The organism is Streptomyces syringium (assembly GCF_017876625.1).
Classification (GTDB): domain Bacteria; phylum Actinomycetota; class Actinomycetes; order Streptomycetales; family Streptomycetaceae; genus Streptomyces; species Streptomyces syringius.
Genome location: NZ_JAGIOH010000001.1, coordinates 853,375 through 968,717, shown reverse-complemented (window position 1 = coordinate 968,717; position 115,343 = coordinate 853,375). Strand labels below are relative to the sequence as shown.

General features: G+C 73.1%; 83 protein-coding genes, 1 pseudogene and 1 riboswitch (2 of these 85 only partly in view). Of the genes and pseudogenes, 51 read left to right on the top strand and 33 right to left on the bottom strand.

The window, feature by feature from the left end; translation table 11 throughout:
* From JO379_RS04340 to JO379_RS04310, 7 genes are all read left to right on the top strand, one after another.
* Positions 1 to 1,697 carry the 3' portion of a winged helix-turn-helix domain-containing protein gene (locus tag JO379_RS04340; RefSeq protein WP_209513971.1) on the top strand. Its footprint begins 1,057 nt before the window's first position, so 1,697 of the gene's 2,754 nt are visible here — the last part of the coding sequence; its start codon lies off the left edge, out of view; its stop codon occupies positions 1,695 to 1,697.
* A gap of 127 nt (positions 1,698 to 1,824) precedes the next feature.
* Positions 1,825 to 2,022 carry a DUF8691 family protein gene (locus JO379_RS04335; protein WP_130880756.1) on the top strand — a complete coding sequence of 66 codons (198 nt, stop codon included), beginning with the start codon at positions 1,825 to 1,827 and terminating at the stop codon, positions 2,020 to 2,022.
* 56 nt (positions 2,023 to 2,078) lie between these two features.
* Complete coding sequence (locus tag JO379_RS04330) at positions 2,079 to 3,428, top strand: hypothetical protein (protein ID WP_209513969.1); 1,350 nt, start codon at positions 2,079 to 2,081, stop codon at positions 3,426 to 3,428.
* Between the two features lie 74 nt (positions 3,429 to 3,502).
* Positions 3,503 to 3,919, top strand: a complete 417-nt coding sequence (locus tag JO379_RS04325) for an SHOCT domain-containing protein (protein WP_130880758.1) — start codon at positions 3,503 to 3,505, stop codon at positions 3,917 to 3,919.
* Positions 3,920 to 4,116: 197 nt separating this feature from the next.
* Positions 4,117 to 4,458 (top strand): effector-associated constant component EACC1, encoded by a 342-nt coding sequence (locus tag JO379_RS33860; protein ID WP_165451643.1) that lies wholly within the window; start codon positions 4,117 to 4,119, stop codon positions 4,456 to 4,458.
* A gap of 26 nt (positions 4,459 to 4,484) precedes the next feature.
* A complete protein-coding gene (locus tag JO379_RS04315; RefSeq protein ID WP_209513967.1) occupies positions 4,485 to 7,574 on the top strand; it encodes a caspase, EACC1-associated type in 3,090 nt (1,029 codons plus the stop codon).
* Positions 7,575 to 7,762: 188 nt separating this feature from the next.
* Positions 7,763 to 8,146: a hypothetical protein gene (locus JO379_RS04310; protein ID WP_209513965.1), complete on the top strand. Its 384-nt coding sequence runs from the start codon at positions 7,763 to 7,765 to the stop codon at positions 8,144 to 8,146.
* Positions 8,147 to 8,184: 38 nt separating this feature from the next.
* Here JO379_RS04310 and JO379_RS04305 read toward each other — a convergent pair whose 3' ends face one another.
* From JO379_RS04305 to JO379_RS04295, 3 genes are all read right to left on the bottom strand, one after another.
* Entirely contained in the window at positions 8,185 to 8,892 is a 708-nt protein-coding gene (locus tag JO379_RS04305; RefSeq protein WP_372449049.1) for an NADPH-dependent F420 reductase, read from the bottom strand.
* Between the two features lie 55 nt (positions 8,893 to 8,947).
* Positions 8,948 to 10,027, bottom strand: a complete 1,080-nt coding sequence (locus tag JO379_RS04300) for a YihY/virulence factor BrkB family protein (RefSeq protein ID WP_245381374.1) — start codon at positions 10,025 to 10,027, stop codon at positions 8,948 to 8,950.
* Positions 10,028 to 10,132: 105 nt separating this feature from the next.
* Positions 10,133 to 10,369, bottom strand: coding sequence for a helix-turn-helix domain-containing protein (locus JO379_RS04295; protein WP_209513963.1), 237 nt, complete (start codon positions 10,367 to 10,369; stop codon positions 10,133 to 10,135).
* Between the two features lie 127 nt (positions 10,370 to 10,496).
* On the opposite strand from JO379_RS04295, the gene JO379_RS04290 reads away from it, so the two are divergent.
* Together JO379_RS04290 and JO379_RS04285 are read left to right on the top strand one after the other, a co-directional pair.
* Positions 10,497 to 11,120, top strand: a complete 624-nt coding sequence (locus JO379_RS04290; protein WP_130880764.1) for a TetR/AcrR family transcriptional regulator — start codon at positions 10,497 to 10,499, stop codon at positions 11,118 to 11,120.
* Positions 11,117 to 11,977 (top strand): alpha/beta fold hydrolase, encoded by an 861-nt coding sequence (locus JO379_RS04285; protein WP_130880765.1) that lies wholly within the window; start codon positions 11,117 to 11,119, stop codon positions 11,975 to 11,977. The genes JO379_RS04290 and JO379_RS04285 overlap by 4 nt, the downstream gene beginning before the upstream one ends.
* A 135-nt stretch (positions 11,978 to 12,112) precedes the next feature.
* Here the strand turns inward: JO379_RS04285 and JO379_RS04280 are convergent, their stop codons facing one another.
* The gene (locus JO379_RS04280; RefSeq protein WP_130880766.1) at positions 12,113 to 12,775 is read right to left on the bottom strand and encodes a class I SAM-dependent methyltransferase; all 663 of its coding nucleotides are present in this window, start codon (positions 12,773 to 12,775) and stop codon (positions 12,113 to 12,115) included.
* A 434-nt stretch (positions 12,776 to 13,209) separates the two neighbouring features.
* Between JO379_RS04280 and JO379_RS04275 the strand changes: the two genes are divergently transcribed.
* Positions 13,210 to 13,887, top strand: a complete 678-nt coding sequence (locus JO379_RS04275) for a DUF4232 domain-containing protein (RefSeq protein ID WP_130880859.1) — start codon at positions 13,210 to 13,212, stop codon at positions 13,885 to 13,887.
* A 74-nt stretch (positions 13,888 to 13,961) separates the two neighbouring features.
* Here the strand turns inward: JO379_RS04275 and JO379_RS04270 are convergent, their stop codons facing one another.
* From JO379_RS04270 to JO379_RS04255, 4 genes and pseudogenes are all read right to left on the bottom strand, one after another.
* Positions 13,962 to 16,727, bottom strand: coding sequence for an AfsR/SARP family transcriptional regulator (locus JO379_RS04270; RefSeq protein ID WP_209513961.1), 2,766 nt, complete (start codon positions 16,725 to 16,727; stop codon positions 13,962 to 13,964).
* 129 nt (positions 16,728 to 16,856) lie between these two features.
* Complete coding sequence (locus tag JO379_RS04265; RefSeq protein ID WP_209513959.1) at positions 16,857 to 19,346, bottom strand: ABC transporter substrate-binding protein; 2,490 nt, start codon at positions 19,344 to 19,346, stop codon at positions 16,857 to 16,859.
* A gap of 197 nt (positions 19,347 to 19,543) precedes the next feature.
* Positions 19,544 to 19,804 carry a hypothetical protein gene (locus tag JO379_RS04260; RefSeq protein WP_130880770.1) on the bottom strand — a complete coding sequence of 87 codons (261 nt, stop codon included), beginning with the start codon at positions 19,802 to 19,804 and terminating at the stop codon, positions 19,544 to 19,546.
* Between the two features lie 68 nt (positions 19,805 to 19,872).
* A pseudogene (locus JO379_RS04255) lies at positions 19,873 to 20,073 on the bottom strand (alpha/beta fold hydrolase); the annotation flags it as partial.
* A gap of 789 nt (positions 20,074 to 20,862) precedes the next feature.
* On the opposite strand from JO379_RS04255, the gene JO379_RS04250 reads away from it, so the two are divergent.
* Both JO379_RS04250 and JO379_RS04245 read left to right on the top strand, forming a co-directional pair.
* Entirely contained in the window at positions 20,863 to 22,290 is a 1,428-nt protein-coding gene (locus JO379_RS04250) for an NAD(P)/FAD-dependent oxidoreductase (protein WP_278046344.1), read from the top strand.
* A gap of 133 nt (positions 22,291 to 22,423) precedes the next feature.
* Positions 22,424 to 23,104 (top strand): hypothetical protein, encoded by a 681-nt coding sequence (locus tag JO379_RS04245; protein ID WP_209513957.1) that lies wholly within the window; start codon positions 22,424 to 22,426, stop codon positions 23,102 to 23,104.
* 40 nt (positions 23,105 to 23,144) lie between these two features.
* Here the strand turns inward: JO379_RS04245 and JO379_RS04240 are convergent, their stop codons facing one another.
* Positions 23,145 to 24,203 carry a polyprenyl synthetase family protein gene (locus tag JO379_RS04240; RefSeq protein ID WP_209513955.1) on the bottom strand — a complete coding sequence of 353 codons (1,059 nt, stop codon included), beginning with the start codon at positions 24,201 to 24,203 and terminating at the stop codon, positions 23,145 to 23,147.
* Between the two features lie 47 nt (positions 24,204 to 24,250).
* Complete coding sequence (locus JO379_RS04235) at positions 24,251 to 25,297, bottom strand: tetratricopeptide repeat protein (protein ID WP_209513954.1); 1,047 nt, start codon at positions 25,295 to 25,297, stop codon at positions 24,251 to 24,253.
* A 423-nt stretch (positions 25,298 to 25,720) separates the two neighbouring features.
* Between JO379_RS04235 and JO379_RS04230 the strand changes: the two genes are divergently transcribed.
* The 7 genes from JO379_RS04230 (at position 25,721) to JO379_RS04200 (ending at position 35,740) form a co-directional block, all read left to right on the top strand.
* Positions 25,721 to 26,428, top strand: a complete 708-nt coding sequence (locus JO379_RS04230; protein ID WP_130880774.1) for an SDR family NAD(P)-dependent oxidoreductase — start codon at positions 25,721 to 25,723, stop codon at positions 26,426 to 26,428.
* 264 nt (positions 26,429 to 26,692) lie between these two features.
* On the top strand, positions 26,693 to 27,958 hold the full coding sequence (locus JO379_RS04225; protein ID WP_130880775.1) for an MFS transporter: 1,266 nt from the start codon (positions 26,693 to 26,695) through the stop codon (positions 27,956 to 27,958).
* The gene (locus JO379_RS04220) at positions 27,955 to 29,772 is read left to right on the top strand and encodes a S9 family peptidase (RefSeq protein WP_209513953.1); all 1,818 of its coding nucleotides are present in this window, start codon (positions 27,955 to 27,957) and stop codon (positions 29,770 to 29,772) included. Before JO379_RS04225 ends, JO379_RS04220 begins: the two co-directional genes overlap by 4 nt.
* A 264-nt stretch (positions 29,773 to 30,036) precedes the next feature.
* On the top strand, positions 30,037 to 31,959 hold the full coding sequence (locus tag JO379_RS04215) for a RiPP maturation radical SAM C-methyltransferase (protein WP_130880777.1): 1,923 nt from the start codon (positions 30,037 to 30,039) through the stop codon (positions 31,957 to 31,959).
* Between the two features lie 86 nt (positions 31,960 to 32,045).
* Complete coding sequence (locus tag JO379_RS04210; protein ID WP_130880778.1) at positions 32,046 to 32,720, top strand: DUF5825 family protein; 675 nt, start codon at positions 32,046 to 32,048, stop codon at positions 32,718 to 32,720.
* 245 nt (positions 32,721 to 32,965) lie between these two features.
* Positions 32,966 to 34,579 (top strand): phospholipase D-like domain-containing protein, encoded by a 1,614-nt coding sequence (locus tag JO379_RS04205; RefSeq protein ID WP_307841896.1) that lies wholly within the window; start codon positions 32,966 to 32,968, stop codon positions 34,577 to 34,579.
* Positions 34,580 to 34,816: 237 nt separating this feature from the next.
* Positions 34,817 to 35,740: a D-alanyl-D-alanine carboxypeptidase family protein gene (locus tag JO379_RS04200; protein WP_130880780.1), complete on the top strand. Its 924-nt coding sequence runs from the start codon at positions 34,817 to 34,819 to the stop codon at positions 35,738 to 35,740.
* Here the strand turns inward: JO379_RS04200 and JO379_RS04195 are convergent.
* The 6 genes from JO379_RS04195 to JO379_RS04170 all read right to left on the bottom strand — a co-directional run bounded on the left by JO379_RS04195 (position 35,710) and on the right by JO379_RS04170 (position 43,578).
* Positions 35,710 to 36,669 carry an alpha/beta fold hydrolase gene (locus JO379_RS04195; RefSeq protein ID WP_242626354.1) on the bottom strand — a complete coding sequence of 320 codons (960 nt, stop codon included), beginning with the start codon at positions 36,667 to 36,669 and terminating at the stop codon, positions 35,710 to 35,712. The two genes, JO379_RS04200 and JO379_RS04195, sit on opposite strands and share 31 nt — an antisense overlap.
* 199 nt (positions 36,670 to 36,868) lie before the next feature.
* Positions 36,869 to 38,221, bottom strand: coding sequence for a wax ester/triacylglycerol synthase domain-containing protein (locus JO379_RS04190; RefSeq protein ID WP_209513951.1), 1,353 nt, complete (start codon positions 38,219 to 38,221; stop codon positions 36,869 to 36,871).
* Positions 38,222 to 38,299: 78 nt separating this feature from the next.
* Positions 38,300 to 39,544 carry a glycosyltransferase gene (locus JO379_RS04185; RefSeq protein ID WP_130880782.1) on the bottom strand — a complete coding sequence of 415 codons (1,245 nt, stop codon included), beginning with the start codon at positions 39,542 to 39,544 and terminating at the stop codon, positions 38,300 to 38,302.
* 180 nt (positions 39,545 to 39,724) lie between these two features.
* The gene (locus tag JO379_RS04180; RefSeq protein ID WP_209513950.1) at positions 39,725 to 40,816 is read right to left on the bottom strand and encodes an amidohydrolase family protein; all 1,092 of its coding nucleotides are present in this window, start codon (positions 40,814 to 40,816) and stop codon (positions 39,725 to 39,727) included.
* A 48-nt stretch (positions 40,817 to 40,864) separates the two neighbouring features.
* On the bottom strand, positions 40,865 to 42,223 hold the full coding sequence (locus tag JO379_RS04175; protein WP_209513948.1) for a glutamine synthetase family protein: 1,359 nt from the start codon (positions 42,221 to 42,223) through the stop codon (positions 40,865 to 40,867).
* Between the two features lie 140 nt (positions 42,224 to 42,363).
* A complete protein-coding gene (locus JO379_RS04170) occupies positions 42,364 to 43,578 on the bottom strand; it encodes a serine hydrolase domain-containing protein (protein WP_209513946.1) in 1,215 nt (404 codons plus the stop codon).
* A gap of 271 nt (positions 43,579 to 43,849) precedes the next feature.
* Between JO379_RS04170 and JO379_RS04165 the strand changes: the two genes are divergently transcribed.
* The 4 genes from JO379_RS04165 (at position 43,850) to JO379_RS04150 (ending at position 46,562) form a co-directional block, all read left to right on the top strand.
* Entirely contained in the window at positions 43,850 to 44,860 is a 1,011-nt protein-coding gene (locus JO379_RS04165; RefSeq protein ID WP_130880786.1) for a TIGR04222 domain-containing membrane protein, read from the top strand.
* Between the two features lie 105 nt (positions 44,861 to 44,965).
* On the top strand, positions 44,966 to 45,637 hold the full coding sequence (locus tag JO379_RS04160; protein ID WP_209518510.1) for a lysophospholipid acyltransferase family protein: 672 nt from the start codon (positions 44,966 to 44,968) through the stop codon (positions 45,635 to 45,637).
* Positions 45,638 to 45,754: 117 nt separating this feature from the next.
* The gene (locus JO379_RS04155; RefSeq protein WP_209513944.1) at positions 45,755 to 46,123 is read left to right on the top strand and encodes a hypothetical protein; all 369 of its coding nucleotides are present in this window, start codon (positions 45,755 to 45,757) and stop codon (positions 46,121 to 46,123) included.
* 91 nt (positions 46,124 to 46,214) lie between these two features.
* Positions 46,215 to 46,562 carry a hypothetical protein gene (locus JO379_RS04150; RefSeq protein ID WP_130880788.1) on the top strand — a complete coding sequence of 116 codons (348 nt, stop codon included), beginning with the start codon at positions 46,215 to 46,217 and terminating at the stop codon, positions 46,560 to 46,562.
* Between the two features lie 90 nt (positions 46,563 to 46,652).
* Here JO379_RS04150 and JO379_RS04145 read toward each other — a convergent pair whose 3' ends face one another.
* On the bottom strand, positions 46,653 to 47,465 hold the full coding sequence (locus JO379_RS04145; RefSeq protein WP_130880789.1) for an ABC transporter ATP-binding protein: 813 nt from the start codon (positions 47,463 to 47,465) through the stop codon (positions 46,653 to 46,655).
* A gap of 179 nt (positions 47,466 to 47,644) precedes the next feature.
* Here JO379_RS04145 and JO379_RS04140 point away from each other — a divergent pair, with 179 nt between their 5' ends.
* Positions 47,645 to 48,646 (top strand): ABC transporter substrate-binding protein, encoded by a 1,002-nt coding sequence (locus JO379_RS04140; protein WP_130880790.1) that lies wholly within the window; start codon positions 47,645 to 47,647, stop codon positions 48,644 to 48,646.
* 94 nt (positions 48,647 to 48,740) lie between these two features.
* On the opposite strand, the gene JO379_RS04135 is transcribed toward JO379_RS04140, so the two are convergent.
* Complete coding sequence (locus tag JO379_RS04135) at positions 48,741 to 49,874, bottom strand: M20 family metallopeptidase (RefSeq protein WP_209513941.1); 1,134 nt, start codon at positions 49,872 to 49,874, stop codon at positions 48,741 to 48,743.
* A gap of 168 nt (positions 49,875 to 50,042) precedes the next feature.
* Here JO379_RS04135 and JO379_RS04130 point away from each other — a divergent pair, with 168 nt between their 5' ends.
* Genes JO379_RS04130 through JO379_RS04120 form a run of 3 tightly spaced genes read left to right on the top strand, consistent with a single transcriptional unit; the run spans position 50,043 to position 58,913 of the window.
* Positions 50,043 to 57,281, top strand: a complete 7,239-nt coding sequence (locus tag JO379_RS04130) for a non-ribosomal peptide synthetase (RefSeq protein WP_209513939.1) — start codon at positions 50,043 to 50,045, stop codon at positions 57,279 to 57,281.
* Between the two features lie 4 nt (positions 57,282 to 57,285).
* Complete coding sequence (locus JO379_RS04125) at positions 57,286 to 57,486, top strand: MbtH family protein (RefSeq protein WP_130880793.1); 201 nt, start codon at positions 57,286 to 57,288, stop codon at positions 57,484 to 57,486.
* Entirely contained in the window at positions 57,483 to 58,913 is a 1,431-nt protein-coding gene (locus JO379_RS04120) for a DHA2 family efflux MFS transporter permease subunit (RefSeq protein WP_307841895.1), read from the top strand. The genes JO379_RS04125 and JO379_RS04120 overlap by 4 nt, the downstream gene beginning before the upstream one ends.
* A 102-nt stretch (positions 58,914 to 59,015) precedes the next feature.
* Here JO379_RS04120 and fes read toward each other — a convergent pair whose 3' ends face one another.
* The gene (gene fes, locus JO379_RS04115) at positions 59,016 to 60,239 is read right to left on the bottom strand and encodes an enterochelin esterase (protein WP_209518506.1); all 1,224 of its coding nucleotides are present in this window, start codon (positions 60,237 to 60,239) and stop codon (positions 59,016 to 59,018) included.
* A 132-nt stretch (positions 60,240 to 60,371) separates the two neighbouring features.
* Entirely contained in the window at positions 60,372 to 62,648 is a 2,277-nt protein-coding gene (gene fhuB / locus JO379_RS04110; RefSeq protein ID WP_209513937.1) for a Fe(3+)-hydroxamate ABC transporter permease FhuB, read from the bottom strand.
* 338 nt (positions 62,649 to 62,986) lie between these two features.
* On the opposite strand from fhuB, the gene JO379_RS04105 reads away from it, so the two are divergent.
* Entirely contained in the window at positions 62,987 to 63,919 is a 933-nt protein-coding gene (locus tag JO379_RS04105; protein ID WP_130880796.1) for an esterase/lipase family protein, read from the top strand.
* A gap of 91 nt (positions 63,920 to 64,010) precedes the next feature.
* Here the strand turns inward: JO379_RS04105 and JO379_RS04100 are convergent, their stop codons facing one another.
* Together JO379_RS04100 and JO379_RS04095 are read right to left on the bottom strand one after the other, a co-directional pair.
* Positions 64,011 to 64,658 (bottom strand): hypothetical protein, encoded by a 648-nt coding sequence (locus JO379_RS04100; protein WP_242626361.1) that lies wholly within the window; start codon positions 64,656 to 64,658, stop codon positions 64,011 to 64,013.
* A gap of 108 nt (positions 64,659 to 64,766) precedes the next feature.
* Positions 64,767 to 66,152 (bottom strand): APC family permease, encoded by a 1,386-nt coding sequence (locus JO379_RS04095; RefSeq protein WP_130880798.1) that lies wholly within the window; start codon positions 66,150 to 66,152, stop codon positions 64,767 to 64,769.
* A 233-nt stretch (positions 66,153 to 66,385) separates the two neighbouring features.
* Between JO379_RS04095 and JO379_RS04090 the strand changes: the two genes are divergently transcribed.
* The gene (locus tag JO379_RS04090; protein WP_130880799.1) at positions 66,386 to 67,525 is read left to right on the top strand and encodes an isoaspartyl peptidase/L-asparaginase family protein; all 1,140 of its coding nucleotides are present in this window, start codon (positions 66,386 to 66,388) and stop codon (positions 67,523 to 67,525) included.
* A gap of 31 nt (positions 67,526 to 67,556) precedes the next feature.
* Here JO379_RS04090 and JO379_RS04085 read toward each other — a convergent pair whose 3' ends face one another.
* On the bottom strand, positions 67,557 to 68,633 hold the full coding sequence (locus JO379_RS04085; protein ID WP_372449048.1) for an ABC transporter substrate-binding protein: 1,077 nt from the start codon (positions 68,631 to 68,633) through the stop codon (positions 67,557 to 67,559).
* A 508-nt stretch (positions 68,634 to 69,141) separates the two neighbouring features.
* Between JO379_RS04085 and hppD the strand changes: the two genes are divergently transcribed.
* The 5 genes from hppD (at position 69,142) to JO379_RS04060 (ending at position 74,690) form a co-directional block, all read left to right on the top strand.
* Entirely contained in the window at positions 69,142 to 70,266 is a 1,125-nt protein-coding gene (gene hppD / locus JO379_RS04080) for a 4-hydroxyphenylpyruvate dioxygenase (protein ID WP_209513933.1), read from the top strand.
* Between the two features lie 2 nt (positions 70,267 to 70,268).
* Complete coding sequence (locus JO379_RS04075) at positions 70,269 to 71,480, top strand: alpha-hydroxy acid oxidase (RefSeq protein ID WP_209518504.1); 1,212 nt, start codon at positions 70,269 to 70,271, stop codon at positions 71,478 to 71,480.
* Complete coding sequence (locus JO379_RS04070) at positions 71,477 to 72,415, top strand: phytanoyl-CoA dioxygenase family protein (RefSeq protein WP_209513931.1); 939 nt, start codon at positions 71,477 to 71,479, stop codon at positions 72,413 to 72,415. Before JO379_RS04075 ends, JO379_RS04070 begins: the two co-directional genes overlap by 4 nt.
* 80 nt (positions 72,416 to 72,495) lie before the next feature.
* A complete protein-coding gene (locus JO379_RS04065) occupies positions 72,496 to 73,746 on the top strand; it encodes an aminotransferase-like domain-containing protein (RefSeq protein WP_130880865.1) in 1,251 nt (416 codons plus the stop codon).
* Positions 73,743 to 74,690, top strand: a complete 948-nt coding sequence (locus JO379_RS04060) for a DMT family transporter (protein WP_209513929.1) — start codon at positions 73,743 to 73,745, stop codon at positions 74,688 to 74,690. The genes JO379_RS04065 and JO379_RS04060 overlap by 4 nt, the downstream gene beginning before the upstream one ends.
* Before the next feature lie 55 nt (positions 74,691 to 74,745).
* On the opposite strand, the gene JO379_RS04055 is transcribed toward JO379_RS04060, so the two are convergent.
* On the bottom strand, positions 74,746 to 75,099 hold the full coding sequence (locus tag JO379_RS04055) for a hypothetical protein (protein WP_209513927.1): 354 nt from the start codon (positions 75,097 to 75,099) through the stop codon (positions 74,746 to 74,748).
* Positions 75,100 to 75,268: 169 nt separating this feature from the next.
* On the opposite strand from JO379_RS04055, the gene JO379_RS04050 reads away from it, so the two are divergent.
* Positions 75,269 to 78,196: an AfsR/SARP family transcriptional regulator gene (locus tag JO379_RS04050; protein ID WP_209513925.1), complete on the top strand. Its 2,928-nt coding sequence runs from the start codon at positions 75,269 to 75,271 to the stop codon at positions 78,194 to 78,196.
* Between the two features lie 19 nt (positions 78,197 to 78,215).
* On the opposite strand, the gene JO379_RS04045 is transcribed toward JO379_RS04050, so the two are convergent.
* From JO379_RS04045 to JO379_RS04030, 4 genes are all read right to left on the bottom strand, one after another.
* On the bottom strand, positions 78,216 to 79,118 hold the full coding sequence (locus JO379_RS04045; protein ID WP_130880806.1) for an MBL fold metallo-hydrolase: 903 nt from the start codon (positions 79,116 to 79,118) through the stop codon (positions 78,216 to 78,218).
* Between the two features lie 184 nt (positions 79,119 to 79,302).
* Complete coding sequence (locus JO379_RS04040; protein ID WP_209513923.1) at positions 79,303 to 80,841, bottom strand: serine/threonine-protein kinase; 1,539 nt, start codon at positions 80,839 to 80,841, stop codon at positions 79,303 to 79,305.
* 130 nt (positions 80,842 to 80,971) lie between these two features.
* Complete coding sequence (locus JO379_RS04035) at positions 80,972 to 81,565, bottom strand: DUF4865 family protein (protein WP_209513921.1); 594 nt, start codon at positions 81,563 to 81,565, stop codon at positions 80,972 to 80,974.
* A 39-nt stretch (positions 81,566 to 81,604) separates the two neighbouring features.
* A complete protein-coding gene (locus JO379_RS04030) occupies positions 81,605 to 82,165 on the bottom strand; it encodes a TetR/AcrR family transcriptional regulator (RefSeq protein ID WP_307841894.1) in 561 nt (186 codons plus the stop codon).
* Between the two features lie 146 nt (positions 82,166 to 82,311).
* Here JO379_RS04030 and JO379_RS04025 point away from each other — a divergent pair, with 146 nt between their 5' ends.
* The gene (locus tag JO379_RS04025; RefSeq protein ID WP_209513917.1) at positions 82,312 to 82,788 is read left to right on the top strand and encodes a hypothetical protein; all 477 of its coding nucleotides are present in this window, start codon (positions 82,312 to 82,314) and stop codon (positions 82,786 to 82,788) included.
* Between the two features lie 39 nt (positions 82,789 to 82,827).
* Here JO379_RS04025 and JO379_RS04020 read toward each other — a convergent pair whose 3' ends face one another.
* The gene (locus tag JO379_RS04020) at positions 82,828 to 83,607 is read right to left on the bottom strand and encodes a LysR family substrate-binding domain-containing protein (protein WP_209513914.1); all 780 of its coding nucleotides are present in this window, start codon (positions 83,605 to 83,607) and stop codon (positions 82,828 to 82,830) included.
* Positions 83,608 to 83,665: 58 nt separating this feature from the next.
* Between JO379_RS04020 and JO379_RS04015 the strand changes: the two genes are divergently transcribed.
* Both JO379_RS04015 and JO379_RS04010 read left to right on the top strand, forming a co-directional pair.
* Complete coding sequence (locus JO379_RS04015) at positions 83,666 to 84,049, top strand: DUF5997 family protein (RefSeq protein ID WP_130880811.1); 384 nt, start codon at positions 83,666 to 83,668, stop codon at positions 84,047 to 84,049.
* A gap of 197 nt (positions 84,050 to 84,246) precedes the next feature.
* Positions 84,247 to 84,729 (top strand): hypothetical protein, encoded by a 483-nt coding sequence (locus JO379_RS04010; protein WP_209513911.1) that lies wholly within the window; start codon positions 84,247 to 84,249, stop codon positions 84,727 to 84,729.
* Between the two features lie 39 nt (positions 84,730 to 84,768).
* On the opposite strand, the gene JO379_RS04005 is transcribed toward JO379_RS04010, so the two are convergent.
* Positions 84,769 to 85,209, bottom strand: a complete 441-nt coding sequence (locus tag JO379_RS04005) for a YchJ family protein (RefSeq protein WP_209513910.1) — start codon at positions 85,207 to 85,209, stop codon at positions 84,769 to 84,771.
* A gap of 447 nt (positions 85,210 to 85,656) precedes the next feature.
* Here JO379_RS04005 and JO379_RS04000 point away from each other — a divergent pair, with 447 nt between their 5' ends.
* The 10 genes from JO379_RS04000 (at position 85,657) to JO379_RS03955 (ending at position 109,315) form a co-directional block, all read left to right on the top strand.
* Entirely contained in the window at positions 85,657 to 92,913 is a 7,257-nt protein-coding gene (locus JO379_RS04000) for a non-ribosomal peptide synthetase (RefSeq protein WP_209513908.1), read from the top strand.
* Between the two features lie 47 nt (positions 92,914 to 92,960).
* Positions 92,961 to 94,520, top strand: coding sequence for an argininosuccinate lyase (locus JO379_RS03995; RefSeq protein ID WP_307841892.1), 1,560 nt, complete (start codon positions 92,961 to 92,963; stop codon positions 94,518 to 94,520).
* Positions 94,483 to 95,511: a GHMP family kinase ATP-binding protein gene (locus tag JO379_RS03990; RefSeq protein WP_245381371.1), complete on the top strand. Its 1,029-nt coding sequence runs from the start codon at positions 94,483 to 94,485 to the stop codon at positions 95,509 to 95,511. The genes JO379_RS03995 and JO379_RS03990 overlap by 38 nt, the downstream gene beginning before the upstream one ends.
* Positions 95,512 to 95,513: 2 nt before the next feature.
* Positions 95,514 to 97,769, top strand: a complete 2,256-nt coding sequence (locus JO379_RS03985) for a pyridoxal-phosphate dependent enzyme (protein WP_209513906.1) — start codon at positions 95,514 to 95,516, stop codon at positions 97,767 to 97,769.
* A gap of 153 nt (positions 97,770 to 97,922) precedes the next feature.
* The gene (locus tag JO379_RS03980) at positions 97,923 to 98,141 is read left to right on the top strand and encodes an MbtH family protein (RefSeq protein WP_130880816.1); all 219 of its coding nucleotides are present in this window, start codon (positions 97,923 to 97,925) and stop codon (positions 98,139 to 98,141) included.
* Positions 98,142 to 98,174: 33 nt separating this feature from the next.
* Positions 98,175 to 99,944, top strand: a complete 1,770-nt coding sequence (locus JO379_RS03975; RefSeq protein ID WP_209513905.1) for a condensation domain-containing protein — start codon at positions 98,175 to 98,177, stop codon at positions 99,942 to 99,944.
* Entirely contained in the window at positions 99,941 to 103,132 is a 3,192-nt protein-coding gene (locus JO379_RS03970) for a non-ribosomal peptide synthetase (protein WP_209513904.1), read from the top strand. Before JO379_RS03975 ends, JO379_RS03970 begins: the two co-directional genes overlap by 4 nt.
* Before the next feature lie 49 nt (positions 103,133 to 103,181).
* Positions 103,182 to 106,379 (top strand): non-ribosomal peptide synthetase, encoded by a 3,198-nt coding sequence (locus tag JO379_RS03965; RefSeq protein WP_130880819.1) that lies wholly within the window; start codon positions 103,182 to 103,184, stop codon positions 106,377 to 106,379.
* 47 nt (positions 106,380 to 106,426) lie between these two features.
* Entirely contained in the window at positions 106,427 to 108,004 is a 1,578-nt protein-coding gene (locus JO379_RS03960; protein ID WP_209513903.1) for an amino acid adenylation domain-containing protein, read from the top strand.
* Positions 108,005 to 108,034: 30 nt separating this feature from the next.
* Positions 108,035 to 109,315 (top strand): MFS transporter, encoded by a 1,281-nt coding sequence (locus tag JO379_RS03955; RefSeq protein ID WP_207304018.1) that lies wholly within the window; start codon positions 108,035 to 108,037, stop codon positions 109,313 to 109,315.
* 136 nt (positions 109,316 to 109,451) lie between these two features.
* Here the strand turns inward: JO379_RS03955 and JO379_RS03950 are convergent, their stop codons facing one another.
* Positions 109,452 to 110,651, bottom strand: a complete 1,200-nt coding sequence (locus JO379_RS03950; protein WP_130880821.1) for a cytochrome P450 family protein — start codon at positions 110,649 to 110,651, stop codon at positions 109,452 to 109,454.
* A 546-nt stretch (positions 110,652 to 111,197) separates the two neighbouring features.
* Positions 111,198 to 111,362: riboswitch (cyclic di-AMP (ydaO/yuaA leader) on the top strand.
* A 4-nt stretch (positions 111,363 to 111,366) separates the two neighbouring features.
* On the opposite strand from JO379_RS03950, the gene JO379_RS03945 reads away from it, so the two are divergent.
* The 3 genes from JO379_RS03945 (at position 111,367) to JO379_RS03935 (ending at position 113,948) form a co-directional block, all read left to right on the top strand.
* Entirely contained in the window at positions 111,367 to 111,840 is a 474-nt protein-coding gene (locus JO379_RS03945; RefSeq protein WP_130880869.1) for a C40 family peptidase, read from the top strand.
* 343 nt (positions 111,841 to 112,183) lie between these two features.
* Positions 112,184 to 112,594, top strand: coding sequence for a rodlin (locus JO379_RS03940; RefSeq protein WP_130880822.1), 411 nt, complete (start codon positions 112,184 to 112,186; stop codon positions 112,592 to 112,594).
* Between the two features lie 199 nt (positions 112,595 to 112,793).
* Entirely contained in the window at positions 112,794 to 113,948 is a 1,155-nt protein-coding gene (locus JO379_RS03935) for an alkaline phosphatase PhoX (protein ID WP_130880823.1), read from the top strand.
* A gap of 58 nt (positions 113,949 to 114,006) precedes the next feature.
* Here the strand turns inward: JO379_RS03935 and JO379_RS03930 are convergent, their stop codons facing one another.
* Entirely contained in the window at positions 114,007 to 114,756 is a 750-nt protein-coding gene (locus tag JO379_RS03930; protein ID WP_130880824.1) for a DUF6875 domain-containing protein, read from the bottom strand.
* A protein-coding gene (locus JO379_RS03925) for an MFS transporter (RefSeq protein WP_130880825.1) crosses the window boundary here: on the bottom strand, positions 114,746 to 115,343 show its final stretch. The gene runs 749 nt beyond the window's last position; only the last 598 of its 1,347 coding nucleotides appear in the window; the start codon falls outside the window, past its right edge — the gene reads right to left on this strand; it ends in the stop codon at positions 114,746 to 114,748. Before JO379_RS03925 ends, JO379_RS03930 begins: the two co-directional genes overlap by 11 nt.

Below are 115,343 nucleotides of genomic sequence, written 5' to 3'. Positions count from 1 at the left end.
TGGAGCCGGTCGCGGACACCCGCTGGTGCCGTTTCCGTCCCCTGTTCGCCAAGGTGCTCCAGGCACACCTGCGCAGCCGACGGCCCGGTCTCGCACCGCGACTCCACGGCCGTGCCGCGCGCTGGCTGGCCGATGCCGGCCGTCCGGCCGAAGCCCTCGGACACGCGACGGCGGCCGGGGACTGGAGTTACGGAGCCGCCGAAGCCGTCCGCAATCTGATGGTCGGGTCCCTGCTCGCCGGCCCCGACGAGGACCGTCTCCCGGCTCTCTTCTCCCGCATGCCCGACGACACCCCCGGCGTCGAGCCCGCCCTCGTCGCGGGAGCCTGCCGCCTGGCCGGCCGCGACCTCGAAGGCTGCCGCGAGCGGCTCACGGCGGCCGAGCGGTTCATGAACAGCGGGAGCACACCGCTCGGCCCCGAGGCCGGGCTGACGCATGCCCTCCTGAAGCTGCTCTGCGAGTCGTACGGCCCGGAGAGCGGTGCCACCCCGGGGGCGGCGGCCGAGGCAATGGCCCGGAACGCCGGGCACATGACGGCGCGAGTGGCAGGGGGGCGGACCGAGGAGCATCCGGAGCTCACGGCGCTACGGCTGCACGGACTGGCCTGCGCGCTCCTGCGGTCCGGCCGCCTCGACGATGCCCGCCGTGCCTTCACCGACGCCGTCGAGGCCTGCGCGGACGACGCCACCCACCTCGTGCTCCACGCGTCCTTCGGCAAGCTCGCCCTGACCGAGAGTGCCGTGGGAGCCCTGACGGCGGCGGAAGACCACGCCGTGCGGTCCCTCACGGTGGCCGACCGGCACGGTATGCCTCCCGCCCGCCGTTCAGGAGCCGGTCACCTGGCACTGGCCGCCCTCTCCTTCGAACGCGATGACCCCCGGACCGCCCGTCACCATCTCGAACGGGCCATGGCGAGTCCCGACGCCCACGACGACCCGGTCATGGTCGCGGAGAGCGCCGTCCTGCGCTCCCGCCTCGAACTGACGCAAGGCCGGTGGGAAGCCGCCCTGACGGCCCTCGGTGACCCCGGGCAGCCCCCCATGACATGGCCGGCCGAGCGCCTCGCCGTCGCCCGCTCCCACGCGGTCCTGGCCCACGGAGACCACGAGGCCGCTGTCGCCGCCCTGCACGGCGGAGACGGGGACGGACCGGCCCTCACCGTCGCGCTGGCCCATGCCCACCTCGCGGCCGGACGCATCGACCGCGCCCGGCGGCTCCTGGCCCACGCCGACCGCTCACACCGGTCGAGTCTCGTCGACCACGTCCGGATCCGACTGTTGCGGGCCCGTATCGCGATGCTGGGCGACGATCCCCGCGCCGCCCACGCCCCGCTGGCGCAAGCACTGGACGCGGCCCGCCCCGAACAGCTGCGCCGCCCCTTCACCGAAGCCGGGCCGTGGCTGCGGCATCTGCTCGAGCGGGCCGACGGCGAAGACACATCCCGCCTCTCCCGCTCCTGGCTCAGCACCCGGTGCCCGGACGGCCCGCGCACCCCCGCCTTCGTCGAGCCGCTCAGCGGCCGTGAGCGGGAGGTACTCGCCTGCGTCGCGCGGATGCTGTCCACCAACGAAATCGCCGACGAACTCCACCTGTCCGTCAACACCGTCAAAACGCACCTGCGGAGCGTCTACCGCAAACTCTGCGTCTCCCGCCGTCGCGAGGCCGTCGAGCTCGGCAAGGAGCTGCACCTCCTGTGACCCGTCGGCCGGCTCCGGCGTGCGCCGCCCCGATGCCGGCTCACCCGCGCGGGGGGATGCCCGCACCCCGCGCGGCGCACAGCATGGCAGAGGAAGAGTCCCCGGAACAGGCAGGGACGGTACGGGCATGCGCTACGAATTCCGTGTCACCGGCCGTGTTTCCACGCCGTTGGCCGACACCTTTCCCGAGCTCGACAGGGCGTCCGTCCCCCGGCAGACGCTGTTCTTCGGCACGGTGACCGACGAGGCCCATCTGTACGGCCTCCTCGCCCGCTTCCAGGACCTGGGGCTGCACGTCGAAGAGATGCGCCGCCTTCCGGACTGACCGTTCGCGGCAGCCGTGTCCGCGGCCACCGCAATCGCGCACGAACGGAGGAAACCATGGACCCGTCCGACGCCTCCGCCCCCCAGGGCCCCGGCCGTTCCGGGGCCGGACAACCCCTGAGCGCCGCCGAACGCGAGGAATACGAACGTCTGCGGAGGACCGCCCACACCCGCCACCGCGGTACGCGTTACGCGGGAGCCTCCGTCCTGCTGGTACTGGCCTTCCTCCTCTCCCCGCTGGCCGTCGTGGCCGCCTGGGTGAACGCCGAGGTCTCCGATACCGGCCGGTACGTACAGACCGTCGCACCGATCGCCACCGATCCCCCCGTGCAGAACCTGGTGACCGACCGGCTGACCGAGCGCGTGGTGAGCAACGTCGACGTCAAGAGCATCACGGACGCCCTCGGCGGGGCTCTCGCCAAGGCCGGTGCACCGCCCGGGGTGGTCGACAAGACACCCCTGCTCACCGGGCCGCTGCAGAACGCGCTCGACTCGGCCGTCCACGATGTGGTGGCCCAGGCCGTGAAGAGCGACCAGTTCGCCCAGGCCTGGGACGGCGCCAACCGGCGCGCCCACGCCGCCGTGGTGAAGACCCTCACCGGAGAGGGGCACAGCGCCGTCGAGGCCAAGGGGGACACCATCGTCCTGGACATGGGGACCGTCATCGACAACGTCAAGCAACGGCTGGTGGACGCGGGCTACGAGAAGGCCGCGGACATCCCCGACGCCGACAGGACGATCCCGCTGCTGAAGACCGACAAGCTCGACAACGCGCAGGACGCCATGCGCCTGCTCAATGTCGTCGGCACCTGGCTGCCCGTCACCGCGGTCGTCCTCGCCGCCCTCGGCATCTGGGCCGCCCCCTCGCACCGGGTGGCCCTGATGGCCACGGGCCTCGGCGTCGGCGTCATGATGGCCGTGCTGCTCGTCGCTCTCGCCCTCATGCGGCGGGTCTACCTGGACTCCGTCCCCTCCGACGTCCTGCCACCGGACGCGGCGGCCCCCATCTACGACACGCTCGTACGGTTCCTGCGTGCGAGCACCCTCACGGTCCTCGTCATCGCGGTGATCACCGTGCTGGCGGGCTATCTGTACGGTCCCGGACGCGGTGCCCGGTTCCTCCGCGGGGTGGCGACCCGGGCCACCGGCGCCACGGGCCGGGCCCTGGCCCACTCCGGTGCGCGCACCGGCAGCACCGGACACTGGCTGGACACCCACCGTGGCTGGACCACCGGCATCGTCATCGCCGGCGGCGGGCTGGCCCTGATCCTGTGGAACTACCCCACCCCCGCCTCCGTGGCGCTGGTCCTCGGCATCGTGGTCGCCGTGCTGATACTCCTCGGTATCCTCGCCGCGGCCTCCGGCGGCACCGCGACGGGCGATCGCCGCACACGGTCCTCGCCCTAGACGGGTGAGGCGTACGGACCCCGGCCCGGACAGGCTGGAACAGCATCGGGGGAGCCGACAGGAGGAGAGAGAACATGAACGCCAATGTGTATCTGGCCTACGACTACCCGGTCCTGGGCGCGTTCTGGACCGCGGTATGGATCTTCCTGTGGGTCCTGTGGGTCCTCCTGCTCTTCCGGGTCATCGCCGACGTATTCCGTGACGACTCCCTCGGCGGATGGGCCAAGGCGGGGTGGCTCGTCCTCGTGATCGGGCTGCCTTTCCTCGGGGTCTTCGTCTATGTGATCGCCAGAGGCAAGAACATGGGCCGACGCGAGCGGGACCACGTGCGGGCACAGCAGCAGGCAGTCGACGACTACATTCGCGAGACGGCCGGCGGTCCGGACTACTCCAGCGACGTGGAAGCCCTCGCGAAGCTCTCGGAAATCCGTGCCAAGGGAGACATCACCGACGACGAATTCCGCCGGGCGAAGGAGAAGATCCTGCATTGAGGGCGCGTCCCCGGTTCACCGGCCGCCGCCGGCCCGGCCCGGCCCGGAACACGGAGCCACTCCACCGCTCCGGTGAAGCGCGGCACGAGGCCGTCAACTCCCGTGAAGATCACGGACATCCGTGCCGCGGCCAACCAAGCCCCCTCGCCCTACGATGGCTTCGGACCGACCGAACCGTCAGAAGCGGGGGCTCGCCTGTGGACATCAGAGTCGGCATTCCCGACGAGGAGGACACCGAGCCGCTGCTGTCGTTCCACAGCTGGCTCATGGACGACCGCGACATCCGCAGGCAGGCCCGGATCACCCTGGTCGAGACACCGGGCCGGCCGGGCGACATGACTCCCGGCATCGCGCTGATCAGTCTGCTGGTCTCGTCCGGCTTCAACATCGCCGGACTGGGCATGGCCATCGCCAACTGGCGGGCCTCACGGAAGGCTCCGCCGCCCGTGCGGATCGAGGTGGGCGGTGTCCGCATCGTCGTCGACGACTCCGGCTGGACCATCCGGGAGGACGACACCCCGGAGGACGGGCAGGGCTGACACGGCGACCGGCCGCAGGACACGCCATGCGCGCGAACCCCGCACACTCACGCGCGGTACTCATCGGGGCCTACCACTTCGCGCACTTGGAGGACCTGCCCTCCGTCGCGAACAACCTGGACCGGCTGCTGCGCCTGCTGACCGATCCGGACGTCTGGGGGCTGGCGCCGGAACACTGCGTGGTCCTTCGCCAGCCCACGAGCGCGGCGGAGGTCGCGGACGCGGTGGAGACCGCCGCCGCGCAGGCCACCGACACCCTGCTCGTCTACTTCGCCGGTCACGGCCTGACCGCACCCAGGACCATGGAACTGGGCCTCGCCCTCGTCGGATCGAGGGCCAACGCGCCCCACACCACGCTGCCCTTCGAATGGATCCGCCAGGCCGTGCTGGACGCCGAGGCGCCCCGCAAGGTCGTCGTCCTCGACTGCTGCTACAGCGGACGCGCACTGACCGGCGGCATGGCCGGCGTCACCGACCTCGTGCAGGACGCCGAGATCGAGGGCACCTACATCCTGGTGGCGGCGGCGGAGACCAAGAAGGCGCTGGCGCCGGTGGGCGAGCGGTACACCGCGTTCACCGGCGAGCTCATCGCCGTACTGGAGGCCGGTGTCGTCGGGGAGCCCGAGTACCTCAGCATGTCCGTCATCCACACCCAGGTGCACACCGCCCTGGCGCGGAAGGGCCGCCCGATTCCGCAGCAGCGCAACAGGAACGCGGGCGCCCTGATCGCGTTCGCGCGCAACCGGGCCCATCGGCCTGCCGGGGCGGATCCCGCGGCGGAGCCACCCGAGGACACGGCACGCCTGACGTCCCTCGCCGGGCTCGCGGACGCCTTGCGCCTCGAAGCGCAGTCGACCGGTTCCCCCGCCGCGCTCGACGACGCGATCGCCCTCTGCCGCCAGGCCGTCGCCGGGTCACGTCCCGACTCCGCCGATCACGCGAAGTACCTGGCCGGCCTGGGGGACGCGCTGCGGCTCAAGTCGGAGACGGCCGGCGACCGGGAAGCGCTGCTGGAGTCCGTGACGGTGCTCCGGGACGCCGTCACCGCGGCCCCGGAGGGCAGCCCCCACCGGGCGACCTGTCTGACGGCCCTCGGCAACGCCTTGCGCCTGAGAGCACATGCCACGGGCGACAGCGGCGCGCTCTCCGAAGCCGTGGAGAACCTGCGGGCAGCGGTCGAGGCGAGCGGACCGAGGCCGCTCGACCAGGCGGCATCCCTGCTCAGCCTGGGCAGCACGCTGTGGGGTGCCGCCCAGACCGACGGCGGGTCCACGGCACTCGACGGCGCGTTGGCCGCCTGGGAGCACGCGTCGCGCATCGAACAGGCACCGGCCCGCCTGCGCATCGAGGCGGCCGGCCGCTCCGGCCGCGCCGCGGTCGAGCGCGGGGAGATCGCGCGGGGTGACGCCGGACTGACCCTCGCGGTCGACCTCCTGCCGGAGCTGGCCTCCTGGCACATCGACCTGATCGACCGCGAACGGCTGCTCTCCGACTTCCTGGGCCTGGCCTCGGACGCCGCCGCGTGCAAGCTCATGCTCGACGAACCGGCCGCCGCGCTGCACATCCTCGAGCGCGGCCGAGGGGTGCTGTTCAGCAAACTCCTGGAACTGCGCCCCGACCTCGGCGCGCTCAGGTCGGCCGCGCCGGAACTCGCCATGGAATTCGAGGAGCTGGCCCGTGACCTCTCCGTCGACTGGCTGACCCTCGGCGAGGAACCGCGGCCCCCGCGCTCCGGGCGACTGCCGGCCGCCGAGGGGGAAGCCGCCGACTCACGGCACCGGGCCGCCCGGCGCCTCGAAGAGCTGATCGCCCGCATCCGTACGCTTCCCGGGCTCGGGGAATTCCTGCGGCCGCTGCCGGCCGACCGGCTCATCGAGGTGGGAACCGAGGCGGGAAGGGACGGCCCGGTCGTCGTCGTGAACGTCAGCCGGTACCGGTCCGACGCCCTCATCCTCACCGCGGGCGGCCTCCGCGTCGTCCCCCTGCCCGGCCTGGAGGCCCAGGCGGTCCACGACCGAGTGAACCACTTCCTCGGCGCGGTACGGATACAGGGCCAAGGCGGCGGCTTCGAGAGCCGCGTCGCGCGGCAGCAGACCGTCCTGCACACGCTCGCATGGCTGTGGGACGCCATGGCCGAGCCCGTCCTGCGCGAACTGGGCCACGACCGTGCGCCCCGCGAAGACGAACCCTGGCCACGTCTCTTCTGGTGCCCGACCGGACTTCTCTCCCTGCTGCCGCTCCACGCCGCCGGCCACCACGGACCGGCTGCCGCCGACGAACCGTCGAGGACCGTCATGGACCGCGTCGTGTCCTCCTGCACGACGACGGTGCGCGACCTCCTCCTCGGTGCCGCGGAGCGGACGACCGCGCCCGACGGTCCGCCCGGCCGGGCCCCGGATCCGCTCGTCGTCCTGCCGAACGCCTCAGGAGCACCGGCCCTGCCGGGTGCCGAGAGGGAAGCACGGTTCCTGACGACCCGTTTCCCCGACGCCCGACTGCTCTCCGGCCGACAGGCCACCTGGGCCGCCGTCCGCCGCGCTCTCCCCACGCGCCGCTGGGCGCACTTCGCCTGCCACGCCACAAGCGACCTCGATCACCCGCTCAACAGCGGCCTGCTGCTCACGGACCGTCTGGCCCCGGTCCGTGACATCTGCCGGACGCCCTTGGACGCGGTCCGTCTCGTGGTCCTCTCGGGCTGTGGCACCAGCCAGACCGGTACGGAACTGGCGGACGAAGCCATCCACATCGCCTCGGCCTTCCAGACCGCCGGGGCCCGGCACGTCATCGGGACGCTGTGGCCCATCGTCGACGACATCGCCGAGAGATTCGCGACCTTGTTCTACACCAGCCTCACCTCCGGCACCACGGACCCGGCGTTCGCCCTGCACGCGGCGACCCGTGAACTCCGCGACGCGCACCCGGCCATGCCGGTGCTGTGGGCGTCGCTCACCCACCTCGGCCCCTCACGGGCCACGGCGGGCGAATCACTGACGGCGGCCGGCCCGGACGACGGCGGGGGAGCGGAGCATCAGGGGCCCATGCTCATCGAGCGTGGACCCCTGCGAGGTGATCAGGCCTCCGGTGGCTTCATCAGCCGGAGTACCTCCCGAGGGTGAGCAGCGGGTCGAAGGCGGCACCCCGCCTGAGGCAACTGTGCTTTCCTCAGGGGCAGTCAGAGCCCAGAAACAGCGTTGTCGATCTCCCAGAGGTACCCCGGAAGAATGCGCATGTTCGGCAGGCGTGGATTCGTGATCGCGGCTGCACAGGGCAGGAATGCCGCTCCGCCGGCACCGGTGTGGGCCTGGTGCCGAAGCCGGCTCATTTCGAGAGCCGCGCCCAGTACACCTGCACCACCGGCCCTGGTGAGGCCGCGCCGGCCACCGGCCACTTCGTGGCGTTCTCGCGCGCCTCGTGTCTTGGGCTGGACGACGTCACCGCAGGAGAGGTCGTCCACTACGCCGACGGCCGCAAGTCGGTCATCGAGTACGGCAGTTCCTCCGCCCTCGGCATCAGCGGCCTCAACGCCATCCGGCTGGACGGCAAGGTAACCGAGGGCCTCGGCAAGGGACAGGCCGCCCATCGAACTCTGGCGATCCTGGATCCCAGCTCCACCACCAAGTGCTTCGTCCGGATGCCTGCCTCGTCCTCTGCCCCCAGAAAGGTGCAGTTGGAAATCCGCTCTGTGTAAGAGGCAGCCGGGCACGGGTGCGGCGGGCTGCGCCCCCGCTACGCCCTGAACGCCTCCGGCCGCTCCCGGGACGCCTCGTCGATGGCCTTGCCGACCGCTTCGGTGCCGGCTCGCAGGCCGTAGACGGGTGTGTCGGGCTGCTGGCGCCAGGAGTCGTCGATGCCGCCGGCGTCGACGGTGTCGAAGCCGAGCTCGTCGATGAGGTCGCGGACGGCTTTCTTGGCGGTCTCGTCGTCGCCCGCCACCGGCACGGCGATCCGCTCGGGGTGGCCCTGGGGCCGGGGCTTGTCGAGGATGTCCTGCGCGTAGGTACCGTTGAACGCCTTGATGACGGGGTGGCCGAGGTGCTGCTCGGTCCAGCGGCTCTCCGTCAGGCCGTCCTCGATGGCGGCGATCCGGCCGTCCCTCTCCTTGGGGTAGTAGTTGCCGGTGTCGATGACCACGACATCCTCCGCGGCCTCGTCGAACAGCCCGGACGGCAGGGCCGGTACGGCCTTGAGGGGCACGGTGACCACGACGACCGCGGCGCCGCGCGCCGCCTCCGCCGCGGTGACCGGGGTGGCACCGGTCTCCTCGGCGAGGGCGGTGAGGGTGTGCGGGCCGCGTGAGTTGGCGACGGAGACGTCATGGCCGAGAGCGGTGAGCCGTCGTGTGAGGTTGCCGCCGATGTTGCCGGCGCCGATGATGCCGATCTTCATGGGAGTCCTTCCAGAGGCCTGGCGACGGGGTGTCGTGCCTGCCCACAACCTCGTGTGCGGGGTGGCTATTCCGGCTCCCGGCCTTTTGGGTGTCGGGCGGACGTCAGGTGCCGCCCGCCTCCCTCCGGTCCTTCTCGCTCCACTTGCCGGTGTCACGGGGCTCGACGTAGGGCTCCTCGTCCTGGGGGTGACCACCGATGATCGCGCGCTCGCGGGACAGCTCCGCGTCGAACTCCAGGCCCAGCAGGATCGCCAGGTTGGTGATCCACAGCCACACCAGGAAGACGATCATCCCGGCCAGGGTGCCGTAGGTCTTGTTGTAGGAGGCGAAGTTCGCCACGTACAGCGCGAATCCCGCCGAGGCGATCATCCAGATCACCAGGGCCAGGAAACTGCCGGGGGTGACCCACTTGAAGCCTCGGCTCTTCGCGTTCGGCGCCGCCCAGTACAGGATCGCGATCATGACGGTGACCAGGAGGACCAGGACCGGCCACTTGGCGATCGACCACACCGTCACGGCGGTGTCACCGATTCCCAGGGCGGTGCCGGCCTGCCGGGCGAGGCCGCCGGTGAACACCACGATCAGCGCACTGGCGCAGGCCAGGGTCACCAGCACCACGGTCAGCACCAGCCGCAGCGGGGTGAGCTTCCACACCGAGCGGCCTTCGGGCATGTCGTAGACGGCGTTGGAACTGCGGATGAACGCCGCGACATATCCCGACGCGGACCACAGTGCGCCCAGCAGACCGACCACGGCCAGGACGGAACCGGTGCCCCCGGCGCCCTGCAATTGCTCGACCGCGTCCGTGACGATGTCGCGGGCCGGGCCGGGGGTGAGCTTCTTGAGGTTGTCCAGGATGCTCTTCGTCGCCGACTCGCCCGCCACCCCGAGCAGCGAGACCAGCACCAGCAGGGCGGGGAAGAGCGCCAGCACCGCGTAGTAGGTCAGCGCCGCCGCCCGGTCCGCCAGTTCGTCGTCCTTGAACTCCGCCACCGTCCGCCGCAGCACCGCCCACCAGGACTTCTTGCCCAGAGCGGTCGGATCGTCCGGGGCCTCCCGCTCCACCTGCGGATCCGGTCCCGCGCCCTGGCCCGGCCCGGTGCTCTTCCCGTCGTCCCCGGACGCGCCCCGGCCGTCCCGGGGCTGTGCGTTCCCACGCCTGTGCTGCCACATCGGTGCCATGCCCGTACGGGTAACCGCTCCCTGTTCCGGCTAACCCCGACGGGCAACGCGCCGCCGTACCGTCACCCACACGGGTGGCTGGGGGGCATCCTGTCGGCGCGGGTGTCAGGCCGTCACCCCGGTGCGGGTCCGGGCGGCGTCCAGTACGTCGGGAAGGGGGATGGACAGGGCGTCGGCGAGTTCGGCCAGCTCCTCCGGCGTGGGGCGGACGGGCCCCTCGGCCCCGTCCTGGGTGAACGCACGGATGCGCGGGGTACGGATACCGGTCCGGTCGGCGAGGCATTGCGCGGTCAGATGACGTCGGCGCATGGCCTCTCGCAGGAGTCCTTCAAGGTCTGCCATGGCCCTCACCTGCCCCGCCCCGGCGTACCTACGCCCCCGGTCGGTGCCGCGTCAACACTTGACCACGGCCGGACGCGGCCCTAAAACTTAGAATACTCTCTAAGTTTTGACGAAGGGGTGTGCGTGTATGCAGCCGACCGAAGGGGGCCTGCGTGAGCAGCACAAGGCCCGGCGACGCACGCGGATCCTCGAGGCGACGCGCGAACTCCTGCGGGACGGCCCGGATTCGGTGATCAATGCCGAGCGCATCGCCGAGCGGGCGGAGGTCGCCCCGGCCACCGTGTACAACCTCATCGGACCGCGCGACAAGATCTGGGAGGCGCTCGCCGCCGCGTTCATGGACGAACTCGAGCGCCGCCTGGCGCTGCTGGGAGCCGATGACCCGCGGGAGGTCGTCAGGTCGACCGTCCGGCTGTTCGTGAGCGACCCGGTCGTCTCGCGTCGCATGGTGCGTGAGTGGGAGGACAGCGGCCTCGTGCTCGACCGCGGTCCGCTCACCCGGCTCCGCCGGGCGATGGCGGCTGCACAGGCACGGGGCCTGCTGCGCGCCGACATCGACACGGACGCGTTGGCCGCCGCTGTCGCTACCTCGTGCGTGGGTGCGCTGCATCAGTGGGTCGTCGCCCTGATCGACGACGACCGGTTCCTCGCACGTGCGCTGTTCGCGCTGGACGTCGCGCTCGCCGCGGCGGCCACGGATCCCTACCGCGACCAGCTGCTGGCGCCGCTGCGAACCCGAGGCGCGGTATGACGGCCGGCGCCGCCCTGCCGCGGCCCCGCACCTTCGTGGGCCGCGGCGGGCTGCTGCTCTCGGCGGATGTGTGGGGCGAGGCGTCCTCACCCCCTCTCGTCCTGCTGCACGGCGGCGGCCAGACGCGACACGCCTGGCAGCGCACCGGCCCCCGCCTGGCCGCGCTGGGGTGGCGGGTCATCGCCCCGGACCTGCGCGGCCATGGCTCCAGCCAATGGTCAGCCGACGGTGACTACGCTCTCGACCTGTTCGCCGACGACGTCCGGGCGCTCGTCGCCCAAGTCGGCGGACGGCCGGTACTCATCGGTGCCTCGCTCGGAGGCCTGAGCTCGCTGCTCGCCGCCGGAGAGGCACCCAGGGCTGCGATCCGCGCTCTGGTGCTCGTCGACGTCGCCCATCGGCCGGATCCCCACGGAGCCCGCCGGATCGCCGAGTTCATGCGCCAACGCCCGGACGGCTTCGCCAGCCCCGGCGAAGCCGCCGCGACGGTGTCCGCCCACCTGCCGCACCGCCCACGTCCGGACGACCCCGAGGGCATCCGGAAGAACCTGCGACGCCACGGCGATTGCTGGTTCTGGCACTGGGACCCCCGGATGCCGGCCGGCTTCGAGGGCCGAATGGACCCGCCCGGCATGGCGGAACGCCTCCTCGCCGCCGCGCGCCAGGCCGACGTGCCGATCCTGCTCGTACGCGGCGGGATCAGCGATGTGGTGCGCGAAGACATCGCCGAGCAGTTCTGCGACAGGGTTCCCCACGCGCGGCGCGTCGATGTGGCCGATGCGGGGCACATGGTGGCCGGCGATCGGAACGAGCACTTCATCGATGCGATCATCCCGTTCCTGGAGGGAATCGAGTGAGCGCGGGACTCGACCGGGGCCTGCGTACACGTGCCGCCGCAGCCCACCCACCAGGCCGCAGGTTCAGCGCCGGGGACTCGCGGCAACGTTCGACCGCATCGGAGCCCGAGCGGGCGGTGCGCTCGGTGTGTTCGGTCAGACGGTCCCTGCCGAGGCCTTGCGGGCCAGCAGGTGAACCTCCTGGAACTGCCGTCGGTCGGTGGGCTGGGGCTCGCGGATCATCCGGGCCACCTCGGCCGACCCGCACGCGCGCAGCATCGCGGCAAGGTGATCGGGCGACCACCGATAGGCCGGTGCGACGGTGTGGTCGAAGACCTGCGTCGGGTGAGACGGATCATCGGTTGCCGAGAAGCCGATCAGGAGGTGGCCGCCAGGTGCCAGCACGCGGTGGAACTCCGCCAGGATGGCGGGGAGTTCTCGCGGCGGAGTGTGGATGATGGACCAGCGGGAGAGAACGCCGCCCAGCTCGCCGTCAGCGATGTCCAACGCGGCCATCGAGCCCACGTCGAACCGCAGTCCCGGATGGGCCTGCCGGGCCGTCGTGATCATCGCGGGCGAGGCATCAACACCACACGCCGACAGTCCCAGCCCGTCCAGGTGGGCGGTGATGTGTCCGGGCCCGCACCCCAGGTCCGCGACCCGGTCGTTCCCACTCGCACGGACAACCTCGGCGAAGGCGTCCAGGACCGCGCGGTCCAGGGGACGGTCACGCAGCGTGTCGCGGAACATCTGCGCATAGACGGGCGCGGCAGCGTCGTAGGCCTCGCGGGTGGCGTGGAAGGCATCGTGTTCGACCATGCTCACGACTGTAGTTCCTGGCGCCGAGGCGAGTTCGCGCCACAATGACGCCGGCACCGCTCGGTCACGCGAGCCGTCGGGCACGCCTCGGACCGCTCCGCCTCCGTGACGTCGGTCGTCGCCGATGCGAATGCGAACACGGCGCCCATGACGGAAGTGCCGGTGACCAGCCCGAGGTTGCGCGACAGGGTGAGCATACCGGCGGTGACGCCCCGCTGGTCCGGGGGGACTTCCGCCACTGTGCGCCCCGGGCGGGACATCGGATGGCGGGACAACACCGATCGCCCGCGCCCGACCGGCAGGACGTTAGCGGGAGGTTAGTGCCGGAGCAGTAGAACGTGAGCGGTGGGCCCGAGACTCATGAACGTCGGCAGGCCGGGCTCGGTCTGTCGCAGGACGGACGTTGGCCGCACTATCACCACGAGGGAATGACCATGCGTATGTTCCGCAACCGCACCACCGGCCTCGCCGCCGTCACCACCGCCGTGCTCGCCCTGTCGCTCACCGCCTGCGGTGAGGGCAGCTCGGGCGTGAAGTCCTCCGGCCCGGCGGCCGACAGCGCCGCATCGGCCCCTGCGCCGGCACAGGCCGAGAAGAACACCGACACCGCCAAGGGTGCCGCCAACGGGAAGAACGCCAGCACCGCACAGGGTGCCGGCGCCGCGAAGGGATCCGCCGGACAGGCAGCCGCGAACACCCCCGTCTGCACGACGAAGAACGTCGCCATCAGCGCCGCCCACCAGGGCGGACCGCCCTACACCCACATCGTCCTGACGGCGAAGAACACCTCGGGTCACAGCTGCAGGCTGACCGGTTTCCCGGAGATCGAGTTCCTCGAGAGCCACCGCGAGAACGTGCCGCCGGTCGCCAAGAGCAAGCCCGCCACCCCCGTCGTGCTCACCGCGGGCGCCCCCGCGTACGCGCTGGTCAAGCTGTCGGACGGCGGGCGCACCGAGAACACCGAGCCCGTGACGGACTTCTCCGTCACGCTTCAGGGCGGCGGCGGTATGACCGCCGTGAAGGCTCCCGGCGGCGGCATCGCCGTCAACCCGGCGAAGTGGGCCACCGGCTACTGGACGCCCGAGCTGCGCAACGGCGCCGACGACTTCTGATCCGTCGGATCCGCTTGCTTCGCGCGTACCGGTAGTGGCGACGGCCGGGGCGCTCCTTCCGCCGCGCGCACGCGCTACCGGTTCGCCAGCGCCGACAGGACGACACGGGCTTCGGTCTCGCCCTCCTCGTACGCGCTGGCCTGCGCCTCCCGAATGGCCTCGTCGAGCTGGCGCACGGCTTCGCCCGTGCGGCCCGTCGCGGCGAGCGCCCTGCCGTACAGGGTGCGCAGCACGATGCGCCGGGGGGCCGCGAGCGGGGGAGCGGCGAGGGCCAGACCGCGCACGGCATGGTCGGCGGCCTCCTGAGGGGCGCCGATGGCGAGGAAAAGGTGCGTGAGGTGGAGATGGGCGAGGGTGACGGTCTCGGTGAGACCGGCCCCTTCGGCCAGGGCGAGAGCCTGGGTCAACAGATCCCGGGGCCGCTCCTGCTCGCCGTGCCGGATGAGTTCGACGCCCAGATTGATCAGAGCCGTGGCTTCCCCGGCCGTGTCGCCTGCCCGGGCGGCGAGGGCGGGGGCGTGCTCCAGCTGGGCCAAGGCCTCCTCGGACCTGCCTTCCTCGGACAGCACCCAGCCCAGCAGCGCCCGCGCCCGCGACTGGGCGCCGGGGTCGTCGTCGAGTTCCGCGGAGGCCAGGCCCTGTTCGAGCAGCGGCACCCAGCCGTCGCGGACCTGCCACAGGATCAGCGGCCACTGGAGGATGACCAGGCGCCAGGCGCGGTCGTGCATTCCCGCCGCGGCGGCGGCCTCGACCGCGCCGCGCAACGTGTCCCGTTCGGCCGAATACCAGCCGAGGGCGTCCTGACGGCTCGTGAACGTCCGGACGGCGGCGGAGTGCCTCGCCCCGGGAGGAAGGGCACAGCACGGCTCGCTGCCGGGCTCCGCGGCGGCGCACGCCGCGAGGAGCGTGTGGAGCCGGTGGTCGAGCAGCCGGAGCAGTGCGTCGGGGTCGTGCCCCGGCGCGAGGGAGCGGGCGTAGAGCCGTACGAGGTCGTGCAGGACGTAGGAGCGTGGCCCGGTCTCGACGACCAGGTGGGCGGCGGCCAGCTGGTCCAGCGCGACGGTCGCCCGGCCGGGCGGGCAGTCGGCCAGTGCGGCGGCTGTGCCGGTGTCGAGGGTGGCACCGGTGTGCGGCCCGAGCCGGTGGAACATCTCCCGCGCCGGTTCGGGGAGGTGGTGGACGGTGAGCCCGAGGGCTGCGGCGACACCGGTGTCCTCGACGTTCAGCAGGTCCAGCCTGCTGTGCTCGTCGGCGAGTTCACCGGCGAAGGCGGTCAGCCCGCCGTGCGGGCGGGTGGCGAGCCGGGCGGCGGCGACGCGCAGGGCGAGCGGCAGACCGTCGCACAGCTCGGCGAGCCGTGTCGCGGCCTCGGGTTCGGCCGCGACCAGGTCCGGGCCCAGGACGGCGGAGAGCAGCGCGGTGGAGCGGTCCGGCGGAAGCTCGGTGAGCGGGACGGGGCGGGCGGCGTCCGACGCCACGAGCCCGCCGAGCCGGTCGCGGCTGGTGACGAGCGTGACGCAGTCCTCCCCGCCGGGCAGCAGCGGGCGGACCTGCTCGGAGCCGCGGGCGTTGTCCAGGACGATCAGCAGTCTGCGCCCGGAGGTCAGCTCCCGGTATCGGGCACCCATGGCGTCGGGCGAACCGGGCATCTGCTCGACGGGGACGCCGAACGCGAGCAGGAACTCACGGAGCACGGCGGTGGTGTCGCGGGCCGGGACGGCGCTGTAGCCGTGGAGGTCGACGAAGAGCCGGCCGTCGGGGAAGTCCGCGCGGTGGTGGTGTGCCCAGTGCACGGCGAGGGCGGTCTTCCCGACCCCGGCACTGCCCGTGATCACGGCGATGGGACCGGAGCCGGATGCCGTGGCCTGGTCGAGCGCGGTCAGTTCGTCCTCGCGCCCCGTGAAGCCCCCGGGGCGTCGCGGCAACAACTGCGGCACGGCGGCCATGTGGCGCGGTGCGGCAGGGGCCGGTGCGGACGGTGCGGGCGTTTCCCGCGCTCCCGGTGACTCCTGTGCCCCGCGCGTCTCCCGCGGCTCGGCGGCGGGGACCGGGGCCGGTGACGTCCCGGCCGGCGCCGGTGCGGCGGCGGCCTGCGGGGCGTCGGCCCTCAGGAGAGCGGCGTACGCGTCGGTGAGCGCCGCTCCGGGGTCGATGCCGAGCTGATCGGCGAGCAGCCGCCGGGTGCGGTGGAACCAGTCCAGCGCCTCCGACCGCCGGCCCGCCCTGCCCAGGGCCAGCATCAGCACCGCGATCAGCGATTCCCGCAACGGGTTCGCGATGGCCTCGGTGTGCAGCACGGCCGCCGCCGTGCCGTGCTCGCCGAGCCGCCCGTGGGCGTCCGCCAGCTCCTCCACGGCGGTCAGCCGCAGCTCCTGCAGCATGTGCGCGGCGGTCTCCAGCAGCGTGCTGTACACCGTCCCGGCGAGCGCCGGCCCCTGCCACAGCGCGAGCGCCTCCCGGAGCATCGACACGGCGTCGCCCGGATCGCGCTGCCCCCGGGCGAGCTGGAGCAACTCCTCGAACCGGTGGGCGTCCACCAGCGACTCGGGCAGCCGCAGGAGGTAGGCCCGCCCCTGGGTGACGAGCTCGACGCCGTACGCCGGTGCCCCGTGTTCGGCGAGCAGGGCCCGCAGCCGGGAGACGTGGCCCTGCAGAACGGTCCGGGAGTGCCGGGGCGGTTCCTCGCCCCACAGCGCCTCGGTCAGCCGGTCGACGCCGACGGCCGTATTGGGGCGCAGCAGCAGCATGGCCAGCAGGCTGCGGCGCATGGCGGGACCGAGCGGGATCTGTTCCCCGCCGTCCGTCAGCGCGGAGACCGCTCCCAGCACGCGGAACTCCATACAGGCCCACCCCCTGTCCCATCTGATCGCGGCCCCTGTGGCCGAGGATACGTTGGGCCACTTCAGGAGCATCAGGGTGGTTCCGGCCCGGTCCGCATACGGCCGGCACCCCGCCCTGTCGGACACGCCCTAGGGCCTCCCGTCCGCGGCCCGGCAGACGGGCGGGGTGTCGGGAGTGTGGGGGACGGTGCACAGGAACAGGGGGCGCCGGGCGAGGGCCCGGTCGTCGGCGGGCAGATGGAAGGGGCGGTCGACGGCGACGGTGTCCTGGACGTCGATTCCCGAGCGCAGCTGTTGCAGGACGTTGGAGGCGCGGGGCGTGTTCGTCCCCGTCCATACCCGGTAGATCGCCGCCGCGGCCGCGCGGAAGGCATCACTGCCCACGGCATGGTCGCTGTGGTGGTCGTGGGAGAAGGCGATGTAGGAGAGGTCGACGGCCGTGTACCGGTCGAGGTGGGCGAACTCGGGGATCTCGGGGTACTCGACGAGGGTGCCCGTGTCGGACGCCAGCAGGGGGAAGGCCGGTTTCCGGGCGGCACCGCACTGGGCCTGCACTTCGTTGAGGACCTTGGGCAGCTGGCTCCCGCGGGCGGCGTACAGCGTGATGCCCCCGCTCCGGCTCAGTGCGCAGATCTCCTTGGCGAGGTCGGGCAGGGTGCTCATGCCGCCGCGCTGGCTCCGCGCGGCCTCACGCATGATCGCGAACGACGGCTCCTCCACGGTGACACCGCGGTCGGTCAGCTCGCTTCGGAGGTTCTGCTGGAGATTGACGCTGTAGCGGTCCTTGTCGTCGTAGACGATCACCGCTTTCTTGCGGTCGAGTTCGGTGACGCGGCGGGCCAGGGCGCGGGCGAGGTGGCGGTTGGTGGGCTGGGTCTGGAAGTAGGTGGTGGTCTCGGTGGCCATGAAGTCGCCGGTGACCGCGGCGCCGATGACCGGGAGGTCGACGGAGAGACGGTTGATCGCGTCGACGGATGCCTGCCTGCTCTGCGCGATACCGATGACCGCCGTAATGCTCGGATCCTCGTCGGCCAGTGTGTTGAGCCGGTCCACCACCGCCGGTGCGTGGGAGTAGGCGTAGCCGACGTTGGCGACGAGGAGCCGCAGGCGGGGGCGGTCGGCGTTGACGCCCACTTGCTGGTTGAAGACGCGTTGGGCACGAGCGGCGCCTTCGAGCTGGAGCACGCCCGCGGGGGTGAGCTGTTCGCCGGCCCCATGAGGGTCGGCGGTCAACGGCGCGAGAAAGACCACGGTGCGGTACGGGCCGCCCCGCTCGGCGGCGGTGTTCTGGGCACGGATGCGGTCCTGCAGGGTCCGCAGCAGTTTTTGGCTGCTGCCATGGGTGAAGTAACACTCCTTTGCGGCGGTGTCGACACCGACTCTGGCGCCCCCGGCCTGCCACATGTCGTGGCAGGGATCCAGCAGTTTGACCACCCATCCCGCCGTCGGGAGGGCCGCGGCCACCATGACGAGAGCCAGGACCGTGCCCAGGTAGGTCGAAGGCCAGCGCACCGGCCGGGGCCGCACCGCCACGTTCGTGGCCAGCCAGTCACTCACCGAGGACCGCTGCGGACCGGCCGGCGCGACGGTCACCTGACCGTCGTCGTCCGCCGTGGCCGGCTGCGGCTTCCTCTCCAGCAGGGGCCGCAGGGCGGCCGCGGCCTGAGCCGGGGTACGCGGCGCGGCCCGGCGCTCCGTACGGTCATCGGGCGGCGGCACGGGAGTGCGGGCGGCCATCACGACCAACGGCAGACCTCGGCGACGGACTTTGACCAGGCCGTCCAGCAGTCGGCGCAGGGCGACGCCCGAGCCGTCGACGCGGGGCAGCAGCACGACGAAGGGCCAGACCCGGCGTCGTCTGCCGGGTGAGAACACGCCCCGGCGGCCGGCGCGCGTCAGATCCACGGCCAGCGCTTCCAGCAACAGTGACTGCCGCAAGGCGGAGTTGTTCCGCAGGTCTCCTTCGAGACTCAGATGAGTCGCGGCAGCCAGGAACGTGGTGGCTGCCTGTCCGGCATTGCAGACCTTCCCCGGATACCACCGCAGTCGCCGGGTGCGATGGAGCCACAGGCGATAGCCCCACTCCAGGGGCCAGGCGAGCAGGACCGTGGCGACGGCCCCCAGACGCGCGCTCACCTGGCCCGCACCACCGGTCTCGATGAACGACCGCAGCGCCCTCAGCCCGGGAGTGCCGCGCTGCCAGGACGCGCACAGTGACGCGGCCAGCGCATCGCGCTGGGCAGGTGGAGCCCCCGCCCCGACGTTGACGTCCAGCACCCTGCGGCACGTCCAGTACGTCGTCAGTGTCAGCCGTCCCGCCTTCGCCGGCATGGTCTGCTCCAGCTGCGCGGTGATGCCGTCGAGCAGGACCACGTCCGGCTCCCGGGCGTCCCGGGCCCGGGCCAGCAGATCATCGTCGGCCAGGGCATGGGGAACGATGCCCGCCCCGGCCCCGTCGCGCAGCCGGTCCCGGAAGCCGGTGACGAAGTCGGCACCCAGACCGCCGTCGTCCTCGAAGACGACCGCGGGGACCGTCTGCCTGCCCACGCGTCGGCCCATCAGGGCATCCAACACGCTCACCAGGTCCTTGGCCCCGTCCACCGCGGGAATTCCGCCCATACTCGTCCCCCTACCCAGAGCTACGCGATGGGGAGAACCCTTCACCGCCCCGGTAGGAGGGCAGAGCAGTTGGCCTGAACTGTTCGTTGATGCGCCGAACTATTTGCGCCGGCGTCGCGGCATGACCGATCGACGCCCGCACATGGCCGACTCGTCGGGGCCCTGCGGGGATCGTGCGATCTCCGGCTCGGTCCCGCTCACTCCTCGCCCGTGAGGTCGTTGGCCCGGCGGACGACGTGCCAGCACGCGGAGCAGAGATCGAGCCAACGCGGCCCGGCCGTCGCGGAGTCGACAATGATGGCGCACCGGGCCATGCTTCCGCAGCCGAGGCAGGGGTGGTCCTCGTGCCGTGCGCGGTGGTCGAGGTCGGCTTCGCCCGCGGCGGCGGGGGCGGCGGCGAGCAGGGTGGGCTCGGCGGCGATGAGGTGAAGAAGTCCCGCGGCGGCCGTGGCGTTCATCGCGTCACCTGCCGACTCCCTCTGTTCCCGCTTCTGGTCCCGCTTCCGTTCTCGCACACGGTCACGGCCGGCCGGTCGCTGATGCCGTGCCCGAGGAGGTCGATCAGCAGCGAACGGTGACCGGCCAGGGCAGGATGCACCGCCACCTCGGCGAAGTAGGGCGCCGACGTCGCCCCCGGACCGTGCGCGTAGACACGGGCCGGTTCCCGGCCCGGCAGCTCGACCCACCGGATCATGTCGCCGTCCGCCGTCACCGTGGCGCTCCGCACATCCTGCCCCCTGCAAGTCGACTTCGATCGGATACGAGGGTAGCCACGGAGCAGTGGCGGGCCGTTCAGGGGCCTCCCCGCAGACCGGGCCGGCCGGCACCGGCCGGCCCGGCGGGTGCGCTCATCCCCTGCGTGGTCCGGTGTCGCCGTGGGGCTGCTTGGGCGACTGCTGAGGGTCGCAGCCGGGGAAGGGACGGTCGAAGAGCCAGTTGTAGAGCATCTCCCGGCAGATCCGGGGCGGGAACGCCGGCACCTGGCGCCCGGAGTCGGGGACGCCGACCTGCGTCAGGTTCCGGTGGCGGCGGACGAATCCCTTCGGGTTCAGGCGGTCCCGCAGTAGGCCAGGACCTTGGCGACCAGGACGTTGCCGAGCCGGGTGGCTCAGGGAGCCAGGGGGCGCCGCCGGGACTGCGAGTGAGCGGAGCGGGTGAACAGGCCCGTCGATCATGCCGGATCCTTCGGGCCGAGCCGAGCTCCTTGATCCAGCGCTTGATGAGCTCCTGTGCCCGCGGTCCTGGCGCGTCCATCTGCATGCCTTGCAGGTGGATGAAGCCGGCGGTCATCTTCAGGCCCGGGCCGCAGGTCAGGAAGACCATGCCGTAGTCGTTCCCGCAGCCCGTTGTTGACCCCGGACTGCCAGTCGTACCACTGCACACGCACACCTGGGGCCCGCACGCAGGCCACGCCCCCTCGTTCGCCTTGGACTTCGAAGTGCGAAATCATCTGACAGCCGTTCCGATCGGGTGTCGGAGCGGCCGGTCGGTACAGGAGCGGACACGAGGAGCCCCAGTGGAAGCGCAGAGCACGCCCTTGACGAGTGACGCCCCTGAGCGCACCTCACCCTCGGCTCGCCATGCCGTCGTCATCGGGGGGAGCATGGCCGGGCTCCTCGCCGCCCATGTCCTCGCTTCCCATGCCGACACCGTGACCATCGTCGAGCGCGACCGGTTCCCCGACGGCCCCGAACACCGTTCGGGCCTGCCGCAGGACCGGCACACCCATGTGCTGCTGGAGAGCGGCCAGCGGGCTCTGGAGGCGTTGCTGCCCGGAATCCTGGAGACGATGCGCGAAGAAGGATCGCCCCGGGTCGGCATGCCCAGTGACGTCGTGCAGTGGCAGGGGGGCCGGTGGTTCCGCCGTACCGCCGCCACCACGCATATCCTCACCGGATCCCGGCCGTTGACCGACTGGGTCGTACGCCGGCGCGTCCTGAGCCATCCCCGGATCACGACCCTCCAGGGCACGGAGGTGACGGGGCTGCTCGGCGACGCCACCCGGGTACGAGGTGTCCGGCTGCGCGAACGCGGGGCCGCGGCCCTGCGACAGGATGCCCGCGGCCTGGAGGCCGACCTCGTTCTGGACGCCACGGGCCGCTCGTCCCACGCCCCCGCGTGGCTGGCAGCGATCGGCGCCGAACCGCCCCACGAAGAGCTGCTCGACACCGGCCTCGCCTACTCCACGCGGTTCTACCGCGCACGCGACGACGATGCGAACGCCGACTTCCGGGGTATTTACGTCGTCCCGAACCCCACCCAGCCGCGTGGCGGCATTCTGCTGCCCATGGAGGGCGGCCGCTGGTCCGTCATCCTCTCCGGCCTCCGCGGCAGCGAACCGCCCACCGACGAGGCGGGGTTCCTCGCCTTCGCCGCCGGGCTTCCCCACCCCGTCCTCCACGACTGGCTGCTGGAGGCCGAACCGGAATCGGCCGTCCACGGCTTCCGCAAGACCGCCAACCTCCGCCGCCGCTACGACCGGCCGGGCCGCCGTCCGGCGGGGTTCCTCGCCACGGGGGAGGCCTTGTGCGCCTTCAACCCCGTCTACGGTCAGGGGCTGTCCGTCTCGGCGTTCAGCGCCGTCGCCCTGCGGGACGCCCTCGACGACCCCCGCCGGACCCCGACGACCGGCTTCGTGCAGAAGGCCCTGTTCGCCGCGGCACAACAGGCGTGGGACGTCTCCGCCGGGGCCGACAAGAACATGCCGGGTGCCCGGGGCAACGCCTTGCGCCCCCGCGCGGTCGACCGGCCCGCCGACTGGTACCTGAACCGCGTCCAGGACCGCGCCTGCGGCAACCCGGAGATCGGCGCCGCGTTCCGGGGCGTGCTGTCCCTGACCCGGCCGGTCACGTCCCTCTTCGCACCGTCCATCGCCAAGGCCGTCCTCTTCGGCCCGCAGCCGGAGGCACCGTCGGAACCGCCCATGCGGCGGGAGACCCGGTGAGCCCCCGGGCGATCCGGTAGCCGAGTCGCCCGCCGGCCGTCGCGGCGGCAGGTCCCGCGGACAGACGGAACTGAGTAGCGGAGTGAGTACGAACGCTCAAGCCGCAGCCGGGCAGGCGCAGCATGCTGGGGTCATGATCACGTCTGCTCCCGTCGGCCCGCCGCCGTATCCGCCCGCCCCCGCCCACCTGCCGCCCGCCCCCGCCGCACCGGCGCGCAAACGCCGGGCGGCGGTGGCCGGGGTCGTCGCGGTGCTGGTTCTCGCGCTGGTGTGCGGGCTCGCCGTGATGTGGTTCATGACGAGGGAGGACGGTGGGCCGCTGGCCGGCCGGCCGCGGGTGACGGACGGCACGGCAGGCATCTCGTACGCGATCCCGGAAGGCTGGGAGCGCAACGACAAGGGTGGCCTGATCAATGCCTTCACCTCATCGGTGGCCATGAAGCGCACGGCCTCCGACACCCGGACCGACGACGAGGGCGGAGGCCGCACCGTTCTCGCCGGTCGGGCGGGCGGCATACCGCAGTCCTCCCTGCGGCCGCAGACCGAGCGCGCCGCCCGGTCGAACGCGGAGTACTTCTACCCGGACGGGCGGTCGACGATCGAGGAGTCCCGCGCGACGACGGTCGGCGACCGGCCCGCGCACACCGTGGTGCTGAAGGTGAGCGACCGTCAGGGCCACACGGCCCACCTCCGCATGACCCTCATCTCGGTGGACGACAGCCGCTCGGCCTTCCTCCTCGGCATCACCCAGCCGGCCGGGCCGGCCGAGCGACGGGAAGTCGACTCGGTGCTGGAGAGCGCCTCCCTGGTGTAACGGTCGTCAGAGGCGGACTTCCGGTGATGGGGAGCCGCCGTCACAGCCGACGGTCGATCAGGAACTCCGACAGACTTTGGAGTTCCTCCACCGCGCGCGGTACGAGCGGCACGCTGTCGAGGCAATCGTGCGCGGCCGCCACATGGCGTCGGGCCTCCGCCAAGGTGAAGGCCCGGCCCCCGGCCTCCTCGACGAGTCCGGCCGCGCAGAACGCGTCCGCGGCGTCCAGAGGGGCGTCGGAGTCGAGCAGCAGCGCCAGCCGGCGGCCCGCCGCGGTGTCCGAGGCGAGGGCCGCGAGGACGGGCAGTGTCTTCTTCTTGCGGTGCAGGTCGTTGTGGACGGGCTTGCCGGTGGATCGTGGGTCGCCCCAGATTCCCAGCAGGTCGTCGACGGCCTGGAAGGCGGCGCCCAGCTGTCGGCCCGCCTCCGCGAGCGCCCCCGACAGCAGCGGCGAAGCGCCGGCCAGGACCGGGCCCACCGCCATGGCGCAGCCCAGCAGCGACCCCGTCTTGCGCAGAGCCATCGCCCGGTAGGCGGGTATGTCCACCGCTTGCGGACCCGTCCACGGGCGGTTCTCGAAGAGGAGGTCGTCGGCCTGGCCGTGCACCAACTCCCTCAGCGCGCCCGACAGATGACGTACGGCCTCGGCACCGCTCTCACCCCCGGCCCGGGCCAGGGTCTCGACCGCGAGGGCGAACAGGGCGTCCCCGGCCAGGACGGCGGGCCCCGTGCCGAACGCCTTCCACGCGCTGTCGCGGTGCCGGCGCCGCTCGTCGCCGTCCATGATGTCGTCGTGCACCAGCGAGAAGGTGTGCACCAGCTCGACGGCGACCGCTCCCGCGACGGCGGCCTCGCCGGGCGCGCCCACGGCCTCGGCGCCGAGGACGGCCAGCGCCTGGCGGACGCCCTTGCCGCCTCTGTTCCCCGAACCGGCGTCGGGCAGGCCGTCCGCGTCGCACCAGCCGAGGGAGAACGACGCCATCCGCCGCGGCCAGGGATGCAGAGTCCGCACGGCCGCTCTCAGCGCCGGTTCGACCAGTTCCCGGCAGCGGTCCAGGACGGGCGGCGGGGGTGCCTGGAGGCCGGTGCGTGACGTCATGGGTCTCTCTCTTCGTTCGGGGAGCGTGCGGGGTGTGGCGGCCGGGGTCAGCCGGTCGGCACCGCCCCGGCGGTCACGATGCCCAGCTCGGTCCGCGCCTTGTCGACCATGTCCCGGGCGTGCAGCAGCCCGATCCGGCCGAGGGTGACGTACAGCTCGTCGAGGTCGGCGGCGGTCTGTGCGAGGTCCCGTCCCAGGCGGGCACGTGACTTGACCAGACCGAGCCGGGAGAGCGCCTCGCCCCGGGGCTCGCCCATGGCCCGGAACTCCTCCAGGGCGCCGCTGTAGCACGCGTGGGCCTCCTCGTAACGGGCGGCGCGGAAGAGGACGTTGCCGCGCATCTTGTGGTTGTACGCCAACGCGCCGGCCAGCCGCATCTCCCGGCAGGTGCCCTCCGCCTCGGAGAGCAGCTCCAGCGCCCGCTCGGTGTCACCCCGCACGGACAGCACGTCGGCTATGCCGCGCAGGGCCCAGGCGCGCCCGCGGGCGTCGTCCGCCTTCTGGGCTATCTCCGCCGCCTCCTCGAAGAGGGCGAGGGCGGTGTCGTACGAGCCGGTGTTGCGGTGCATCTGCGCGATGCCCTCCAGCGCCCACACCGTGTGCCGGGCCTCGCCGCGCCGTCTGGCCTCGGCGAGCAGCTTCTCGTGCAACTCGCCGACCGCCGCGTAATCGCCCTGGATCCGCCCGGTCTCGGCCAGTCCGGCGAGCGAGTAGCCACGGGCGACGATGTCCCCGCCGCGCTCGGCGAGTTCGGCTGCCGCAGCCAGCCAGCGCCGGGCCAGGGCGAGGTCACCCCGCTGCCGTGCAAGGGTGCCGCCGCTCCACACCGCCCACGCCATCGCCCCCTCGTCCTCGGCCTGCCGCGCGGCCCGGTAGCTCGCCTTCCAGGCCTGCTCGGCCTCCTCCACCCGGCCCAGACGCCGGCTCGCCTCGGCGACGGCGAGCCCCGCGTGCGCCGACTCCAGGGCACTGCCCGAGAGTTCGGCCCGCCGCCGCTGTTCCAGTGCCTGCTCGAGAACGTCCTCGAGGGAGGAGTTCACCGAGAGCGCGCCGAGAGCTCCCCGGTACTCCGGGGCGAATGCCTTGCCGTACATGCATGCCTCACTTCACGACCGATCGGCGGGCATGGCGTCGCACCACCGATGATCAAGAAACTAGGCCCTCGACCGGGCACCTGGAGTCCACCCGTGAGGCGGCGTTCCGTACATCTGCAGACCGGCTCGCGAGGCCGAGGTCATCCCGAAGTTGTACGGGGCGGACACCTGGCCACGGACAACCCGGGGGTGCCCCTGGCCGGAAACGATCGGGGCCACGCCTCCACGCGACGTAGTCACCGGAGGTGGGACGGCCGACGCCTTCCCAGGCGCCCACGACCGCAACTCTTCATACGAGTCCCGGAGCCGGGTGCGGGCGTCGGCCTGGGAGCATGGGGCGACCGCCGAAAGTCCTCTCTTCACCCTGCCCGCGCCCGGACGGCATCCGCCGGAGCGCTTCGCGACGCGGAGGAACGGATCGACATGCTGCTGGAGAACAAGGTCGCCGTGATCTACGGGGCGGGGGGCCGGGTCGGCCGCGCCGTGGCCCGTACTTTCGCCCGCGAGGGAGCCGAGCTCTTCCTGGCCGGCCGCACGCGCGCCACGCTCGACGCCGTCGCCGACGAGATCCGTACCGCGGGCGGCACGGCCGTGACGACGCGCCTCGACGCCCGCGACGAGAAGGATGTCAACGCCTTCGTCGACGGGGTGGCCGGGCGGGCCGGGCGGGTCGACATCTCGTTCAACCTCATCGGATACGACGCGGCCCCGACGCTCCCGGAGCCGTCGGCAGGCCTTCCCGCGCGGGAGTCCGCGCGGCCGGTTCCCACGGCCGCCACGTGGAGCCACTTCCTGACCACCGGCGCGGCCGCGCGGCACATGGCCGTGCGCGGATCCGGGGCGATCCTGGCATGGGGAGGCACGGGCCCCGACGCGTCCGGCGGACCGGGCGGGTTCGCCGTCGCCCTGGACGCCCTGGAGGGGCTTCGCCGCCAGTGGGCCTCGCAGTTGGGCCGGTACGGCATCCGCGTCGTCACGCTCAAGGCGGCCGCCCAGGAGACGCCGGAGCCGATCCGCACGGTGACGCCCGCCGACATCGCCGCCGCCGCGGCCCTCGTGGCGGCGGACCGTACCCGCGCGACGGCCTCCGCCACCGTCGACGTCTCCCGCGGTGTGCTGGTGAACTTCTAGGACTTCACCGGATATGGAACCGGCCGTTTCTATTCCATCGGCGGGCATTGCCGCCGAACGGCCCGACCGCTCCGGAATCATTGGTGGAAGCGTTGCGTACCGTGAACCCCTCGGTTACGCTCCCCATCGCTCACCGAATAGCTCGCGCGTCCTTGCTTCTGCACCCTCTCTCGGCGAAGGAAGAAGGTCGGCCATGCCCCTGTGCCCGCTCCCGAAGCGTGCGAACCGGAATTCCCCGTCCGGGAAATCCGAGGCTGTGGAGAGATGAACGACAAGGAGAGCGAATTACGCACGACCGGTGCCCGGAACGGGGCGGCGCCAAGGGATTTCCTTTATTTCTGGACAGCCGGCGCCGTCGACGGACTCGGCACCTACGCGTCCGCGCTCTTCCTCCCGCTGATTCTCCTGGCATCGGGCAGCTCACCGGGGACCGTCGGGCTCGTGGCCTCCGTCTCCCTCGTCGGGGGGCTCATCGCCTCGCCGTTCGCCGGGGTGCTGGCGGACCGCGGCTGCCGCCGCACCCTGATGGTCCGGTCCGCACTCGTGGCCGCCGGGGCCATGGGCTCGGTCTTCGCCGCGGTGGCCTGGGGCAGCGTCACCCCCGCCCATGTGCTGCTCGCCGCCCTCGTCGAGCGCGTCGCCTGCTCCCTCTACGCGGCGGCGGCGCAGGGCACCGTCCGGGCCCTCGTGCCACCCGAGCGGTACCCGACGGCCATCAGCCGTCTCCAATCCCGTGACCAGGCCGTACAGATCGTCGGCCCGTCCCTGGGCGGTGCCCTCTTCCAACTCGCCCGCTGGGTGCCCGTACTCGCCGACGCGCTCTCCTTCCTCTGCGTCGCCGTCCTCACCCGCGCGATCCGGGCCGATCTCACCCCCTCGCGCCCCGCGCGCCGCGACCGCTTCACCCGCGACCTGGCCGAGGGGCTGCGCTTCGTCCGCCACCAGCCGTTCCTGCGGTTCGTGACGCTGTGGACCGCGGGGCTCAACGCCGTGCTAGGCGTGCTGTACTTCCACGCCGTACTCGCCTCCCACGCCCGCGGCGCCGGGGCCGCCGCCATCGGGCTGATCCTCACCGTCAGCGGCCTGTGCGGGCTGGCCGGCGCACTGACCGGCCCCTGGGTGATCCGACGGCTGGGGCCGGTCCGCGTCGTCGTGGCCGCCTCCTGGCTCATGGTCCCCGCCGCGGCCGGGCTCGGGTTCGTGACGCAGACCTGGGCCTACGGGCTGCTCCTCGGCACCGTGAGCCTCGCCGCCCCCGCCGTGGGCATCGTGCTCCACGCGCGCGTGGTGCTCCTGACGCCCGACCGGCTCCAGGGCCGGGTGGGCACCGTCCTCGGCACGGCGGGCGAGACCGTGGCCGCGCTCGCCCCGGCGGCCGCGGGCGCCCTCGTGGCCTGGACGGGCGGCCGGACCGTCGCCTTCGGCAGCGCCGGCGCCCTCGTGGGGCTGGCCGGATACTGCACCGCGCGGCGCGGCCTCGTACACGAGGCCGGTGTCACGGCGCGGCGGCCCGAGGGCGTGATCGGATGACCGCCACGCGCGCGTGGGGCGTCTACCGGCCGGTCCTGCCGGAGGTGTGCCCCACCCGCCCCGACCGGATGGTGTACGTCGGCGACGCCGGCGGCCGCTGCGAGGTGTTCACCTGGGACCGGGCCACCGGGCGCTCCCGGCAGGTGACCCGGAGCCCGCACGGCACCCTGCTCTGCGCCATCGACGCCGACTGCGTCGTCTGGTGGTTCGCGGAGGACCAGGACGGGAGGGGCGTCTGGTACACCCAAGGGTTCGACGGCGGCCCGCGCACTCCCGCTTTCCCGGGAGTGCCACCCGGGCACTTCGCCGGGCTGGCCTTCGCCGAGGACGGCACGGTCGCGCTGGGCCTGCGACGGCCCGACGGCACGACCGTCCACCACGGCCGGCGCGGCACCCGTCCGCGCGCCCTGCCGCGCCACGAGGGAGCCGTCCGGCTGTGCGACGTGGCCCCGGGAGCCGGTCTGCTCGCGCTGACCCGGTCGGCCCGCGCGCCCGAGGCCGTCACCGTCGTGACGGCCGACGGCCGCCGCGTGGCCGCCCTGGCGGGCGGCGGGAGACCGCTGTGGGCGCGGGGGTTCGCCCCCGGCGCGGGCGCGCCGCGCCTGTTGCTGATCCAGCAGCAGGAGAGCCACTACCGCCTCGTCACCTGGACCGCCGGCCAGGGCCTGTGCCCGCACCCCTGGTCGGCGCGTGACACCGAGTTCACCGCCCGCTGGTTCCCCGACGGCGAACGGGTCCTGATCCGGCAGGAACGGCACGGCCGGACGCTCGTCGGCGTCGCCGACCTCGTTCGAGGGACGCTCACCCCGCTGGCCACCCCGCCCGGCAGCCTCCTCGACGCCGCGCCCGCCCCGGACGGCGACGTCCACTTCGTCTTCACGGACGCGGTGACCCCCGCCCGGCCCATGACCCTCTCCGGGGCACCGCTGCCCGGGGGCGACGCCACCCGGCTGACCGACTTCGGCACCAGCGAGGAACTGTGGACGGACGGCGGCCCCGACGGCCCGGTGCACACCTTCCTCTCCCGCCCCACCGGCAGCCGTGGCGCGCAGCCGCTGGTCCTGCTCGTCCACGGCGGACCCGCCGACCACGACCGCGACGTCTACGACCCCATGGTGCAGTCCCTGGTCGGTTCGGGGCTGTCCGTGGCGCGGGTCAACTACCGCGGCTCCACGGGGTACGGGGCCCGCTGGCGCTCCGCGTGGAGCGAGGGCGTCGGGCACACCCAGGTGGCCGACCTGGTGCGGGTGCGGGCCGACCTCGTCCGCCGCGGCGTCGCCCGGCCGGACGCGGTCGGGCTGTGCGGCACCTCCTGGGGCGGCTATCTGACCCTGCTGGCCGCGGGCACGCACCCCGGCCTGTGGGCGGCCGCGGTGGCCGTCAAGCCGCTCGCGGACTGCGCCACCGCCTACCGCCACTCCACCCCGGCCCTGAAGGCGCTGGACCGGGCGCTGTTCGGGGGCACGCCCGAGCAGGTGCCGGAGCGCTACGCGCACTCCTCACCGCTCACTCACGCCACCGCCATCCGCGCCCCGCTCCTGCTGGTGGCCGCCCGGCACGACACCAAGTGCCCGCCTCAGCAGGTCGAGGTGTTCCTTGCGGCGCTGGAGACGGCCGGGGTCCCGCACGACGTCGGCTGGCTGGACTCCGGCCACGACGGCTACGACGGCGCCGAGCACGCCGCCGTCACGGAACGGTCGGTGCGCTTCCTCCTGCGGAGGCTGACGCGCCCGGCCGCTCCGCCCCCAGACGCCCGGACGCCGCACGGTGTCCGGTCGGCCCCATCGGCACCTGCCACCACACCGAGGAGGTGAACGCCATGCAGAAGGACGTCATCAACAACGACCCGCTCGAGGGCGACGAGGAGAGCCGCAAGCCCAGCGTGGGCATCAGCATCACCGTGCCCTTCCGTTCCGCCGAGGAGCCCGAGGAGTAGCCGCACCCGGGGGCCGGGCCGCCGCGGCGGCCCGGCCCTTCGCGCTGACGGCTCTGACGGCGCTGCATTCGGTATTTCCCGCACCGGTGAAAAGGCCCGGCGGGCGAGGAGTCCGCACGGGATCCGATAAGAGAGGCCAATTGTGCGCGTAACCCTGGTCAACATGCCCTGGGCCCCCATCGATCTGCCCTCGCTGGCGCTGGGAATCCTGAAACGCAGCATTGACGAAGGGGTGCCCGGGGCACACGCCGACGTGCTGCACGCGAATATCGACTACGTGGACTGGATCACCGAACGGCGCGACGATTTCTCGCTCGCCGACTATGAATACTATTCATTGGCCTCCTACTTCCTCGGCTGCGGCGACTGGGTGTTCTCCTCCGCGCTCTACGACGACGACGCCTGGCGGGTGACGGAGTTCGCGGACGCGATGGGCCGGAAGATCGGCGCCCCGCGCCTGGAGACCACCGTGGAACTCCACGCGAGCGCGACCGCGTTCATACGGACCGTCGCCGAGCGCATCGTGGCGGCGGAACCCGATGTCGTCGGCTTCACCTCGACGTTCCAGCAGAACACCGCCGCCCTGGCCGCCGCGAAGTACGTCAAGCGGCTCAATCCGGCCATCACGACCGTGATGGGCGGCGCCAACTGCGACGGCAAGCAGGGCGAGGCCGTCCACCGCAACTTCCCCTTCGTCGACCACGTCGTCCGCGGCGAGGGCGAGGAGTCCTTCCCCGCGCTGGTCGCCGCGCTGCGCGACGGCTCCGGCCTCGACGCCGTCACCGGGCTGTGCCGGCGCGACGCGGACGGCGGCTCGCACGCCAACCCGATGAGCACCAGGCCCCTGCCGCCCGCGGCGATCCTGCCGCCCGACTACACGGGCTACTTCGAGCGGCTGGCCGCCTCCGCGGCCCATGCGTGGGTCGAGCCCAAGCTGGTCGTGGAGGGCGCGCGGGGCTGCTGGTGGGGCGAGAAGCACCACTGCACCTTCTGCGGGCTCAACGGCTCGTTCATGCAGTTCCGCAGCAAGAACCCCACGGTGTTCTTCGAGGAGATCATCGCTCTCGCGGCCAGGCACCGGGTGCTCGACATGTACGTCGTCGACAACATCCTCGACATGGGATACCTGAAGTCGCTGCTGCCCCGCATCATCGACAGCGGCTACGACCTGCGACTGCACTACGAGATCAAGGCCAATATGCGCAGCGGCCAATTGCAGACACTCGCCGACGCCGGACTCATCTACGTCCAGCCGGGCATCGAGAGCCTCAGCAGCAAGGTCCTCGGCCTCATGGACAAGGGCGTCACCGGCTGCCAGAACGTCCGCATGCTCCGCGACGGCGCGGCCGCCGGGCTCTCGGTGGCCTGGAACTATCTGCACGGATTCCCCGGCGAGGAAGCGGCGGACTACGACGACATCACCTGCCAGCTGCCCGCCCTGGAGCATCTCAACCCGCCCGTCGACCAGTCCGCGCGCATCGCCATCGAGCGGTTCAGCCCGTACTTCAACAACCCCGGCATGGGCTTCAGCGACCTGCGGCCCGCTGAGCCGTACCGCATCACCTACGACCTGCCGGAAGCGGAGATGTTCGACCTGGCGTACGTCTTCGACGTACCGCCGCGCGGCGTCGGCGAGGACGTGGTGCGCAGGCTCAACGACGCCCTGATCGCGTGGAAGGGGGCCTACGCCGCCAGCCGGCTGACGCACTGCGACCTGGGCGAGCGGATCGTGCTGGTGAGCCGCCGCCGGGGCTTCGACTGGCGGACGCTGGAGCTGACCGACCCGGTGGAGGTGGCGCTCTTCCGGCTGCTCGACCAGCCGCACACCCTCGTCGCGGCGGCGCGCAAGCTGCGCGAGGAGCACCCCGGTTCGGACGCCGGCACGATCGGGGCGACCCTGCGCCGCTGGCGGGAGCTCGGCCTGGTCTTCGCGGACGGCGGCCAGTACGTGCACGTGGCGCCGCCCGCGGTGAACGAGGAACTGCTGCGGCTGGACCACATGCGACGGACCGAGGCGGAAGACGCGGCGGAGGCGGAACCGGCGCTGCAGAGCACGGGAGCCTGATCCGGCCGGCGGACGTCCCGGCTGTCTCCCAGCACGTACTCCGGCACTCGGCCGGCCTCGACTCGGCACTCACGAAGGGGATTTCCATGACGGCAGCCGCCGCGCCCACGACACCGGACGCTCTGACGGTGACGCTGTGGCGCGACTACGACCGGGCCGCCTGTGCGGTGCCCGGCATGCTGATCGGTGTCCGGCACCTCGACGGGCCGGGCGCGGGGCACGCGCGCGGCCTCTTCGACGCGGGCGCCCGGCGGGTGGTCATGGCGGACCCCGTCGATCTGACCGGCCCGATGGACGACGCGCGAGCCGCCCGGACGGTCCGGACGCTGAGCCTCATCGGCGACCTCACCAGTCTCGCCCTCGCCGTCGACTGGACCGTGCGGCCGGGGCCCGCCCCGCACGACTGGCGCCGGCTCGGCCATCTGCACCCGCCCACCGCCGTCCTGGGTGTCGAGGACCCCCGGGCCGTGCTGAGCGAGTGGCGTCGCGGCTACTACATCTGCAAGTGCGTCTACCGGCGCGGGCCGGGCTTCCTCCAGGTACGGGACCGGCGGTACCGCGAGCTGCGCCGCTTCACCATCGACGAGCCCCATTACCAGGAGGCCATCGAGGCACTGGCGGACGGCGCCCGTGCCGAGGACCTGCCGGCCGACGCGGTGGCGGACTTCCTGCGCGAGGACCTCGCGGTGCGGTTCGGCGATCACCTCTGGTGGGCACCGTACCGGGTGAGCCGCTGGCCGCAGGCCCAGATGGTCATCTGACCACCTGACGCCCGGGGCCGACGGCCACCTGCCGGTCCGTCAGGAAGGTGCTGCTTCCACGCCTCCCCACTGTCCGGAACCCGTCGGTCCGGCGGTGGACCGGGGCATCGGACAGGTCATTCACCTGGTAGCTTCCAAGAGTTGATCATCTGTACACCTTGTCATGGGATGTACATGGGCCATACCTGGCCCAAATGTGTTATGTCGTTCAACTCTTTACTTCGCACTTCGTTAAGGAAGCAACAGTGGTCAGACTCAGCCGTGTCCGTCGTCTCGCGGGCTCCGTCACGGTCTCGGCGGTGGCCCTCGCCGTCCTGCCCGCCACCCCGGCCTTCGCCGCCGACCCGGCCACCCCGCACCTCGACGCCGTCGAGCAGACGCTGCGTCAGGTCTCACCCGGCCTCGAAGGCGACGTCTGGGAGCGCACCACCGGCAACAAGCTGGACGGCTCGGCCGGTGACCCCTCCGACTGGCTGCTCCAGACCCCCGGCTGCTGGGGTGACGACAAGTGTGCCGACCGCGTCGGCACCAAGCGGCTGCTCGCCAAGATGACCGAGAACATCGGCAAGGCGACGCGCACGGTCGACATATCCACCCTCGCGCCCTTCCCGAACGGCGGGTTCCAGGACGCGATCGTCGCCGGGCTCAAGGAGTCGGCCGGCAAGGGCAACAAGCTGAAGGTCCGCATCCTCGTCGGGGCCGCGCCGGTCTACCACATGAACGTGATCCCGTCGAAGTACCGCGACGAGCTGACGGCCAAGCTCGGCAAGGCCGCCGAGAACATCACGCTGAACGTCGCGTCGATGACCACGTCGAAGACCGCGTTCTCCTGGAACCACTCCAAGATCCTCGTGGTCGACGGCCAGTCGGCCATCACCGGCGGCATCAACAGCTGGAAGGACGACTACCTCGACACCGCGCACCCGGTGTCGGACGTCGACCTCGCCCTGACCGGCCCCGCCGCCGGCTCCGCGGGCCGCTACCTGGACACGCTCTGGACCTGGACGTGCCAGAACAAGAGCAACATCGCCAGCGTCTGGTTCGCCGCCTCGGGCAACGCCGGCTGCATGCCGACGATGCACAAGGACACCAACCCCAAGGCGTCCCCGGCCACCGGCAACGTCCCGGTCATCGCCGTCGGCGGCCTCGGTGTCGGCATCAAGGACGTCGACCCGAAGTCGGCGTTCCGCCCCGACCTGCCGACCGCGTCCGACACCAAGTGCGTGGTGGGACTGCACGACAACACCAACGCCGACCGTGACTACGACACGGTCAACCCCGAGGAGAGCGCGCTGCGGGCGCTGGTCGCCAGCGCCAAGGACCACATCGAGATCTCCCAGCAGGACCTCAACGCCACCTGCCCGCCGCTTCCCCGGTACGACATCCGGCTCTACGACGCCCTCGCCGCCAAGATGGCCGCGGGCGTGAAGGTCCGCATCGTCGTCAGCGACCCGGCCAACCGCGGCGCGGTGGGCAGCGGCGGCTACTCGCAGATCAAGTCGCTGTCCGAGATCAGTGACACGCTCCGCAACCGCCTCGCGAACATCACCGGTGGCCAGCAGACCGCCAAGACGGCGATGTGCTCCAACCTCCAGCTCGCGACCTTCCGCAGTTCCCCGAACGGCAAGTGGGCCGACGGGCACCCGTACGCGCAGCACCACAAGCTGGTCTCCGTCGACAGCTCCACGTTCTACATCGGCTCCAAGAACCTGTACCCGTCGTGGCTGCAGGACTTCGGCTACATCGTGGAGAGCCCGGAGGCGGCCAAGCAGCTCGACGCGAAGCTGCTCGACCCGCAGTGGAAGTACTCGCAGGAGACCGCCACGGTCGACTACGCGCGCGGGATCTGCAACGCCTGATCCTCCGCCCGGCTCCCCTCGGGGGCACTTCGCGCCATCCCGGCGCGGGGTGCCCCCGCGGCGTTCTCCGGGCGGGGCCATGCGCCACAGCAGCATGGCACGACCGCGGGTACCGCCCGGCGCCGTCCCGGCCCGGTCACCCGTTAGTGATCTTCGATTTCTTCCCGCCCGGCGCCGGGTGCGAGCATGCGGCCCGCGACCCGAACTCGGGTCCGCTACCGAGGAATTGGAGTGTCAATGCAACGCTGTGGGGGAAGCCCGGCCCGCCGGTGGACCGTGGCCCTGACCGCGACGACGGCTGCCTTCGCCGTCGCACTCCCGACGGCCACCGCCGAGGCGACGGGCGGCCCGAAGGGGATCGGCGCGAAGGGCGCCTATCTGCTCGACGGCAGCGGCGGCAAGCTCTGGGAGGGCAAGGCCGCGGACATCAAGCGGCAGATGGCCAGCACCACCAAGGTCATGACCGCGGTCGTGGTCCTGGAGACACCGGGCGTCGATCTGAACAAGCCCGTCGCCATCAAGCAGTCCTACCGCGACTACGTCGCCCGGACGGGCGCCAGCACCGCGGACCTGCGCGTCGGCGACAAGCTGACCGTGCGCCAGCTGCTGTACGGACTGATGCTCCCCTCCGGGTGCGACGCCGCGTACGCGCTCGCGGACACGGTCGGCAGCGGGGGCAGTGAGAAGGCGCGCACCGCGTCGTTCATCGGGAAGATGAACGCCAAGGCGGCCCGGCTGGGGCTGCGCGGCACGCACTACGACTCCTTCGACGGCATCTCCGCCCACGGCCGCAACCACACCACCCCGCGCGACCTGGCCGAGCTCGCCCGGCACGCCCTGCGCAACGCCACCTTCGATGCCGTCACCCGGTCGACCAGCACCCGGCAGAAGGCGACCAACGTCAACCGGACCTACACCTGGTACAACACCAACCAGCTGCTCGGCGCGTACCCCGGCGTGATCGGCATCAAGACCGGCACCGGCAGCGCGGCCGGGCCCTGCCTGGTCTTCGCCGCGAAGCGCGGCAAGCGGACCGTCGTGGGCGTCCTGCTCAACGACGCCAACCGCTACCCCGACGCCTGGAAGATGCTGGACTACGCCTACCGCACCCGCACCCCGATGAAGCTGCGTCAGCTGCCCTCGGGGGCACACGAGGACTGACGCTCCCCGCCCGTCCGGGGCGCCGGGACAGGGCTCCGGCGGCCGATGTACTCCACGGGATGGCAGTAGTCCAGGCCGCCGAGGGACTCGCCGGCGAAGAACCGGGTCACCAGGTCCACGGTCTCCGTCGGCCGCTCCAGGTGCACCAGGTGGTCCGCGTCCTTGAGCGTCGTGAAGCGGGCATCGGCGCACTGGTGCGCGGCCTCCCGGCTCAGGGCCGGGGTGGTCAGCGGATCGTGCTCACCGGTCGCGACGAGCACCGGCACCCGGACCGTCGGGCCCCCGGGCGCGTCCGGGTGGTCGAGCAGCCGCCGGCTGTTGTCCAGGAACTTGGCGATGTCGTGCGGGGACAACTCGCTCAGCGCACGGGACAGTGCCCTGATGACGGTGGGCCGGCGCGTGACGGTGACCAGCGGGGAGGAACACACCATGGAATCCAGGACCCCGCTCTCGAACTCGGCCCGCCGGCCCTGTTCCCCCAGCCGCAGCAGACGCTCCACCCGCGCCCGGACATGGTCGGACACATGCGCCATGGTGCCGATGAGCGCCAGCCGCTCGACCCGCTCGGGATGTCTTTGCACCCACTGGTAGGCGATGGCACTGCCGTACGAGGTGCCCGCGACATTGACCGGGTACGGGGCGACCTCGGACAGGAAACGGTCGAGGGCGCGGGTGAGGAAGTCGAAGCCGTAGTGAGCCGGCAGGGGGTCGGCGGCCCCCCAGCCCGGGAGGTCCACCGTGATCACGCTGGCCGCCTCCAGGAAGGACTGCTCCACCCGTCCCCAGGCGCCCTGGTGCTGGAACGCCCCGCCGACGAGGACGATGGGCGCCATCCGCGCGTTGGGCTGGTGCACGATGCGCCCGCTGTACGCGTATCCGTCGCAGCTGAGCGGAATGACCTCTTCGCGGAAGGCGGTGTGCGTCGTCACGGCGGTCTCCGTTTCACGGTCGGGTGTCGCGTCCGGGCGGCTGCTCACGGCAACTCGCGGCAATGCGTACGACCGGGAATCTCGTGGGGGGTTTCACCAGGGGCAACGACAGGTCATGCCCGCGCGTTACTGGCCGCCCGCCCGACAGGTCGTGAGCGGTCACCCAACGTCGCCCCGTACGCCCCGGGAGCCCGACGCCTCACAACCGCAACGCGTGAATCTCGTCGTGGATGAGGCCGGACAGCCGAGGGGCCAGGCTCCGGTGCTGGTGGTCGGTCATCACCGCCACCACCGCGTTCGCGTCGTGCAGGGACATGGTCACCACCACGGGGTGGCCGGTGCTGAGCGTGGGCAGGAGAGACACGGCCACCAGCGACGCGGCGCCCAGGGCGAGCGGACCGGTGTAGGTGGCCAGACTGCTGCACAGCAGGGAGGAGTAGAAGGGGGAGGCCACATAACGGCCGAGTACGTCGGTCAGGCGGCCGTTCCGGCGCCGCGTCCGGGACACCAGCAGGGCCTGCGCCTGTGCCCGGCCCTGCAGCGCGGCGCGCCGGGTGAAGCTGTCCACGGCCGCGAGCCGCCGCGCGGCGCGCCGGTGGGTGGGGAGCGGGACCCTGATGGTGGCGTAGTGGTTGCCGAGGACACCGGCTTCCTCGGTGGTGCGCACGTCGACGGGGACCATCGCGCAGACCCCCGGGAGGAGCGGCCAGCGCCCGGCCAGGCCGGCGGTGCGCAGGGCGGCGGCGGTCGCGGCGAGGAAGACGGCGTTGGTGGAGGCCCGGCCCGAGGGCAGGGTGTCGCGGGCGGCGCTCAGCGTTGCCTTCGGCACCCGCTCGAAGGACAGCACCCGCCGGGCGTCCACGGGCCCGTGGAACGGCAGCGGGCGGGCCTTCGGCAGCACGTCGGTGAGCGCCCGGGTCAGTGCGCGGCGCGTCGGGGCGGCAGAGGGCGCGTGCGCTCGCCGCGCCCCGCTCCCCGGCAGCGGCGCCGCCGACGCGTCGAGCAGGCTCCGCAGCAGCGTGGCCATCGACGTGCCGTCGAGCAGGGCGTGGTGGGCGCGGATCAGCAGGGCGAAGCCACCGGGCGAGGGCAGCAGATGCAGCTGCCAGGGGGGCCGTACGGGGGCGAGCGGGCGGGCCATCAGCAGCGCCGTCTCCGCTTCCGGCGTCGCGTGTCCGCCTTCCGGTCCGGCGGTGACGTGCGCCGCGGCGTCGAACTCCGGGCCGGGCGTCCACCGCGGCCATGCCGACGCGGCGGAAGCCGCGGGGGGCACGAGCCGCAGCCGGGGGTACGCCCCCCAGCGTCGGCGGACCCGCTCCCGTAGTTCCGACAGCGGCGGTGGGGGGCCTTCGAACCAGGTGAGCAGCCCGGTCGTCATGCAGAGGTGTTCGCCGCTCTGCTGCCCGTGGAACCAGGCGTCCAGCGGCGGCATGACGATGCCCGCCGCATACGGAGCGGGCTGCGGGCCGCTCGTGTCGAGGCGTGGCCGTGGCAGGCCGGTGGTGTGGCCGGCGAGGGCGTCCGGGGAGGTGTCCTGGGTGCGTTCCGTCACGAGGGGTCCTGATTCTGACTGGGTGTCGGCAACGTGGCTGGGTGGCCGGGGGACCGGCGGGGGGAGAGGACAGCGGGGTCAGGAGGCCAGTGCGGCGGCCGCGCGGGCGACGGCCCCCGCGCCGTCCTCCTGCGCCAGCCGCTTGGCGAACGCGGTGGCCCGCTCGGCGAAGCCCGGCTCCCCGGTCGCCCGCCGCATCGCGTCCGCCAGCCGGCTCGCGGTCAGCTCCCGGTGCGGCAACGCCCGGGGGCTCACGCCCAGTTGCACCAGCCGGGCGGCCCACCAGGGCTGGTCGGTCAGCACCGGCACCGGCACGGCGGGCACTCCCGCGCGCAGACCCGCTCCCGTGGTGCCCGCGCCGGCGTGGTGCACGACGGCGGCCGTGCGCGGCAGCAGCCAGCCGTGCGGCACCACGCCCACCGTGATGACGTCGTCGTTCACCACGGACAGCCCCGCCCACCCGGACTGGACGATGCCCCGGAGCCCCGCCTGCCGCAACGCACGGGCGGTGATGGCGCTCAGCCGCTCGGGGGCGTCGGGCATATTGCTGCCGAAGCTGACGAGCACCGGCGGTGGCCCGGCGGCCAGGAAGTCCGTGACCAGCGCGGGCGGTGTCCACAGCGGGCACTCGTGCGGCCACCAGTACCCGGCGACGCGCAGCTCGGGCCGCCAGTCCGAGGGGCGCGGGACGACCGAGGGGCTGTACCCGTGCCAGATGGGCCAGCGGCCGGCCTCCCGCGCCCTGCGCAGCCGGTGGCCGCTGCGGTACGGCAGCCCCAGCCGGGCGTGCAGCCGCCGGTAGGCCGCGGCGTACAGGGAGTCCATCGCGACGTTCACCGCCCGGCCCCGGAGCCGGTTGGCGTACCCCGGCTCCCGCCACGACAGGGCGCACGGCGAGAAGGCCGCCGTGGGCGCGTCGGGCTGGAGGAAGACCCCCATGCTCGGGATGTCGTGGTAGCGGGCGACGACCCTGCCGACCGGCGCGGCGATCGTCGACAGCAGGACCAGGTCCGCCGAGGGGTCCACCGCCGTGATGATCCCGTCCACGAGCCCCGCCGCGGCCCGCTCGGTGGCGTGCGCGAGCCGCTGGACCGCCCGCAGCGAACGGCCGCCGTGCCGGAAGCGGGTGTGCGCGCCGATCAGCTCCTCGAACGGGTCGGCGGACAGCGGCCGCATGCGCAGGCCGCAACAGGTCACCAGCTCTTCGAACTTCGCGTGGGTGACGATCTCGACGTCGTGGCCCTCGGCCACGAGACGGTGGCCGAGACCGGTGTACGGGGCCACCGAACCCATGGTGCCCGCCGTGATGATTTGGATGCGCATGACCCGGCCCTCCCGCCCGCCGGGACCCGGCCGGCGTCCGACGAACTGCCTCATCGACCCAACGAGGAGGAACCGGCCCGGATACGGCGGCGGGGGAGAGCGGGGGCCCACCGGTCGGCCACCGCGCCCGGTGACGGCCGCCAGGCGCGCGACACCCGCTCGTGGATGTGCGGGCAGCCCCTAGCCGTCCGCCCCGCCCGCCCCGAGCCGGTAGACCCGCCGCGCGTTGCCCGCCCCGATCAGCCCGGCGACCCGCCGTGCGTCGTCCGGCGACCAGGCCCCGTCGTTCACCCAGCCGGTCAGCAGCCGGGCCAGGGCCCGGCGGAAGAGCTGGGCGCCCACGACGTAGAGCTCCGGCAGCCCGTAGGCGTCGCTGGAGAACATGATCTTGCCGAACGGGGCCAGTTCCAGCATCTCGCCGAGGACCGCCTCGGCCCGCGCCCCGGTGTGGGTCAGGGAGAGGCCGACGTCGGTGTAGACGTGGGGGAAGGCGTGGGCGAGGTAGCCGGCACCCCGGTGGTACGGATAGCCGTGCAGCAGGACCAGCGAACAGCCCGTGGGGCCCACGGCTCGTACGAAGTCGGTGAGCAGCAGCGGATCACAGCGGTCCAGGCGCAGATCAGGGTCGCCGAAGCCGGTGTGCAGCTGTAGCGGCAAGGCCGTCCGGGCGGCGGACCACAACAGGTGGCGCAGCAGCACCGGGTCGGCCAGCCGCCCGCCCGGCGCCCGTCCGCCGAGCCAGCGGGCCGCTGCATCCCGGACCTCGGCGGGGTCCGGCGGGGCGGGGTCGAAGTCGAGTCCGTACCGGTAGGCGACCACCGACTTGAAGCCCGCGGCGGTCCGGGCGGCGTCCCCTACGGCGGTGGCGAGGCCCTGGAGAAAGCCCTCGGCGGCGTCGGGCGAGGCGACGCCGTCGGCGACGCGCTCGGCGAGGGTCTCCAGACGTACGATCTCGTGCGCCGTCGCGGCTCCGGCGGCCGCCAGCTCTTGAGGGCTCGTCAGGTCACCGGGGAGCCCGGTGTCGACCAGGTAGTCGGTGATCCCGGCGGCCCGCAGCAGCCGCCCCGTCACCTCCCGCGCGCCGAGTTCGCGCCGGCGGGCGAGATAGCGGGCCGGCGGGCAGTGCGCCGGGAGGTCCAGCAACGGCGGGCACCAGCGGCGCACCGCGAAGCCGAGCTGGGTGTCGAAGAAGGTCGTGCCGGGCGCGGCGGGCGCGTCGGACTCGGTGAGGAAGGACGCGAAGTCCTCCGGGCCGAGATCGGCTCGGGCCACGCCGTGGCAGTGGTGGTCCACCAGCGGTGACGCCGCCGAGGGGTGCACTCAGAACCGCCTGCGGGTGGCGTCCGCGATGTCCTGCGGCGCGGCGCCGTCGAACCGCGCCGCCTCGCCGCGGCGCACCGCGACGACGGCCTCGAACAGCGGATCACCGAGCGCGGTGCGCAGCAGCGCCGAGCGGCTGAAGTGCTCCAGCGCCTCCGGCAGCGAGGCCGGCAGCCGGGTCTCCCGGCCGGTGGTGACGGGGTCGCCCGCGACCGGCGGCGGGAGCGTCAGCCCGGCCTCGATCCCGGCGAGCCCGGCGGCGGTGACCGCGCCGACCACCAGATACGGGTTGGCCGCCCCGTCGAAGCACTTGACCTCGGCGTTGGCACCCGAGGCGTCGTCGGGGGCGCCGGTGATGAAACGCAGCGCCGCCTCCCGGTTCTCCAGGCCCCAGCACTGGAAGGCCCCGGCCCACTGCGAGGGCGCGAGCCGCAGATAGCCGGCCGGGGTGGGGGCGCCCAGGGCGAGCAGGGCGGGCAACTCCCGGAGCACTCCGGCGAGGAAGGCCTCGCAGACCTCCGTCATGCCGTACGGCCCGGCACCGCCCCGGCACAGATTCCCGTCCTCGTCCCAGAGGCTCAGGTGCAGATGCGCGCCGCTGCCGACGCTCCCCGCCTCCACGACCGGTGCGAACGAGGCCGTCAGCCCGTGCCGGGCCGACACCGCGCGGATCGTCTCGCGGACCAGGACGGCGAGGTCGGCGGCGCCGACCGGGTCCGCCGGGGCCACCGACACCTCGAACTGCCCGGGGGAGTACTCCGGGTGGATCTGCAGGACCTCGACGTCCTGCGCGGCGAGCGCTTCGAGGACGTCGCGCAGATAGTCCGACAGTTCGACCAGCCGTGTCATCCCGTACGCCGGGCCCGCGCACGGATACCGGATCTCCGTCTCGGTGAGATCGCCCCGGGTGACGACCCATTCCGTCTCGAAGCCCATCCGCAGCCGCACACCCCGCGCCGCGGCGTGCTCGGTCATCCGCCGGGCGAACTGCCGCTGGCACGCGCCGTACGGGTCGCCGCTCTGTTCGTACCGGTCGACGGGCGCCCAGGCCCAGCCGGGCTGCGCGGCCAGCACGGTCAGCCGGTCCAGATCGGGGAAGAGCCGCAGATCGCCGTCCGGCCCGCCGATGTGGGGGCTGGTGACGGCGGAGTCGTCGGTGAGATAGACGTCGAAGGAGGGCGACATGCCCACGCCGCGCCGCGCGGCATGCGGGAGCCGGGCGGTGGGAACGGCCTTGACCCGGGTGAGGCCCGCGACGTCCACCCAGGTGAGGGCGACGCCGTGAATGTCCATCGCCGTGAGCCGCGCCGCTTCCTGCCGCGCGGCCGACTCCGCCCGCTCCCGATCCGGCCTCTGCATGGCTGCATTACACACCATCGGGTGGGACGCGTGGGGGAGTTGTGCGGATCCCCGTCCTGTCGGGGTGCGCGCCGACGCGGCGGGTCCCGCGGTACGGGCCCGCGGGAGCGGACCCGTACCGCGGGCGCGGGAGCGGATGGTCAGCGCAGTGCGGTCATGGCCGCGAGGCCCTGGGACTTCGCCGCCGTGTGCGGCTTCGTACCGCAGTACTCGGCCTCGAGCAGCCCGCCGAGGTCACCCGCCCAGTCGCCGTTCAGATTGAACGCGGCCGTATGGCGGCCGTCCGGCGTCGCCGCGGCCAGGGAGCCGGAGCCGTGGATGCCGCCGGTGTGGAACCAGACGTCCACGCCGCACGACAGGGTGGCCGGCATGACCCCGAGTCCGTACCGCCCGCCGGGGATCTCGTCGCCCATCGGGACGGTCGTCAGGAGCTGCCGCTGCTGGGCCCCCGGGAGCAGGCCGCCGCCCAGCAGCGCGCGGTAGAAGCGGTTGAGGTCACCGGGCGTGGAGATCATCTCCCCCGCCGCGCCGCCCCAGGACGGGTTGAGTTCGGTGACGTCGTGGACCGGGTCGGTCGGCTTCGGGCCGAAGGTGAGCTTGCCGTAGGCCCGGCCGTGCGGGCCGGGCATCCCCGATGACGTGCCGGGAAGGCTGGTGCCCCGCAGGCCGAGGGGCCGGATGAGGCGCCGCACGATCTCGTCGGCGTACGGGCGTCCGGCCGCCTTCTCCACGATCATCCCGGCCAGGACGTAGTTGGTGTTGGAGTAGTGCCAGCCCTTGCCCGGCTCGAAGTACGGGCGGTGGCTCATCGCGATGTCCGTGAGCTGCCGGGGCGTACGGGTGTCGAAGCGGTGGCGGAAGAAGGTCTTGGTGAGCTGGTCCCTGAGCTCCGGGTCCTCGGTGTGGTTGAAGATCCCGGACGAGTGGTTGAGGAGCTGACGGACCGTTATCCGTCGGCCGTCGTGGCCGTTGCCGCGGACGACGCCCGGCAGCCAGTGCTCGACCGTGTCGTCGAGGTCGAGCCTCCCCTCGGCCTCCTGCTGGAGGAGGACGACCGAGACGAACGCCTTGGTGAGACTGCCGATCCGGAAGCGGTCCTGCGGCAGGCGGGGCCGGTGGGTGCGCAGGTCCGCCACCCCGGCCGAGCCGTTCCAGGTGCCGCCCGCGTCCCGGGCCTGTCCCACCGCTCCCGGCACCCCGGCCCTCACCTGGGCGCGCAGGGATTCCCGGGTGGCGGCGTGCGGGCCGTCCCCCCGGCCGTCATCGGCCGCGGCGGGGGTCGCGAGGGCCGCCACGGTCATCGCGGCGGCCGTCAGGACTCCTGCCAGTGCGGTACGTGTTCTCCGTACGGTCATGTGCCGTGCCTCTCGCTCGCAACGGACGGGTACAGAGGTCCGGACTCCTGCGGCGCCTCAGGCGTTGAGCCGCACAGGGACGGACGATCCGGATCCGGCCAGCCGTTCGGTCCCGCTGAGAGGGGTGGCGGGCGGCGGTGGCGCGCCGTGCGTCGGCAGGGCTGCCGGTGGTGGGGCGGGAGGGGCGCGAGGGATGGCGCGAATGACGCGGACCACCGGTTAGCGTGTCCCCAATAGTTGATCTTGTCGTTGTTCGGGGGGTCGGTCGGACATGGATGTGCCGCTGTTCTTTCTGGCGTTCGGCTACCTCGTCGTCGTGCTCTGCGCGGCCCTCGGCGGGGCGGCGCGTCTGGAGGCTGCCCGACGGCGCCGGGAGAGCGGCGACCCGGCCGACCCCGCGCCGCTTGCCGCGGACGCGGCCGGGGGCGGGGCCGGCCGCGAGGTGCTGGAGGTCGCGTGGCTGAGCGGTGGTCCCCTGCGCGTGGTCGACACCGCGCTGGTCGCCATGGAACGCGACGGACTGCTGCGGATATCCACCCGGCTCTCCGCCGGCGGCCGGGTGCATCTGACCCGGGGGCGTGAGCCGCGGACGGCCGTCGAGGAGGCCATCGTGCGCACGCACGGGGAAGCGAGGGCGCGAGGGACGTCCGTACCCGAGGTGCGGCCCTTGCGCCGGCTGTGCGGGCGTACCCCCGAAGTCCTCGCCGTCGGACGTTCCCTCAGGGAGCGGGGGCTGGACTACGGCCTCGGCTGGCGGTGGCTGTTCCGCGCCTGCGACCGTGTGCTGAGGACTCTCACCTACCTCTGCTTCGGCTTCATGGCGGTCGTGACGGTGGTGGGATTCGTGCGCTTCACCCGCGACCCTGCCTGGGGACCCCACGTCCTGCTCTGTGACGCGCTGGCGGCGGTCGCCGCGCTGCTGTGCGGGCTGGTGCGGCACCACGTGCTGCCCGGGGCCGGTGACCGGACGACGGCGGGTGCCGGTCTCGCGCGGGGAGTCCGGCGCGGTGATACGGGAGGAAGCAGTGCGGCCGCCTCGTCGACGGGGCTGGTGCTGGGCGTGGCGCTCGACGGTGTGGGGTGCCTGCCGGACGCCCCGCTGCGGGAGCTGCTGACGGAGTGCGGTGCAGGGGCCGACGGCGATGCGTCGTGGAGCGACTTCTTCTCCGGCGGCTCGGACGCGGGCTCCGGCGGCGACGGCGGAGGCAGCGGCGGGGACAGCGGTGCGAGCAGCTGTGGCAGCAGTTGCGGGAGCAGTTGCGGAAGCAGCTCCAGCGACTGAACGGGTTCCTCCGCTCCCACCGCCCCGGCCCCTTGAGTATCCGTACTCAGGTGCCGGGCCTTCCGCCGGGGAAGCATGGCATCACGGATCGTCAAGGAGAAGCACGTGCTCAGCACCTTCGCGCATGCGGTCGTACCCGCCCTCGGTCGCTTCGACGTCACCACCGACGTGGCGACGGGGATCGCGCCGGGAAGCATCATCGCCCCCAACCACACGTCGCTGGTCGACCCGGGGCTGATCCTCGCGGCGGTCCGCCGGCTCGGAGCCGAGCCCGTCTTCCTGGCGGCCGCCGGTCTGTGGCGGATCCCCGTGCTGGGCCATGTGCTCGCCCGCGAGGGCCATGTGCCCGTCCGGCGGGGCACCGACGCGGCCGCGGGAGCGCTCGACGCCGCCGCCGAGGCCCTGGCCGGCGGGCGGGTCGTGATCCTCTATCCGGAGGGGCGGCTGCCGCGCCGCCCGGACTCCGGCGAGGCCGAGCCCGGGCCGTTCCGTACCGGGCTCGCCCGTCTGGCGCTGGCGACCTCGGCCCCCGTGGTCCCGGTGGGGCAGGCAGGGGCCCGCCGGGTCACCTCCGGTTCGCGCGCCAAGCAGGTCACCGGACTGCTGACGGCGCCCTTGCGCAGGCCCGCCCTGCACGTCCACGTCGGCGCGCCCGTGCAGCTCGCCGGTGACGTGGCCGCCGCCACGGCCCACGCCCGCGCGGCCGTGACCGGAGCCTGGCGGAAGGCGGTCGCACGGCTCGGCCCGCACGCGGCCGCCGTCTCTCGCGAGGGCTGAAGCGCAGGTCATCGCCGGGAGTCGGGGGCCGGACGGTGACAGACCGTACCCATCATCGAAATCTTCACTCGTTCGACTGAGTGCACCCAGGGTAATCGGCCAACTACTCTTGGTGTCATGAGTGTGCGGGGTCGCGCTGTCCTGAGGTCCGCGTTGCGGGCCCTGGTCGTCGCGCTGATCTCCGTACTGCTGACGCTCTCCGGATCGGCCGTGGAGGGCCTCGCCGCCAGCGTCGGCCGGGAGGAGACCTCCGGTTCCCTGTCGGCCGCGGCCTCCGAGGAGTACGCCGCCTGCGCCTCCGAGCAGCGCGGCTCGCGCTCCGGGCGGCGGTCGGGCCGACCGCCCGGGAGGCTCGGCGGCGCGTTGCCGCCCCCCGTGCCCCCGGGAGTGGACACCGGACGGTCGCCGAGCGAGCGGGCCGTGCTCCGCTCCGACGCCGTCGCGCTCGCCGCCGCCCGCGCGCGGCACACCGTCCTGCGCTGCTGAGCGGAACCGCGCCCGTCGCCTCCCTGCCGGAGGCCGTGGCGCCGCGCTCCACCTTTCCGCTCACCCCTAGTGCGACAGCAGGAGAGACGTCATGCCCCTCGACCCCGCGCGCGCCATGGACGCGTATCTGCGCGCCCAGGCCTACCGCACCCACCGCCCCGAACCCGAGCCCGCCCCCATCGTCGTCGAGGAGTACCGCGACACCCAGGACGCGCGGGAGGCCCGGGACGACGAGAAGGACGACCACGAGGACGGCGCGGCCCGCCGCGCCGACGGAGAGCCGGTCGAGCCGGCCGCGGAAGTGGCCACGCGGTCCGGGCCGGCGCCGAACGCTCCGCCCGCCGCCCCGCGCCGGCCGGGGGTGCTCGCCCGGCTGCTGTCCCTGCGTCAGGGGCCGGGCCACGTGGGCGACCACGGCAGGCCCGAGCCCTCCCCCTGAGCCGGTTCGCCGGGCCGGGCCGGGTGCTCCCGCGTCAGGGCGCGGCCGGGCCGGGCCCGGTGGGGCAGGCCGCCGGTCGGGCCGTGGGGCTCAGGCCGTGACGGAACCCCGCACGCCGGCTTCGGCCGGCGTGCGGGTGGCGGGCACCACCACGGGGGAGCCGTCCCCCGGTGCCTGGAGGATGTCGGCCTCGATGCCGTACAACTCGCGCACCAGGGCCGCGTCCACCACGTCGCGGGGCGGGCCCTGGGCGACGACGGTGCCGTCCTTCATGGCGATGACGGTGTCCGCGTAACGCGCGGCGCTCGCCAGGTCGTGCAGGACCATGACGACGGTCCGGCCCGCGGTGGCCACCTGCTTCACGAGGTCGAGCACCTCCACCGCATGGCCGATGTCGAGCGCGCTGGTCGGCTCGTCGAGGAGCACGATCGGAGTCTCCTGCGCCAGGACCATCGCCAGCCAGCAGCGCTGGCGCTGGCCGCCGGAGAGCTGGTCGAGGCGGCGGTCACCGAGAGCGGACACCCCCGTGGCGAGCAGGGCCTCGTGCACGGCCCGCTCGTCGTCGCGGGACCACTGGCGGAAGAGGCCCTGGTGCGGGTGGCGCCCGTAGCGCACGAGCCCGGCCACCGTCACCGCCTCGGGGGCCAGCGGGGACTGGGGGAGCAGGGCGATGCGGTGGGCCGCCTGGCGCTGCTTCAGCTCCCAGATGTCGGCGTCGCCCGCGTGGACACGGCCCGACTCGGGCTGGTGCAACCGGGCGACGCAGCGCAACAGGGTCGACTTGCCGCAGCCGTTGGGGCCGACGATCGCGGCGACCTGACCCGAAGGGATGGTCAGGTCGACGCCCGCCACGGCGCGGTGGCCGGGGTAGCCGGCGGTGAGCTGTTCGACGCGGAGCTCCACAGGTGGCAGGCCTTTCCAAGACGTTTGCCGCAAGGTGGACCCTCCCGGCGGAAGGGCCTTAAGGTAAGGCTAACCTAATGACTCATAGGTCCCACGTGGGGGTGATATCCCACGAGGAACGCTGTTCCCTTTTCTGTTTTCCGCCTGTTCCTTTCCCCTTTTGACGCCCGGAGCACTCGATGACCTCGACCCACCGCCCTCTTCTGCCCGCTTCGCGCCGCGCGGCTCAGGTTCTCGCCGCTGTGGGGGCGGCCGCGTTGCTGGTGACCGGCTGCGGCTCCGACAACGGCTCGGACGACAAGGGTTCGGAGTCGGCGTCGCAGGGCGCCGGGGGCGGTCAGACGCGTGAGATCAAGGACGCGACCGGCAAGCTCGTCAAGGTCCCGGCCCAGCCCAAGCGGATCGTGACGCTCACCCAGGAGGACCTCGACGCGGTGCTCGCGCTCGGCCTCAAGCCGGTCGGTATCACCAACGGGCAGGGCCTGAGCAAGCCGCCGGCCTACCTCGAGGACAAGGTCAAGGACATCAAGGTCGTCGGCAACCTGCTCCAGCCGGTGATGGACAAGGTCATCGCGGCCAAGCCCGACCTCATCCTGGCCGGTGACATGCAGGACGAGCAGGTGCTCAAGCAGCTCCGCGAGATCACCCCGGCCACGCTGGTCACCATGGCCCCCGCCGACGACTGGAAGCTGTCCTTCCGGGGTATCGGCAACGCGCTCAACAGCATGGACAAGGCCAACAAGGTCATCGCCGACTACGAGGCCAAGGCCAAGAAGGCCGGCGGCGAGCTGGGCGACAACAAGGGCGCCGAGGTCAGCATCGTCCGCTGGAACCCGGACGGCCCGAGCTGGATGGAGAAGAAGCAGTTCGCGAGCGGTGTCGCCCTGGACATGGGCCTCAAGCGCCCCAAGGCCCAGGACAAGGACGGCAACGCCCACACCCCGGCGCTGAGCCTGGAGAAGATCAACGAGATCGACGGCGACTGGCTCTTCCTGTCGACCCTCACCTCCGACGGTGAGAAGGCGCTGAAGGACGTGCAGAGCAAGCCCGCGTACAAGGACCTGAACGCGGTGAAGAAGGACCACGCCGTGACGGTGAACGGCTCGGTCTGGTCCACCCGTGGTGGCCCGCTGGCCAGCCAGGTCGTCATCGACGACATCGTCAAGGCGCTGAAGAAGTAACCGGGGCTCCGCCCCGGACCCCGGTCCTCGAGCGCCGGACAGGCTTGGCAGCCTGTCCGGCGCTCGAGGACCGTGCCGTTCCAGGAGCCCGCCGCTACGCCCGGCGCGCCGTCGCGAAGTCCGCCGCGGTCCAGGCCATGCCGATCGCCCCGTCGAGCAGCGCCCGTTCGCCCATCGGTGACACCGCCGCCGCCACGAACTCCGCCTCGTGCGGCCCGCAGGAGCCGCCGGTGATGTCGAGCACCGGATGGATCGAGGGGACGACGTGCGAGACGTTGCCCATGTCCGTGCAGGCGAACGCGTCCCGCTGCTGCGGCTCGGGGCGGCCCAGCGCACGGGCGTTGTCGCGCCACAGCGCGATCAGCTCCGCGTCGGTGCGGAAGTCCAGGTAGTCGGGCTCGGGTCGGGTCAGCTCCACCTCGCACCCGGTGGCGAGCGCACCGGCCCGGAAGCACGCCTCGACCCGCTCGCGCAGCTCCCGCAGGTCCTCGGCGGCCGAGGCGCGGATCTCGTACTCGGCGGTCGCCCGGTCGGGAATCGCGTTCGGCGCGGTGCCCGCGGCCGTCGTCACGCCGTGCACCTTCCAGTGCGGCGGCAGTTGCTGGCGCAGCAGCCCGAGGGCGACCTGGGCGACGGTGAGGGCGTCGGCGGCGTTGCGGCCCTCGTGCGGGTTGAGGCTGGGGTGCGCGGCCTTCCCGGTGTACGCGACGGAGAGGGTGCCGAGCGCGAACGAGCGGAACTCGGCCACGTCGAACGGGCAGGGGTGCACCATCATCGCGGCGTCCACCCCGTCGAACGCGCCGGCTTCCAGCAGCAGTGCCTTGCCCGCCCCGCGCTCCTCGGCGGGGGTGCCCAGGACCCGTACGGTCAGCCCGAGTTCGTCGGCGAACGGGGCGAGGCCGAGGGCGGCGCCGAGTCCCGCCGCGGCGATCAGATTGTGACCGCAGGCGTGCCCGAGGCCCGGCAGGGCGTCGTACTCGCAGGCGACGGCCACGGTGACGGGGCCGGAGCCGAAGGTCGCGGAGAAGGCGGTGTCGAGGCCGTACGCCGGGGCCGTGACGTCGAAGCCGTGCTCCCGCAGGAGTTCGGCGCACCAGGCGGCGGCTCGGTGCTCGGTGAAGGCCGTCTCGGGGTGCGCGTGGATGCGGCGGCTGAGCGCCAGCAGGCTCTCGCGGTGCGCGAGGACACGCTCCTGTACGGCGGTCTTGAGGCCTTGGCCCGCGGTCATGTCCAGCTCCTGTCCGGCCGGCTGACGCGCCGGCTGTTCGTCCCTTCCGCGTGAGCGGGGGGTCACACTCACAAGGGATCAAAAAATAGCTTAGGCTTACCTAAGCTGACACGCCGGGGTATACGCGGCGTGCCCGGAACGAAGCCAGATATCGGGAGTCCCCACGTCATGCGTCACCCTCAGGTCGAGACTGCTCCTGCCGAACTGCCGCTGCTCGCCGCGCAGTCCGGAATCCTGTACGCCCAGGTACTCGACCCCGGCAACCCGGTCTACAACACGGGTGACTGTGTGGAGATCGACGGAAACCTGGACGAGGAGCTGTTCGAGCGCGCCCTGCGGCAGACGGTCGACGAGGCGCAGACGCTGTCCCTGATCGTGGTCTCCGAGCAGGACGGCAGCGGTACGGCCGGCGCGTCGGCCGGGGACACCGCGCCCACCCAGCGCGTCGGGACCGGCCGCGAATGGCCCCTGCACCGGCTCGACCTGCGCGCCGCCGACGCCCCCTTGGAGGAAGCCGACGCCTGGATGCGCGCGGACCTCGCCCGACCCGTCGACCTGACCGAGGGGCCGTTGGTCACCCAGGCCCTCATCCGCGTCGCCGACGACCGCTACCACTGGTACCAGCGCGTCCACCACTTCGCGGTCGACGCCTACGCCCTGACTCTCATCGGCCGCCGCGTCGCCGAGCTGTACACCGCGCTCGCCACGGGCGAGGAGCCCTCCGGGAACCCCTTCGGCACGATCCGGGAACTCGTCGAGGACGAGGCCGAGTACACGGCGAGCGAACGCCACACCGCCGACCGGGACTTCTGGCGTACGCGGTTCGCCGACCGGCCCGAGCCCGTCTCCCTCGCCGGTGACCCGGCGGCCTCCGCCGCCCCCTCCGGTCCGTCCGGTGCCGTGCTGCGGCACGCCGCCGAACTCCCGGCCGGCACCATGGCCCGTCTGGAGGAGGCCGCCCGCGCGGTCAAGGCCACCTGGGCCGAGCTCCTCATCGCCGCCGCCGCCGGATATCTGCACCGGACGACGGGCACTCAGGACGTCGTGCTCGGCCTGCCCCTGATGAACCGCCGCAGCTCCGTCGCCCTGCGCACCCCCGCCATGGCCGTCAACGTCATGCCGCTGCGCATCGCCGTCAGCCCGTACGACACCGGTGCCGAACTGCTGCGCCGCGTCGTCCTGGAGGTGCGGGCCGTCCGCCGCCACCAGCGCTACCGGCAGGAGGACCTGCGCCGCGACCTCGGGCTGAGCGGGGCGGAGCAGACGCTGTTCGGGCCGATGGTCAACATCAAGGCGTTCGAGGGCGACCTGGAGTTCGGCACGCTGCCCGGCAGGGTGCGCAACCTCGCGGCCGGTCCCGTCGACGACCTGGCCCTCGCCATCACCCCGGCACCGGACGGCTCCGTGGGCTTCGGCCTCGACGGCAACGCCGCGCGCTACGACGGCCCGTCGCTCGCCGGACACGAGCGCGGCCTGCGCCGCTACCTCGACGCGCTGACCGCGCTGCTCCTCGACGACCCCCAGCGCCCCGTCGGCGGCATCGACCTCCTGGACGAGGCGGAGATCCACCGCGCCACGGCGGGCCGCACCGAGGAGCGCGTCCGCCGGACCCTGCCCGAGCTGTTCGCCGAGCAGGCGGCCCGCACCCCGGACGCCGTCGCCGTCCGCAGCGGCGGGGCCGCCCTCACCTTCGCCGAACTGGACTCCGCCGCCAACCGGCTCGCCCGTGAACTGGCTGACGCGGGCGTGATGCCCGGGGTCCCCGTCGCGCTGGCCCTGCCCCGCGGCGTCGACACCGTCGTCGCGATGTTCGCCGTGCTCAAGGCGGGCGGCGTCTGCCAGCCGCTCGACCTCGGTCACCCCGAGCAGCGCATGACCGCGGTCCTGGAGGACACCCGGCCCCGGTGCGTCATCGGCACCGCCGACGCCGTGGCCGGTCTGCCCCCGCACGGCCTGCCCGCCCTGCTCCTCGACGACCCGGCCACCCGGGCCCGGATCGACGCGCGGCCGGACACGGCCCTCGCCGCGCCGGCCCTCGGCCAGGACGCGTACATCATCCACACCTCCGGCTCCACCGGCCGTCCCAAGGGTGTCGTCGTCACCCACGCCTCCCTCGCCAATCTGCACGCCGGACACGGCACCGACCACATCGCCCCCGCCGTGGCGCGCGCGGGCCGGGACCGGCTGCGGATCGGGCACAGCGCGTCGTTCGCCTTCGACGCCTCCTGGGACCCGGTCATCTGGATGGTCCACGGCCACGAGCTGCACCTCCTGGACGACGCCGCCTACCGCGACCCGGCCGCGCTCACCGCGTACATGGCCGAGCACCGGCTCGACTACCTCGACGTCACCCCCTCCTACGCCGAAGCGCTCCTCGCGGAAGGCCTCCTGGACGAGGGCCGGCACCACCCCGCCATGGTCGTCGTCGGCGGCGAGACCGTGCCCGAGCCCCTGTGGCACCGGCTGGCCGCCACCGAGGGCCTCACCCCCCTCAACCTCTACGGCCCCACCGAGACCACCGTCGACGCCTACTACTGGGTGCCGGGCGAGGACGGCTCCGCCCACGGCAGCCCCGTGCGCGGCTCCCGCGCGTACGTCCTCGACAACTCCCTGCGGCCCACCGCCCCCGGCGTCACCGGAGAGCTCTACATCGCCGGCGCCTGCCTGGCCCGCGGCTACCTCGGCCGCCCCGACCTCACCGCCGAGCGCTTCACCGCCGACCCCTTCGGCGCCCTGCACGGCGAGCCCGGGGCCCGGATGTACCGCACCGGCGACCTGGTCCGGCGCCGCCCCGACGGCACCCTGGAGTTCCTCGGCCGCGCCGACGACCAGGTGAAGATCCGCGGCTTCCGCATCGAACTCGGTGAGATCCAGGCCGCGCTGGCCGGGCATCCGGCCGTCGCGCAGGCCGCCGTGATCGCCCGCGACACCGCCACCGGCAAGCGACTCCTCGGCTACGTCGTCCCCGCCGAAGGCGCCGGCGCCGACCCCGAGGCGCTGCGCGCCCACCTCGCCGAGCGGCTGCCCGAGCACATGGTGCCCAGCGCGATCCTCGCCCTGGACGCACTGCCCCGCACCGCCAACGACAAGCTCGACGTCCGGGCCCTGCCCGACCCCGATCCGGCCGCCGTGGGCGGCGCCACCGGCCACAGCGGCCCCCGCACCGCCCACGAAGAGATCCTGTGCGGCCTCTTCGCCGCCACCCTCGGCCTGGACGCCACCCCCGCCCCGCAGGCCGGCCTCTTCGACCTCGGCGGCCACTCGCTCACCGCCGGCCGCATCGCCGCCCGCATCCGCGAGACCTTCGGCGCGACCGTCACCCTCGCCGACGTCTTCCGCAACCCCACCCCGGCCGGGCTCGCCGCCCTCCTGCGCGAGGCCCCCGCGGCCGAGGGCGAGGAGCGCCCCGCGCTCACGCCCGTGCCCCGCACGGACCGGATGCCGCTCTCCCCGGCGCAGAAGCGGCTGTGGTTCATGTACCGCCTCGAAGGGCTCAGCCCCACCTACAACATCCCGCTCGTGCTGACCCTGACCGGACCGCTCGACCAGGACGCGCTGCAGCTCGCCCTGAACGACCTGACGCACGCCCACGAGACGCTCAGAACGGTGTATCCGGTCACGGACAACGAGCCCTACCAGCGGATCCTCACCGCCGACGAGGCGAGCCCGCGCCTGCACACCGCGCCCGCGGGGGCCGACCTGACCGAGGCCGTCCGCCACTGCTTCGACCTGGCCACCGAACCGCCGCTCAAGGCGACGCTGTTCAGCGACGGCGGCGACCGCCACACCCTGCTCCTCCTCCTGCACCACATCGCCGGCGACGGCGCCTCCACCACCCCGCTGGCCCGCGACCTCGCCACCGCCTACACCGCCCGCGCCGCCGGCCGCACCCCCGAACTGCCGCACCGGCCCGTGCAGTACGCCGACCACACCGCCTGGCAGCAGCGCCTCCTGGGCACCGCCGACGAGCCGACCCCGCTCGCCGCCCGCCAGCTCGGCCACTGGAAGCAGGCCCTCGCCGGCCTGCCCGACCAGCTCGAACTGCCCACCGACCGGCCCCGCCCCGCTGTCGCGTCCTATGCGGGCGACACCGTCCCCTTCCACCTCGACGCGAGCACGCACGCCGCCCTCGAACAGCTCACCCGCACCACCGGCACCAGTGTCTTCATGGCCGTGCAGGCCGCCCTCGCCACCCTCCTCACCCGCTACGGCTGCGGCACCGACATCCCGCTCGGCACCCCCGTCGCCGGGCGCGACGACGACACCACCGCCGACCTCGTCGGTTTCTTCGTCAACACCCTGGTCCTGCGCACCGACACCTCGGGCGCCCCCACCTTCCGCACCCTCCTCGACCGCGTCCGCGCCACGACGATCGCCGCGTACGAACACGCCGACGTGCCCTTCGACCGGCTCGTCGAGGAGCTCAACCCGCCGCGCTCGCTGGCCCGGCACCCGCTCTTCCAGGTGATGCTCGCCTGGCAGTCGCTGCCCGACGCCGAGTTCGCCATGGGCCCGGGCCTGAACGCCCGTATGGACGCCGTCCCCTCCGGCACCGCCAAGTTCGACCTCACGCTGAACGCGGGCGAGCAGCCCGGCGGCGGCATATCCGGCTTCCTCGAGTACCGCACCGACCTCTTCGACGCCGGCACGGCGAAACGTCTCTCCACCCACCTCGCCGGCCTGCTCACCGCGGCCGTCACCGACCCGGACACCCCCATCGGCCGACTGCCCCTGCTCGACGCCGAGGAGCTGCACCGCTCCGTGGTCACATGGAACGCCGGCACCACCACGCCCACACCGTCCAAGCAGACGCTCGTCGAGCTGTACGAGGACGCCGCCCGCCGGCACCCCGGCCGCACGGCCGTCACCTGCGAGGGCACCTCCCTCACCTACGCCCAGCTGTCCGCCCGCGCCAACCGCCTGGCCCGGCTGCTGGCCGCGCGCGGCATCGGGCCGGGGTCGATCGTGGCGCTGGCGCTGCCCCGCTCGCCGGAGCTGGTCGTGGGCCTGCTGGCGGTGGCGAAGGCGGGCGCGGCGTATCTGCCGATGGACCCGGACTACCCGGCCGACCGCCTGGCCTACATGCTCCAGGACGCCGCCCCCGCCGCCGTCGTCACCGACACCGCGACCGCCGCGCGCATCCCGGCGCACGACCTTCCGGTCGTCCTCGTCGACGGCACCGAGGCCGACGCGTACGCGCCCACGGACCTGACCGACGACGACCGCACCCGTGCCCAGCGGCCCGGCGACGTCGCCTACGTCATCTACACCTCCGGCTCCACCGGCCGTCCCAAGGGCGTCCCCGTCACCCACCACAACGTGGCCCGCCTCTTCTCCGCCACCGACCACTGGTTCGGCTTCGACGAGAAGGACGTGTGGACCCTCTTCCACTCCTACGCCTTCGACTTCTCCGTCTGGGAGCTGTGGGGCGCACTGCTGCACGGCGGCCGGCTCGTCGTCGTGCCGCACCTGGTCAGCCGCGACCCGGCGGCCTTCCTGGGGCTGCTCGCCGACGAGGGCGTGACCGTCCTCAACCAGACGCCGTCGGCCTTCTACCAGCTCAGCGCCGCCGACCGGGAGAACCCCGGCAAGGATCTCGCCCTGCGCTACGTCGTCTTCGGCGGCGAGGCCCTCGAACTGGGCCGCCTCGACGACTGGTACGACCGGCACGCCGACGACGCGCCCACGCTCGTCAACATGTACGGCATCACCGAGACCACCGTCCACGTCTCCTACATCGCGCTCGACCGGGCGAGCGCCGCCGCCGGATCCTCCAGCACCATCGGCGTCAACATCCCCGACCTGCGCGTCTACGTCCTCGACGCCTACCTCCAGCCCGTGCCGCCCGGCGTCACCGGCGAGATGTACGTCGCGGGCGAGGGCCTGGCCCGCGGCTACCTGGGCCGGCACGCCCTGACGGCGGAACGATTCGTCGCCGACCCCTTCGCCCACCTCTTCGACGAGCGCGGCAGCCGGATGTACCGCTCCGGCGACCTCGCCCGGCGCCGCCCCGACGGCACCCTGGAGTACTTCGGCCGCGCCGACCACCAGGTGAAGATCCGCGGCTTCCGCATCGAACTCGGCGAGATCGAGGCGGTACTGGCCGAGCACGACGACGTCGCCGACGCCGCCGTGATCGTCCGCGAGGACACCCCCGGCGACAAGCGTCTCGTCGGCTACGCCGTGCCCGCCCGCGAGACCACCGCGGCCCTGCTGCGCGAGCACACCGCGACCGAACTGCCCGTCCACATGGTGCCCTCGGCCGTCGTCCTCCTGGACCGGCTGCCGCTGACCGCCAACGGCAAGCTCGACCGCAAGGCCCTGCCCGCCCCCGACCTCGCCGCCGCCGTCACCGAGGGCCGCGCCCCGCGCGGGCCCCGCGAGGAGCAGCTCTGCGCGATCTTCGCAGACGTCCTGGGCCTGCCCCGGGTCGGCGTGGACGACAACTTCTTCGACCTCGGGGGTCACTCCCTCCTCGCCGTCCGCCTCGCCGGCCGGATCAAGGACGCGCTCGGCGCCGAGGTCGGCATCGGCACGATCTTCCAGGCCCCCACCGTCGCCGCCCTCGACACCGCGCTGGACGCGGCCGAAGGCACCGACGCCCTCGACGTGCTGCTGCCGCTGCGCCCGGCGAAGGACGGGGACAAGGTGCCGCTGTACTGCGTGCACCCGGCCGGCGGCCTCAGCTGGTGCTACGCCGGTCTGATCCGCCATCTCCCCGCCGACGTCCCGATCTACGGCATGCAGGCCCAGGGCGTCGGCCCGGCCACCGCCGCCGACCCGCTGCCGCGGACGATGGAGGAGCTCACCGCCCACTACGTCGACCGGATCCGCGAGGTGCAGCCGCAGGGCCCGTACCGGCTCATGGGCTGGTCCACCGGCGGCATCATCGCGCAGGGCATGGCCACCCGGCTCCAGGACCTCGGCCACGAGGTCGAGCTGCTCGCGATCCTCGACGCCTACCCGGCCGAGGGCTTCCGCACGCTGCCCGTGCCCGACCAGGCCGAGGCCCTCGAAGCCCTGCTCGCCATGGGCGGCTACGGACCCGACAGCCTGGAGGGCAAGCCCTTCGAACTCGCCCACGTCACCGAGGTGCTGCGCCGCGAGGGCTCCCCGCTGGCCAGCCTCGACGACACCACCATCGAGGCCCTCAACACCACCTACCTCAACACCAACCACCTGGTCCGCGGCTTCGACCACCGGGTCTTCGACGGCGACGTGCTCTTCTTCCGCGCCACCGTCGACACCATCGACGACGAACTCACCCCCGACACCTGGACCCCCTATGTGACCGGGCGCATCGACAACACCGACGTCGCCTGCTCGCACAAGGACATGACCCTGCCCGAACCGATCGCGCACATCGCGAGCGTCATCGCCGACCGACTGCAGAACCTGGAGAACTGACCCCATGAGCGACGCACCCGCCAACCCCTTCGACGGCGACGGAGACTTCTTCGTCCTCGTCAACGCCGAGGGGCAGCACAGCCTCTGGCCGGGCTTCGCCGCCGTGCCGGAGGGCTGGACCACCGCCCACGGGCCGTGCGTCCGGCAGGACGCCCTCGACTGGATCACCGAGCACTGGACCGACCTGGCCCCGGCGGCCCGGTGAGCCGGCTCTCCCCGCGCCTCGCCGTCGTGATCGTGTACACGGCGGCGATGTGCATGAACGGTCTCGACTCCACCATCGTCAACCCGGCGCTGCTGACCATCGCCCGGGACTTCGGCGAGCCCGTGTCGGCGGCCAACACCGTGGAGATCGCCTTCCTGGTGGCCCTCGCCGTGGCCCTGCCCGTCGCGGGCTGGCTCGGCGACCGCTACGGCACCAAGCGCGTCTTCCTCGGCTCGCTCGCCGTCTTCACCGCGGCCTCCGCGGCCTGCGGGCTCGCCCAGGACCTGCCCACCCTGGTCCTCGCCCGCGTCGTCCAGGGGTTGGCGGGCGGGCTGCTCACCCCGGTCGGCATGACGCTGCTCTTCCGCGCCTTCCCGCCGCACGAGCGGATGAAGCTGTCGAAGGTACTGATCGTGCCGACGGCCCTGATGCCCGCCCTCGGGCCCCCGCTCGGCGGCTTCCTCACCGAGCACCTCTCCTGGCACTGGCTGTTCTTCGTGAACGTGCCGATCGGCGCCGCCGCCGTACTGCTCGGCGTCCTCGGCGTGCGCGAGCACGTGGAGGGCACCGAGGGCGGCTTCGACCGCCGGGGCTTCCTGCTGGCCACCCCCGCGCTCGGGCTGCTCACCTACGCGCTGGGCTTCGGCCCCTCGCACGGCTGGACCTCACCGGCCATCGCGGTGAGCGCGCTGCTCGGCCTCGCCCTCCTCGTCGCGGCGTGCGCGCACCTGCTCAGGGCCGCGACGCCGCTGCTGGACCTGAAGCTCCTCGGCGACAAGGTCTTCGGGTCCGCCACCGTCCTCGCCCTGGTCACCTCGGCCGGTCTGATGGGCGTCCTCTTCGCCTTCCCGCTGCTCTACCAGGCGGCCCTCGGGGCCTCCGCCCTGGACGCGGGACTCAGCGTCTTCCCCGAGGCGCTGGGCCTGATGCTGGCCTCCCAGGCCGTCGACCGACTGCTGCCGAAGCTCGGCCCCCGGCTGCTCGCCGCCCCCGCGCTGGTCCTCGCCACGGCGGTCTTCGCGGCACTGGCGGTGCCGGGCGTGGCGGAGAACGCCTGGGCGGTGCGGGTGCTGATGTTCTGTGTCGGCCTGGTGCTGGGCACGGCCGTACTCACCGTCCAGATCGCCGGGTTCGCGGACATCGCGCCCCCGGCCATGGGACAGGCGATGGGGCTGTTCACCATCGTGCGCACCCTCGGCGGGGCGCTGGGCATCGCGGCCACCGCCGCGGTGATCGGCGCGGCCGGCGGCTCGGGCACGCACGACGCCGCCCCGGGCCCGTACCGGGCGGCGATCCTCACGACCGCGGGACTGGTCGCCCTCGGCACGCTGTTCGCGCTGCGCCTGCCCAAGGACGCCCCCGCGCCGCCGCCCTTCGACGACGAGCCGACGGCGCGGCCGGAGGAAGGCGCGCAGGCGGCGGCCTGACGGGCTCGGTACACGCCTCGGCCCGGGACCGACAGTCGTCGGTCCCGGGCCGTTTCATGTGTCCGAGGGGCTCGCGGCCCGGCCAGAGCCGGTCAGAGCCGGTCAGTCCCGGTCGGCCAGCAGCCCGGCGAGTCCGGCGGCGAGGCCGCCGCGCCAGCAGGCGTAGTCGTGGCCGCCGTTGAACTCCTCGTACGACACCTCGTAGCCGCGTGCCTGGAGCACGTCACGCAGGTGGCGGTTCTGGGGGAGGAGCATCCATTCCTGGAGGCCCACCTCCAGACGGAACCGGACCGCGGTGCGCTCGGTCACCGCGAACTGCCGGGTCAGCCACTCGCTGCCGCTGTCGAACTCGGTCCCGTCCGGCCACCAGAAGGAACCCGACTGGGACAGCACGTTCCCGAACCGCTCCGGCCTGCGGAACGCGGCGAACGCGGCCGTCAGCCCGCCCGCGCTCTGCCCCGCCACGACCGTACGCGCCGGGTCCGCCGTCGCCCCGTACTCCCGCGTGGCCCACGGCAGCAGCACCTCGGCGAGCCAGTCCACGAACTCCTCGCTGCAGCTGAGATCGGCCATGCGCCGGTCCCGCCCCATGGTGTCCACCAGCAGGGTGACCGTCGGCGGGATCCGGCCCTCCGCGAGGAGGCTGTCCAGGGCGTCGCCGAAGTCCAGCACCGGCCCCCACATCTCACCGTCCAGCAGCACCGCCACGGCGTACGGTCCGCCGTCGGTACGGTGACCGGCCGGCAGGTGCACGCTCACCCTTCGGCCGTCCACCTCGGCCTCCACGCGCTCGCCGCGCGCCACCCCGTCCCGGGGGTGGGCCCAGGGCTGGGCGGGGGCGTCGGGCAGCTCCATGACGGACGACGGGTGGCGCCCGTCGCGGGCCGGCAGCGGCGGCGCGGTGTTCAACGGGTCGGGCACGGCCGTGTCCAGGACCCGCAGCCACGACCGGCGGTCCGTGCGCAGGGCCTCCTCGCGGGGGCCGCGCGCCACGGAGAACTGGTACGAGGCCCGGTGGTCGGCGCGCAGCCGGTGGCTGATCGCCCACACGTCCGTGCCGGGCACCTTCTCCATCAGATGCGGGGTGAGGTCGTGCGCGTGCCGGTCCTTGTCGGTGACGGTGTGCAGCAGCGCAAGGACGTCGGACGCCGGCTCCCGCGGGTCGTCCCGCCAGAGGAAGGTGACGAGCCGGTACGCGGGGTCGGTGGCGTCGGCCTCGACGAGCGGTGTGCCGGTGGCCGCCGCCCGGGCCCAGAACGTCTCGACGGCGTCGGGCTTGCCGGCCTCTACGGCCGCGGCCAGTTCGCTGAGTACCGGGCTCTTCATTTCCATGAGCTTCCTTTGCGATGGCAGGTGGGGGCTGCGCCCCATACCGCGGACCGCGCTGCGCGCGGTGGCCTCAAACGCCGGCCGGGCTGGATTTCTGGGGCGGGGTGGGGGAAGGGGCCGCCCAAGGCGTTACACCCGTGCGGCCGACGACCGTCCCAGGAGCACCCACAGCAGGAACGGTCCGCCGAGAACGGTCGTGACGATGCCGACCGGCACCTCCGTGCCGTCGAAGATGATCCGGCCGACCGTGTCGGCGAGGACGATCAGCACGGCGCCCGTCAGCATCGATCCCAGCACGGGCACCCGCAGGGGCCCGGCGAGCCGTCCGGCGATGACCGGGGAGGCGAGGGCGACGAAGCCGACCGGCCCGCAGATGCCGACGGCCAGGCCGGCCAGGCCCACCGCGAGGAGCAGACAGATCATCCGCACCCGGGCGGGGTTCGCGCCGAGGGACGAGGCGGTGGAGTCGTCGAAGCGCAGCACGTTCAGCTGGCGGGCGACGACGAGGGCGAGCGGCACCAGCACGGCCAGGCCGATGAGCACGGGGACGGCGACGGAGTAGCCGCGGCCGTTGAGGCTGCCGGAGGTCCACACGTACAGCGAGCTGGCCGAGTTCAGCGAACGGCGGGAGAGCACGACCTGGGTGACGGCGGAGGCGAGCGCCGACATGGCGAGACCCACGACGAGGACGCGGTAGCCGCGCTGGCCGAGGCCGCCGGAGACGGCGGTGACGACGAGTACCGCGGCGAGCGCGCCGAGCGGCCCCGCCCACCAGGCGCCGAACGTGCCGGTGGCGCTGAAGGTCACCGACAGCAGCACGGCCGCCGTGGCGCCGTCGTTGACCCCGAGCAGCTCGGGGGTGGCGAGCCGGTTCCGGGCGAGGGTCTGGGTCAGCAGGCCGGCGAGTCCGAGGGCGGCTCCGGCGGCGAGCCCGGCGATGATCCGGCCGAGCCGGAACTTCTGTACCAGCAGCACGTCGAAGCGGTCGCCCGAGCCGAAGACCGCGTTGAAGGTGCGGCCGATGCCCATCTCGCTCTGTCCGGCGTACGCGGAGAGCACCACGGCCGCCACCAGCAGGGCCGCCAGGAACAGCGAGGCGAGCGTCGCCCGGCGCGGCACCAGCACGGACAGCGACCCGCGGCGCACGACGAAGCTCTCGCTGCGGTGCCGCTCCGGCAGCCGCTCGATCAGCCGCCGGGCGAGGGAGGCGCGCCCGGCGCGCTGCCCGCCCTCGGCGGTGGCCGGGTCCGTCATGCCCATCGCGCCCAGCCGCTTGGAGCGGACGATGGCGATGAGGACGGGGGCGCCGAAGAGCGCGATGATCACGGCGACGGGAGCCTCGAAGGGCCGGGAGACGACCCGGGCCAGCACGTCGGCACCGGTCAGGACACCGGCGCCGATGAGCCCGGCGAGCAGGATCTGCGCCGTGAGCCGGGGGCCGGTGACGGCCCGTGCGAGGAACCCGGCGAGCAGGCCCAGGAAGGAGATGGGGCCGACGAGCGCCACCGACGAGGCGGTGAGGAGGGTGACCGCCAGGGCGACGACGACGCGGATGACGGAGGGACGGTGGCCGAGGCCACGGGCCAGGTCGTCGCCCAGCGCCAGGGCGGACAGCGGGCGGGCGACGAGCAGCGCCACGACGAAGCCGACGGCCAGCACGGGGACGAGACGGCCGAGTTCGCCGAAGCCCTCGACGCCGGCCAGCGAGCCCAGCACCCAGAAGCGGAACCGGTCGTAGGTCTCGGCGGAGTTGACGATCAGCACGCTGGTGACGCCGCCGAACGTGGCGCCCAGGGCGGACCCGGCGAGGACCAGCCGCATCGGTGACCCGCCGCCCCGGCTGCCGGCGATGAGCAGGACGAGCGCGCTGGCGAGGACGGCGCCGCCGAAGGCCCACAGCAGATAGCTGTAGCTGTTCTGCGCGCCCAGGAAGGTGATGCCGAAGACGACACCGAGCGAGGCCCCGGCGTTCACTCCGAGCAGCCCGGTCTCGGCGAGCGGATTGCGGGTGACGGCCTGGAGGAGACAGCCGGCGGTGCCGAGCGCCGCGCCGACGAGCAGCGCGGTCAGGGTGCGGGGGATGCGCAGGTCCCCCACGACGAGGGAGAGACGGGAGCTGTCGCGCGCGCCGTTCCGCCCCAGGAGGTAGTTCAGGACGTCACCGGGACCGACCTCGCCCGCGCCGATGGACAGCGAGAGGGCGGCGGTCACGAGGACGGCCAGGACGAGCGAGGCGGACACGAGCAGCAGGGTCCGCCGCCCGTGCGGACGGCCGGGCAGCGCCTCCTGGCTGACGGGGCGGTGTATCTCCGGGGCGTCCGGGGTGTCCGCGGTCTCCTCGGACCGCGGTTCCGCGGGGGCCTCCGGGGGGCCCGAGGTCGGGGGGCCCACGTGCGACAGAGTCATAAGGTAAGGCTAGCCTAAGAAGATTTACACCTGGCGCCCGGTACCCGTTGACTTCCGTTCCGCTTCCTGGTCGGTCAACCGGTGGGATAAACATCACTCTTAAGCCAATCAACCATGATCCAGTATGGCTGGAAAATCGGGCCATAGCTCCCCATCCCGACCGGTCGATACGGCCTCCCGGCCCGCCTCGGGTCCTCCTCCGGAACGGATCCGGGGCGGAGGGAGATATTCCGATTTAGCGGAAATGCGAGGTGAGGCAACCCGGGTGGGGGAACCGCTGTCTAGCGCGTTGAAGATCATCCGTTCCTGATGAAGTCAACGGGGTTCACATGTCTTTGATGCGTCCTTTGCGTTCCCTCCTGCTGGCCGCCACCGCGGCCTGTGCCGTGGCCGGGCTCACCGCCGCCCCCGCCGCCGCGGCCCCCAGACCCACCGGTGCGATCGGTCTGGACCCGCAGACCCTCGCCGCCGTGGCCAAATCGCTCATCACCCCCGACGCCGCCCCGGAAGGGGCCAACGACTGGGACTGCAAGCCCTCGGCCGAGCACCCCCGCCCGGTGGTCCTGGTCCACGGCACCTGGGCCAACGCGCTCAACACCTGGTCCTCGCTGTCGCCCAAGCTCAAGAAGGCCGGCTACTGCGTCTACACCGTCAACTTCGGCGCCCCCGCGGGCTCCGTGATCAAGGCGAGCGGACCGGTCCCCGAGTCGGCCAAGGAAATCGCCGCCTTCGTCGACAAGGTGCTCGCCAGGACCGGTGCCGACAAGGTGGACATGGTCGGCCACTCGCAGGGCGGCGGTCTGCTGCCGCGCTGGTACCTGAAGTTCGAGGGCGGCGCGCAGAAGGTCAACCACCTCGTCGGTGTCGCACCCAGTAACCACGGCACCGACATGAGCAGCCTCCTCAACCTCGGCGAGTCGCTGAACCTCATGGGGATCGTCGGCAAGTTCGCCGGCCAGGCCGCCATCGACCAGACCCGGGGTTCGGAGGTCACGCGCAAGCTGGACGAGGGCGGCGACACCGTGCACGGCGTCACGTACACGACGATCGTCACGACCAACGACCGGGTGGTCACCCCGTACACCAACCAGTACCTCACCGCCGGCGCGGGCGCGAAGGTCACCAACCACACCATCCAGGACCACTGCCCGAGCAGCTGGGTCGGCCACGCGGGCATGACCTTGCACCCCGCCGCCGCGCAGCTGGTCCTCTCAGCCCTGGACCCGAACGACAAGGGCAAGCCCGAGTGCGGCCTCTCCCTGCCGTTCTGACCCGGGAAGCAGCCTCTGAATGAGGATTGAGGAATGAATGAGGAGGCGGGAACGGCCCTGGCCGTTCCCGCCTCCGGTGTGTTACGGGCGGTCAGCTCGGGCTGTCGGCACCGGGAGGCGGGCGTAAGGGCTCGCTGATGGACAGGTCCTCGTCGAGCTTGGCCGCCAGCTCGGCGCCCAGGGCAGGGGCGTACCGCTCGCCCCACCGCTCCACGACGGCCAGGAATCCGGTCAGATCGTCCTGCACGGACCGCAGCAGCGCCGGCAGACCGTCCTTGGCGACCTCGACGGGCTGCCCGGCGGGCGGGGCCGGGGCGTCACGGCCGTCGGGCCACAACCGGACGACCGGGCCCGCGTGCTCGACGCGCGGTGACGGATCGTGCCCCAGCCACAGCTCGTCGCCGTGCAACAGGCCGAGCCACTCGCGCCAGTTCTCCAGGCCGCAGCAGCAGCCGGAGGAGACCGACACCCCGCTGGCGGTGTCCCGCACCCGCAGACCGCCCGGCAGGAGGGTGCAGTCGGCCGCGATCGTACGGCGGAGCAGCTCGGGACCGTCGGGCGCGCGGGCATCCTCCTCGGCGAGGGCCGCGCCGTTGTACCCGGCCCACACCGCGATCGCGGTACCGACCTCCAGGGGGGACAACCGCCCGGACAGCGGGAGAGCCGCGCCGGCCGACGGATCGGCCACGGGCCACAGGGTGAAGTCGGCGGAGTCGTAGGTCTCCAGGACGGCGTCCATGATCAGCACGGACACAGTGTCACCCCGAACGGTGGTGGGCGCCTCCCCATTTCACGACAAGCCGAAACTCCCTTCGAAGCGTCCGCCGCCCTCCCGCGGCCCGGCTCCTCAGCCCCGGCCGGCCCGCCGCGCGCCACCGAGCGCGATCCTGTTCACCCCCCACAGCGCGACACCGATCACGAGCAGCACCCCCGCCCGCACATAGACGTCCGCCGGGCGGTCGGCCAGCGGGCTCGCCAGGGTGAGGGCGGTGACCGCCCCCAGCACCGGCAGCGCGGTGGGGGCGCGGAAATGGCGGTGCGGCACGTGGTCCTTGCGCAGGACCAGCACCGCCACATTGACCAGCGCGAAGACACACAGCAGCAGGAACGCCGCCGTGTCCCCGAGCCCCGCGATCTCGCCCGTCGACGCCAGAGCGACGGTGAGCACGGTCGTGAAGACGATCCCGACGACCGGCGTGCGGCGGCGCGGCAGCACCCGGGCCAGGGCGCGCGGCAGAATGCCCTCGTTCGCCATCCCGTAGCAGAGCCGGGAGGCCATCATCAGGTTGATCAGGGCGGAGTTGGTGACGGCGAAGAGCGCGATCAGCGCGAACAGCCTCGGCGGGAAACCGTCCCAGCCCACCCGCACGACCTCCAGGAGCGGCCCGGAGGAGCCCTGGAGCGTGTGGTGGTCGACGAGCAACGAGGAGACGAGCGCGACCAGGACGTACACCGTGCCGGTGACGGCCACCCCCAGGAAGATCGCGCGGGGAAAGGTCCGGGCCGGATCCCGGGTCTCCTCGGCCATGTTGACGGAGTCCTCGAAGCCGAGGAACGCGAAGAACCCCAGCGCCGTCGCCCCGAGCACCCCGGTGAGCGCCGCGTATCCGGAACCGCCGGTGTCGAACTCGCCGAGGCGCGCCGGCTGCCCGTCGCCCGCGAGCACGGCGAAGACGCCGATGCCGATGACGAGCAGCAGCCCGGACAGCTCCACGACGGTCAGCACGACATTGGTCCGCACCGACTCCGAGACGCCGCGCAGATTGAGCACCGCCAGCGCGAGCACGAAGACGACCGCGACCAGGGTCGGTGGCAGGTCCACGAACTCCGCCATGTAGTCACCGCCGAACGCGCGGGCCGCGGCACTCGCCGACGCCAGGCCCGAACACATCACCATGAAGGCGGTGATGAACGTCAGGAAGGGGACCTTGAAAGCCTTGTGGGTGTAGAGGGCCGCTCCGGCGGCTCTGGGGTATTTGCCGACGAGTTCGGCGTACGACGCGGCACTCAGGATCGCCACGAGGAAGCCGATGACGAACGGCAGCCACAGCGCGCCGCCGATCTTCCCCGCCACCTTGCCGGTGGTCGCGTAGATCCCGGTGCCGAGGATGTCGCCGACGACGAAGAGCAGCAGGAGCTTCGGGCCGATGACCCGCTTGAGCGGTGAGCCGTCCCCGTCGTCCGGGACCGGGGGAGGGGCACCGGGTGCCCCGGGAGGTCGAGGTATCCGCATGGCCCACGGCCTACCCGGTGCGGCGCGTGCCGTACCGCCCGTGCCGCACCGGACCGCGCGAGGGGAGCGCAACACCGGGCGACCGGCCGATCGTGCGTCGTTCCCGGCCAACTCGCGCGTCGGCCGTTCCGCCCCGGCACCCGCCTGGGCACGGTGAGTCCGGCCCGTTCCCGGTGAGAGAGGCGGCCTGCGGCGATGCCGCCGTGCCGCCGCGGAAGGCGAGGAGAGAGCCCATGCGCGTACGGCCGAGACTGTGGATCGTTCCCGTGCTCACCGTGCTGGTGGCCGTGGCCGCCGCACTGCCCGCGTTCTCCCGGCCCGGTTCCGGGGCGGCTCACCGGGCGGTCGCGGCGGCTCCCGCGAAGGCGGGGGACGACGCGCGGCGGCCCGTCGCCCGCGACGTCGTGCTGGCGGTGCACGGCGGCGCGGGCACCGCGCTGCGCAGGGAGACCACCGACCCCCGCAAGGAGAAGGCCTACCGGGACGGGCTGGCGGACGCCCTGAAGGCCGGCCGCCGGGTGCTGCGCGGCGGCGGCGACAGCGTGGCCGCCGTCGAGGCGGCGGTGCGCGTCCTGGAGGACAACGAACTGTTCAACGCGGGCCGGGGCGCGGTCTTCACCGAGGACGCGGGCCATGAACTGGACGCGTCGATCATGCGCGGTTCGGACCTGGCGGCCGGTGCGGTCGCCGGGGTGCGCAGCGTGCGCAACCCCGTCTCGGCCGCCCGGCTCGTCATGGAGAAGACCAAGCACGTGATGCTGGCGGGGGAGGGCGCCGACGACTTCGCGGCCCGCAACGGCCTGCCGACCGTGACCCAGGAGTACTACTGGACGCAGCGGCGGTGGGACGAGCTGGTGAAGGCCAAAGAGTCCACGAAGGCCCCGAAGGGCGGGCAGACGACCAAGGGCGGCAAGGGCACCGGCGCGGCCGAGGAGGAGATCACCGGGACCGTGGGGGCGGTCGCCGTCGACCGGGGCGGGGACCTCGCGGCGGCGACCTCGACCGGCGGCATGACCAACAAGATGGCGGGCCGGGTCGGTGACTCGCCCGTCGTGGGCGCCGGCACCTACGCGAAGAACGGCACGGTCGCGGCGAGCGCCACCGGGCACGGCGAGGTGTTCATCCGCGGCGCCGCCACCGCCGCCCTCTCCCATCTGATCGAGTTCGGCGGCCGGGACGTGGCCTCGGCGGCGTACGAGGTCGTCGTCGGGCGGCTGCCCCGGCTCGGCGGCACGGGCGGCGTGATCGCCCTGGACCACGAGGGCACCTTCGCCGCACCGCACAGCAGTGAGGGCATGGTGTACGGCTATCTCACCGCGGACGGCGACATCGTGACGCGGCTGTTCCCCGACGAGTTGTCGTCCGACGGGTGAGCGTGGGCTGGGTTGTGGTGGCGAGCCCGGCTCAGCCGCAGGGCGCCACGGTGAGTTCGGCGTCGAGGGCGATCGAGGGGAAGCGGGTGTTGGTGACCAGCGCGAGTTCGTGCGGGTGGTCGCGGCCGGGCTGCCACTGCCCGCCGATCAGCGGCAGCAGCGCGATGTTCGGGGTGGGCCCGGCGGTGAAGTCGATCAGCCCGGCGACGGTGGGCAGCCGGGTGCGGCCGACGGCCGCGGCGACGGCGTGCCGGTCGGTGGGGTCGTCGGCGGTGGCCAGGGCGTGCACGGCGACCTCCACCAGGGCGTGGGCCAGCCCGAGGGGTTGCAGCCATGGCCTGCCGGTCTCGCGCTGGTAGGCGTCCGCCAGCTCCGCGGCGCCCGTGGCGTCGAGGGAGGAGGAGAACGGGTGGCGCGGCGTCCAGTAGACCAGGGTGGCGATGTCGGTGCCCGCCAGGGCTTCCGCCTGGGCCCGGTCGCGCGGGTAGGCGAGCCAGCGTGAACAGGTGACCAGCCGCGGCCGCAGCCCCGCCTGCCCGGCCTGCCGGTGGAACAGCGTGAGGTCCTCGACGGTGGCCGCGCTGGTGACGATCTCCACCCCGGCGTCGACGAACCGGCGGATGTGGCCGGCGAACGTGGTGGCCGGCTCCCGGTAGCCGCCCGGGTCGATCAGCCGGTGGCCGCGGGCGGCCGCCACGGGGGCGAAGCCGTGCACCGGGTGCCGGAGGAACTCGCCCTGCACGTCGTCGTTCCACAGGCAGCCCACCGTCCGCCGGTCGCCGACGCGCTCCCACATCTCGGCGAAGACCGTCGCGATGTCGTCCAGCCCCCAGGCGAAGTGGTACGTCCACGGGAAGGGGCGCTCCGTGTCCCCGCCCCTGCCGAACACATAGGCCTGCCACGGGAACGTGGTGGACACACAGGGGACCCCCAGCTCCGCGCAGGCGTCGGCCACGGCGGGCAGCACACGGGTGCCGGCCATGGTCACCACCACCTGCGCCCCCTCCTCGCCGACCAGCTCACGGACCGCCTGCCGGGCGCCCTCGGGATGTGACCGGCTGTCACGGGCCGTGAGCCGCAGCGGGTACCGCCGGGAACCACTGGTCACCGCCGGCAGCCGGGGTGCCAGGCGGCCCAGGACGAAATCGAGGGGATCCCCTAAACGAGCCAGCCGCCCCGACCGCGGGACGACCGCCCCGACGCATAGCCCCTTCTCCGTGCTCCGCTGCGCGACCATCGAGTCGGCCTCCCGGATTCCGCCGCCGTCGGCTTCAAAGTCCCACGATCACAGCCATGTTCACGTATTGACGACCGATCCGAAAGGGGCGGCCCGAGGGCTCCGGTGCGCATCGTCCCCCGCCCCCGGGCCGCGACCCCGGGTCGACGTGGCCGGAAATCACCCTTGCCCCGTTGTCGGGGCAATGACAAGGATGATCTTTGTTCGGCATTGGCGACCCCCATCCCGTAATGCCGTTCGTGACCATCGGGCCGCGTTCTTGTCAAGGCTCCTCGACCGACGGCCCGCGTCGGCGACAGGTCGTGCGGGGCGCAACGCCGCGTCCCGCACCCGTGCGGCGCCGTGCCCAGCCCCCCATCGCACGACAGAGGTGAAAGTCATGACAGTGCATGCTGTCGACCACGTCGGCCTGCAGGTAGCCGACGCCGCCGAGGCGGCCCGCTACTTCTGCGACGCCTACGGATTCCACATCGAAGCGGAGGCGGACGCCGGGACCGGCTTCGCCGACGGGCACTCCCTCGTCCTCGCGCACGGCGGCGTCCGCCTCGTCGTGACGTCCGCCGGCCACCCGGAGCAGTCCGGCGCCGAGTTCGTCGCCCGGCACGGCGACGGGGTGCGCGACGTCGCCTTCTCCTCCACCGATGTCGCCGCCGACTTCGCCCGCGCGGTCGCCGCCGGAGCCGAGGCCGTCCAGGAACCCCAGGTCTTCGAGGAGGACGGGGCCGGACGGGTCGTCGTCGCCGTCATCGGCACGCACGAGGGCCTGCTCCACTCCCTGGTCCAGCGCGACACCCCGGACGGCGCCTTCCTGCCCGGCCGCTACCGTCCCCTGCCCGTGGCGGCGTCCGGCGAGCCGGCCGCCCCGCTGCTCCGCAGCGTCGACCACCTCGCCCTGTGCCTGGCGCCCGGATCGCTCGACACCTGGGTTTCCTTCTACGAGCGGGCCCTGGGGCTGCGCCACACCTACAACGAGTCGATCAAGGTCGGCGGCCAGGTCATGGACTCCAAGGTGGTCCAGGACGAGACCCGTGGCATCACCTTCACCATGGTCGAGCCCCGGGCGGAGGGCAAGCGCGGCCAACTCCACGACTTCCTCGACAACTTCGGCGGCCCCGGCGTCCAGCACATCGCGTTCGGCACCGATGCCATCACCGACGCCGTGCGCGACCTCGCCGGACGTGGCGTGGAGTTCCTCTCCACCCCGGCCGAGTACTACAACGGCCTCGCCGGGCGGGGCATCGACGTGGGCGTGGAGACCGAGGTGCTCCGCGAGCTGAGCCTGCTGGTGGACCAGGACGAGTGGGGACACCTCATACAGATCTTCACCCGGTCCCCCTACCCCCGGCGCACCGTCTTCTTCGAGCTCATCCAGCGCGTCGAGGCCCGGACGTTCGGCAGCGGCAACATCAAGGCCCTCTACGAGGCAGTGGAGCGGGAGCGCACCCGCGCGGCCGGCTCCGACGAGGAGACGAGCCCGGCCCCGGCCATGACCGCGGCCCGGTGAGCATGCCCACCGAGCCCGACCCCGTCCCGGAGCCCGCGGCCGCCCGGCCGGCCCCGGTCACCCTGGACGACTACCGCACCGCCGCCCAGGCCCTCGTCGACCCCGCGGCCTGGGGCTACATCGAGGGCGGCAGCGGCGCCGAGACCACCCTGCGCGAATCCGAGGCCGCCTACCGCCGCTACCGGCTGCGCCCCCGGGTCCTCGTCGACGTCTCCCACTGCGACCTGCGCACCACCCTGCTCGGCAGCCCCGTCGAACTCCCCGTCGCCATCGCACCCATGGCCTATCACGGGCTCGTCAGCCCCGAGGCCGAGCCCGGCACCGTCCGCGCGGCGGCCGCGGCCGGGGCGCTGACCGTCGTCAGCACGTTCTCCGGAACCCCGCTGGAGGAGATCGCGGAAGCCGCCGCGGGCGCCCCGCTGTGGATGCAGCTCTACGTCTTCCGCGACCGCGCCACGACGGAGGCGCTCGTACGACGGGCCGAGGCGGCCGGCTACCGCGCGCTGGTCGTCACGGTGGACACCCCGCGGGTCCCACGGCGCGCGCGGGACCTGCGCAATGCCTTCAGCCTGCCGCCCGGCATGGTCCCGGCGAACTTCGACGACCGCCACGCGAGCGGACTCCAGCAGGCGTCCCAGGGGGCCTCCGTGATCGGGGCGCACGCCGCCCGGCACCACGACGCGGCGTTCGGCTGGGACGACCTGGCCTGGCTGCGCTCGCTCACCACACTGCCGCTCGTCCTCAAGGGCGTGCTGACCGGCGAGGACGCGGCCCGCGCCGCCGAGCTGGGCGTCGAAGGCATCGTGGTCTCCAACCACGGCGGCCGTCAGCTCGACGGTGCCGTCCCGGCCCTGGACGCCCTCCCCGAGGTCGTCGCCGCGGTCGCCGGCCGCTGTGAGGTCTACGTCGACGGCGGCGTCCGCCGCGGCACGGACGTCCTCACCGCCCTCGCCCTCGGTGCCCGCGCCGTCCTGCTCGGCCGCCCCGTGCTGTGGGGCCTGGCCGTCGCGGGCTCCGCCGGTGCCCGGGACGTGCTGTCGGTCCTGCGTGCCGAACTGGAGGACGCCATGGCCCTGTCGGGCCGCCCCGACCTCGCGTCCCTCGACGCCGGTCTTCTCCGGCCCTGCGATACCCCCGCCGGCCCCGCCGCCTCCCTGTCCGCCCTTCCTGAAGCCCTTCACCGCACCCCCAGCAAGGAGAGCACCCCCCGATGAGCACCGCCGAAGAGCTGACCTCCTCCGCCGCCGCTGCCTTCGACCTCGGCCCGGCCGACCGTGAACTCCTGCCCACCGCCGAGGACGTGGAGTTCTACCAGGAGCACGGCTGGTTCCTGACGAAGCAGCTGCTCACCGACGCCGAGGTCGACGAACTCCTCGAGGCCAGCGAGCGGTTCTACGCGGGTCACCGCGACCGCACCCTGCCCGTCCGCCCGCCGCGCCTCGCGTACTGGGAGCCCGAGCAGGGAGATGTGCACCGGCACAACGACTACATCTTCTACGAGGACGACACGATCCGGCGGATCCTGTCCAAGCCGGTCATCGCCGCCACCGCCGCGCTCATCGCCCGCACCGAGCAGATCCGGCTGTGGAACACCACCCTCATCTACAAGCCCCCGCGTCCCGAGGACGCCCGCAACATCGTCCCGTGGCACTTCGACCGTCACTACTGGCAGACCTGCAGCTCGGACGAGATGCTGACCGCCTTCATCCCGTTCCACGACTGTGACGAGGAACTGGGCACCATCACCATGGTGGACGGCAGCCACACCTGGCGCGAGATTCCCGCCGGTGACTCCGTGACCCGCCACTTCGCCGAGCGGGACCGCTCCGAGCTGGAGGACATGCTCAAGGAGAACGCCGACTACAACGGCGTCGAGATCCGCAAGGTCCCCATGATCATCCCCAAGGGGCACATGAGCTTCCACCACTGCCGCACGTACCACGGCAGTGGGCTGAACACCAGCGACCGCCCCCGCCGCGCCATCAGCCTGCACCTCCAGGACGGCGCCAACCAGTGGCGCCCCTACCCGCTGTCCACCGGCGGCAACGTGGTCTACAACAACGACGTGCTGGTGCGCCCGGACGCCGACGGCAATCCCGACTACACCGACCCCGAGTTCTGCCCGGTGCTGTGGGAGGACAAGCGGTGACGGCTGCCGGGACCACCGACGAAACCGCCGGGGCCGTGCTGCCGCTCGACGAGCTGCACGGCTCGCTGGCCGATCCGCTCATGGAGGTGATGAACTTCCTGAACGAGATCACCCTCCGCTATCCGGACGCCATCTCCTTCGGCCCCGGCCGCCCCTATGAGGGCCTCTTCGAGGTCGAGCGGATCGGCGAGTACCTCCAGGCCTGGACCCGGTACCTCACCGAGGACCTCGGCCAGGGGCCCGACCAGGTGCGCACCACCCTCTTCCAGTACGGGCGCACCAACGGCCAGATCCACGAGCTGATCGCACGGACGCTCCACAACGACGAGGGCATCGAGGCCGACCCGGGTTCCATCGTCGTCACCGTGGGCTGCCAGGAGGGCATGCTCATCACGCTGCGGGCCCTGTTCGCCGGGCCCGACGACGTCCTGCTCGTCACCGACCCCAACTACGTCGGCATCATGGGCGCCGCGCGCGTGCTCGGCGTCGAAACCGCGCCCGTCACCGAGGACGAGGGCGGTGTCGACCTCGACGCGCTGCGACGCGTGATCCACTCGCTGCGCGCGGCGGGGAAGCGCCCCCGGGCCCTCTACACCGTGCCGGACTTCTCCAACCCCTCCGGCACCTCCATGCCGGTGGAGCGCCGCCACGAGCTGCTCGCCCTCGCGGACGCGGAAGACCTGCTGATCCTGGAGGACAACCCGTACGGGTTCTTCACCCGCACCGACACCGTCCGGCCCACCCTGAAGGCGCTGGACACCCGGCGCCGGGTCGTCCACCTCGGCTCGTTCGCCAAGACCTGCTTCCCCGGCGCCCGCGTCGGCTATGTGATCGCCGATCAGACGGTGGTCGCGCCCGACGGCCGGCACACGCTCCTCGCGGACGAACTGTCCAAGATCAAGAGCATGGTCACGGTCAACACCCCGACGCTCAGCCAGGCGCTCATCGGCGGCATGCTCGTCACCCACGACTGCCGCCTGCGCGAGGCCAACGCACCGGCCATCGCGTTCTACCGCGACAACCTGGACGTGCTGCTGGAGTCGCTGGAAGCGCACTTCCCCGCCGCACTGCGCGAGCGCACCGGCATCCACTGGAACGCCCCCGAGGGCGGCTTCTTCCTCACCCTCACCCTGCCGTTCCCCGCCGACGACGCCCTGCTGGAGCTCTCCGCCCGCGAGTACGGCGTGCTGTGGGCCCCGATGCGCTACTTCCACACCGACGACTCCGGTGACAACCGGCTGCGCCTGTCGTGCAGTTATCTCTCCCCGGAGCAGATCCGCGAGGGCGTCGCCCGGCTCGCCGTCCTCGTGGAGAAGGGCCTGGCGCGATGAACGCCGTGCTCTACGCGGTGACCGTGGTGATCTGGGGCTCGACCTGGCTGGCCATCAAGGGCCAGCTGGGCGAGGTCCACCCCACCCTGTCCGTCTTCTACCGCTTCGCGCTCGCCGCCGTCCTGATGCTGGCCTATGCCCGTGCCCGCGGCCTGCCACTGAAATACCCCGCGCGCATGCACGTCCGGTTCGCGCTCATGGGCGGCCTGATGTTCTCGGGCAACTTCGTGTGCTTCTACTTCGCGGAGCAGCACCTGGCGACGGGCCTGGTCTCCATCCTCTTCGCCATGTCCCTGCTGCTGAACATCGTCTTCGCGCGGCTGTTCTTCCACCGCAGGGTCTCCCCGGTGGTGCTCGTCGGCGGTGGCATCGGCCTGCTGGGCATCGGCACGGTCTTCTGGCCGGCGCTCGCGGACTTCGACCCGGACTCCGGCAACGGGCTGGGCACGGTGCTGTCGATCGCCGGAACCCTGGTGTTCTGCCTCGGCAACGTCGTCTCCGGCAAGGTGCAGGCGGAAGGCGTGCCGGTCGTGCAGAGCACCGGCTGGTCGATGGCGTACGGTGCCGTGCTCGTCTCGCCCTTTGCCACCGTGCTCGGCCACGGCACGCTCTACGAGCCGACGTGGCAGTACACCGGCTCGCTGCTCTATCTGGCCCTGTTCGGCTCGGTGATCGGCTTCGGCACCTACCTGACGCTGCTCGGCCGGATCGGCGGTGAGCGCGCCGCGTACGCGACGGTGCTCTTCCCGATCGTCTCGCTGCTGCTGTCCACCGTCTTCGAGGACTTCACCTGGTCGGTGCGGGACGGGCTGGGCGTCGTCCTGGTGCTGCTCGGCAACGCCGTGGTGCTGGCCGGCCCGAAGCTGCTGGCCCGCCGCCGGGAACGCGACCCGGCGCCACCGGACCGCAAGACGGCACCGGCGAACGCGAGCGGAGGCAAATGACAGCGGCGGCCCGAACGGGCCGCCGCTGTCCGGCTACCGGCCGCCGCGCGCCCGCTCAGCCCTCTTGCCAGCTGACGCTGCCGACCCCCGTGCCGCCGCCGCAGGTGGCGGAGGAGGTGCCGGAGCGGCCGGGGTCCAGCGTCCGCCACGCGCCGTACTGATCCGGCCACCACCCGCAGACCACCACGACCCGGAAGGCCACCACGGAACCGGTGTTGTTGGTGCAGTCCGCCCTGCCGGTCCAGCCGTCGCTGTCGGTGGTGCACGAGAGGACCTGGGCCTTCGCCCGGGGCGCAGCCTCGTCCGCCGCCGCACTCGGGGCCGCCACCAGCGGCAGCGCGGCCGCCGCCGCACCCGCGAGCGCCAAGGCCACCGAGCCGGATCGCCTCAATCCGCAACGCTTGCTCATGGTTGTCTCTCCTGACTGACGGTGCGGCCCCCTCGATGGGGAGATCCGCTGGAACGCCATGCTCCCGACAGGCGCTGTCGCGGCAGTCACTCCACGCTCACTCGACGTTCACCCCATGTGATGGAATGATGGCGGGGTGTGACGGCCGGGGTCTCGGGGGAGGCGGAAGATGCCGCAGGCACAGGACGGGACGAGCAGCACACCACCGGGCACGGACTTCGCGTTCGGAGTCCTGGGGCCGCTGGAAGTGCGGCGCCACGGCAGGCCCGTGGAGCTCCGGGCGGCCAAACAGCGGGCCCTGCTGGCCTCCTTGCTGATCGACGCCAACAAGGTCGTGCCCACCGAGACGCTCATGGCCAGGCTCTGGGAGGAGGAGCCGCCCGAAGGGGCCCGCAACACCCTCCAGAACTACGTCCTGCGGGTCCGCCGCGCGCTCGGCCCCACCGGGAGCGGGACCGGCGGCCCGGTGCTGACCTGCGCCCAGGGCTATCTCGTCGAGGTCTCCGCCGGGGCCCTGGACCTGCACCGTTTCGACGCCCTGGTGGACCGGGCCAAGGCCGCCATGGCCGAGGGCGCCCCCGCGCGGGCCTCGACGCTGCTGGGCGAGGCGCTGGCCCTGTGGCGCGGCGAGCCCCTCTCGGACGTCCCCTCGGAGCGGCTGCGCAGAGAGGTCGTGCCCGCGCTCACCGAGCGCCGGCTGGGCGCGATCGAGCTGCGCACCGAGGCCGACCTCCAGCTCGGCCGGCACGCCGACGTCCTGCCGCGGCTGCGCGAGTTGACCGCCACCTACCCGCTACAGGAGCGGTTCTGGGCGCAGCGCATGCTGGCGCTGTACCGCGCCGGGCGCCAGGGCGAGGCCCTGGACTGCTACCGCACCGTCAGCGGGCTGCTCCTGGAGGAGCTGGGCGTCGACCCCGGCGCGGAGCTGTGGAAGCTCCATCAGCGGATCCTGACCGCCGACCCCGGGCTGACCGTCGTGACCCCGGAGCACGGCGCGGCGCGGGCCGGCGGCAACCTCCCCGCCGAGATGACCAGCTTCGTCGGCCGCGGCGGGATGCTGCGCCGGGCACGGCGGCTGCTCGAGAGCGCCCGGCTGGTCACGCTGACCGGCCCCGGCGGCGTGGGCAAGACCCGCCTCGCGCTGCGCACGGCGGCCGAGGCGGCCTGGGCGTTCCCGCACGGGGTGTGGCTGGCCGACCTGGCTCCGCTGGTCGAGCCCGGCCTGCTCGACCGGGAGATCGCCGGGGCCCTCGGCATCCTCGACCAGTCCGCCCGCCCCGGCACCCAGGTGCTGGTCGAGTACCTGCGCGACAGACACCTGCTGCTGGTCGTGGACAACTGCGAGCACGTCGCGGACGCCGCCGGCGAGCTGCTGGCCACCCTGCTGCGCGCGGCGCCCGGCCTGCGCGTGCTGGCGACGAGCCGGCAGGGGCTCGGCGTCCCGGGCGAGCACCTGCTGGTCGTACCGCCCCTGGCCGTGCCCGCGTTCGAGGAGAGTGGGGGCGGCGGCCTGCCGGTGCCACGCAGCGAGGCGGTACGGCTGCTGGGCGACCGCGCCGCGGCCTCCGCCCCCGACTTCCGGATCACCGAGGAGAACCACGCCGCCGTCGGCCAGTTGTGCCGGCGCCTCGACGGCATTCCGCTGGCGATCGAGCTGGCCGCCGTCCGGCTGAGCACCCTCTCCGTCGAGGAGGTGCTCGAACGGCTCGACGACCGCTTCCGGCTGCTGACCCACGGCGGCGCGCGGACCGTGCCGCGCTACCAGCGGACCCTGCGCGGGGTCGTCGACTGGAGCTATGACCTCTGCGGGGAGCGGGAACGGCTGCTGTGGGCGCGGCTGTCGGTGTTCGCCGGCGGGTTCGACCTCGAAGCGGCCGAGACGGTGTGCTCCTCGGAGGGGGCGGACGGCGTGCCCCGGGAGGACGTCATCGACATCCTCGCCGCCCTGGTGCACAAGTCGGTGCTCACGGCCGCCACGGACGGCCACCGCACCCGCTACCGGATGCTGGAGACCATCCGTCAGTACGGGCAGCGCAGGCTCCGCGACCTCGGCCAGGACGTGGCCCTGCGGCGCCGCCACTGCGCGTACTACGAGGACGTCGCCGCACGGGCCGCCGCCGACTGGTGCGGACCGCGCGAAGTGGAGTGGCTGTCACGGCTCCGGCGGGAACTGCCCAACCTGCGGGCGGCGCTGGACTTCTGCACCGCCGGGCCGGGCGAGCCCCGGGCCGGGCTGACGATCGCCGCGAACCTCACCCGGGTCCGCTTCTGGTTCTTCAGCAGCTCCCTCGGCGAAGGCCGGCACTGGCTGACCCGCACCCTCGGCCTCGCCCCCGACGCCCAGGGTCCGCTGCGGGCCGGCGCCCTCGCGCTCGCCACCTGGATCGCGCTGTGCCAAGGGGACCAGCCGGCCGCCGAGCGCTTCCTCGCCGACTGCCGGGAGTCGGCACGGCGCATCACCGACGGCGCGGCGGAGGGCGCCCTCACCTATATCGAGGGCGCCCACGCCCTGCTCGTCCAGCGGGACCCACGCGCCATCGCACTCTTCGCGCGGGCCCGGGAGCGGTACCGCCGCGACGGCCAACTCGGTGACGCCCACATGGCCACGATGCTCGGGGCGATGGCATCGGCCCTGCTCGGCGAGCGGCAGGCCGCGCTGGCCGACTGCCGTGCCCATATGACCGAAGCCGACGACTACCGGGCGGGCTGGGCGTATTCGTGGGGCCTGTGGGTGATGGCCCTGGGCGAACTGCGCCACGGCGACCCCCACCGGGCCGCGGGTCTGCTCGACGACTCCCTGCGCCGTCAACGCGACATCGGCGACCGGTGGGGCCCCTGCTGGGGCGTCCACGCCATGGCCTGGACCGCCGCCGCCCTCGGCGACCCCCACCGGGCCGCCCGGCTCATGGGTGCCTCCTACCAGCTCCGCGAGGCGATCGGCGTCGCGCTCGCGGGTCTGCGCCCCCTCCACGACGCCCACGCCGAGGCGGAGCGCGTCATCCGTGGCGCCCTCGACGCGCGGGTCTACGCGGCGGCCTTCGCCGAGGGCGCCGCCGCCCGCGACGCCGTGGGGCTCGCGCTGGTCACCGGCCGGTGAGCCGCGGCGGCCCGGGCGTTCACCACCGGACGGCGGTGAAGTCGACGGGCCGGGGCCGCAGTGCCCGGGTGCGGACCGTCAGCCGTTCGAGCCGCCGGGACATCTCCGCCGCCGGGAGCCGCTTGCGGTCGCCGTGGCCCGGCAGCAGCCACTCGAAGCGCAGCCGGGCCGCGGTGCGCGACAGGGAAGCGGCCAACTCCTCGATGGAGTACCAGGTGACGCTTTCCGCCACCTCGATGTCCGCCGTCGTGCGTGACCAGTAGAGGCTGTCGCCGCTGAAGCAGTACCGCTCGTCCGCGACGTAGAGCACGCTGCCTCGGGTGTGCCCGGGCAGCGGATGGGCGATGACGCCCTCGGCGATCGCGGCCGGACCGGTGCCGCGCAGCACGCGGTCGGCGTCCGGCGCGGCGTCGAGGTCGCCTTCGTGGATCCATAACCGGGCCCCGAAACGGTCGGCGTAGCGACGCCCGTGCGCGACGTGGTCCCGGTGGGTGAGCAGGACGTCGGTGACCGGGCCCAGCGCCTCGTACCGCGCGGCCAGCGGCTCGCTCCAGCGGGGTGTGTCCACCATCATCCAGGTCCCCGAAGGGCGGTGCAGCAGATAGGAGTTGGCCCCGGCGGTGTGGTTGGAGTTGTGGCCGCACAGCAGGACCCCCTCGTCGAGGGCCATCGGGAACGGGTCCTGCGCCGGGTCCAGCCGGCCGGCAGTGCGGCGGATCGAGCGGGTGGGGCAGGCGTACGCGGCGGCGTGCAGCAGACCGGCCTCCGCCGCGTCACGCGGCTGGCGGAGGATCTCCGAGCGGCCGTCGACCTCGCCGATCAGCGTCGGGGCGAGCTGCCGGGCGACGTCGCAGTTCGTACAGCGGTCGTCCACGTACCAGCCGTCGTCGTCCTTGGGTGTCCCCGACGGTGCGTTGCCCATGGTGAGGCTCCTTTCCAGGCTTCCAGGCTTCCAGGCAGGTGCGGGCGGTTCACGGTTCGGCCGCCCGCACCCAGAGGTATCCCGGGCCGCGAGAGGAAAGGAAGGGGGAAGCGTTCTTGTGGTTTGCCGCCGGACCGCCTCTCTCCGCCATGAGGAGCGCGAAGGGAAATGTGCCGTTTGTGCCTTATCGGCGAGTGCAGCTGTTTATTGTCGTACCTGTTGTCGCGCCCGTCGCGGGAAGGCACAGCGCGTCCCGGTCGCCCGCGCTGTGGCTCACGTACCGGCCCACGCACGCGTTCCTGGTGGTACGGCCGCGCTCCGCGCACCAGTTGACCGCCTCCGCCCCATTGGCGAACGGCCCGGGGGCGTAGAAGACCCAGTAGCCGGGCTTGAGCGAGGCGTAGTCGTCGCTGCGCAGCATGACCGCCTCGGGGATGCTCGCGCGGACGGTCGCCAGCCGCCGGTCCCGGGTGGCGGTGCCGGTGGAGACGGGCTCGGAGTGGAGCTGGGCGATCCAGGTGCCCGCGGGCCCGGCCGGGGCCGGGCTCCCCGCGGCGGAGGCGCGCGGGGTGGGGCTCTTGCCGGCGGTGCCGGGCCTGCCGTCACCCGCCGTGCCGGGGGATGCCCCGGTGGCCGGCCCGTCGGCGGCGCGGGTCCCGTCGCCGCCGGGTTTGACGGCGAGATAGACGCCACCCGCCAGCAGCACCGCGGCGACGGCGGCGGCCACGACCGCCAAGGGGCCGCGCCGGGAGCGCGGTGCGCCGGGCGGCATGGGGCCGGTGGGCCCGGTGCTCCCGCCGGAGCCGTTGGTGACCGTCGGCAGGGAGTGCGGGGGCGTGGCCGGCGGGCGGGGCCCGTCCCACCGGGTCGGCGGATGGCCGGGGGCCGCTTCCGCCCGCGCCAGCAGCTCGTCCAGCCGGGCGCCGTCGGGCCGCGCGGCCGGGTCCCGTACCAGCAGGGCCGTCAGTACGGGTGCCAGCGGCCCGGACCGCACCGGCGGTGGCACCGGGTCGTCCAGGACGGCGGCCAGGGTGGCGAGCGTGGTGGCCCGGCGCAGCGGACTGATGCCCTCCACGGCCACGTACAGCAACATGCCCAGTGACCAGAAGTCGGAGGCCCAGGTCTCCTCGCCGCCCCGGATGCGCTCGGGGGCGATGTACTCGGGCGAGCCGATGAGATCGCCTGCCGCCGTGAGGGCGGTGGAGCCCTGGAGCGCGGCGATGCCGAAGTCGGTGAGGACCGCCCGGCCGTCCGCGCGCAGCAGGACGTTCGCCGGTTTCACATCGCGGTGGTGGATGCCGGCGGCGTGCGCGGCGCGCAGCGCGGAGAGCACCTCCCGGCCGACGCGGGCCGCCTCCTGCGGCGGCAGCGGGCCGTGGACGAGGCGGTCCTGCAGACTGTCGCCCGGCAGCAGTTCCATGACCAGCCAGGGGTGCGGATCCTGGGCCACGATGTGATGGATCGTCACCACGTGGGGGTGGGACAGCCGGGCGAGGGCCCGCGCCTCGCGCAGCACCCGTTCCCGCAGGACACGCGTCGCCTCGGAGCCCGGGGCCGCCGACCCCGGGTCCGGCGGTCGCACCTCCTTGAGCGCGACCTCGCGGTGCAGCGCCAGATCACGCGCCCGCCACACCGTCCCCATCCCGCCGCTGCCGAGCCGCTCCAGCAACGCGAAGCGCCCGTCGATGATCCGCCCGCTCTGCCCGCTCGCGCCCCCGGTCATGGCGCCAGGGTAAGGGCTGCGACCCACCGTGGACCCGCCGACCGCCGGGTAACTCCGGCCGGTGGAACAGCCCTTGGGGGAGGGCGGCGGTGGCCGGGGTGGTGCTGTGCCCGGTACGCCGTCCGTCCCCCTACCAGTGGCGGCCCGTCGGGATCGCCGCCAGGTGCGGCGACGACAGGTGCAGGACCTCGTAGCGCTCGGTGTCTTCCTGGGCCTCGGGGACGGCGTCCGCCCAGAGGGTGAAGCGCATCAGTTCCCAGTGGCGGGGGTCGAAGGCGAGGGCCGTGGTGTGGACGTCGGCACGGCGGGCCCGCGCGCGCAGTTCCGCCAGGGCGTCCTCGGCCAGGGCGGCCGGGTCGGCTCCGGCGGGCAGCGGGGTGACGCTGCGGGAGGCGGCCCGGGGCATGCCCGCGCGGGCCGGGCCCGCCTCGCAGGCGATGCCCGCCCACTGGCGGACGGCGGGGCGCCCGAAGTCGGCGATGATGCCCTGGAAGCCCCCGCGGCCGACGAGGAAGTGGCTCATCGCGCCGATGTCGTTCCACAGATAGAAGGGGGCGTACTGATGGACGGGGGAGCCGTCCACGCCGCGCTCGCGGATGACATAGGCCTTGAGCCCGAGACCCGGCCGGTCGTCGAGGGCGTGGCCGCGGGTCGCCACCCGCTCCCGGATGATCCCCATGTCGTAGTCGGCGGGCAGGGTGATCTCGTACTGCATGGCGTACATGAGGTGTTCCTCGGTTCGTCTGTCGTCTGCGGGTACCGGCTAGGGGAGTGCGGCCAGCAGGCCCAACGCGCCCCTGACGGCCCGGTCGTACGGCTCCGTGGACCCGGCCGCACGGGCGAGGACGTAACCGCCCTGGAGCACCGCGATGAGGGCCGAGGCCGTGTCTGCGGGGTCGGGGGCCGTGGCGGGTTCACCGCGCTCGCGGCCCTCCGCCAGGACCTCGGTGAGGCGGGTGCGCAGCCAGTCGAAGGTCTCCTCGACGGGCCCGCGCAGCACCGGGTCGGCGAGGACGTCCGGGTCCTGGGTGAGGCGTCCGATCGGGCAGCCCTTGAGGACGTCCCGCTCGCGCAGCAGATAGGCGGAGATCCGCTCGACGGCCGTACCGGGGGCGGAGAACTGCCGCTCCGCCTGCTCCCGCAGTTCGGCGGCGGTGCGGCGGATCGCGGCGAGCGCCAGATCCGGCTTGCCGCTGAAGTGGTGGTACATGCTGCCCTGCCCGGCGCCCGCGCGCTGCTGGATGGCCTTGGGGCTGGTGCCGACGTAGCCGCGCTCCCAGAGGAGTTCACGGGTGCTCTCGATCAGGCGTTCCGAAGTGCTCACAAGATCACTGTACATACCAGTAGGTACAAAGATCGAATGGCCGGGCCGGGATGAGCCCTACGGCCTAGCATGAATGCGTCACTCGCGTGGAAATCATCCGATACGTCGGCCAGGGTCGGTGCCGACCGTAGGAAGGGCGCGCACTCATGCCGGACACCTCCGCGTCAGGCCCGCAAGGCGCCCCCGGCTGGGGCGGACCGCCGGCGGCGGGGCATCCGCACCACGCGCCGCCCGGGCACCGCAGGCGCCGGAAGTGGCCGTGGGTCCTGCTGGTGCTGCTGCTGTTGATCGTCGGCGGGTGTGCCGTCCTGTTCGCCGTCGTCTCGAAGGAGTCCGACAAGACCGTCACGGTGAAATACGAGGTGACCGGCGACGCCAAGGACGTGACGATCGTCCACACCACCTGGAGCAGCGGAAACCGCTCCGAGAGCCTGCAGAAGGTGCCGACGCTGCCGTGGCGCAAGCAGATCGACACCAAGGGCTTCGCCAAGGGCGGTCTGCTCGCGGTCACCACCGGCCCCCGGGGCGGCTCGGTGACCTGCAGCGTCACCGTCGACGACGGCAGGCCGACCACCGCCACGGCGTCCGGCGCGGGGGCCACCGCCACGTGCGAGGGCTTCTGACCGCGCCGGCGTGCCCTGCGGGCCGCGGCGGGTCCGCGGCTACGACCGGCGGCGGGGCTTGCCGCGCTTGGCGCCCTTCGTGCCCTTGGCGCCGCCGGAACCACCGCGCGGGTTCTTGCCGGCCGACGTGCGGGCCGCGGGCTTGCGCCGGTCGCCGCCCGCCTCGGGGCGCTTGCGCTTCGGCTGCGCCGCCGGGGCCGGGGCCTGGGAGCGGCCCCGTGAGCTGTTGACGGTCCGCCCGCGGACGATGCCGATGAAGTCCTCGACCAGATCGGTGGTCCGATCCTCGGGCCACGACAGCGCGACGCGCGACTCGGGGGCGTCCGAGAGCGGCCGGTACGTGAGGTCCTTGCGGTGGTGCAGGCGGGCGAGCGACTGCGGGACGACGAGGAGTCCCACCCCGGCCGCCACCAGTTCGATGGCGTCCGCCGTCGTGGCGGGCCGCTCGAACGCCGGCTGCCCCGGCGGACGCTCCCAGCCGAGGGTGTCGTCGAGGGGGTGCAGCACGATCTCGTCGGCCAGGTCCTCGGCGGACACCTCCTCCACCGCCGCCACGACGTGGTCCTTGGGGATCACGACCACCGTGGTCTCGGTGTAGAGGGGGATCGCGCTGAGGTCCGTCCGGTCGACCGGCAGCCGGACGAAGCCCGCGTCGGCGCCGCCGCCCCGCAGCACGTCGAACGCTTCGGCGGGGGACACCGCGACGAGGGTCAGCGGGACGTCGGGCAACCGCTCGTTCCAGATCCGCACCCACTTGGTGGGCGTCACTCCCGGGACATACGCGAGCCGGAACGAAGGGGAAACATCCGAGCCTGTCACTCCGCCAGGTTACCGGTCGTGGTCAGAGGTAGCGCACACGCTCGATACTCTTGACACCATGACGTCGCACAAGACCACCCAGACCATGAAGCCCGCGACCGCGGCAAAGAAGCTGGGTGTGTACCTCGAGGCCACCCCCGCCGAGTTCCAGGAGGGTGTCGTCTCGCGCACCGAATTGAACGCCCTGCAGGCCGACCCGCCCGAGTGGCTGCAGGAACTGCGACGCAACGGCCCGCACCCCCGTCCGGTCGTCGCGGCGAAGCTGGGCGTCTCCATCGCGGGCCTCGCGCGCGGCGGGGTCACCGAAGCCCTCACCACGGAGCAGATCGAGGCGCTGAAGGACGCACAGCCCGAGTGGCTGCTGCGCGAGCGCGCCACCCAGGCCGAGGTCCGCAAGGAATCGGTGCGCATCAAGGAGAAGAACGCGGCGCGAGGCGAGTAACCCCGCCGACCGCCGCCCGGGCGGCGGTCGCCCCGCGGGACGGCGGCCCGCCGTCCCGCATGATCACCACTGTGCCCGGCCCCGGCCCCGGCGCGGGGCCGTCCCCCGGGGCGCGCTCGGCGATGCGCCTGTGCGCCGTAGAGGGGGCGCTCGCACAGCAGTACCTTCGGCTCCTGTGTCAGTGACGGACGGGGGCCGTGATGGGCGACGACAAACGCTGGCTGAAAGTCGGAGTCCCCGTCACCGGAGTGCTGCTCGCGGCGATCGGGCTGCTGTACGCCAGCGGCATCATCGCTCCCTTCGGGAAGACGGGGTACATCGAGCGAGCCGATGCCGCGTGCGCGAAGCACCGGCCGGCCCTCGCCGCGCTCGGCCCGTACCCGCGGAGCGCGGGACCGCCGGTGTTCTACGCCCACCTGCAGAGAGTGGCGGCCGTCATGCGGGCGGCGCACCGCGACTGGGGAAAGATCAAAGTGCCGCCGGGGATCGCGAGCTCCGTGCGCGACGCCTATGCCTCCACCGACACGGCGATCCGCCTGTATGAGCAATCGGTGGAGGAAGCGCGGCGGGGCGACTTCGCCAAGGCGGATGCCTACCTCCAGGACGCCAATAAACAGGGTCAGCTGGCGTTCACGAAGTCCCGTACGGCCGGGCTCAACGTCTGCCCCGCCGGCTTCTGACCCGCCCGCCCCGCCCGCCGTGCGGTGACCCGGCGGGATTCAGCGCGTACGGGCCGCGCCCGCCTCCGGCATCGGGCTCACATACACCCACTGGCCGTTGTCGCGGAGGAAGCGGCTGTTCTCGTGCTGGCTGTCCGCGTGCCCCCGCTCGCTGTAATGCGCGACGAATTCGACCGAGCCCTCGCTGTGGAAGGCACTGCCCCCCGTCGTGCCGAGGATCTCGAGCCCCGTCCACCGCTGGTCCGGGTCGAAGTCGAGGTCGGCCGGCCGGGTCGCCGGGTGCCAGGTACGCAGCAGATAGGCGGCGTCGTGGACGACGAAGGCGCTGTAGCGGGAGCGCATGAGCCGCTCCGGGGTGGGAGCCGTCGTCTCCCCGCGGTGGAAGCTGCCGCAGCAGTCGCGGTAGGTCGCTGCGCGCCCGCAGGGGCAGGGTGCTGAATCGGTGATCGCCGGCTGTCGGCGTGCGCTGTATCGGGCCACCCCACGATTGTGCCCGCTCCGCCGGGCGTCCCCGACCCGCGAGGGCGTCCCCTCCGGCGCCCCGCGGGTCGATTCCTTGCCGTGACAATCCTCCGGCGCCTTATAGCGGTTATTCCGTGATTTTAAAAGTCACGTGATCCAGGTACCGATTTCCGAAACTGTCAAGGGATTTCGGGAAAAATCTCGAACGGCTATTGACCGGTCCGTGAAACGCTCGCTACGTTGATCAAGGAACGAGGGGGACCCGACAGGAACTGGCGGCCCGGGCAGGCGTGATGGCCGTCCGGGCGGACCGCCGGCCTTGCCTGCGCAGCGTCTCCGTATTCATCGGGGTATTCACCCGAGTCGTGCTCCGAACAGCAATCAGCAGACGTGCGTGGAATAAAGAATTTCACGCTGTTCACTTGCGCTGCGCGTTGACCAGACACGCGGCCGGGGGAGTTTATCGTGGCCAGTGACGAGCGGACCGAACCCGCATTCAGCCCCACCGGAGACCCGGGCGCCGACGCCTTCCCGGCGTCCCGCGCCCAGCAGCGGATGTATTTCCTCCAGGAGCTGGAGGAGGGCAGGCCGACCTATCACATGCCCGTCTTCTACGCCCTCGACGGCCCGGTCGACGCCGAGGTGCTCGCCCGGTGCGCGCGGCGGCTGACGGACCGGCATGAGGCGCTGCGCACCAGGTTCGCGCTGCGCGACGGCGAACTGCTCCAGGTCATCGACGAGCGGGCGCGGTGGGAGTGGCGGACGGCCACGGCCCACGACGCCGACGACGTCACCCGCTGGCTGGAGGCCGAGCACCACCGGCCCTTCGACCTGCACCACGGGCCCTTGTTCCGCGCCGGGCTGCTGCACACCCCGCGAGGTGGTGCCGTGCTCGTCCTGAGCATGCACCACATCATCGCGGACGGCTGGTCGGTCGGCGTGCTGATGCGGGAGCTGCTCACCGACTACGCGGCGCACACCGGGGACCCGGCGGCCGCCGCCGCGCCCCCGCTGGAGGAGCCCGGCTACCAGTACGCCGACTATTCGGAGTGGCAGCAGGACTGGCTGGAGAGCGCCGCCGCCCGCCGTCAGCTCGACTACTGGGCGAGGCAGCTGGCCGGGGAACTGCCGTCCACCGCCCTGCCCAGGGACCACCGGTCCCCCGCCCAGGGACACCGGAACACCGACGCCACCGCCGCCGTCCATGAATTCCCGCTGTCCCCGGACGCCCTCGACGGGCTGCGGCGGCTCTGCCGCGAGAGCGGGAGCACCCTCTACTCCGGGCTGCTCGCGGTCTTCCAGGTGCTGATGAGCCGCTACACCGGGCTGGACGACGTCATCACCGGCACCCCCGTCGCCAACCGGAACCGCAAGGAGTTCGAGAACACCGTCGGGCTCTTCGTCAACACCGTGGTCATCCGGTCCGACCTCTCCGACGACCCCAGCTTCCGCGACCACCTGGGGCGCGTCCGGGACACCGTCCTGGACGCCCAGGACCACCAGGACCTGCCGTTCGAGCGGATCGTGGAGCACCTGGGCCCGGAGCGGACTGCCGACAACGCCGCCCTCTTCCACGTCATGTTCGGCTTCCACGACGAGGACGACATGACGGCCGGCCTGCCCGGCCCGCGCGCCCGCCTCGTCGACGGGCCCGCCGGGAGCGCCAAATTCGAGCTGACCTTCGACGTCGTCCGGACCGGAGAAGCGATCCGCTGCCGGCTGGAGTACCGCGCCGACCTGTTCGAGGCGGCCACCATCGAGCGGGTCGCCCGGCACTACGAGCGGCTGCTGGACGGGGCCACGGCCCGCCCGGAGCTGCCCGTTTCCGCGCTGCCCATGCTGTCGGAGGCGGAGCTGCGCGGCATCGTCCCCGAGCTGCCGCCGGGCGCCGGGGCGCCCGACCGCTGCGCCCACGAGATCTTCGCCGGGCACGCGGCCGCGACGCCGGACGCCGTCGCCCTCGTCCACGGCACCACCCGGGTCACCTACGGGGACCTCGACCGGCGCGCCAACCGGCTCGCCCACCGGCTGCGGGAGCAGGGCGTCGGCCCCGACACGCTCGTGGGGCTCTGTCTGCGGCGCTCGCCCGACCTGGTCGTCGGGCTGCTCGGCATCCTGAAGGCGGGCGGCGCGTATCTGCCGCTCGACCCCGACAACCCGCCCGAGCGGCTGCGGTACATCATCGGCGACGCCGGACTGACCCACCTGGTCGGCGCCACGGACACCGCTGACCTCTGGGGCGATCTGCCGCTGCGCGCCGTCGACCTGGACCGTGACGCCGCCGTGCTCGCCACCGAACCGGACACCGCCCCCGAGACCGGCGTCACCCCCGACCACCTCGCCTACGTCATCTACACCTCCGGCTCCACCGGCCGCCCCAAGGGCACCCTCGTCCCGCACCGCAACATCACCCGGCTGTTCTCCGCGACCGACCACTGGTTCGGCTTCGGTCCCGACGACGTCTGGACGCTGTTCCACTCGGTCGCCTTCGACTTCTCCGTCTGGGAGCTGTGGGGCGCGCTCGCCCACGGCGGGCGGCTCGTGGTGGTGCCGTACGGGACGAGCCGGTCCCCGGAGGAGTTCCACCGGCTGCTGCGCGCCGAGCGGGTGACCGTGCTCAACCAGACGCCGTCGGCCTTCTACCAACTGGCCCGCGTCGACGAGGCGCACACGGCGGCCGGGCGGCGGCCGGAGGACGGCGGGCTCGCCCTGCGCTACGTCGTCTTCGGCGGCGAGGCACTCGACGTCGGCGCCCTCGGTCCGTGGTTCGAGCGGCACCCGGACGACGCGCCGCGGCTGGTCAACATGTACGGCATCACGGAGACGACCGTCCACGTCACCTACCGGCCGCTGACCGCGCGCGACGCGCGGGAGGGCCGGGGCAGCGTCATCGGCGTCCCGATCCCGGATCTGCGGCTGCACCTGCTGGACCGGCGCGGGAATCCCGTACCGCCCGGCGCGGCGGGCGAGCTGTTCGTCGGCGGCGCGGGCCTGGCCCGCGGGTATCTGCGCCGGCCCGGGCTGACGGCCGAGCGCTTCCCCGCCGATGCCTTCGGCGACGGCCGCGGCCCGGTGGGCGAGCGGCTGTACCGGACCGGTGACCTCGCACGCCTCCTGCCCGACGGCGACCTCGAATACCTCGGCAGGATCGACGACCAGGTCAAGATCCGCGGCTTCCGGGTGGAGCTGGGCGAGGTCGAGGCGGCGATCGCCGCGCACCCGCTGGTCGACGCCGCGGTCGCGCTCGTCCGGCCCGACGCCTCCGGCGCCGACACCCTGGTGGGCTATCTGGCGGCTGCGGGCGGCGGCCCCACCGTCGAGGACCTGCGTGAGCACCTGGCGCAGCGCGTCCCCGCCTACATGATCCCCGGCGTGTTCGTCAGCCTGCCGGAGTTCCCGCTGACCGCCAACGGCAAGGTGGACCGCCGCAAGCTGCCCGCGCCCGGCGCCGGGACGGCCCTGTCGCACACCGCCTACGAGCCGCCCCGGGGCCCCGTCGAGACGGGCCTCGCCGAGATCTGGCAACAGGTCCTCGGCCGCGAGCGGGTCGGCGCCCACGACAACTACTTCTCCCTCGGCGGCGACTCGATCCGCAGCATCCAGGTCCTGGCCCACGCCCGTGCGCGGGGGCTGGACTTTGCGGTGAGCGACCTGATGCGCCATCAGACCGTCCGCGACCTCGCGCCCGTCGTCACGGCCACCGCGGGGGCGGCGAAGGAGGCGGCGTACGAGCCGTTCTCGCTGCTCGACCCGCGCGACCGGGCCGCGCTGCCGGACGGGCTGGAGGACGCCTACCCGATGACCCGGCTCCAGGCGGGCATGCTGTTCCACAGCGACCTGCCGGCCAACGGGACCGTCTACCACAACGTCGCGAGCTACCACATCCGCGCGCCCTACTCCGAGCGCGCCTGGCGCGGGACGATCGCCCTCCTCGCCCGGCGGCACGAGATGCTGCGCACCGCCTTCAACCTGCACGGCTTCAGTGAGCCCCTGCAACTGGTCCACGCCGGCGCGGCGCCGGAGATCACCTTCGAGGACCTGCGCGCCCTCGACGAGGAGGAGCGGCGCGCCGCGGTCACCGCCCGCTACGACGCGGAGCGGGCCCGTCCGCTGGACTGGGAGCGGGCGCCGCTCATGCGCTTCCACGTCCAGCGCCGGTCGGCCGACACCTTCCAGCTCTTCCTCACCGAGCACCACGCCGTCATGGACGGCTGGAGCGAACGGTCGCTGTTCACGGAGCTGAGCGAGACCTACCTCCGCCTCCTTGCCGACGAGAGCCCGTCGGCGCACGGGCCCCGCTCGCGGTTCGCCTCCTTCGTCGCCCTGGAGCGCGCCGCCGTCGCCGGCGACGAACAGCGCGCGTTCTGGACGGAGCAGATGGCGGGCATGGCCGTCACCCGGCTGCCCCGCCGGATCCCGGCGACGGGCCCGGCGGAGACGGCGAAGATGTCGTGGCACCTCGCACCCCTGCCGGACGGCCTCCACGACCGGCTGGCCGCGCTCGCCGCCGAACTCGGGGTGCCGCTGCGGGTCGTGCTGCTCGCCGCGCATCTGCGGGTCATGGGACTGCTGGGCGGCAGCGACGACGTCACGACCGGCGTGGTCTACAACGGCCGCACCGAGGAGAGCGACGGCGACAAGGTCGTCGGCGTCTTCCTCAACACCCTCCCCTTCCGTCTCACCCTCCCCGACGGCACCTGGCGCGACCTCGTCCGCGCGGTCGCCGCGCTGGACGTCCGCGTCCACGAGCACCGCCGCTTCCCGCTGGCGGAGATCGTGACGGCGACGGGCGGCGGCGCGCTCTTCGAGACGTTCTTCAACTACACCCACTTCCACGTCGAGCGGGACGCCCCGGACCCGGACGCCTTCGCCGTCCTGGAGGAGGACGGGGAGGCCGGCACCGACGTCGCGTTCGGCGCGGAGTTCTCCCGCACCCCGGACGGCGACCGGCTGGAACTCGGGCTGCGCTACGACGCGGCCCGCATCACCCCCGAGCAGATCGCGGACATCCACACCCACTACGCCACCGTGCTCACCCTGCTGGCCACCGATCCGGACGGCACCGGGCACGACGCCGACCTGCTGACCGAGGACGAACACCGGGCGTACGCACGGTGGAACGACACCCGCGTCGACTACGAGCAGCCCCACGTCCTGCACACCCTGATCGAGCGCCAGGCCCGGGCGACGCCCGATGCCCCGGCCGTACGGTTCGAGGGCACCGCACTGGACTACCGGCGGCTGGACGAGGCCGCCGACGGCCTCGCCCGCGCCCTGCGCGAGCGCGGCGCCCGCCCCGGGGCCTTCGTCGGAGTCCTGCTGGACCGATCGGCGGACCTGTCGGTCACCCTGCTGGCGATCCTCAAGTCCGGTGCGGCCTACGTCCCCCTGGACCCGGACCACCCCGAGCAGCGGGTGACGTCCCTGCTGGCCGAGGCCGGCATCGCGCTGGTCGTCACCGACGAGCGCTGGGAAGCGCCCCTGCGCGCCGCGGGCATCGACGCGATAGGGCCGCGGACGACAGCACGCCACGCGGACGACCCCGCCACCGTCGGCGCCGGCCCGGACGACCCCGCCTACATGATCTTCACCTCGGGCTCCACCGGAAAGCCCAAGGGCGTCGTCGTCTCCCACCGCGCCATCTGCAACCGGCTGCTGTGGATGCAGGACGCGTACGGGCTGCGCACCGGGGAGCGGGTCCTGCAGAAGACGCCCTACACCTTCGACGTGTCGGTGTGGGAGCTGTTCTGGCCCCTCATGACCGGCGCGACCCTGGTGCTCGCCCGCCCCGGCGGCCAGCGCGACCCCGCGTATCTCGCCGCGACCGTCCGGGCGGAACACATCACCACCGTGCACTTCGTCCCCTCCATGCTGAGCGTGTTCCTGGAGGACCCGGCCGCCGCGGACTGCACCGGGCTCACCCGCGTGGTGTGCAGCGGCGAGGCCCTCCCGTACGACGTGCAGAGCAGGTTCTTCGAGCGGCTGCCCGGGGTGGAGCTGCACAACCTCTACGGGCCGACGGAAGCCGCCGTCGACGTGACGTCCTGGCGCTGCCACGACGACGGCACGGGCGTCGTCCCCATCGGCCGCCCCATCGCCAACATGCGGGTCCACGTCCTCGACCGGCACCTGGCCGAGGTGCCCCTGGGCGTCACCGGCGAGCTGTACCTCGAAGGCGTCGGCCTGGCCCTGGGCTACCACGGGCAGCCGGAGCTGACGGCCGAGCGGTTCATCGAGCACACCGGCCGGGACGGGGTCGCACGCCGGCTCTACCGCACCGGCGACCTGGCCCGGCACCGGCCCGGCGGCGAGCTGGAGTACGCGGGCCGCACCGACCACCAGCTCAAGATCCGTGGCTTCCGGGTCGAACCCGGCGAGATCGAGGCCGTCCTCGCGGACGACGACGCGGTGCGCGAATGCGCCGTCCTGCCGCGCGGTGACCGCCTGGTCGGCTACGTGGTCGCGGCCGCCGGACACCGGCCGTCGGCCGCCGGCCTCGCCGAGGCCGCCCGGCGCCGCCTGCCCGAGTACATGGTCCCCGGCGCCTGGGTCCTCCTCGACGCGCTGCCGCTGACCGCCAACGGCAAGCTCGACCGGGCCGCGCTGCCCGCACCGGACGACACCGACGTGCGGGGCGGGCGCCCCGCGGCACCCCCGCGCGACGAGCTGGAGTCCCGGCTCCTGGGGATCTGGGAGCGGCTGCTGGAGAGCGGCCCCCTCGGCATCCACGACGACTTCTTCGCCGCCGGGGGCCACTCGATCGCCGCACTGCGGCTGATCACCCGGATCAACGAGGAGTTCGGCGAGCGCCTCGGCGTCGGGACCGTCCTGGAGAACGCGACCGTCGCCCAGCAGGCGGACCTGCTGCGCGACACCCACCGGGCGGCCCCCGACGAGGGCGTCGTCCGCATCCAGCGGGGCGGCGACCAGCCGCCGCTGTTCCTCCTCCACCCGATCGGCGGGCACGTCTTCTGCTACCGGACGCTCGCCACGGCCCTCGGCCCGGACCGGCCCGTGTACGGCCTGACCGCCCCCGGCCTCGCCGAGGGCGACGCGCCCGCCACGGCCCGTACGGTCGAGGAGCTGGCGGCCCGGCACCTTCAGGCCCTGCGCCGGGTGCGGCCCACCGGCCCGTACCACCTGGCGGGCTGGTCGTTCGGCGGACTCCTCGCCTTCGAGATGGCCGCCCGGCTGCGCGCGGACGGCGAGCAGGTCGCCACGCTCGCCCTGCTCGACACCGCCTACCCGCGGCCCGAAGCCCCCGAGAGGGACGCCGAGTTGCTGGAGTGGTTCTACGAGGACCTCGCGCGGGCGGCCGGCGCCGCCTTCGACGACGACTCCCGGGCCGCCCTGCGCGCCCTGCTGGCCACCGCCGGCGATTCCGGCACCCGCATCAAGGCCCTGGCCGAGCAGGTGGCCGAGGACCGGCTCGCCCCCGGCCTCGACGCCGACCGGCTGGCCCGCCACTACGAGGTGTTCCGCACCGGCGTCCGTGCCGCCGCGGCCTACCGCCCGCCCCACCTCGACGGCCCGGTGATCTTCCATCAGAGCGCGACCGGCGCCGGCCAGGACGCCGCCCGGCAGTGGGCCGGCCGGGTCCGGGGCACGTTCGACGTCCACGACACCGAGGCCGACCACTACGACCTCATGCGTCCCCCGCACATCACGGCGGTCGCCGCCACCCTCACCGCCCCCCTCGCCCCGGTCCCGACCGGCCGGTGAGCGCACTCCCCACCCGCAGACCTCTTCGCAACGGAACGGAAGACCACGTGAGAAGCGAACACACCGGCCCGCCGGCCGCGCTCAGCGGCCGGATCGGCAGCGGGCCGAGCGAGCTGCTGCACGACGAGGTGCTGGACCCCCAGTTCAGGTTCGAGTCCCGGCACCTGATGGGCCACTACGTCGCCATCGAGAAGGTGCTCGCGGCCGAGTACGCGCGGATGGGGCTCGTCACCACCGACGAGGCCCACGCCATCGCCACCCTGCTCGACGGAGTCGGCCCCGACACCCTCACCGCGCGCCCCGGCGCCAACATGTCGGACATCGCCTTCGCCCTCGAACGCCACGTCGAGGAGAGCCTGGCGAAGCCGGTGCCGCGCTGGCACGTCGACCGCAGCCGCAACGACCTCCAGTCGTGCGCCCAGCTGATGTTCGGCCGCGCCCGCCTCGCCCACTTCGCGGCGGCGCTCCTGGAATTCGGCACCGCCGCCCACCGGCTGGCGGAGTCGACCCGCGAGCTGCCCATGCCGGGGTACACCCACTTCCAGGCCGCGCAGATCATCACCCCCGGCTTCTACCTCGCCGCCGTCAGCGAGCAGGTCCTGCACACCCAGCGGCGGCTGCTGGCGACCTACGACGGCCTCGACGCCTGCCCGCTGGGCGCCGGAGCCATGGCCGGACAGGAACTCGCCTGGGACCGCGAGAGGATGGCCCGCCTCCTCGGCTTCGCCCGCCCCCAGCCCAGCGCCCTCACCTCGGTCGCCTCCCGGCGCTGGAGCACGGAGATCACCGCGGAGCTCAGCCTCCTCGGCGCCGCCCTCAGCCGCTTCACCACCGACCTGCTCACCTGGGGCAGCAGCGAGTACGGCTTCATCGAACTGCCCGACGAACTCTCCGGCATCTCCTCCGCCATGCCGCAGAAGAAGAACTACCCCGTCCTGGAACGCGTCCGCGGCCGCACCGCGCACCTCGCCGCCTTCCACATCGACGGCCTCCTCGGCCAGCGCAACACCCCCTTCTGCAACCTGGTGGAGGTCTCCAAGGAAGCCGGCACCCACCTGCTGAACGCCTTCGAATCGGCGCACGGCACGGTACGGCTGTTCACCGAGGTGCTGCGCCGGCTGACCTTCCGGGCCGACCGCATGCGCGAGGTGTGCGAGCGGGAATTCCTCGGCGGATTCAGCCTCGCCAACTCCCTCACCCTGGGCCGGGGTGTGCCGTGGCGCACCGCCCAGGTCGTCGCCGGCCGGTACATCGTGCTGGCCGCCGCCGCCGGGCTCGCCCCCGCCCCGGGCGACGCGGACCTGCTGCGCGAGGCCGCCGCCGAGAAGGGCATCACCCTCGAGGACCCCGCGGAGCTGCTCGCCGAGGCCTTCGACGTCCGGCGCGGGCTGGAGCGCATGGCGTCCGCCGGATCGGCCCACCCCGAGGCCGTGCGCGAACTGCTGCGCACGCAGCAGGGGGAGTACGACGGGCTGCGCGAGCAGTGGGCGCGGCGGTCGGCGGCCCTGCGGGCCGGGGCGGACGAGACGGACCGGGCGCTGGGCCGGGAAGCGGAGCGGGGTGAGAGCCATGTCGGTACCGATGGTGACGAGCGCGGACCACGCTGAACACGCCGGCGGCCCGGGCGCCCGGACCGGTGTCGGAAAGGCCTTCGGAACGTTCGGGGAACTGCTGCAAGGGGCCCTGCCCGAGCCGCGCGGCGAGTTCCTCGTCACCTTCCCGATAGCCCGCTGGGCCACCGCCGTCTTCCACCACGACCCGGACGCCGACGCGATCGTCGTGCGCCCGGCGCACAAGGGCAAGTCCCGCCGCGTCGCGGCCCAGGTCCTCGCCTCCCTCGGGGTGCGCGGCGGCGGGCTGCTGGACATCAGCGGCGAACTGCCGGAGGGCAAGGGCCTGGCGAGTTCGTCCGCCGACCTGGTGGCCACCGTACGGGCGGTCGGCGCGGCCTGGGACGTGACGTTCACCCCGGCCCAGACCGAGGCGTTCCTGCGGGGCATCGAACCCGCCGACGGCGTCATGTACGACGAGATCGTCGCCTTCCACCACCGCGACGTGCGGCTCGGCCACCGGCTGGGCGCGCTGCCCCCGCTCACGGTCGTCGCCCACGACGAGGGCGGCCAGGTCGACACCGTCACGCACAACCGCAAGGCCAAGGTGTTCGACGCCGAGGAACGCCGCGAGTACGCCGCCCTCCTCGACGTGCTGACCGACGCGGTCGCGACCCGCGACGTGCGCACCGTCGGCGCCGTCGCCACCCGCAGCGCCGAGATGAACGCCCGGCACCGGGCCCGCGGCGGATTCGAGGACCTGCGCCGCCTGTGCCACGACGTCGACGGCCTCGGTCTGGTCCTCGCGCACAGCGGCACCATGCTCGGCGTCCTCCTCGAAGCCGCCGACCCGGGGCTGGCCGGCAAGGCCGAGCACATCCGCGCCGGCTGCGCGCCGCTCGGCGGCGAGGTCTCCGTCCACCGCGCACTGGGCACCGGCGACCGCTGGACACCGGCGACACCGGCGACACCGCCCGCCGCCGCCCCTCCCCGTGCCCACCCCAGTGACCACCCGAGCGCCCGTCCGAGCCACGAGCTGGAGACCTGAGCATGCTGTTCGACACCATGACCGACGCGATCGGCCACACACCGCTGGTACGGCTGCGGCTGGGCGAGGAACGGGGCGTGGAGGTCTACGCCAAGCTGGAGCTGCAGAACCCCTTCGCCATGAAGGACCGCGTCGCCCGCAACATCGTCCTGGAGGCCCGCCGGCTGGGCACCCTGCTGCCCGGCGCCCCGATCATCGAGAGCTCCTCGGGCACCATGGCACTCGGCGTCGCGCTGGTGGGCCGCTCCCTCGGCCACGCCGTGCACATCGTCACCGACCCGCGCATCGACCCGATCACCCTGGCCAAACTCCGCGCCCTGGGCTGCGAGGTGCACATCGTCGAGGCCATGACCAGCCACGGCTGGCAGAGCGCCCGGCTGGAACGGCTGGAAGAGCTGATGCGCGACCTGCCCGGCGCGTTCTGGCCGCAGCAGTACACCAACCCCGACAACCCCGGGGCCTACCGCACCCTCGCCGAGGAACTCCTGCGCGACCTCGGTGGCTTCGACGTCCTCGTCGGCGCCACCGGCAGCGGCGGATCGCTGTGCGGCTCGGCGCGCGCCCTCAAGGAGTCCCTGCCCGGGCTGCGCGTGGTGGGGGTCGACTGCGTCGGCAGCGCCCTGTTCGGCCAGCCGGACGTGCCCCAGCGCCTCCAGAGCGGCCTCGGCAACAGCCTGCTGCCCAAGAACCTCGACCGCTCGCTCATCGACGAGGTGCACTGGCTCAACGACCACGAGGCCTTCGCCGCCGCCTGGGACCTCGCCCGCGAGCAGCAGATCTTTGCGGGCAACACCTCCGGCTCCGTCTACCGCGTCCTCGGCTCGCTCGCCGCCACGGCCGCACCCGGCACCCGCGTCGTCGGCATCTTCCCCGACCGCGGCGACCGCTACGCCGACACCGTCTACAGCGACGAGCACTGGGCCCGGCACGACCTGAGCGAGCTGCCCACCGCACCCGCCCCCCGGGCCGTCCGCCCCGGCGACACCGCCCTGACCTGGTCGCACATGCCCTTCCAGGCCCCCGGCGAACTGCGCCGGCACCTGCTGTTCGTCGAGTCCAACACCACCGGCACCGGCATGCTCGCCCTGGGCCTCGCCCGCGAGCTGGACACCGTCCCCGTCCTGCTCACCGGCGACCCCGACCGCTACGCCGGGCTGGCGGACACCGGCTGCGAGATCATCGTCTGCGACGCCAACTCCCCAGCCGAGCTGCGCCGGGTGATCCAGGAGCGGTTCCGCCGCGAGGAGATCGCCGGCATCACCACCACCAGCGACTTCTACGTCCCCCTCGTCGCCGGACTCGCGCACTGGCTCGGCCTGCCGGGCAACCCCGCCGAGGCCATGGCCACCTGCCGCAACAAGGCCACCCTGCGGGAGACCCTCGCCGCGGCCGGGGTCCGCCAGCCGCGGTTCGCCGTCGTGCGCGAGGCGGCCGAGGTCGCGGCCGCCGTCGCCCGGGTCGGACTGCCGTGCGTGGTCAAGCCCGTCGACGACTCCGGCTCCACCAACGTCCTGCTGTGCGCGGACGAGGCGACGGCCACCGCCCACGCGGCCCGGATCCTCGCGGTGCGGAGGAACGTCCGCGGGCTGCCCACCGCCGGGAGCGCGCTGGTCGAGGAGTACGTGGACGCGCCGGAGTTCAGCGTGGAGATGTTCTCCTGGGACGGCGGCACCGAATGCGTGGGCATCACCGCGAAGTCCGTCACCGACGGGCCGCACTTCGTCGAGCACCGCCACATCTTCCCCGCCGACCTGCCGCCCGCCACGGCCGAGGAGATCACCGAAACCGTCCGCGCCGCCCTGGACGCGGCGGGCGTACGCCTCGGCGCCACCCACACCGAGGTCAAGCTCACCGCGGCCGGCGCGAGCATCATCGAGATCAACCCCCGGCTGGCCGGCGGCATGATCCCCGAACTCGTCCGCCGGGCCGGCGGCGTACGGCTCCTGGAGCAGCAACTGCGGGTGGCCGTCGGCCTGCCGCCGGAGCTCAAGCCCGACACCCACGGCTACGCGGGCATCCAGTTCCTCCTCGCCCCCGCCGACGGGCTGCTGACCGCCGTCGAAGGCACCGACGCCGTACGCGCCCTGCCCGGCATCGAGGCCGTCACCCTCACCGCCGCACCCGGAGACACCGTGCGCACCGCACGCGGCGCCGCCGACCGGCTCGGCCACGTCATCGCTTGCGCTGGCTCGGGGCGGCGGGTGGCTGGTGCTCTGGACGCGGCTTTGCGGCGCATTGCCTTGACCGTCGAGAACTAGGGCCTGCCGTCCTGCCGACTGCGGGCCGTCTTGCCGCCTGCGGCGGCGGGCGCCCTGCGGGCGCGTCCTCAATCGCCGGACGGGCTTTTCCTCCCCCGCCGCCGCCCGTCCGGGCGGCGGTCCCCACCCCCACCACCACCGAGGTGACCCACCATGAGCAACCCCTTCGAGAACGACGCCGCCACCTACCTCGTGCTGAAGAACGACGAGAACCAGCACTCCCTGTGGCCCGCCACCAACCCCGTGCCCGCCGGCTGGACGAGGGTCCACGGCGAGGACACCCGGCAGGGCTGCCTCGACTACGTCGAAGCGCACTGGACGGACATGCGCCCCGCGAGCCTCGCGGCCGCCATGGGCGACCCGCGTCCGTGACGACGGTGACCGGCGAGCCCGAGGAGATCCACCATGTTTGACACACCGCGCCGGGGCGCCACGCCCGTGCGGGCCGGCCACGAAGAGCTGCTGTGCGCGCTGTTCGCGGACGTCCTGGGCGTCCCGCGGGTCGGCCCCGACGAGAGCTTCATCGGCCTGGGCGGCGACAGCATCCTGGCCATCCAGGTGGTCAGCCGCGCCCGGCTGGCCGGGGTCGTTGTCAGCACCCGCGACGTCCTGCGCAAGGACACCGTCCGCGCGCTGGCCGCCGCCGCCCGCGAACCGGAGAGCACCGCCCCGCGCGTCCCCCCGCGCCGCACCGGCACCCTCCACCCCACCCCGATCATGCACTGGCTCCGCGAACTGGGCGGCCCGGTCGACACCTACCACCAGTCGCTCGTGCTCCGCACACCCCCGGGCCTGGACCCCCGGGCCGCCGAGACGCTCCTCCAGGCCCTGCTCGACACCCACGACGCGCTCCGGCTGCGCCTGCCCGCCGGCACCGACGCGCCGGTGTGGGAGCCGGTCGTCGAGCCGCCCGGCGGCGTCCGCGCGGCCGGCCTGATCGAAAGCCTCGACGCGACCGACCTCGCCGACGACGCCCTGCCCGCACTCACCCGGGACCGGATCCGCCACGCCCGGCGACTGCTGTCACCGCGGGACGGGGTCATGCTCCGCGCCGTCCTCCTCGACCGGGGGCCCGACCGGCAAGGACGCCTTGCGCTCCTCGTCCACCACCTGGCCGTCGACGGGGTCTCCTGGCGCATCCTCCAGGACGACCTGCGCACCGGCTGGCAGACGCTGTCCCGGGGCGGCGAGCCCGTGCTCGACCCGGCGCCCACCCCCTTCCTCCACTGGTCGAGCGTGCTGCTCACCGAGGCCGCCCACGGCCGCCGGATGGCGGAGGCCGACGCCTGGCAGCGCACCCTGCGCACCAACCCGGCACCGCTCGGCGGCGTATCGACCCGCGCCCCCGGCCCCGAGACGAAGGAGTGCCGGCACACCCTCACCCTCCCCCCGGAGATCACCGGCCCGCTGCTCACCGCCGCCCCCGCGCTCGTCAACGGCACCGTCAACGACGTCCTGCTGACCGGTCTGGCGCTCGCCGTGCTCGGCTGGCGCGGCGACGAGGGGAGCGACGGGACGGGCGCGGTCCTCGTCGACATCGAGGGCCACGGCCGCGAGGACATCGTGGACGGCCTGGACCTGTCCCGCACCGTCGGCTGGTTCACCACCGTCTATCCCGTCCGCTTCGCACTCGGCAGCCCGGACCTCGCCGACGCCCGCTCCGGCGGGCACACCGTCGGCACCGCCCTGCGGCTGGTCAAGGAGGGCCTGCGGGCCGTGCCCGACCACGGCATCGGCTTCGGCATGCTGCGCCACCTCAACTCCCGCACCGGCCCCGGCCTCGCCGGGCCGGGCATCCCGGAGATCGGGTTCAACTACCTGGGCCGGTTCCCGATGGGCGACACCGCCGACTGGGCGGCCGCCCCCGGGCACGACTTCGCCCTCGACGACGCCGACGACGGCCTGCCCATGGCCCATGCCGTCGAGGTCAACTCCGCCGCCCACGAAGGCCCCGGCGGACTGACCCTCAGCGCCACCTGGACCTGGGACCGCGACGCCTACCCGGCCGACCGGGTCAAGGCCCTGGCCGACGAGTGGTTCGCCATGCTGACCGCCATCGTCGCGCACACCGAACTGCCCGGCGCCGGTGGCCTGACCCCCTCCGACGTGTCCCACTCCGAGATCAGCCAGGCCGATCTCGACGACTTCGCATCCCAGCTCGGGGAGTTGCTGTGATCCCTCTGTCCCACGCCCAGCAGCGGCTGTGGTTCCTCGACCGCACGGGCGACGGCGCGCTCTACAACATCCCCGTCGGCCTGCGACTGCGCGGCACCCTCGACGCCGAGGCGCTGCGCACCGCGCTCGCCGACGTCAGCGCCCGGCACGAGGCGCTGCGCACCGTCTACCCCGACCACGAGGGGCGCCCCCACCAGCTCGTCCTCGATCCCGCCCAGGCACCGCCGGCCTGGACCGTGACCCACTGCCCCGCCGGCGCGCGCCCAGAGCGCGTACGGGCCGCGGCCCGGCACACCTTCGACCTCGCCACCGAACCACCGCTCCGCGCCGACCTCCTCGTCCACGGCGCTGACGACCACTACCTCCTGCTCGTCCTGCACCACATCGCGGGCGACGGCCGGTCGCTGGAACTGCTCGTACGCGACCTCGCCACCGCCTACGCCGCCCGGCTCGCGCACACCGAACCCCAGTGGCCCGAACTCCCCGTGCAGTACCCGGACTTCGCTCTGTGGCAGCGGGATCTGCTGGGCGACGCGGGCGACCCCGCGAGCCTCGTCTCCCGGCAGCTGGGCCACTGGTCCAAGGTCCTCGCGGAGCTGCCCGCGGAGCTGACGCTGCCCACCGACCGGCCCCGGCCGGCGCTGGCCACCCACCGGGGCGCGGTCGTCCACGCCGACCTCGACGCCCCGTCGCACACCGCCCTGGCGGCCCTCGCCCGCGACCGGCGGGCCACCCCCTTCATGGCCGTGCAGGCCGCGTTCGCCGCGCTGCTCACCCGGCTCGGCGCGGGCACGGACCTGCCGCTCGGCTGCCCCATGGACGGCCGGGACGACGAAGCCCTCCAGGACCTGGTCGGCTTCTTCGTCAACACCCTCGTCGTCCGCGCCGACACCAGCGGCGACCCGTCCTTCGAGACGCTGCTCGACCGGGTCCGCGACGCCGTCCTGGAGGCCCACGCCCACCAGGACGTCCCCTTCGAGGCCCTCGTGGAGGAGCTCAACCCGGCCCGCTCCGCGTCCCGGCACCCGCTGTTCCAGGTCGCCGTCGCCGCCCAGAGCACCGGCGGGTCGAACCCCCGGTTCCCCGGACTGGGCCTGGTGATCGAGCCCGTCCGCACCGGCACCGCCAAGTTCGACCTGACCCTGGAGGTCGACGAGCACACCGACGCGGCCACCGGCGCCCCCGCCGGCATCGGCCTCGCCCTGGAGTACGCCACCGACCTCTTCGACGAGGACACCGCCCGGCGGATGCTCGACCGCCTCGTCCGCGTCCTGCGCGCGGTCGTCCGCGACCCCGCCGCCCCCATCGGCCGGCTCGACGTCCTCTACCCCGCCGAACGCCACGACGTCCTCGAAGGCTGGCAGGGCCGGGCGCCCGAGGCCGGCGCGCACACCGTGCACGGCCTCTTCGCCGAGCGGGTCCGCGCCCACCCGGACCGGACCGCCGCCGTCAGCGGCGCGCGGGAGGTCACCTACGGCGAACTCGACGAGCGCGCCACACGGATCGCCCACCGGCTCACCGCCCTCGGGGTGCGGCCGGGCGATGCCGTCGCCGTCCTCATGGAGCGCTCCGTCGAGCTGATCGCGGCCTGCCTGGGCATCCTGAAGGCCGGAGGCGCGTACGTCCCCCTCGACGCCCGGGCCCCGCACGCCCGGACCGCCGCCATCGTCGCCGACACCGGGGCGGCCGTCCTGGTGACCGACGCGGACCCCGACCGGCGGCCCGCCGTCCGGCACACCCTGCGGCTGGGCGACGAGGCCGATCCGCTGCCCGCGCCCGCCGGGGCACCGGCCGTCGCCGGCCACCCCGACGCCCTCGCCTACGTCATGTACACCTCCGGGTCCACCGGTGTCCCCAAGGGCGTCGCCGTCCCGCACCGCGAGGTGGCCGCCCTCGCCCTGGACCGGCGCTGGCGCGGTGGCGCGCACGAGCGGGTGCTGTTCCGCTCGCCGCACGCCTTCGACGCCTCCACCTACGAGATGTGGGTGCCCCTGCTGACCGGCGGCGTCGTCGTCGTGGCCCCGCCCGGCGAGCTCGATGTGGACGAGCTGGCCCGCGTCATGGCCGACCAGCGTGTCACCGGCACCTTCCTGACCGCCGCCCTGTTCAACGTGCTGGCCGACCGGTGCCTGCCGCGACTGGCCTCGCTGCGCGAGGTCATGACCGGCGGCGAGGCCGCCTCGCCGCCGATGGTCCGCCGGGTGCTGGCCGCCTGCCCGGACACCACGGTGACCAACGCCTACGGGCCCACCGAGACCACCACCTTCGCCGCGACCTTCGCCCTGCGCCCCGGCCACGAGGTCGCCGCGGACCAGGTGCCGATCGGCCGGCCCCTGGACGGCACCCGCGCCTACGTCCTCGACGACCGCCTCACCCCCGTGCCCCCCGGCGTGACCGGCGAGCTGTACCTCGCCGGATCGGGCCTCGCCCGCGGCTATCTGAACCGCCCCGCCCTGACCGCGGAACGCTTCGTCGCCTGCCCGTTCGGCCCGGCGGGGGAGCGGATGTACCGGACCGGCGACCGCGCCCGGTGGAACGCGCACGGCCAGGTGGAATACCTCGGCCGCGCGGACCGCCAGGTCAAGATCCGCGGCTTCCGCATCGAGCCCGGCGAGGTCGAGGCGGCCCTCGCCGCCCACCCCCGCGTCGGCCAGGCCGCCGTCACGGTGACCGGCTCCGGCGCGGGCCGTGCGCTGGCCGGCTACGCCGTACCCGCCGACGGACAGCCCGCGCCCACACCGGGCGAACTCCGCGACCACCTGGCCCGGGAACTGCCCGACTACATGGTCCCCGCCGCCCTCGTCGTCCTCGACGGCTTCCCCGTGACCCCCAACGGGAAGGTCGACCTGCGGGCGCTGCCCGCCCCGGACCCGGTCACGGCCGCCGGAGACCGCACCGCGCCGGAGACCGCGGCGGAGCGGGCCCTGTGCGAGATCTGGCAGCGCGTGCTCGGCCGTGACCGCGTGGGCACCCGCGAGAACTTCTTCGACCTCGGCGGGCACTCCCTGCTGGCCGCCCAACTGCTGTCGGACATCCGCTCCACGCTCGGCGCGGTGGTGAGCGTCCGGCAGTTCTTCGCCGGACCCACGATCGCCGAACTGGCCGCCCTCCTCGACACGGGCACCACCGGCACGGACGACGGGGAACCCCCGGTCGTCCGGCGCGCCCGCCGCCACCGGCCGCTCTGACCGCCCCACCGCCACCGCCACCCCACCCGACTTCGAAGGAACACCCGCTGTGAGCCAGTCCCGCATCGAGGACGTCCTGCCGCTCGCCCCCCTCCAGGCCGGCATCCTCTTCCACGCCCAGTACGACGAGAGCGAACTCGACGTCTACGTAGCACAGTTGGCCCTCCACCTCGACGGCCCGCTCGACGCCGCCCGGCTGCGGCAGGCGGCCGACGCGATCGTGGAACGCCACGCCAACCTCCGCGCCGGGTTCCTCCGCCGCTCCAACGGCGACCCCGCGCAGGTCGTCCAGAAGGGCGTGCGCGTGCCGTGGGAGGAGGCCGACCTCACCGGCCTGGACGAGGCCGCGCGCGAGGCCGCCACCGACCGGCTGCTGGACGAGGACCGCAGGCGCCGCTTCGACCTGACCCGCGCCCCCCTGCTGCGCTTCACCCTGATCCGCACCGGCCCCGGCCGGCACCGGCTGCTCCTGACGTACCACCACATCCTCATGGACGGCTGGTCCTGGCCGGTCCTCGTCCGCGAGATGCTCGCCCTCTACCACGCGGCACCCGGCCACGACCCGCTGCCCGCGGCCACGCCCTACGCGTCCTTCCTCAGCTGGCTGGGCGACCGCGACCGCGAGGCGGCGCGCGAGGCCTGGGGCCGGGCCCTGTCGGGCCTGGCCGGCGGCAGCCGCACCGCGCCGACGGCCACCGGCCCGGGCGGCGGGCTGCCGGACCGGGTGGAGACCGAGCTGACCGAGTCCGCCACCGCCCGCCTCACCGAACTCGCCCGCGGCCACCGGCTCACCCTCAGCATCATGATCCAGGGCGCCTGGGCGGTGCTCCTCGGCCAGCGCACCCGCTCCGACGACGTCGTCTTCGGCGCCATCGTCAGCGGCCGCGCACCGGAACTGCCCGGCGTCGCCGACATCGTGGGGCTGCTCATCAACACCGTCCCCGTCCGGGTACGCATCGACCGCTCCGAGCCGCTGACCGGCCTCTTCGGCCGCCTCCAGGAGGAGCAGGCCCGGCTCATCGACCACCACCACCTCGACCTCGTCGAGATCCAGCGGCTGGCCGGGGCCGGTGAACTCTTCGACTCCTGCGTGGCCTTCCAGAACTACCCCGTCGACCCGGCGGGCCTGGCCGCGCTCTCCGACGGTGAACTGCGCGTCACCGGCGTCGACCCCTACGACGCCGCGCACTACGCGCTCACCCTGACCGCCATTCCCGGGCCGCGGCTGTGCCTCCAGGTCGACTACCGCCCGGACGTCTTCGACCGGGACGAGGCGGACGCCATGCTGGCCCGCCTGGTCCGGATCCTCGACGCCGTGGCCGCCGACCCCGGCCTGACCGTGGGCCGGCTGGACACCCTCTCACCCGCCGAACGGCACCGGGTCCTGGTGGAGTGGAACGACACCGACCGGGAGGAGGACTACACCGAACTCGTCGAGCGGGTCCGGGCCGTCGCCGAGCGCACTCCGGACGCCGTCGCCGTCACGGACGCCGCCGAAGAGCTCACCTACGGGCGGCTCGTCGCCCGGGCGGACGCGCTCAGCCACCGGCTGCTGGCCGCCGGCGCCGGGGCGGGCTCCCTGGTCGCCGTGCTGTCCGAACCCACCGCCCGGGTCCCCGTCGCCCTGCTCGGCATCCTCGGCGCCGGCGCGGCATACATCCCCCTGGACCCCGAAGGCCCCGTGGGCCGCACCAGCGACCTGCTCGCCGCCGGGGGAGTGGGCTGGCTGCTCGCCGCCCCCGGCCGGCGCCCGCGCGCCGACGAGATCGCCGCCGCCACCGGCGGCACCGTCCGGGTCCTCACCCTCGACGACACCGAGGAGTCCGGGCAGCGCCCGCCCCTCGCCGGGGGCCGCGACGCGCTGGCCTACGTCTGCTTCACCTCCGGCTCCACCGGCAAGCCCAAGGGCGCCATGGTCCACCGCCGCGGCATGAACAACCACCTGCTCGCCAAGATCGAGGACCTGCGGCTGGCCGCCACGGACCGCGTGGTGATGAACGCCCCGCTCACCTTCGACATCTCCGTCTGGCAGATGCTCGCCCCGCTGATCGTCGGCGGTCGGGTCCACCTCGTCGGCCGCGACGTGGCCCGCGACGCCGCCGCGCTCTTCGACGAGGCCACGCGCACCGGCATCACCGTGCTGGAGACCGTCCCCTCCTTCGTCCGCGCCGCCGTGGACCTGTGGGACGGCGGCACGCCCGCGCCCGCACTGCCCGCGCTGCGCTGGTTCATCGTCAACGGCGAGGTGCTGCCCCCCGAGCTGTGCGAGCGCTGGTACGCCCGCTACCCGTCGGCGGCCATCATCAACGCCTACGGCCTCACCGAGTGCTCCGACGACAACACCCACGCCTTCATCACCCACGACGTCACCGCCCAACTCGACCAGGGACGGCTGCCGGTGGGCAGGCCGCTGCGCAACAACCGGCTCTACATCCTCGACCAGGGCCTCGCGCCCGTGCCGCCCGGCGTCCCGGGTGAGCTGTTCATCGCCGGCACCGGTGTGGGACCCGGCTACCTCGGCGACCCGCGCCGCACGGCCGAGCGCTACGTCCCCGACCCCTTCGCCACCGAGCCCGGTGCGCGGATGTACCGCACCGGCGACCTGGCGCGGCTGCGCGCCGACGGCCAGCTCGACTTCCTCGGCCGCCAGGACCATCAGGTCAAGATCCGCGGCAACCGCATCGAGCTCGGCGAGGTCGAGACCGCCCTGCGCGCCGTGGACGGCGTCACCGAGGCCGTCGTCGCCGTGGACCGCGACGGCGCCGGCGGGCAGCGCCTGATCTCCTACTTCACCGGCGCCGCCACGCCCGGGGAGGTCCGGTCCGCGCTCGGCGCCGCACTGCCGAACTACATGGTCCCGTCCCTGTTCCTGCAGCTGGCGACGTTCCCCCTCACCACCAACGGCAAGCTCGACCGCAAGGCCCTGCCCGCCCCCGAGACGGTCCACCGGACCGTGGGCCGGGCCCCGGGCACCGAGCGCGAGCGGGCCGTCTGCGCGATCTTCGCCGAGGTCCTCGGCCTCCCCGAAGCCGGCCTCGACGACGACTTCTTCACCCACGGCGGCCACTCGATCCTCGCCACCCGCCTCGTCGGCCGGATCCGCACCGCCCTCGGCGCCGAGGTCAGCATCCGGGACCTGTTCGAGACGCCCACCCCGGCCGGCGTCGTGGCACGGCTCGCCACGGCCACCCCCGCACCCGCCCGCCCGGCCCTGCGCCCGCGCGCCCGGCAGACCGCGACCGGCTGACAGCGACCGGCTGACCCGCCGCACCCCGCCCTTCGAGAGGAGCCCCCATGACCCGGACGGACGCCCCCGTCCCGCTGCGCATCGCGCGGCAGGCGGCCCGGACCCCCGACGCGATCGCCGTCAGCGGCCCCGGCCAGGAACTGACCTACCGCCAACTCGACCGGCGCGCCCGCGCCCTGGCACGCGACCTGCGCAGCGCCGGAGCCGGTCCCGAGGACACCGTCGTCCTCGGCGTACGCCGAGGCGCCCACTGGGCCGTCGGCCTGCTCGGCATCTGGTACACCGGAGCCGCCCTGCTGCCCGTCGACCTCGACGCCCCCGACGAACGGCTGCGCACCCTCGTCGCCGCGGCCCGCGCCCGGCACGCCGTCGTCCCCTCCCGCGCCGACGCCACCGGGCTGCGCACCCGCTGCGGCACCGAGCTGTTCTGGGCCGCCACCGACGAAGCGGCCACCGGCGCGGGAGCCGACGGCGGCCCCGTCGCGGACATCGCGCCGGGCTTGCTTGCCTACGTCCTCTTCACCTCCGGCTCGACCGGCACGCCCAAGCCCGTCGCCGTCACCCACGCCGCCCTCACCCACCAGGCCACGGCGCTCGCCGGACGGTACGCCCTGACGGCCGACGACCGGGTGCTGCAGTTCGCGGCCCCCGCCTTCGACGTGTCACTGGAGGAGGCCGTACCCACCTGGTGCACCGGCGGCGCCGCCGTGTTCGTCGAGGACAACGTCCTCTCGCCCGCCGAACTGGAGCCGTTCCTCGCCGACCACCGCGTCACGCTCGTCAACCTGCCCACCCCCTACTGGGCGCAGTGGGCCCGGGACGTCGAGCGGCGCCCCCGGCCCCTGCCCCGGGCGCTGCGCCAGGTGGTGATCGGCAGCGACGCCGGCCGGATCGCCGACCTGGTCCGCTGGTTCGCCGCCGGCGGCCCCCCGGTCATCAGCTCCTACGGGCTGACCGAGACGACGATCACCGCCACCACCTACGAGCCGCACCCCGCGGCACTCGCCGGGCGCCCGGGCGACGAGGTGATCCCCATCGGCGTACCGCTGCCGGGTGCCCGCGCCTACGTCCTGGACGGCGAACTGCGCGAGGCCGCCCCGGACGTGGCCGGCGAGCTGTACATCGGGGGCGGCTGCCTGGCCCGCGGCTACCACGGCCGGCCGGGCCCGACGGCCGAGCGGTTCGTCGCCGACCCCTTCACCACCGAGCACGGCGCGCGCATGTACCGGACCGGGGACCGCGTCCGGCGCGGCGCCGACGGGACGCTCGCGTTCCTCGGCCGCTCCGACGACCAGGTCAAGATCCGCGGGCACCGGGTGGAGCTCAAGGAGGTCGAAGCGGCCGTCGCGGCGCACCCCGCGGTCGAGGAGGTGGTGGCCCGCGCCCTGCGCGACCGGGACGAACCGCAGCTGGCCGCCTACGTCGTGGCCGCCCCCGGCACGACCGTGGAGCCCGACGACATCCGCCGATTCCTCGGTGACAGAGTGCCCGGCTACCTCGTACCGTCCCATGTCGTCGTGCTGGCCGAACTGCCGCGCACCCCCGGCGGCAAGCTCGACCCGCGCGCCCTGCCGGATCCCGCGCGGACAGCGGACCGGCCGCTCGCCACCGCCTCGTCCCGCTAGACCGACGACCCACAGTTAAGGAAAACCCAGGTGTCCGTCTCCACCGCGGAACTCGCCGCGCCCGACCGCCGGCGCCGCCGCGACTTCCGGCTGTTCATGTCCTCCCACATCTGCAATGAACTGGGCAGCAGCATCACCTACGTCGCGCTCCCGCTGATGGCCGTGCTCACCCTGCACGCCTCGCCCTGGGAGGTCGGCCTGCTGGCCGCCGCGGAACAGGCGGCCGCGCTGGTGCTCGGACTGCCCGCCGGGGCATGGGTCGACCGGATGCGCCGCCGCAACGTGATGATCGCCGCGGACGCGGTGCGCGTCGTGCTGTTCACCGCCGTCCCCCTCGCGTATCTGCTGGACCTGCACTCCATGCCCCTGCTCTACACCGTGGCACTGCTGATGGGCTGCGCCCGGCTCTTCGGCGATGTCGCGGACCAGAGCTATCTGCCCACGCTGGTCGGGGACTCCGAGCTGATCAACGGGAACTCCAAGCTGGAGACGGTCCGTTCCGCCGCCGAGCTCGGCGGCCCCGGCATCGCCGGATTCATGGTCCAGGCCTTCGGCGCGGCCGGGACGATAGCCGGCCAGGCCGTCACCTCGCTGGCCTCCGTGATCCTCCTCGGCCGCATCGGCGCCCGCGAGGAGCAGCCCGCCGCCGCCCGCAAGGGCGGGCTGCTCACGGACATCCGCGAGGGCCTGTCCTACGTCCTGGGCCACCGGACCCTGCGGCTCATCGCCCTCAACACCGCGGCGACCAACCTCTTCCTCAGCGCGACCATCACCCTCGAGGTCCTCTTCCTGAGCCGGACCGTCGGACTGCCGGCCGCGGCGGTCGGCTGGGTGCTCGCCGTGTCCACGATCGGTGCGATGCTCGGCGCGCTCGTCGTCGGCCGGCTCTCCAAGGCCATCGGCGCGGCCCGGCTCACCTGGCTGTCCCTGCTCGCCACCGCGCCGTTCGGACTGCTGCTGCCGCTGGCGGAGAAGGACTGGCGGATCGGGCTGTTCATCCTCGGCGCGGTGGTCCAGTCGGCCGGCATCACCCTCTACAACATCTGCCAGGTGACGTACCGCCAGACGGAGTGCCCGCCGCACCTGCTCGGCCGGATGACGGCCACCATGCGCTTCCTGGTCCAGGGCGTCCTCCCGCTGAGCGGTCTGCTGGCGGGTGCCCTCGGCGCGCTCATCGGCGTCCGGGAGACGCTGTGGATCTTCGCGGCCGGACTGGTGCTCGCCCCGCTGGTGCTGCTGTGCTCGCCGCTGCGCACGATGCGTGACTTCGAGCCGACTTCGCTCTCCTCGGAGCCGGTGGAAGCGGCATAAGAGAGCGTGATCGAGCAAGAGTGCGGTCATTTCAGGTCGGGCGTGCCTGGCTGCCCGCCCGTCACGACAGTGGCCCGAACCCGTCGGTCTCCGACGGGTTCGGGCCACCCGTACGTCCGCCCCGGAAAGCCGCGCGCTACCGCTGCGGTGTGAACCTCACCGGCAGGGCGAGCAGCCCGCGCAGCGCCATGCTGGGCCGCCAGGAAAGCGCGGCGGGGTCGACGTCGAAGGCGAGGTCCGGGCAGCGCTCCAGCAGCGCCTTGAGGGCGATGGCCGCCTCCATCCGGGCGAGCGGGGCGCCGATGCAGTGGTGGACACCGTGACCGAAGGCGAGGTGCCCACGGGCCTCGCGGCGGATGTCGAAGCGGTCGGGGTCGGGGAAGTGCCGGGGATCGCGGGCCGCCGCGGCGAGCACGACGATCACCGGTTCCCTGGCGGGGACGGTGGTGCCGCCGATCTCCACCGGCTCGGCGGTGTAGCGGAAGGCGCACCGCTCCACCGGGCAGCCGTAGCGGAGCATCTCCTCGATCGCGCCGTCGAGCAGGGACCAGTCGGCGCGCAGTGCCGCCAGCTGGTCGGGGTGGCGCAGCAGCTCGTGGACGCCGCTGGAGATGAGGTTGACGGTGGTCTCGTGGCCGGCGACGAGCAGGACGAAGGCCATGCCCAGCAGTTCGTCGGGTGAGAGCCGGTCGCCGTCGTCGTCCGTGGCGGTGGTCAGGGCACTGAGGAGATCGTCGCCGGGCGACTGCCGCTTGGCCTCGATGAGCGAGACGAAGTACGCGGTCATCGCCTGGGCCGCGGCACCGGCGGCTTCCGGGCTGCTGGGGAGGACGACCTCGTTGGACCACTCACGGAACGCCGCGCGGTCGCCGACGGGCACCCCGAGCAGCTCACAGATGACCGTCAGCGGCAGTGGCAGCGCGAAGGACTCCACGAGGTCGGCGCGGCCGAGCGGCAGCATCGCGTCCAGGAGTTCGCCGGTCCACCGCGAGATGCGCGGGCGCAGCTCCTCGATGCGGCGCGGGGTGAACTCCTTGGCGACGAACTTGCGCAGGCGCGTGTGGTGCGGCGGGTCGACCTGGAGCATGTTCAGCCCGATCGCGTAGCCGCCGTCGTCCTCCCAGTCCGGCGAGTAGCGGATGTCGTTGCGCAGCCGGGGGTCCGTCAGGGCGGCCCGGGCCTCGTCGTTGCCGACGATCAGCCAGGACTCGCGCCCGTCGGGGGTCCGCACCCGATGGACGGGCCCCCGCTCCCGCAGGCTCGCGTAGAGCGGATGCGGGTCCTTGGCGAAGTCCGTGCCGGCGGGCGTGAGGTCCTCGAGCGTTGGCGTGGACACAAGCGTTCCCTTCGTCGTCTCCGGGGCATGACCGGAGCCCAAGTGGGGATGGGCCCCCAGTTGACGGACCGACCGTAGCACTAAGTGGGGAGCCGTCCACACTTTGGGTCGCGCGAAGGATCCGCCGTCGTCGCCGTCGAACGCGAGGGGTTGCGGTCGCTCATCACCCGTCAGTCCGCCCTGGTCGCGGATAATGCGGAGGCTGCCATTCAGTCGTCGGGCGGGGTGGCCGGCGGAACCGCCGGGTGTGCACCCCGGGCCGTTCTTCCGGTGCTCGACGGGATTCGGCCGCGACCGCCGGTAACTCCCTTGATATCCAGCCGCTTTCAGGCTCCGCCCGACACTGATTTCCGCTGTGCGGGGGCTGTTGACGGAGGTTCGGGCGGGGCGAAATCAGCCGCCGGTTCCTCGAGTCGACGCGAAGTGAACAAGTTCACAGAAGGCCGTTTGGGCTCTGATTTTGAGCGGTCGATGATGCAGGATCTCTGCTCGAACACAAGAACCCGTCACAGAGGCGGGCGACCCGGGCGGACGCCGAGTCCTGCCGCCGTCCGGGTGCAGATTCAGATCAAGGATCGGCAGGAGCGGGAGACCCAAGCACGACGAACCACGATGGCAGTGGTTCTTGGGGTGAAGCCACGTATGTGGCCGGGCAACTTTGTCAGCCCGAACCCGACAGGTCACCTTTCGTAGGCGGATGACGAAGGGCTTTGGCATGTCTGCGTTCCCTGGCATACCCGCACTGCTTTCCCGGGCCGGAACCGCATCGGTTCTGACCGCAGCCACCGTCACCGCGTCGATGCTGATCCCGACACTGGCAACCGACGCACAGGCGGCGACTCCGGGAACGAAGGCGCTGCAGATCGCGGCCTCCAAGAAGGGGTCGCCGTATCAGTACGGCGCCACCGGTCCGAACCGTTTCGACTGCTCGGGCCTGACGCTGTACGCCTTCAAGAAGGCGGGTAAGGCGCTGCCGCGCACCGCGGCTTCGCAGTACAACAAGACCAGGCACCTTTCGGCCGGCTCACGACAGCCGGGCGACCTGGTGTTCTTCCACTCGGGCAGCAACGTCTACCACGTGGGGATCTACGCCGGGAAGAATCAGATCTGGCACTCTCCGAAGCCGGGCAAGTCCGTGCGGCTGGAGAAGATCTGGACGAACAGTGTCTGGTACGGCCGCGTCAAGTAGCCCTTGAGGCTGTTCAAAAGCCCGCCCGGACGCTCTTGTGGGGGCAATGTCCGGGCGGGCTGACGGCTGCGGAGGCACCGCTGCGCGCAGCACGCTACCAGCCGAATCCGAAACGCCCGGGCGCCGTCACCCCATTGGCCGCCCCGGAAGTGCGCCGCGCGTGCGTGCGCAATGGCCCGCCCTGTCTCCCGGGCGGTCGGTGGCCCTTTGACGGTTGCCTTTCGATGGTGTCGCCCATGGTCCGGCTGGCTCAAATGAGTGAATGTCCGGAACTTCTTAAATCGACCGGAGTTACTCAGGTCGCTTCCTTGTGAGGGGCGCTAATCGATCGAAAGGCATGGACGTGCTCAAGAAGGTACTCGCCACGACCGCGATGACGGTTTCCGCGGTCGGCGCCATCACCGCTCCCGCGATGGCGATCGGCAACGACAACGGTGACGTCGCCAATGGCAACGCCGCGAAGACCGGTTACGGCAACACCAAGACCGGCGGCAAGCAGAGCCCGCAGATGAGCCTGATCCAGGGCACGCTCAACAAGCCGTGCCTGGGTATCGGCAAGATCGGTGTCCAGTCCCTCATCGCGCTGCTCAACATCGGTGTCCAGGACATCCCGATCCTCACCTCGCAGCAGCAGCAGCAGTGCACCGACAACTCCACGATCAGCGACGGGGACGACCAGCTGTCGCACATCCTGGACGAGATCCCGATCCTCACGGGCAACGGTTCCGGGAACAGCGCGCACGACGGGCACTGACGGCCCAGAGCCTTGGCGTTCATCCCCCTGTTCCGGATATGCGGGATCCGGAACAGGGGGATTCCCGTGCGCCGACGCAATTGATCACCTCAGTTCACTTCTTGTTGATGTACTGTCAACTCTGCGCTTTTATGGTCCGGGAGACCAGGCCTCGCCGCCGGTCGGTGACGAGGCACCCCCCAAGTCCCCTGGAGTGACCGTGGAACGTCGCACCTTCCTGCGCGCGGCCGTCGTCGGCACCTCGGCCGCCGCCCTCGGCGGCTCACTGTGGAGCGCCGCCTACGCGAGCCCGGCCCAGCCGGGCGCCGGACCCTACGGACCGCTCGGCGCCGCCGACGGCAATGGTCTCCGGCTGCCGAAGGGTTTCAGTGCCCGGATCGTCGCCCGGTCCGGACAGAAGGTCTCCGGCACCTCCTACACCTGGCACAACGCCCCGGACGGCGGCGCCTGTTACGCCGACGGCACCGGCTGGATCTACGTCTCCAACTCGGAGATCAACCCCTCCGGAGGAGCGAGCGCGCTGCGCTTCGATGCCGCCGGAACCGTCGTCGCGGCGTACCGCGTGCTCTCCGGCACCCGCCAGAACTGCGCGGGCGGCAGGACGCCGTGGAACACCTGGCTGTCCTGCGAGGAGGTCGACCGCGGCTACGTCTACGAGACCGACCCGTGGGGCGTGAAGGCGGCGGTGCGGCGCGACGCGATGGGCCGCTTCAAGCACGAAGCGGCCGCCGCCGACCCGGTCCGCAAGGTCGTCTATCTGACCGAGGACGTCACCGACGGTTGCTTCTACCGCTTCACCCCCACCACCTGGGGTGATCTCTCGGCCGGGAAGCTCGAGGTGCTCACCATGGGCTCCGGGACCTCGGGGCCCGTCACCTGGGGGGCCGTCCCCGACCCGTCCGGCGCCCGCACGGCCACCCGCAACCAGGTCGCCGGGGCCAAGCGCTTCAACGGCGGCGAAGGCTGCTACTACGCCGACGACACCTGCTGGTTCACCACCAAGGGCGACAACCGTGTCTGGCAGTACAACGCGGCGGCCGGAACCATCGAACTCGCCTACGACGACTCGCTGGTGAGCGGCAGCGCACCGCTCACCGGAGTGGACAACGTCACCGGCACGTCCTCCGGCGACCTCTTCGTCGCCGAGGACGGCGGCACCATGGAGATCTGCCTCATCACCCCGGACGACATCGTCACCCCCTTCCTGCGGATCGACGGCCAGTCCGGCTCCGAGATCACCGGGCCGGCCTTCTCGCCGGACGGCAGACGGCTGTACTTCTCCAGCCAGCGGGGCACGACGGGAAGCTCCTCCGGCGGCATCACCTACGAGGTGACGGGCCCGTTCCGCGCGTAGCCCGCCGGGTGCGTCGTCCCAGCCGGGACCGACAGCAGCGCCGCGGCTTCCGCGTCGCTCAGGGGGTCAGCCCGTGCTCACGGCACGCCTGGTTCCACCGCTCGGCGGCTTCCTTCGTCCGCAGTCTCGTACGGCGCGCCTCCGCCGCGTGCAGCCGGTGGTACGCCGGGAACATCTGCCGCACCCGCAAGGACAGTTGGAGGTCGGCGGGGATGATCCTGCGCAGCACGTAGAAGGGGGCGGGCGCGGTGAAGTAGCGGGGCTCGGGGTGGTGGGGGTCGTCGGGCTCGGCGGGGTCCTCGTGGAAGAGCGCCGCCGTGCACCCCCGCGCGTACACCGCGGGCAGCACCGCACGGTGCGCGGCGGCCACCACCGGCAGCAGCGGTGCGGGCGGGCCGGGGAAGGCCACGACCAGCCCCGGGTGCTCGGGCGATTCCCGCTGGGAGGCCCGGTCGAACCACGCCAGATAGCCGACCAGCGCCCGGGCCACCGCGCGCGGCGCCGTGTGCCCGGCCACGCGCAGCTCCGCGTAGTGCATGACGCCGGCCCGCAACGCCCCCCGGACGAAGGGGCAGATGGCATTCGAGGGGCCCGAGCGTCCGATGGAGTCACCGATGTAGTCGCGCAGATAGGGGCGGAAGACCGCGCCGAGCTCGGTACCGCCGTCGCCGTCGTCACCCTCGTCGTCACCGTCACCGTCGCGGAAGACGACGGGAGCGGGCCGGATCAGCTCGCCGCGCCGCACCGCGCCGGGGTCGGGGGCGAAGGACTCCGCGGCCGGTGGCTCGGGGTCCGGCTCAGGGGACACGGGCACCATCCTCCTCGGCCTCCTCGGAGGCTCCCCCCACCGCGGGGGAATCGACTGCCGCGCTCACGGGCGGCGTACGCAGGGACCGGACACAGAACCAGGCGGCCGCTGCCCCGAACAGTGTCGTACCGGCGGCCGCGGTGGTCCACACCCCGGTGACGTCCGCGAGGCCGATGCCGAGCCCGCCCATCACATAGAGACCGAGGCCGGTGGCGAGGGAGTTGAACAACCCGCCCGCGGACAGCATGGTGGCGCGCGACCGGGCGGGCACCCGCTCGTTGAGAGCGGCCTTGAGGCCGGGCATGCACAGACCGGCCGCCATCACGAAGCCGATGTACAGCGGGACGCCGACCCAGCCGGAGGACGCGAGGGCCGAGCCGCCGAGGAACAGCCCGGCGGCCACGGCGGCCAGCACGATGATCCGGGCCCGCGCGCCCGGGTCCTGACGCACCTTCCGGGCGACGACCTCCAGCAGCGGGATCTGCAACAGGTCGCCGGTGCACCGGGCCGCGGCCAGGGCGATCAGCGAGCCGCCGGTGAGGACGTCGAAGTGGACGGTCCACTGCACGCCCGGCAGCCCCCGGAAG

Coding starts and splice junctions, on each gene's coding strand:
- JO379_RS04220 (WP_209513953.1), top strand. CDS start 27,955: ATGACCGCCACGCGCGCGTGGGGCGTCTACCGGCCGGTCCTGCCGGAG.
- JO379_RS04035 (WP_209513921.1), bottom strand. CDS start 81,565: ATGTACGCCATGCAGTACGAGATCACCCTGCCCGCCGACTACGACATG.
- JO379_RS04235 (WP_209513954.1), bottom strand. CDS start 25,297: ATGTACGGCAAGGCATTCGCCCCGGAGTACCGGGGAGCTCTCGGCGCG.
- JO379_RS04055 (WP_209513927.1), bottom strand. CDS start 75,099: ATGAGCAAGCGTTGCGGATTGAGGCGATCCGGCTCGGTGGCCTTGGCG.
- JO379_RS04075 (WP_209518504.1), top strand. CDS start 70,269: ATGCCCACCGAGCCCGACCCCGTCCCGGAGCCCGCGGCCGCCCGGCCG.
- JO379_RS04275 (WP_130880859.1), top strand. CDS start 13,210: ATGCGTATGTTCCGCAACCGCACCACCGGCCTCGCCGCCGTCACCACC.
- JO379_RS04290 (WP_130880764.1), top strand. CDS start 10,497: ATGCAGCCGACCGAAGGGGGCCTGCGTGAGCAGCACAAGGCCCGGCGA.
- fes (WP_209518506.1), bottom strand. CDS start 60,239: ATGAAGAGCCCGGTACTCAGCGAACTGGCCGCGGCCGTAGAGGCCGGC.
- JO379_RS04265 (WP_209513959.1), bottom strand. CDS start 19,346: ATGGGCGGAATTCCCGCGGTGGACGGGGCCAAGGACCTGGTGAGCGTG.
- JO379_RS04315 (WP_209513967.1), top strand. CDS start 4,485: ATGCGCGCGAACCCCGCACACTCACGCGCGGTACTCATCGGGGCCTAC.
- fhuB (WP_209513937.1), bottom strand. CDS start 62,648: ATGACTCTGTCGCACGTGGGCCCCCCGACCTCGGGCCCCCCGGAGGCC.
- JO379_RS04165 (WP_130880786.1), top strand. CDS start 43,850: ATGGATGTGCCGCTGTTCTTTCTGGCGTTCGGCTACCTCGTCGTCGTG.
- JO379_RS03980 (WP_130880816.1), top strand. CDS start 97,923: ATGAGCAACCCCTTCGAGAACGACGCCGCCACCTACCTCGTGCTGAAG.
- JO379_RS03985 (WP_209513906.1), top strand. CDS start 95,514: ATGCTGTTCGACACCATGACCGACGCGATCGGCCACACACCGCTGGTA.
- JO379_RS04155 (WP_209513944.1), top strand. CDS start 45,755: ATGAGTGTGCGGGGTCGCGCTGTCCTGAGGTCCGCGTTGCGGGCCCTG.
- JO379_RS04045 (WP_130880806.1), bottom strand. CDS start 79,118: ATGGGCAACGCACCGTCGGGGACACCCAAGGACGACGACGGCTGGTAC.
- JO379_RS04325 (WP_130880758.1), top strand. CDS start 3,503: ATGAACGCCAATGTGTATCTGGCCTACGACTACCCGGTCCTGGGCGCG.
- JO379_RS04060 (WP_209513929.1), top strand. CDS start 73,743: ATGAACGCCGTGCTCTACGCGGTGACCGTGGTGATCTGGGGCTCGACC.
- JO379_RS04025 (WP_209513917.1), top strand. CDS start 82,312: ATGCCGGACACCTCCGCGTCAGGCCCGCAAGGCGCCCCCGGCTGGGGC.
- JO379_RS04295 (WP_209513963.1), bottom strand. CDS start 10,369: ATGGCAGACCTTGAAGGACTCCTGCGAGAGGCCATGCGCCGACGTCAT.
- JO379_RS04330 (WP_209513969.1), top strand. CDS start 2,079: ATGGACCCGTCCGACGCCTCCGCCCCCCAGGGCCCCGGCCGTTCCGGG.
- JO379_RS04185 (WP_130880782.1), bottom strand. CDS start 39,544: ATGCGCATCCAAATCATCACGGCGGGCACCATGGGTTCGGTGGCCCCG.
- JO379_RS03960 (WP_209513903.1), top strand. CDS start 106,427: ATGACCCGGACGGACGCCCCCGTCCCGCTGCGCATCGCGCGGCAGGCG.
- JO379_RS04300 (WP_245381374.1), bottom strand. CDS start 10,027: ATGGCACCGATGTGGCAGCACAGGCGTGGGAACGCACAGCCCCGGGAC.
- JO379_RS04230 (WP_130880774.1), top strand. CDS start 25,721: ATGCTGCTGGAGAACAAGGTCGCCGTGATCTACGGGGCGGGGGGCCGG.
- JO379_RS04040 (WP_209513923.1), bottom strand. CDS start 80,841: ATGACCGGGGGCGCGAGCGGGCAGAGCGGGCGGATCATCGACGGGCGC.
- JO379_RS04175 (WP_209513948.1), bottom strand. CDS start 42,223: ATGCAGAGGCCGGATCGGGAGCGGGCGGAGTCGGCCGCGCGGCAGGAA.
- JO379_RS04225 (WP_130880775.1), top strand. CDS start 26,693: ATGAACGACAAGGAGAGCGAATTACGCACGACCGGTGCCCGGAACGGG.
- JO379_RS04140 (WP_130880790.1), top strand. CDS start 47,645: ATGACCTCGACCCACCGCCCTCTTCTGCCCGCTTCGCGCCGCGCGGCT.
- JO379_RS04135 (WP_209513941.1), bottom strand. CDS start 49,874: ATGACCGCGGGCCAAGGCCTCAAGACCGCCGTACAGGAGCGTGTCCTC.
- JO379_RS04015 (WP_130880811.1), top strand. CDS start 83,666: ATGACGTCGCACAAGACCACCCAGACCATGAAGCCCGCGACCGCGGCA.
- JO379_RS04210 (WP_130880778.1), top strand. CDS start 32,046: ATGACGGCAGCCGCCGCGCCCACGACACCGGACGCTCTGACGGTGACG.
- JO379_RS04270 (WP_209513961.1), bottom strand. CDS start 16,727: ATGGAGTTCCGCGTGCTGGGAGCGGTCTCCGCGCTGACGGACGGCGGG.
- JO379_RS04335 (WP_130880756.1), top strand. CDS start 1,825: ATGCGCTACGAATTCCGTGTCACCGGCCGTGTTTCCACGCCGTTGGCC.
- JO379_RS04200 (WP_130880780.1), top strand. CDS start 34,817: ATGCAACGCTGTGGGGGAAGCCCGGCCCGCCGGTGGACCGTGGCCCTG.
- JO379_RS04070 (WP_209513931.1), top strand. CDS start 71,477: ATGAGCACCGCCGAAGAGCTGACCTCCTCCGCCGCCGCTGCCTTCGAC.
- JO379_RS04105 (WP_130880796.1), top strand. CDS start 62,987: ATGCGTCCTTTGCGTTCCCTCCTGCTGGCCGCCACCGCGGCCTGTGCC.
- JO379_RS03945 (WP_130880869.1), top strand. CDS start 111,367: ATGTCTGCGTTCCCTGGCATACCCGCACTGCTTTCCCGGGCCGGAACC.
- JO379_RS03975 (WP_209513905.1), top strand. CDS start 98,175: ATGTTTGACACACCGCGCCGGGGCGCCACGCCCGTGCGGGCCGGCCAC.
- JO379_RS04065 (WP_130880865.1), top strand. CDS start 72,496: ATGGAGGTGATGAACTTCCTGAACGAGATCACCCTCCGCTATCCGGAC.
- JO379_RS03990 (WP_245381371.1), top strand. CDS start 94,483: ATGTCGGTACCGATGGTGACGAGCGCGGACCACGCTGAACACGCCGGC.
- JO379_RS04150 (WP_130880788.1), top strand. CDS start 46,215: ATGCCCCTCGACCCCGCGCGCGCCATGGACGCGTATCTGCGCGCCCAG.
- JO379_RS04095 (WP_130880798.1), bottom strand. CDS start 66,152: ATGCGGATACCTCGACCTCCCGGGGCACCCGGTGCCCCTCCCCCGGTC.
- JO379_RS04100 (WP_242626361.1), bottom strand. CDS start 64,658: ATGGACGCCGTCCTGGAGACCTACGACTCCGCCGACTTCACCCTGTGG.
- JO379_RS04125 (WP_130880793.1), top strand. CDS start 57,286: ATGAGCGACGCACCCGCCAACCCCTTCGACGGCGACGGAGACTTCTTC.
- JO379_RS04260 (WP_130880770.1), bottom strand. CDS start 19,804: ATGAACGCCACGGCCGCCGCGGGACTTCTTCACCTCATCGCCGCCGAG.
- hppD (WP_209513933.1), top strand. CDS start 69,142: ATGACAGTGCATGCTGTCGACCACGTCGGCCTGCAGGTAGCCGACGCC.
- JO379_RS04090 (WP_130880799.1), top strand. CDS start 66,386: ATGCGCGTACGGCCGAGACTGTGGATCGTTCCCGTGCTCACCGTGCTG.
- JO379_RS04050 (WP_209513925.1), top strand. CDS start 75,269: ATGCCGCAGGCACAGGACGGGACGAGCAGCACACCACCGGGCACGGAC.
- JO379_RS04130 (WP_209513939.1), top strand. CDS start 50,043: ATGCGTCACCCTCAGGTCGAGACTGCTCCTGCCGAACTGCCGCTGCTC.
- JO379_RS04170 (WP_209513946.1), bottom strand. CDS start 43,578: ATGACCGTACGGAGAACACGTACCGCACTGGCAGGAGTCCTGACGGCC.
- JO379_RS04240 (WP_209513955.1), bottom strand. CDS start 24,203: ATGACGTCACGCACCGGCCTCCAGGCACCCCCGCCGCCCGTCCTGGAC.
- JO379_RS04280 (WP_130880766.1), bottom strand. CDS start 12,775: ATGGTCGAACACGATGCCTTCCACGCCACCCGCGAGGCCTACGACGCT.
- JO379_RS04285 (WP_130880765.1), top strand. CDS start 11,117: ATGACGGCCGGCGCCGCCCTGCCGCGGCCCCGCACCTTCGTGGGCCGC.
- JO379_RS04245 (WP_209513957.1), top strand. CDS start 22,424: ATGATCACGTCTGCTCCCGTCGGCCCGCCGCCGTATCCGCCCGCCCCC.